Annotated in this window: 97 protein-coding genes and 2 other annotated features (1 of these 99 running past the window's edge); of the genes, 39 read left to right on the plus strand and 58 right to left on the minus strand. The window is 44.3% G+C overall.

Annotated features, from left to right (window positions below; genetic code table 11):
* Positions 1 to 499: 499 nt before the first annotated feature.
* From clpB to rluD, 3 genes are all read right to left on the minus strand, one after another.
* On the minus strand, positions 500 to 3,073 hold the full coding sequence (gene clpB / locus ACQEXS_RS16090; protein WP_427014507.1) for an ATP-dependent chaperone ClpB: 2,574 nt from the start codon (positions 3,071 to 3,073) through the stop codon (positions 500 to 502).
* Between the two features lie 102 nt (positions 3,074 to 3,175).
* The gene (pgeF, locus tag ACQEXS_RS16095; protein WP_427014508.1) at positions 3,176 to 3,898 is read right to left on the minus strand and encodes a peptidoglycan editing factor PgeF; all 723 of its coding nucleotides are present in this window, start codon (positions 3,896 to 3,898) and stop codon (positions 3,176 to 3,178) included.
* A gap of 1 nt (position 3,899) precedes the next feature.
* Positions 3,900 to 4,877 (minus strand): 23S rRNA pseudouridine(1911/1915/1917) synthase RluD, encoded by a 978-nt coding sequence (gene rluD, locus ACQEXS_RS16100; protein WP_427014509.1) that lies wholly within the window; start codon positions 4,875 to 4,877, stop codon positions 3,900 to 3,902.
* Positions 4,878 to 5,012: 135 nt separating this feature from the next.
* On the opposite strand from rluD, the gene ACQEXS_RS16105 reads away from it, so the two are divergent.
* The 6 genes from ACQEXS_RS16105 to yjjX all read left to right on the plus strand — a co-directional run bounded on the left by ACQEXS_RS16105 (position 5,013) and on the right by yjjX (position 11,932).
* On the plus strand, positions 5,013 to 5,738 hold the full coding sequence (locus ACQEXS_RS16105; protein WP_367988281.1) for an outer membrane protein assembly factor BamD: 726 nt from the start codon (positions 5,013 to 5,015) through the stop codon (positions 5,736 to 5,738).
* Positions 5,739 to 6,138: 400 nt separating this feature from the next.
* Positions 6,139 to 6,462, plus strand: coding sequence for a ribosome hibernation-promoting factor, HPF/YfiA family (hpf, locus tag ACQEXS_RS16110; protein ID WP_367988280.1), 324 nt, complete (start codon positions 6,139 to 6,141; stop codon positions 6,460 to 6,462).
* 114 nt (positions 6,463 to 6,576) lie between these two features.
* Positions 6,577 to 6,698, plus strand: a sequence feature (Phe leader region).
* Between the two features lie 17 nt (positions 6,699 to 6,715).
* Positions 6,716 to 7,894 (plus strand): prephenate dehydratase, encoded by a 1,179-nt coding sequence (gene pheA, locus ACQEXS_RS16115; protein ID WP_367988279.1) that lies wholly within the window; start codon positions 6,716 to 6,718, stop codon positions 7,892 to 7,894.
* Positions 7,895 to 8,030: 136 nt separating this feature from the next.
* A complete protein-coding gene (locus ACQEXS_RS16120) occupies positions 8,031 to 9,104 on the plus strand; it encodes a polyamine ABC transporter substrate-binding protein (protein WP_427014510.1) in 1,074 nt (357 codons plus the stop codon).
* Positions 9,088 to 11,433, plus strand: a complete 2,346-nt coding sequence (locus ACQEXS_RS16125; RefSeq protein WP_427014511.1) for a putative bifunctional diguanylate cyclase/phosphodiesterase — start codon at positions 9,088 to 9,090, stop codon at positions 11,431 to 11,433. Before ACQEXS_RS16120 ends, ACQEXS_RS16125 begins: the two co-directional genes overlap by 17 nt.
* Positions 11,399 to 11,932: an inosine/xanthosine triphosphatase gene (yjjX, locus tag ACQEXS_RS16130; protein WP_427014512.1), complete on the plus strand. Its 534-nt coding sequence runs from the start codon at positions 11,399 to 11,401 to the stop codon at positions 11,930 to 11,932. The genes ACQEXS_RS16125 and yjjX overlap by 35 nt, the downstream gene beginning before the upstream one ends.
* Positions 11,933 to 11,966: 34 nt before the next feature.
* On the opposite strand, the gene trpR is transcribed toward yjjX, so the two are convergent.
* Both trpR and sltY read right to left on the minus strand, forming a co-directional pair.
* Positions 11,967 to 12,263, minus strand: coding sequence for a trp operon repressor (gene trpR, locus ACQEXS_RS16135; protein WP_427011479.1), 297 nt, complete (start codon positions 12,261 to 12,263; stop codon positions 11,967 to 11,969).
* Positions 12,264 to 12,282: 19 nt separating this feature from the next.
* A complete protein-coding gene (sltY, locus tag ACQEXS_RS16140) occupies positions 12,283 to 14,238 on the minus strand; it encodes a murein transglycosylase (RefSeq protein WP_427014513.1) in 1,956 nt (651 codons plus the stop codon).
* A 265-nt stretch (positions 14,239 to 14,503) separates the two neighbouring features.
* Between sltY and ettA the strand changes: the two genes are divergently transcribed.
* From ettA to ACQEXS_RS16155, 3 genes are all read left to right on the plus strand, one after another.
* Positions 14,504 to 16,171: an energy-dependent translational throttle protein EttA gene (ettA, locus tag ACQEXS_RS16145; protein ID WP_367988273.1), complete on the plus strand. Its 1,668-nt coding sequence runs from the start codon at positions 14,504 to 14,506 to the stop codon at positions 16,169 to 16,171.
* A gap of 172 nt (positions 16,172 to 16,343) precedes the next feature.
* Positions 16,344 to 16,721, plus strand: a complete 378-nt coding sequence (locus ACQEXS_RS16150; RefSeq protein ID WP_427011476.1) for a PilZ domain-containing protein — start codon at positions 16,344 to 16,346, stop codon at positions 16,719 to 16,721.
* 6 nt (positions 16,722 to 16,727) lie between these two features.
* The gene (locus tag ACQEXS_RS16155; RefSeq protein WP_427014514.1) at positions 16,728 to 17,741 is read left to right on the plus strand and encodes a M23 family metallopeptidase; all 1,014 of its coding nucleotides are present in this window, start codon (positions 16,728 to 16,730) and stop codon (positions 17,739 to 17,741) included.
* Positions 17,742 to 17,780: 39 nt separating this feature from the next.
* On the opposite strand, the gene tyrA is transcribed toward ACQEXS_RS16155, so the two are convergent.
* Complete coding sequence (gene tyrA / locus ACQEXS_RS16160) at positions 17,781 to 18,908, minus strand: bifunctional chorismate mutase/prephenate dehydrogenase (protein ID WP_427014515.1); 1,128 nt, start codon at positions 18,906 to 18,908, stop codon at positions 17,781 to 17,783.
* 8 nt (positions 18,909 to 18,916) lie between these two features.
* The gene (locus tag ACQEXS_RS16165) at positions 18,917 to 19,993 is read right to left on the minus strand and encodes a 3-deoxy-7-phosphoheptulonate synthase (protein WP_427014516.1); all 1,077 of its coding nucleotides are present in this window, start codon (positions 19,991 to 19,993) and stop codon (positions 18,917 to 18,919) included.
* A 240-nt stretch (positions 19,994 to 20,233) separates the two neighbouring features.
* Between ACQEXS_RS16165 and ACQEXS_RS16170 the strand changes: the two genes are divergently transcribed.
* A complete protein-coding gene (locus ACQEXS_RS16170) occupies positions 20,234 to 21,910 on the plus strand; it encodes a LytS/YhcK type 5TM receptor domain-containing protein (protein WP_427014517.1) in 1,677 nt (558 codons plus the stop codon).
* Positions 21,911 to 21,919: 9 nt separating this feature from the next.
* Positions 21,920 to 22,633, plus strand: a complete 714-nt coding sequence (gene btsR / locus ACQEXS_RS16175) for a two-component system response regulator BtsR (RefSeq protein ID WP_367988266.1) — start codon at positions 21,920 to 21,922, stop codon at positions 22,631 to 22,633.
* Positions 22,634 to 22,693: 60 nt separating this feature from the next.
* Here btsR and nagZ read toward each other — a convergent pair whose 3' ends face one another.
* Entirely contained in the window at positions 22,694 to 23,680 is a 987-nt protein-coding gene (gene nagZ, locus ACQEXS_RS16180) for a beta-N-acetylhexosaminidase (RefSeq protein WP_427014518.1), read from the minus strand.
* 99 nt (positions 23,681 to 23,779) lie between these two features.
* Between nagZ and ACQEXS_RS16185 the strand changes: the two genes are divergently transcribed.
* Together ACQEXS_RS16185 and murQ are read left to right on the plus strand one after the other, a co-directional pair.
* Positions 23,780 to 24,889: an anhydro-N-acetylmuramic acid kinase gene (locus ACQEXS_RS16185; protein ID WP_427014519.1), complete on the plus strand. Its 1,110-nt coding sequence runs from the start codon at positions 23,780 to 23,782 to the stop codon at positions 24,887 to 24,889.
* A 15-nt stretch (positions 24,890 to 24,904) separates the two neighbouring features.
* Positions 24,905 to 25,831 (plus strand): N-acetylmuramic acid 6-phosphate etherase, encoded by a 927-nt coding sequence (murQ, locus tag ACQEXS_RS16190; RefSeq protein ID WP_367988262.1) that lies wholly within the window; start codon positions 24,905 to 24,907, stop codon positions 25,829 to 25,831.
* A 30-nt stretch (positions 25,832 to 25,861) separates the two neighbouring features.
* Here the strand turns inward: murQ and ACQEXS_RS16195 are convergent, their stop codons facing one another.
* A complete protein-coding gene (locus ACQEXS_RS16195) occupies positions 25,862 to 26,191 on the minus strand; it encodes a hypothetical protein (RefSeq protein ID WP_367988261.1) in 330 nt (109 codons plus the stop codon).
* Between the two features lie 111 nt (positions 26,192 to 26,302).
* Positions 26,303 to 26,647, minus strand: coding sequence for a DUF2799 domain-containing protein (locus ACQEXS_RS16200; RefSeq protein ID WP_427011467.1), 345 nt, complete (start codon positions 26,645 to 26,647; stop codon positions 26,303 to 26,305).
* A gap of 204 nt (positions 26,648 to 26,851) precedes the next feature.
* Between ACQEXS_RS16200 and ACQEXS_RS16205 the strand changes: the two genes are divergently transcribed.
* Complete coding sequence (locus ACQEXS_RS16205) at positions 26,852 to 28,336, plus strand: carbon starvation CstA family protein (RefSeq protein WP_427014520.1); 1,485 nt, start codon at positions 26,852 to 26,854, stop codon at positions 28,334 to 28,336.
* 102 nt (positions 28,337 to 28,438) lie between these two features.
* Here the strand turns inward: ACQEXS_RS16205 and ispH are convergent, their stop codons facing one another.
* From ispH to murJ, 6 genes are all read right to left on the minus strand, one after another.
* Positions 28,439 to 29,401 carry a 4-hydroxy-3-methylbut-2-enyl diphosphate reductase gene (gene ispH / locus ACQEXS_RS16210; RefSeq protein ID WP_367988257.1) on the minus strand — a complete coding sequence of 321 codons (963 nt, stop codon included), beginning with the start codon at positions 29,399 to 29,401 and terminating at the stop codon, positions 28,439 to 28,441.
* Positions 29,402 to 29,425: 24 nt separating this feature from the next.
* Positions 29,426 to 29,857 (minus strand): FKBP-type peptidyl-prolyl cis-trans isomerase, encoded by a 432-nt coding sequence (gene fkpB / locus ACQEXS_RS16215; protein WP_427014521.1) that lies wholly within the window; start codon positions 29,855 to 29,857, stop codon positions 29,426 to 29,428.
* Positions 29,858 to 29,963: 106 nt separating this feature from the next.
* On the minus strand, positions 29,964 to 30,473 hold the full coding sequence (lspA, locus tag ACQEXS_RS16220) for a signal peptidase II (protein WP_367988255.1): 510 nt from the start codon (positions 30,471 to 30,473) through the stop codon (positions 29,964 to 29,966).
* A 63-nt stretch (positions 30,474 to 30,536) separates the two neighbouring features.
* A complete protein-coding gene (ileS, locus tag ACQEXS_RS16225; protein ID WP_427014522.1) occupies positions 30,537 to 33,365 on the minus strand; it encodes an isoleucine--tRNA ligase in 2,829 nt (942 codons plus the stop codon).
* A 55-nt stretch (positions 33,366 to 33,420) separates the two neighbouring features.
* Positions 33,421 to 34,365 (minus strand): bifunctional riboflavin kinase/FAD synthetase, encoded by a 945-nt coding sequence (gene ribF, locus ACQEXS_RS16230; RefSeq protein WP_427014523.1) that lies wholly within the window; start codon positions 34,363 to 34,365, stop codon positions 33,421 to 33,423.
* Between the two features lie 67 nt (positions 34,366 to 34,432).
* Positions 34,433 to 35,995 (minus strand): murein biosynthesis integral membrane protein MurJ, encoded by a 1,563-nt coding sequence (gene murJ, locus ACQEXS_RS16235; RefSeq protein ID WP_427014524.1) that lies wholly within the window; start codon positions 35,993 to 35,995, stop codon positions 34,433 to 34,435.
* A gap of 260 nt (positions 35,996 to 36,255) precedes the next feature.
* Here murJ and rpsT point away from each other — a divergent pair, with 260 nt between their 5' ends.
* Positions 36,256 to 36,516: a 30S ribosomal protein S20 gene (gene rpsT / locus ACQEXS_RS16240; protein ID WP_004410238.1), complete on the plus strand. Its 261-nt coding sequence runs from the start codon at positions 36,256 to 36,258 to the stop codon at positions 36,514 to 36,516.
* 97 nt (positions 36,517 to 36,613) lie between these two features.
* On the opposite strand, the gene ACQEXS_RS16245 is transcribed toward rpsT, so the two are convergent.
* A complete protein-coding gene (locus ACQEXS_RS16245; protein WP_367988251.1) occupies positions 36,614 to 36,913 on the minus strand; it encodes an ArsR/SmtB family transcription factor in 300 nt (99 codons plus the stop codon).
* Positions 36,914 to 37,041: 128 nt separating this feature from the next.
* Positions 37,042 to 37,932: a transcriptional activator NhaR gene (nhaR, locus tag ACQEXS_RS16250; protein ID WP_367988250.1), complete on the minus strand. Its 891-nt coding sequence runs from the start codon at positions 37,930 to 37,932 to the stop codon at positions 37,042 to 37,044.
* A 375-nt stretch (positions 37,933 to 38,307) separates the two neighbouring features.
* Here nhaR and ACQEXS_RS16255 point away from each other — a divergent pair, with 375 nt between their 5' ends.
* A complete protein-coding gene (locus ACQEXS_RS16255) occupies positions 38,308 to 39,453 on the plus strand; it encodes a Na/Pi symporter (protein WP_374144813.1) in 1,146 nt (381 codons plus the stop codon).
* Positions 39,454 to 39,594: 141 nt separating this feature from the next.
* Here ACQEXS_RS16255 and ACQEXS_RS16260 read toward each other — a convergent pair whose 3' ends face one another.
* The 5 genes from ACQEXS_RS16260 to rppH are packed head-to-tail and all read right to left on the minus strand — an operon-like array spanning position 39,595 to position 44,891.
* A complete protein-coding gene (locus ACQEXS_RS16260) occupies positions 39,595 to 40,446 on the minus strand; it encodes a thymidylate synthase (protein WP_367988248.1) in 852 nt (283 codons plus the stop codon).
* Between the two features lie 9 nt (positions 40,447 to 40,455).
* Positions 40,456 to 41,280: a prolipoprotein diacylglyceryl transferase gene (gene lgt, locus ACQEXS_RS16265; protein ID WP_427014525.1), complete on the minus strand. Its 825-nt coding sequence runs from the start codon at positions 41,278 to 41,280 to the stop codon at positions 40,456 to 40,458.
* Positions 41,281 to 41,323: 43 nt separating this feature from the next.
* Complete coding sequence (locus ACQEXS_RS16270) at positions 41,324 to 42,115, minus strand: sulfite exporter TauE/SafE family protein (RefSeq protein WP_427014526.1); 792 nt, start codon at positions 42,113 to 42,115, stop codon at positions 41,324 to 41,326.
* 8 nt (positions 42,116 to 42,123) lie between these two features.
* Complete coding sequence (gene ptsP / locus ACQEXS_RS16275; RefSeq protein ID WP_427011458.1) at positions 42,124 to 44,370, minus strand: phosphoenolpyruvate--protein phosphotransferase; 2,247 nt, start codon at positions 44,368 to 44,370, stop codon at positions 42,124 to 42,126.
* A gap of 2 nt (positions 44,371 to 44,372) precedes the next feature.
* Positions 44,373 to 44,891: an RNA pyrophosphohydrolase gene (gene rppH, locus ACQEXS_RS16280; RefSeq protein ID WP_367988244.1), complete on the minus strand. Its 519-nt coding sequence runs from the start codon at positions 44,889 to 44,891 to the stop codon at positions 44,373 to 44,375.
* 621 nt (positions 44,892 to 45,512) lie between these two features.
* On the opposite strand from rppH, the gene mutH reads away from it, so the two are divergent.
* The gene (gene mutH, locus ACQEXS_RS16285; protein WP_427014527.1) at positions 45,513 to 46,178 is read left to right on the plus strand and encodes a DNA mismatch repair endonuclease MutH; all 666 of its coding nucleotides are present in this window, start codon (positions 45,513 to 45,515) and stop codon (positions 46,176 to 46,178) included.
* On the opposite strand, the gene ACQEXS_RS16290 is transcribed toward mutH, so the two are convergent.
* A complete protein-coding gene (locus ACQEXS_RS16290) occupies positions 46,175 to 46,486 on the minus strand; it encodes a DUF6482 family protein (protein ID WP_367988242.1) in 312 nt (103 codons plus the stop codon). The genes mutH and ACQEXS_RS16290 overlap by 4 nt on opposite strands.
* 128 nt (positions 46,487 to 46,614) lie before the next feature.
* Here ACQEXS_RS16290 and ACQEXS_RS16295 point away from each other — a divergent pair, with 128 nt between their 5' ends.
* A complete protein-coding gene (locus tag ACQEXS_RS16295; protein ID WP_427014528.1) occupies positions 46,615 to 47,649 on the plus strand; it encodes an NADP(H)-dependent aldo-keto reductase in 1,035 nt (344 codons plus the stop codon).
* 38 nt (positions 47,650 to 47,687) lie between these two features.
* On the opposite strand, the gene ACQEXS_RS16300 is transcribed toward ACQEXS_RS16295, so the two are convergent.
* The 5 genes from ACQEXS_RS16300 to brnQ all read right to left on the minus strand — a co-directional run bounded on the left by ACQEXS_RS16300 (position 47,688) and on the right by brnQ (position 54,228).
* Entirely contained in the window at positions 47,688 to 47,939 is a 252-nt protein-coding gene (locus ACQEXS_RS16300; protein WP_427011455.1) for a DUF1127 domain-containing protein, read from the minus strand.
* A 507-nt stretch (positions 47,940 to 48,446) separates the two neighbouring features.
* On the minus strand, positions 48,447 to 49,781 hold the full coding sequence (vpsR, locus tag ACQEXS_RS16305; protein WP_367988239.1) for a cyclic-di-GMP-binding transcriptional regulator VpsR: 1,335 nt from the start codon (positions 49,779 to 49,781) through the stop codon (positions 48,447 to 48,449).
* Positions 49,782 to 50,097: 316 nt separating this feature from the next.
* Positions 50,098 to 51,630 carry a lysine--tRNA ligase gene (lysS, locus tag ACQEXS_RS16310; RefSeq protein ID WP_367988238.1) on the minus strand — a complete coding sequence of 511 codons (1,533 nt, stop codon included), beginning with the start codon at positions 51,628 to 51,630 and terminating at the stop codon, positions 50,098 to 50,100.
* A 34-nt stretch (positions 51,631 to 51,664) separates the two neighbouring features.
* Positions 51,665 to 52,763 (minus strand): peptide chain release factor 2 gene (gene prfB / locus ACQEXS_RS16315; RefSeq protein ID WP_427014529.1). Its coding sequence is split into 2 segments (ribosomal slippage): positions 51,665 to 52,687 and positions 52,689 to 52,763, totalling 1,098 coding nucleotides; the frame shifts between segments, so codons are not numbered across the junction.
* Positions 52,764 to 52,914: 151 nt separating this feature from the next.
* Positions 52,915 to 54,228, minus strand: a complete 1,314-nt coding sequence (gene brnQ / locus ACQEXS_RS16320; protein WP_427014530.1) for a branched-chain amino acid transport system II carrier protein — start codon at positions 54,226 to 54,228, stop codon at positions 52,915 to 52,917.
* A gap of 308 nt (positions 54,229 to 54,536) precedes the next feature.
* Here brnQ and ACQEXS_RS16325 point away from each other — a divergent pair, with 308 nt between their 5' ends.
* Together ACQEXS_RS16325 and srmB are read left to right on the plus strand one after the other, a co-directional pair.
* Complete coding sequence (locus ACQEXS_RS16325; protein ID WP_427014531.1) at positions 54,537 to 55,256, plus strand: tRNA1(Val) (adenine(37)-N6)-methyltransferase; 720 nt, start codon at positions 54,537 to 54,539, stop codon at positions 55,254 to 55,256.
* A 101-nt stretch (positions 55,257 to 55,357) separates the two neighbouring features.
* Positions 55,358 to 56,596 (plus strand): ATP-dependent RNA helicase SrmB, encoded by a 1,239-nt coding sequence (gene srmB / locus ACQEXS_RS16330; protein WP_427014532.1) that lies wholly within the window; start codon positions 55,358 to 55,360, stop codon positions 56,594 to 56,596.
* 165 nt (positions 56,597 to 56,761) lie between these two features.
* Here srmB and prfC read toward each other — a convergent pair whose 3' ends face one another.
* Positions 56,762 to 58,351 carry a peptide chain release factor 3 gene (gene prfC / locus ACQEXS_RS16335; protein WP_367988233.1) on the minus strand — a complete coding sequence of 530 codons (1,590 nt, stop codon included), beginning with the start codon at positions 58,349 to 58,351 and terminating at the stop codon, positions 56,762 to 56,764.
* Positions 58,352 to 58,571: 220 nt separating this feature from the next.
* Here prfC and ACQEXS_RS16340 point away from each other — a divergent pair, with 220 nt between their 5' ends.
* Positions 58,572 to 60,623, plus strand: a complete 2,052-nt coding sequence (locus ACQEXS_RS16340) for a putative bifunctional diguanylate cyclase/phosphodiesterase (protein ID WP_427014588.1) — start codon at positions 58,572 to 58,574, stop codon at positions 60,621 to 60,623.
* An 18-nt stretch (positions 60,624 to 60,641) separates the two neighbouring features.
* On the opposite strand, the gene rimI is transcribed toward ACQEXS_RS16340, so the two are convergent.
* Together rimI and ACQEXS_RS16350 are read right to left on the minus strand one after the other, a co-directional pair.
* Positions 60,642 to 61,088: a ribosomal protein S18-alanine N-acetyltransferase gene (rimI, locus tag ACQEXS_RS16345; RefSeq protein ID WP_427014533.1), complete on the minus strand. Its 447-nt coding sequence runs from the start codon at positions 61,086 to 61,088 to the stop codon at positions 60,642 to 60,644.
* 6 nt (positions 61,089 to 61,094) lie between these two features.
* A complete protein-coding gene (locus tag ACQEXS_RS16350; protein ID WP_427014534.1) occupies positions 61,095 to 61,493 on the minus strand; it encodes a DNA polymerase III subunit psi in 399 nt (132 codons plus the stop codon).
* 66 nt (positions 61,494 to 61,559) lie between these two features.
* Between ACQEXS_RS16350 and ACQEXS_RS16355 the strand changes: the two genes are divergently transcribed.
* The gene (locus tag ACQEXS_RS16355) at positions 61,560 to 62,003 is read left to right on the plus strand and encodes a hypothetical protein (RefSeq protein ID WP_367988230.1); all 444 of its coding nucleotides are present in this window, start codon (positions 61,560 to 61,562) and stop codon (positions 62,001 to 62,003) included.
* A 33-nt stretch (positions 62,004 to 62,036) separates the two neighbouring features.
* Here ACQEXS_RS16355 and ACQEXS_RS16360 read toward each other — a convergent pair whose 3' ends face one another.
* Positions 62,037 to 62,540: a GNAT family N-acetyltransferase gene (locus ACQEXS_RS16360; protein ID WP_427014535.1), complete on the minus strand. Its 504-nt coding sequence runs from the start codon at positions 62,538 to 62,540 to the stop codon at positions 62,037 to 62,039.
* Positions 62,524 to 63,051, minus strand: a complete 528-nt coding sequence (gene ubiT, locus ACQEXS_RS16365) for a ubiquinone anaerobic biosynthesis accessory factor UbiT (RefSeq protein ID WP_367988228.1) — start codon at positions 63,049 to 63,051, stop codon at positions 62,524 to 62,526. Before ubiT ends, ACQEXS_RS16360 begins: the two co-directional genes overlap by 17 nt.
* A gap of 190 nt (positions 63,052 to 63,241) precedes the next feature.
* Between ubiT and ACQEXS_RS16370 the strand changes: the two genes are divergently transcribed.
* The 3 genes from ACQEXS_RS16370 to ACQEXS_RS16380 all read left to right on the plus strand — a co-directional run bounded on the left by ACQEXS_RS16370 (position 63,242) and on the right by ACQEXS_RS16380 (position 67,376).
* Positions 63,242 to 65,281, plus strand: a complete 2,040-nt coding sequence (locus ACQEXS_RS16370; protein ID WP_427014536.1) for an EAL domain-containing protein — start codon at positions 63,242 to 63,244, stop codon at positions 65,279 to 65,281.
* A 182-nt stretch (positions 65,282 to 65,463) separates the two neighbouring features.
* A complete protein-coding gene (gene ubiU / locus ACQEXS_RS16375; RefSeq protein ID WP_427014537.1) occupies positions 65,464 to 66,477 on the plus strand; it encodes a ubiquinone anaerobic biosynthesis protein UbiU in 1,014 nt (337 codons plus the stop codon).
* Between the two features lie 20 nt (positions 66,478 to 66,497).
* Positions 66,498 to 67,376: a U32 family peptidase gene (locus ACQEXS_RS16380; RefSeq protein WP_367988225.1), complete on the plus strand. Its 879-nt coding sequence runs from the start codon at positions 66,498 to 66,500 to the stop codon at positions 67,374 to 67,376.
* A gap of 67 nt (positions 67,377 to 67,443) precedes the next feature.
* Here the strand turns inward: ACQEXS_RS16380 and ACQEXS_RS16385 are convergent, their stop codons facing one another.
* From ACQEXS_RS16385 to rpsO, 5 genes are all read right to left on the minus strand, one after another.
* Positions 67,444 to 68,790 carry an MATE family efflux transporter gene (locus ACQEXS_RS16385; protein ID WP_427014538.1) on the minus strand — a complete coding sequence of 449 codons (1,347 nt, stop codon included), beginning with the start codon at positions 68,788 to 68,790 and terminating at the stop codon, positions 67,444 to 67,446.
* 57 nt (positions 68,791 to 68,847) lie between these two features.
* Positions 68,848 to 69,261, minus strand: a complete 414-nt coding sequence (locus tag ACQEXS_RS16390; protein WP_427014539.1) for a MarR family winged helix-turn-helix transcriptional regulator — start codon at positions 69,259 to 69,261, stop codon at positions 68,848 to 68,850.
* A gap of 102 nt (positions 69,262 to 69,363) precedes the next feature.
* Positions 69,364 to 70,278, minus strand: coding sequence for a lipoprotein NlpI (gene nlpI, locus ACQEXS_RS16395; protein ID WP_427011442.1), 915 nt, complete (start codon positions 70,276 to 70,278; stop codon positions 69,364 to 69,366).
* A 128-nt stretch (positions 70,279 to 70,406) separates the two neighbouring features.
* The gene (pnp, locus tag ACQEXS_RS16400) at positions 70,407 to 72,539 is read right to left on the minus strand and encodes a polyribonucleotide nucleotidyltransferase (protein WP_427014540.1); all 2,133 of its coding nucleotides are present in this window, start codon (positions 72,537 to 72,539) and stop codon (positions 70,407 to 70,409) included.
* Positions 72,540 to 72,858: 319 nt separating this feature from the next.
* The gene (gene rpsO, locus ACQEXS_RS16405; RefSeq protein ID WP_010450057.1) at positions 72,859 to 73,128 is read right to left on the minus strand and encodes a 30S ribosomal protein S15; all 270 of its coding nucleotides are present in this window, start codon (positions 73,126 to 73,128) and stop codon (positions 72,859 to 72,861) included.
* 194 nt (positions 73,129 to 73,322) lie between these two features.
* On the opposite strand from rpsO, the gene mtnN reads away from it, so the two are divergent.
* From mtnN to ACQEXS_RS16425, 4 genes are all read left to right on the plus strand, one after another.
* Positions 73,323 to 74,018, plus strand: coding sequence for a 5'-methylthioadenosine/S-adenosylhomocysteine nucleosidase (gene mtnN, locus ACQEXS_RS16410; protein WP_427014541.1), 696 nt, complete (start codon positions 73,323 to 73,325; stop codon positions 74,016 to 74,018).
* 18 nt (positions 74,019 to 74,036) lie between these two features.
* Positions 74,037 to 74,990 carry a cobalamin biosynthesis family protein gene (locus ACQEXS_RS16415; protein WP_427014542.1) on the plus strand — a complete coding sequence of 318 codons (954 nt, stop codon included), beginning with the start codon at positions 74,037 to 74,039 and terminating at the stop codon, positions 74,988 to 74,990.
* Positions 74,991 to 75,812 (plus strand): vitamin B12 ABC transporter substrate-binding protein BtuF, encoded by an 822-nt coding sequence (btuF, locus tag ACQEXS_RS16420; protein WP_367988218.1) that lies wholly within the window; start codon positions 74,991 to 74,993, stop codon positions 75,810 to 75,812.
* Between the two features lie 73 nt (positions 75,813 to 75,885).
* Positions 75,886 to 76,506 (plus strand): TRIC cation channel family protein, encoded by a 621-nt coding sequence (locus ACQEXS_RS16425; RefSeq protein WP_367988217.1) that lies wholly within the window; start codon positions 75,886 to 75,888, stop codon positions 76,504 to 76,506.
* A gap of 59 nt (positions 76,507 to 76,565) precedes the next feature.
* Here the strand turns inward: ACQEXS_RS16425 and thrC are convergent, their stop codons facing one another.
* The 3 genes from thrC to thrA are packed head-to-tail and all read right to left on the minus strand — an operon-like array spanning position 76,566 to position 81,278.
* Positions 76,566 to 77,849: a threonine synthase gene (gene thrC / locus ACQEXS_RS16430; protein WP_427014543.1), complete on the minus strand. Its 1,284-nt coding sequence runs from the start codon at positions 77,847 to 77,849 to the stop codon at positions 76,566 to 76,568.
* Positions 77,846 to 78,802, minus strand: coding sequence for a homoserine kinase (gene thrB, locus ACQEXS_RS16435; RefSeq protein ID WP_427014589.1), 957 nt, complete (start codon positions 78,800 to 78,802; stop codon positions 77,846 to 77,848). The genes thrC and thrB overlap by 4 nt, the downstream gene beginning before the upstream one ends.
* A gap of 16 nt (positions 78,803 to 78,818) precedes the next feature.
* Positions 78,819 to 81,278 carry a bifunctional aspartate kinase/homoserine dehydrogenase I gene (gene thrA, locus ACQEXS_RS16440; RefSeq protein ID WP_367988215.1) on the minus strand — a complete coding sequence of 820 codons (2,460 nt, stop codon included), beginning with the start codon at positions 81,276 to 81,278 and terminating at the stop codon, positions 78,819 to 78,821.
* Positions 81,279 to 81,307: 29 nt separating this feature from the next.
* Positions 81,308 to 81,424: a sequence feature (Thr leader region), on the minus strand.
* A gap of 283 nt (positions 81,425 to 81,707) precedes the next feature.
* Between thrA and ACQEXS_RS16445 the strand changes: the two genes are divergently transcribed.
* The gene (locus ACQEXS_RS16445; RefSeq protein ID WP_427014544.1) at positions 81,708 to 82,166 is read left to right on the plus strand and encodes a hypothetical protein; all 459 of its coding nucleotides are present in this window, start codon (positions 81,708 to 81,710) and stop codon (positions 82,164 to 82,166) included.
* Here the strand turns inward: ACQEXS_RS16445 and ACQEXS_RS16450 are convergent.
* Positions 82,163 to 82,648, minus strand: a complete 486-nt coding sequence (locus ACQEXS_RS16450) for a putative 4-hydroxy-4-methyl-2-oxoglutarate aldolase (protein WP_367988213.1) — start codon at positions 82,646 to 82,648, stop codon at positions 82,163 to 82,165. The two genes, ACQEXS_RS16445 and ACQEXS_RS16450, sit on opposite strands and share 4 nt — an antisense overlap.
* Positions 82,649 to 82,674: 26 nt before the next feature.
* Positions 82,675 to 83,061, minus strand: a complete 387-nt coding sequence (locus ACQEXS_RS16455; RefSeq protein ID WP_427014545.1) for a DUF3293 domain-containing protein — start codon at positions 83,059 to 83,061, stop codon at positions 82,675 to 82,677.
* Between the two features lie 330 nt (positions 83,062 to 83,391).
* Here ACQEXS_RS16455 and arcA point away from each other — a divergent pair, with 330 nt between their 5' ends.
* Positions 83,392 to 84,108, plus strand: a complete 717-nt coding sequence (gene arcA, locus ACQEXS_RS16460; RefSeq protein ID WP_367988211.1) for a two-component system response regulator ArcA — start codon at positions 83,392 to 83,394, stop codon at positions 84,106 to 84,108.
* 113 nt (positions 84,109 to 84,221) lie between these two features.
* On the opposite strand, the gene hldE is transcribed toward arcA, so the two are convergent.
* The 3 genes from hldE to ACQEXS_RS16475 all read right to left on the minus strand — a co-directional run bounded on the left by hldE (position 84,222) and on the right by ACQEXS_RS16475 (position 89,938).
* A complete protein-coding gene (hldE, locus tag ACQEXS_RS16465) occupies positions 84,222 to 85,652 on the minus strand; it encodes a bifunctional D-glycero-beta-D-manno-heptose-7-phosphate kinase/D-glycero-beta-D-manno-heptose 1-phosphate adenylyltransferase HldE (RefSeq protein ID WP_367988210.1) in 1,431 nt (476 codons plus the stop codon).
* Between the two features lie 72 nt (positions 85,653 to 85,724).
* Complete coding sequence (gene glnE / locus ACQEXS_RS16470; protein ID WP_427014546.1) at positions 85,725 to 88,565, minus strand: bifunctional [glutamate--ammonia ligase]-adenylyl-L-tyrosine phosphorylase/[glutamate--ammonia-ligase] adenylyltransferase; 2,841 nt, start codon at positions 88,563 to 88,565, stop codon at positions 85,725 to 85,727.
* Positions 88,566 to 88,681: 116 nt separating this feature from the next.
* Positions 88,682 to 89,938: a methyl-accepting chemotaxis protein gene (locus ACQEXS_RS16475; RefSeq protein WP_427014547.1), complete on the minus strand. Its 1,257-nt coding sequence runs from the start codon at positions 89,936 to 89,938 to the stop codon at positions 88,682 to 88,684.
* An 88-nt stretch (positions 89,939 to 90,026) separates the two neighbouring features.
* Here ACQEXS_RS16475 and ACQEXS_RS16480 point away from each other — a divergent pair, with 88 nt between their 5' ends.
* Positions 90,027 to 90,797 (plus strand): potassium channel family protein, encoded by a 771-nt coding sequence (locus ACQEXS_RS16480; RefSeq protein WP_367988207.1) that lies wholly within the window; start codon positions 90,027 to 90,029, stop codon positions 90,795 to 90,797.
* A 16-nt stretch (positions 90,798 to 90,813) separates the two neighbouring features.
* On the opposite strand, the gene ACQEXS_RS16485 is transcribed toward ACQEXS_RS16480, so the two are convergent.
* Positions 90,814 to 92,331, minus strand: coding sequence for a CYTH domain-containing protein (locus ACQEXS_RS16485; protein WP_427014548.1), 1,518 nt, complete (start codon positions 92,329 to 92,331; stop codon positions 90,814 to 90,816).
* 204 nt (positions 92,332 to 92,535) lie between these two features.
* On the opposite strand from ACQEXS_RS16485, the gene ACQEXS_RS16490 reads away from it, so the two are divergent.
* From ACQEXS_RS16490 to ACQEXS_RS16500, 3 genes are all read left to right on the plus strand, one after another.
* Entirely contained in the window at positions 92,536 to 93,216 is a 681-nt protein-coding gene (locus ACQEXS_RS16490) for a TIGR00153 family protein (protein WP_367988205.1), read from the plus strand.
* A gap of 128 nt (positions 93,217 to 93,344) precedes the next feature.
* A complete protein-coding gene (locus ACQEXS_RS16495) occupies positions 93,345 to 94,604 on the plus strand; it encodes an inorganic phosphate transporter (protein WP_427011428.1) in 1,260 nt (419 codons plus the stop codon).
* A gap of 162 nt (positions 94,605 to 94,766) precedes the next feature.
* Positions 94,767 to 95,378 carry a TIGR04211 family SH3 domain-containing protein gene (locus ACQEXS_RS16500; RefSeq protein WP_367988203.1) on the plus strand — a complete coding sequence of 204 codons (612 nt, stop codon included), beginning with the start codon at positions 94,767 to 94,769 and terminating at the stop codon, positions 95,376 to 95,378.
* A gap of 38 nt (positions 95,379 to 95,416) precedes the next feature.
* On the opposite strand, the gene ACQEXS_RS16505 is transcribed toward ACQEXS_RS16500, so the two are convergent.
* The gene (locus ACQEXS_RS16505; RefSeq protein WP_427014549.1) at positions 95,417 to 96,190 is read right to left on the minus strand and encodes a general secretion pathway protein GspB; all 774 of its coding nucleotides are present in this window, start codon (positions 96,188 to 96,190) and stop codon (positions 95,417 to 95,419) included.
* Positions 96,187 to 97,806, minus strand: a complete 1,620-nt coding sequence (locus tag ACQEXS_RS16510) for an ExeA family protein (RefSeq protein ID WP_427014550.1) — start codon at positions 97,804 to 97,806, stop codon at positions 96,187 to 96,189. Before ACQEXS_RS16510 ends, ACQEXS_RS16505 begins: the two co-directional genes overlap by 4 nt.
* Before the next feature lie 58 nt (positions 97,807 to 97,864).
* Between ACQEXS_RS16510 and ACQEXS_RS16515 the strand changes: the two genes are divergently transcribed.
* Positions 97,865 to 99,112 (plus strand): multifunctional CCA addition/repair protein, encoded by a 1,248-nt coding sequence (locus ACQEXS_RS16515; protein ID WP_427014551.1) that lies wholly within the window; start codon positions 97,865 to 97,867, stop codon positions 99,110 to 99,112.
* Between the two features lie 108 nt (positions 99,113 to 99,220).
* On the opposite strand, the gene eno is transcribed toward ACQEXS_RS16515, so the two are convergent.
* The 5 genes from eno to rlmD all read right to left on the minus strand — a co-directional run bounded on the left by eno (position 99,221) and on the right by rlmD (position 107,062).
* Positions 99,221 to 100,522: a phosphopyruvate hydratase gene (eno, locus tag ACQEXS_RS16520; protein WP_367988199.1), complete on the minus strand. Its 1,302-nt coding sequence runs from the start codon at positions 100,520 to 100,522 to the stop codon at positions 99,221 to 99,223.
* Between the two features lie 77 nt (positions 100,523 to 100,599).
* The gene (locus tag ACQEXS_RS16525; RefSeq protein ID WP_427014552.1) at positions 100,600 to 102,240 is read right to left on the minus strand and encodes a CTP synthase; all 1,641 of its coding nucleotides are present in this window, start codon (positions 102,238 to 102,240) and stop codon (positions 100,600 to 100,602) included.
* 216 nt (positions 102,241 to 102,456) lie between these two features.
* On the minus strand, positions 102,457 to 103,254 hold the full coding sequence (gene mazG / locus ACQEXS_RS16530; RefSeq protein ID WP_427014553.1) for a nucleoside triphosphate pyrophosphohydrolase: 798 nt from the start codon (positions 103,252 to 103,254) through the stop codon (positions 102,457 to 102,459).
* A 210-nt stretch (positions 103,255 to 103,464) separates the two neighbouring features.
* Positions 103,465 to 105,684 (minus strand): GTP diphosphokinase, encoded by a 2,220-nt coding sequence (gene relA, locus ACQEXS_RS16535; RefSeq protein WP_427014554.1) that lies wholly within the window; start codon positions 105,682 to 105,684, stop codon positions 103,465 to 103,467.
* Positions 105,685 to 105,736: 52 nt separating this feature from the next.
* Positions 105,737 to 107,062, minus strand: coding sequence for a 23S rRNA (uracil(1939)-C(5))-methyltransferase RlmD (gene rlmD, locus ACQEXS_RS16540; protein ID WP_427014555.1), 1,326 nt, complete (start codon positions 107,060 to 107,062; stop codon positions 105,737 to 105,739).
* 158 nt (positions 107,063 to 107,220) lie between these two features.
* Here rlmD and barA point away from each other — a divergent pair, with 158 nt between their 5' ends.
* A complete protein-coding gene (gene barA / locus ACQEXS_RS16545; RefSeq protein ID WP_427014556.1) occupies positions 107,221 to 110,010 on the plus strand; it encodes a two-component sensor histidine kinase BarA in 2,790 nt (929 codons plus the stop codon).
* A gap of 13 nt (positions 110,011 to 110,023) precedes the next feature.
* Here the strand turns inward: barA and ACQEXS_RS16550 are convergent, their stop codons facing one another.
* The 3 genes from ACQEXS_RS16550 to ACQEXS_RS16560 are packed head-to-tail and all read right to left on the minus strand — an operon-like array spanning position 110,024 to position 112,958.
* Positions 110,024 to 111,283, minus strand: coding sequence for a diguanylate cyclase domain-containing protein (locus ACQEXS_RS16550; protein WP_427014557.1), 1,260 nt, complete (start codon positions 111,281 to 111,283; stop codon positions 110,024 to 110,026).
* Positions 111,276 to 111,686, minus strand: a complete 411-nt coding sequence (locus tag ACQEXS_RS16555; protein WP_367988189.1) for a hypothetical protein — start codon at positions 111,684 to 111,686, stop codon at positions 111,276 to 111,278. The genes ACQEXS_RS16550 and ACQEXS_RS16555 overlap by 8 nt, the downstream gene beginning before the upstream one ends.
* A gap of 9 nt (positions 111,687 to 111,695) precedes the next feature.
* Complete coding sequence (locus ACQEXS_RS16560; protein ID WP_427014558.1) at positions 111,696 to 112,958, minus strand: hypothetical protein; 1,263 nt, start codon at positions 112,956 to 112,958, stop codon at positions 111,696 to 111,698.
* A 417-nt stretch (positions 112,959 to 113,375) separates the two neighbouring features.
* Between ACQEXS_RS16560 and ACQEXS_RS16565 the strand changes: the two genes are divergently transcribed.
* On the plus strand, positions 113,376 to 114,461 hold the full coding sequence (locus ACQEXS_RS16565) for an AI-2E family transporter (protein WP_367988186.1): 1,086 nt from the start codon (positions 113,376 to 113,378) through the stop codon (positions 114,459 to 114,461).
* A gap of 79 nt (positions 114,462 to 114,540) precedes the next feature.
* Positions 114,541 to 115,343: the 5' portion of a 16S rRNA (guanine(1207)-N(2))-methyltransferase RsmC gene (gene rsmC / locus ACQEXS_RS16570; protein WP_427014559.1), read on the plus strand. Its footprint extends 220 nt past the window's final position; the window shows 803 of its 1,023 coding nt (coding positions 1–803); its start codon is at positions 114,541 to 114,543; its stop codon lies off the right edge, out of view.

Below are 115,343 nucleotides of genomic sequence, written 5' to 3' on the forward strand. Positions count from 1 at the left end.
CTGAACATTACATAAGTAATGTTTGAATTGACTGTGCTCTTATTGGTTTTCACTTTTGAAAAAGTAAAACAAAACAGCTCAAGGCTGCCTCCCAATTCGAATGGTCACTTCGTTTCATTGAAACCTAATTTGAAGCCGAAGCTTCTAATTGGATTATCATCAACGAGTGCCCACACAGATTGATAGGTTTATATTGTTAAAGAGCTTTCCTTTTGAGCTTCGCTCAAGTGGACGGCCATTTTAGCGAGTTAACATTCAGTGTCAAACACTTTTTCGTTATTTCTCTTGAGGTTAATTTTTTATCCTCATGACCTTTGTTGCCTTATTATCGTTAGTTCGATATCCCGTGACAACGGAGGCGCATTATAGGCACTTCCTTTGGGAACACAATAGTAAAAAACAAAAAAAACAGCACTTTCAAACTGTTCGTTCACCTTTTAATCAAGATGATAAAAAAAGGAGCGACTACGCTCCTTTTTCAACCACAAACAATTCAGTTTTACTGATGTATTATCACTTGCTCGTTACTAACCACCAGTTGTACTTTCTTATCAGGCATAACCTCACCAGCTAAAATAGCTTTTGCTAGTGGGTTTTCGACACTTTGCTGTATTGCACGTTTTAATGGGCGTGCACCATAAACAGGATCAAACCCGACTTGCGCAATTAACTCAAGTGCTTTGTCTGATACTTCAAGTTCAAAACCATGCTCTTCCATACGGTTAGCTAAACGTAATAACTGAATTGATGCGATTGACTTAATATGTTCACGGCCTAATGGATGGAACACAACGCTCTCATCAACACGGTTTAAAAATTCCGGGCGGAAATGTTTAGTCACAACCTCCATCACTTCATTTTTGATACCTTGATAATCTAGAGCAGCAAAATTTTCCTGTATCTTGGATGACCCTAGATTCGATGTCATGATCACAACCGTATTACGAAAATCAACCGTGCGCCCCTGCCCGTCAGTTAATCGTCCGTCATCTAACACTTGCAGCAAAATGTTGAACACATCTGGATGCGCTTTCTCTACTTCATCTAACAAGATGACTGAATATGGTTTACGACGGACAGCTTCGGTAAGGTAGCCCCCTTCTTCATAACCGACATAACCCGGAGGTGCACCAACCAATCTGGCGACAGAATGTTTTTCCATAAATTCCGACATGTCGATACGAACCATGGCATCTTCACTGTCGAACATAAAATTCGCAAGGGTTTTACATAGTTCGGTTTTGCCCACACCTGTTGGACCTAAGAATAAGAAAGAGCCAATCGGTTTGTTAGGATCAGATAACCCAGCTCGGCTACGACGAATTGCATTCGAAACTACTTCTACCGCTTCTTTTTGGCCAATAACACGCTTATGCAGAACTTCTTCCATGCGAAGCAATTTTTCTTTTTCAGCTTCAAGCATTTTAGAAACCGGAATCCCAGTTTGCTTTGAAAGCACTTCTGCAATTTCAGCATCCGTTACTTTATTTCGCAGTAACGTCATTTCCTGCATTTCAGCTTGAGTCGCTAAATCAAGTTGCTTTTCAAGTTCAGGGATTCGCCCATACTGTAGCTCAGACATACGATTTAAATCCCCGGCTCGTCGAGCAAACTCCATATCCATTCTTGCTTGTTCTAGCTCGGACTTAATATGTTGAGTACCTGACAAGGCGGCTTTTTCTGCATTCCAAACCTCTTCAAGCTCTGCAAATTCACGTTCTTTTTCGCTTAATTCTTCGTTCAGTGATTTAAGACGCTTTTCACTCGCTTCATCATGCTCATTATGTAGCGCTTGTTGCTCGATTTTTAATTGGATGATTTTTCGTTCTAATTTATCCAACGACTCAGGCTTCGAGTCAATTTGCATACGAATGCTCGATGCTGCTTCATCAATTAAATCAATGGCTTTATCTGGTAATTGACGATCAGAGACATAGCGATGGGATAAACTTGCCGCTGCAACAATCGCAGGATCAGTAATTTCTACGTGATGGTGCAACTCATAGCGCTCTTTTAAACCACGCAAAATCGCAACAGTATCTTCCACCGTCGGTTCATCCACTAACACTTTTTGGAAACGGCGCTCTAGCGCTGGATCTTTCTCAATGTATTGTCGATATTCATCAAGAGTCGTGGCACCAACACAATGAAGTTCTCCGCGTGCAAGTGCTGGTTTGAGCATGTTGCCCGCGTCCATAGAGCCTTCACCTTTGCCAGCTCCAACCATCGTATGCAATTCATCAATAAAGAGAATGATGTTGCCTTCTTCTTTGGACAGTTCATTCAGTACTGATTTGAGACGTTCTTCAAATTCACCACGATATTTTGCGCCTGCAACCAATGCGCCCATATCAAGAGACAATACTCTACGACCACGCAGCCCTTCTGGAACCTCATTATTGATGATACGTTGTGCCAATCCTTCAACAATTGCAGTTTTACCTACACCCGGCTCACCGATGATCACTGGGTTGTTTTTGGTACGACGCTGCAAGACTTGAATAGTACGACGAATTTCATCATCTCGACCTATTACAGGGTCCAATTTACCTTGCTCGGCACGTTCGGTTAGATCAATCGTGAACTTCTCCAGTGCCTGACGCATCTCTTCTGCATTAGGGTCGTTAACCTTCTGACCACCACGGATTTTCTCAATCGCGTCATTTACTTTTGTTTCAGTAAGACCTAGTTCTTTAAGCAAAGAACCTAAAGCACCACGGTCTTCTAGGGCTGCAAGCAAAAACACTTCAGATGAGATGTAGGCATCTTGACGCTTTTGAGCCACCTTGTCGCAAAGGTTGAATAGTGTCCCCATCGCACTTGAGAGCTGAACATCTCCTCCAATACCAGAGACTTTTGGTAAACGCTCTAGGATTTCACTGAGTTTTGAACGTAGGTGGGTAACATCAACGTCCAGCATGGTTAACAATGGACGAATGGGACTACCATTTTGGTCTAGCAATGCAACCATTAAATGGACAGGCTCGATATATTGATGATCGCGACCTAACGCCAATGATTGGGCATCAGAGATAGCGATTTGAAATTTACTAGTGAATCGATCAAGACGCATATCAACCTTCCTAAACTCAACTGAGATAAAATCTTTTAATCAGTATGAAAGATGGCTGCGGCGTCTACGATTTTCAAGGGGTTGGGGAAAGATATTTCGTGGCTATTCTAGCCAAATGAAGGTGGCCTGTCGGCCAGTTACACCATCGCGGCGAAACGAGTAAAAACGCTCTGGGTTTTCAAAGGTACATAGCTCACAGCTAAAAACATCACTCACGCCACAATGATTTAAATGTATCGTTGCTAGCATATTCATATCTGCAAGCCATTTGCCTGTCTTAATCGGTTTAAACGCTTCAATAGCCGTAGGATGAACACTAATAAAAGCGTGTAGAACATCTTCTCCTACTTCAAATGCATTCGCACCAATAGCGGGTCCAAGCCAAGCCATGACTTCGCCATCAAACTTAGCCACCGCTTCTTCAACAATGCCATTAGCAAGGCCACGCCAACCAGCATGAACGGCCGCAACTTGCGTACCGGATTTATTGGTTAATAAAACAGGCAAGCAATCAGCTGTCATTGCAGAGCAAACCACGGCACGTTTAGTGGTAAAAGCACCGTCGGCATCTAATACCTCTGAAGTGGTCGAAGCCAGTTCTGCAACAACGGTTGAGTGGGTTTGATTCAACCAAACTGGCGCCGAAGGCATCTCCGACTGCTCTTGCAACCAGTAGCGGTTAGTTTGAACAATCGATAAATCATCCCCAACATGCGCACCAAGGTTTAATCCTTGATATACGCCTGTTGAAAAACCATCAAGTCGTGTAGAACTAAACGCTTTGACATTTTTCGGCGCTGGCCAGTTGGGAACAACTTTATCCATGTTAAAACTCTTCTTCTAAACCGTGCTCTTGTGCATCTTGACGTAACGCTTCAGACATCTCGACCATATCTTCAGGTACTGGAGCATGAAACTCTAACTCCTCCCCTGTGACCGGATGCTCAAACCTTAACATGACTGCATGTAGGGCTTGACGGTCAAAGTTGCGGATCATTGTGGTTAACTCTTCGGTCGCTCCTGATGGAATGCGAGCTCGACCACCATAAGCGATATCCCCAAGCAATGGATGTTGCAAGTAGGACATATGCACACGGATTTGGTGAGTACGACCTGTTTCTAGTCGTAAACGAATTCGAGTGTGTTCGCGGAAATGCTCTGCCACACGATAATGCGTTACCGCAGGTTTCCCCATAGGACTAACGGCCATTAGCGTACGTTTTGTTGAATGACGTCCGATTGGCTGTTCAACACGGCCACCAGCGGTCATACGACCAATAGCAATCGCTTCATACTCACGCGTGATCTTACGTTTTTGCAGCGAGCGAACTAAACGCGTTTGCGCAGGAACGGTCTTTGCCACAACCATTAAGCCCGTTGTGTCTTTATCCAATCGGTGAACAATACCAGCACGAGGCACTTCTGCAATGGCAGGGAAATGATGCAACAATGCATTCAATACCGTCCCATCCGGTGTCCCAGCTCCTGGGTGAACCACAAAATCACGCGGTTTATTAATGACAATGATGTCATCGTCTTCATAAACGATATCAAGTGGAATATCTTGAGCTTCCCAACGCTCTTCATCTTCAAGCTCTGCTTGAAGTGTGATCAACTCTCCTCCCATGACTTTGGTACGAGGCTTTGTTATTACATTGCCATCCACCTGAACCTTCCCATCCAACAACCATTCTTTTAGTCGTGAACGAGAAAAATCGGCAAACAACTCGGCAATAGCCTGGTCTAAACGTTGACCTAGTTGGCTATCTTTTACGGTATTCGTTAATTCAATCTGCTGAGCCATATCGAACTTTTTCAAAAACTGTGAGACTAATGCTCACTACTGTGGAAAAATAATGCATTGCATCATTGTATCCGTTACCAGCGAGAATGTAACGGAAGCGAAAGAAATATTTATCTCAAGGGATCGACGCCTGACATGAAACAGCACACTTTATCTGGCTTATTGGTACTATCATTATTGGTTGGCTGCTCTAGCAGTGAAGAGATTGTTCCGGATGTACCGCCTTCTGAGCTGTATGCCGAAGCACAGACTTCCCTGCAAAGTGGTAACTGGTTAACCGCTATCGAAAGACTGGAAGCGCTCGACTCACGCTACCCATTTGGTGCTTACTCTGAACAAGTACAGCTAGATCTTATCTATGCGTATTATAAAAATGATGACTTAGCACTCGGGTTAGCCACGATTGAACGCTTTATGCGTTTAAACCCGACTCATGGAAAGTTAGACTGGGTACTATACATGCGTGGATTAACGCACATGGCTCAGGATAGAAACTTTATGCATGACCTCTTTAGTGTTGATCGTAGCGATCGCGATCCAGAGCCAGTCAAAGCGGCTTTTGCCGACTTTAAGAAGTTGCTTGAACGCTACCCAACGAGTCCTTATGCAGAAGACGCTCAAAAACGTATGTATGCGCTAAAGAATCGCCTTGCAGAATATGATCTTGCTACGGCGGACTTCTATCTACGTAGGGAAGCTTGGATTGCAGCAATCAATCGTACACAAGAGCTGCAAAAAACTTATCCCAATACAGAAGCTGCACGTAAGTCTTTAGAAATTCAACTTGAAGCTTATAAACAGCTCAAATTGGAAGATGCGATAGAACGCACTAAAGCTTTAATGGAACTAAATCCAATTTAACCGCACTACATCTAACAATTAAAGCCGCTCACTCTGAGCGGCTTTTTTTATGCTAATGATCCAACGCATTTCAAAACAGCGTTTGTTAGAAAACAATAAAGGAATTTTCGGAATTTAATTCACAAAATGAGGGTGGGCAAAGATTAGACAGGCACTTTTATCAGGCTGTAAAAAGTCCCTAAAAAGTGGAAGTTTTTTAGCAAGCTACCCTTTCAAATCTAATGACTTTTGTTTTGAGTACAAGCTTTTTTTAGCAAAAAAATAAGGACTCTTTGCGATTGATCACAATAAAATTTCATCAATAAAAACCCTCTCACTTTAGTGATCTAAATCACATTCTTTTATCTCTGAATAAGTAATCTGGAGTTAACCCATGAGGGATGACACAGAGGAAAAATCTATGAAAGTAAACATCACTGGCAAAAAAATCGAAATCACCTCTGCAATCCGCACTCATATTGAGAGCAAATTTAAGAAGTTAGAAAAATGGCAAATTGATATCATCAGTTGTCAGGCAACGTTCAGTGAAGAACCAAATAAACAAAAGAAAATTGAAGCTGTAATTACGGTACCCAAAGGACAACTTGTTGCTTCAGCAGTGCATGAAGATCTTTATGCAGCCGTTAATGAAGTTGAACAGAAACTGGAGCGTCAACTGAATAAGTTAAGCCATAAGTCCGAAGCTCGCCGAGCGGACAAACCAGAAGTTGAAGAGGTAGAATAATCTACCACTGGAGGATTCAAAAAGTAGCGCCTAATCGGGCGCTATTTTTTTGCTTGACGCTCCCGCCCCCCTTGCTTATTGTGGGTAAGAAATCATTATTTAGATATTATTTATGCAAAATCCCACTCTGTTCTTTTTTGACTTCTTTTTTCTCCAGTAACCTTGGAGGCTAATTCGTTTTCAGAAAGAAAGTCAAAAACGAACAGAAAGCCTCCCAAACGGGAGGCTTTTTTCATTGTTTAAGGAACCCAGAATGACCAAACAAAAATACTCACTCGATGACATTCGTCTACGGCTCAATGAACTCGACGATCAGCTGTTAAAGCTCCTCTCCGAGCGTCGTGAGTTGAGTATTGAAGTGGCAAAAAGTAAGGTTCAAACCTCTAAACCCGTGCGTGATGCAGAGCGGGAACAACAGCTTTTAGTCAAGCTGATTAACAATGGTCACACGAAATACAACCTTGATGCCCAATACATCACTAAACTCTTCCATACCATCATTGAAGATTCAGTACTGCTACAGCAATCATACCTTCAAAACCTAACCAACCCTGAGCTAAGCAGAAAACCGTTAGCAAGAGTGGCATTTCTAGGCGCTAAGGGCTCATATTCGCACTTAGCCAGTCGTGAATACTTCAGCCGCAAAAATATGGAGCTGGTTGAGTTAAACTGTGAGCACTTCAAAGAGGTCACCAATACCGTCGAAGCGGGTCATGCTGATTATGGTGTGCTGCCAATTGAAAATACCAGCTCTGGTTCTATCAATGAGGTGTATGACTTGCTCCAGCACACCACGTTATACATTGTCGGTGAGTTAACTCTTCCGATTGAACATTGCTTACTCGCAACATCTGAATTGCACATTGAACAGCTTCAAACCCTGTACTCACATCCGCAGCCACATCAACAATGCAGTGAGTTTATTAGCCGCCTAAAAGGGGTGACGCTGGAATCTTGCGCAAGCACTGCTGATGCAATGAAAAAAGTAAAAGAGCTAAATCGAAGTGATGTCGCGGCTATTGGTAATGCTTCAAGCGGAAAACTGTATGGCCTACAACCAATTCAAGGCCATATTGCCAATCAAACAGAGAACCATACTCGCTTTATTATTGTCGCTCGCAAACCTGTTGAGGTTTCGACACAAATTCCGGCTAAAACCACATTAATCATGTCGACCTCTCAAGAAGCTGGCTCACTAGTCGCAACATTGCTTGTTTTGCAACGCTTTGGCATCAATATGACTAAGTTAGAGTCTCGCCCAATTATGGGGAATCCATGGGAAGAGATGTTTTATGTCGATTTAGAAGCACATCTAAATTCTGATGATATGCAATTAGCATTAGCTGAATTAACCAAACTCACGAAACATTTGAAGGTCTTAGGCTGCTACCCAAGCGAAAACGTTAAGCCAACACAAGTTAAGTTGCAGTAATAACATTACTTGGCTCAAATAATTCCAATTGCAAGCTGACATGCATAGCGAATCCTCCTACCATTTGCCGTTGCAAGGATGTACATACGCGGTATTCCGGTTACCAACGTTTTAGTAACTGGAATACCTAAATACAATGAAATGGATCTTCACTCTTCTCGGCGGCATGAAAAAAACTCTATTCATAGCCCTTATTTGGCTGATAACGTTTTCCAGCCGGGCACACGATTCTGGACTCAGTATTTATTTATGGGAAGATACTCTCTCCCAAGACCTAATGACTGAATGGGAGAATCAAAACAATTCAACACTCACGCAATCTCATTTTGACAATGATGATCAGCGGAGTCAGTTGATGCTGAACAGTACCGAGCTCCCTTTTGATATTGTTGTTTTAGATAATATATCGGCTCAGATTTACGGCAAATTAGGGCAATTCGAAGATCTCTCAGACCTGAAAAACCGAAGCCATAATGGGTCAAAATGGCTTAAGGCATGTGGAAAATATGCCGTACCTTATTTTTGGGGTACTGTTGGTTTAGTATATCGAAAAGACAACGTGACTACGCCGCCCAAAACTTGGAGTGACTTTGTCAATCCACCAGCCGAATTACGTGGTCATATTGGCATGCTAAATGACAGCGTTGATAGCTTTCTTCCTTTCTTTTATAGCATGGGCACTTCGCCATTAACCGACGAAACTTCAGAAATAGAAGCGGTCTACCCTATATTTGCTCAATTTAGCCAACACGTATTGTCCTACGAATATGTGCTTAGCTACATCCGCAGCCATACCAATGCCAATAAAATGAAGATGGCTCTTGCCTACAGCGGCGACCAATACTCGATGAACCGTTTTCTCGAAGAAGATTTGTGGCAATTCGTCACTCCCGAAGGCGAAATTTACCTTTGGGTGGATTGCTTAGCAGTGAACAGTGCTTCGAGTCACAAAAAACAAGCGAAAGCATTCATAGAGTTTATGATGGATCCCGCTAATGCTGCAAAAAATGCAATAGATGTTAAAGCTGCAACACCGAATTCAAGTGCATTAAAACTATTGCCAGAATGGTACCTAAATGATGCATCATTGTTTCCAAACAGGGAGAGGGTCGAACAGGGGCAAATTGATAGCCCTTTGTCGGCAGAAAATATTAGCCTGAGAGCTAAGATAATTAATACGATACTTAAACGTCATGAAGCTCAACACTAGAGTTCTACTGCTTGTCGCACCCGTCGTTCTATTGGGAGCCGCGCTTTCTAGTTATAGTATTTATACCAACCAGAAAGATTCACTGATCAAGCGAGAAAATAGTTATTTACAGCTAACAATGGAAAAGTTAGCTGGCCATTTTCGTCAATCTAGCGCGCTATTGAATAGTTACTCATTAACGCTCACAAAGAGTGATGTCATCGGTAACTATTTCACCCAGCACAACACCCCGTACCGGGAACTGGAAGTGCTCGATAACCTACAAAACACCATCGCCACGCTTCAAACCAATAATCAAGATAACGTCGCTGTGACCATTCTTGATAACCAAATGAACATGTTGTTTTTTGCCGATAACCGCAATGATCCGTTTTCCAAGCAAGATCAAAACGTTCTCGATTATGTCCGTCAGGTCTTTGCACATAGCCAGCAAAAAACGCATATCGGCTATACGCATGACTATCAAGGGGATACCACCCTCATTCGTTACGACATCCTCGACAAACACACGTTAAGAGCCCCACTTAGCTATGAAACAGACGATGTGTTTTTTATCATAGTCCATCTCTCTCTGAACAAATTTAATGATCTAAGACGAATTATTGAACTCGACAACGACAGCAGTATCTTTTTTAGTGATGATCCGGTGATCCGCTCTGGCATGACGCAATCGGTAGAGCTCAAGCCCGGGCTGTTTGCTACACTCGATCCTGCCCGCTATCTGCTGGAACGAAAGCTCAACCGTTTAGAGCACGAATTGATGCTATCGTATCTCGCCTCTTCAACGATCACCGTCTTGTTACTTTCACTGCTTCTTTACCGCCATGTCACTCGCCCAATAGCCCGTATTGATCACCAGCTACAATTGGTCGAACTCGGTAAACGCAGCAACATTGAGCGCCTTTCCAGTGAAGATGAAATTGGTCGTTTGTCTGCACGTGTTTACGACATGTACAACGAACTAAACTCAAGTTATCAAAAAACGAAAGCAATGGCTGAATACGATCACTTGACCCAATTGGCCAACCGTTATCAATTTCAAATGTACGTCAAACGTATTTTGGCAAATAAGCTCAATAGCCTTCATGCTTGGATTTTGTATATCGATCTGGATAACTTTAAATACGTGAACGATAAATATGGTCATCACCAAGGTGACTCTTTATTGGTTAATTTTGCCGAACACGTTCGTTCGTTGTGTAAAGAGTATGAGTTAAAACATGGCATTAAATGTCTTGCCTCACGATTGTCCGGTGATGAATTCGCGATTTTTATCTCTTCGGCCCACAAAAGTGCGCTGGCAGATGCTCTTGCAACTGCCATATTAGAGCCTATTCAGGCTAATCATAATTCGCCGTTAGGCAACTTCCCAATCACCGCCAGTATTGGTATTGCATGTTACCCTGAAGATGGTGATAACATCACCAGTCTGCTTTCACATGCCGATACCGCCATGTACCAAGCGAAACGAGCAGGAAAAAACCAAGTTGCTTATTACTCTCAAGAACTCGATAGCGTTGTCCGTCGCAAAGCTCAAATTGAGCGAGCACTTCGCAGCGGCAGGCTCGACGATGAGTTCTCTCTGTTATATCAACCCTATTTCGATGCATTAGGCACGAACGTCGTTGGTGTAGAAGCTTTGTTGCGATGGCACTCACCTAAGCTAGGCACGGTTACCCCCAGTGAATTTATTCCCATTGCGGAACAAACCGGATTGTTTGGTGCAATCGATCGCTGGGTGATTAATCAAGCTTTCCACGATTTTGTTCAGTTGCAACAAGCCCATGAACACCCAATTCAGTTATCAATTAATTTATCATCAGCCGAATTAGATTCACTTCAACTGGCCAAGTTCATTGAAGCGGCAGCAGAGCAGCATAAAGTAGTGCCTCATCTGGTAGACTTCGAAATTACAGAAACTTTCGCAACCGACTCTCAAAGCTACTCTTTGTTGCACGAACTATCGCTTATGGGTTACAAACTGGCGATCGATGATTTTGGCTCTGGCTATACCTCTATCACTCAATTGGTAGAATACCCTGTACAGAAAATAAAATTAGACCGTGAGTTTCTTTCAGCACTGCTCAAAACCAATAATCAAAAAGTGATTAAGCCGCTGGTTGAGCTTTGTCATTCTCAATCGATGAAAGTGACCGCGGAAGGGATAGAGTCCGCCGAGATCCATCGTTGGCTGGCAGAAAACGATTGTGATTACATGCAAGGGTTCTATTTGTCTAAACCACTAACACTACAAGAAATCACTCACCCCAATAATCTTGATAATGGAGCCGAACATGAAAGTGAAGAAGGTCGTCGTAGCTTCGCTTAACCCAGCTAAAATAAAGGCGGTTGAAAGCGCCTTTAACACTACTTTTCCTGATCAATCTTTTGAATTTGTTGGCGTTAGCGTTTCCAGCGAAGTCGCGGACCAACCATTCAGTGATACTGAAACACACCTTGGTGCGCTAAATCGTGTCAAGAACGCCAAGTTGCTTCAAAAAGATGGTGACTTTTATGTTGGGCTAGAAGCTGGTATTGAAGACAACATGACGTTTGCTTGGATGGTGATTGAATCAGATAAGGTACGAGGAGAGTCACGCTCTTCAAGCTTAATGCTCCCCCCTCAGGTATTAGAAAAGCTAAACGATTCCAATGAGCTTGGTGATGTCATGGACGAAGTTTTTGCGACAGAAAATATCAAACAAAAAGGTGGAGCGATTGGATTATTAACCCACCATCAATTGACCCGAAGTTCGGTCTATCACCAAGCATTGATCTTAGCCCTTATTCCTTTTATTAACCCAGAACATTTCCGTGCAAATCTGTAGAGATGACAAAGGGAGCCTAGGCTCCCTTTGTTCTTTAATGCTTTTCTAGCAATTCAGCTATCAAAGCTTTTTCTTCGGTACTCTTCGATTTGAGCTCGTTAGATCCCCGAGTGATCGTCGCAACCCCAACTCCTAGTAACTGGCTGATCTGACGCTGGGACAATTCCCCTTTCAGAAGTTCATGAAAGATATTAACCCTAGCAACCAGTGCGTCGCGCTCATCAGGCGTGAGCAACATAGTCAATAACATATCATGTTGCTCTTTATCGACGCTCTGTTTTATTAGTGCAATGATCTGCTGCCAGTCTTGGAACTCAGGTTGTGCTGCCATGAATTTTAACTATTCCTTATCAGTACTTGGCACTTGCTTCATTCTGATTTAAGAACGCACCATCAACACCTAAAATCTCGCGATAATATGTTTCAAACATCAATATATTTTGCACATAACCACGGGTTTCATTGAATGGGATCGCTTCAATAAATGCGTAAGCATCAAGCTTACCTTGGGTACGCTCGCGCCAAGTTTTTACACGATGTGGCCCTGCATTATACGCCGCCAAAGCAAAAATTCGATTGTTATCGTACTTTTCCAATAAGCTCTTGAGGTATTGGCTACCGATTTCGATATTTTTTCCAACCTCGTAAAGATCATTGCTCCCTTGATATGAGAGTTTATATTTACGAGCGGTGTATTTGGCTGTTGATGGCATGATCTGCATAATACCGCGCGCACCGACTGGTGAACGAGCTTCTACATCCAATGCACTTTCCTGACGCGCTAATGACATCAAAGTGATCGGGTCGATATCATGTTTATCGCCGTAAAAGTTAAACCACCAGCGATGAGCGACAGGGAAACGCATCTCAATGTTATCCCACATTTTAGCTTGAATACTGGCTGTAACCGTCAGATGGTGCCAACGTTTACTAGCCGCATACGCAGCTAACATTTCCGATTGCTCTTCAGTCACATTGCGTAATAACCAACGCCATTCACTTTTTGCTGCCGCTATCTTGTTTACCTTAATCAGCTCATCAATACGCGCTAATGTTTTTGAAAACGGCTTTACCGTCTCAGGTTTATACGTCAGTGACGCAAAAGAATAATTGATCGATTGCTGGATCTCTTTTGCGGCAGCTACACTATAAAAATTCAGCTGACCAACCTGCTTTTCCAATCGTTTCTTACCTTGATTGGCTTTGCCTAACGCAATCTCGCTACGACCAAGCCAATACTGCCAACGCATGGACTGCTGTTTATCTAGCGGTAAAGTGGCAATCCACTTTTGCAGCCCTTTCCAATCTTGCTGTTGAATGGCTAATCGAGCTCGTCGCTCAATCAACGCGGTATTTTTTGAGGTTGAGATAGCTTGATCTCGCCATTTGGCTAAAGAAGCTGAATCGGTATTGATCAAACGGAAAGAAATATAGTCCGCTAACGATTGGCGTTCTTTCTCATCCAGCTTTTGTGTTTTTGCCACTTGATTGAGCGCTTGTTGTGCTTTTTCTACATCGGTACGCGCCAACTTCTTCATCGCAATAACGGCTTGCTTTTGATTGAACGGCGTAACAAGGTGTTTTTTGGCAAAAGCAACCACAGACTCCGGTTTACTGTACAACGACTTCATCGTTGCTGCTTTATCCAAGTAGCTTTGGCTTTTTAACTGTTTTTTCAGGTAGTTCATTAAGCTACCGTTACGTGCTTCAAACGCCAGCAGCATCCGCTCCATCACAAGCTTTTCAGTCTGGTGTCCAGCGTTATTCCATGCCTTAAACAACGGATCACAAGATGAAGAAACGCTCTTTCCACTTAGCCATAAATCTTCCGCACCTTTAAAGGCGAGCTCCTTGCTACCAGCGTGATACTGCGCTCGGTAATACAAACATTGGTAGCGCTCTCCTTTCGGCTCATCGTGTTGAAAGTCGAGTAACGTTTTCCATTGTTTTTGAGCGGCCAGTTTATTCAGATATGGCGCGCTGATCCGTGCAGAAAAAGGAAACGTTTTATGTTCTGAAATAAAGCGATTAACTTGTTTTGGCGTTTTACTGCCAAGATCGACCAAAAACGCTCGATAATCCACATAAGGTGTTAATGGATAACTCGCTATTTCAGGCCTGATTTTTCTATATTCAGAGACCTTTTTTTGGTCTAACAGTTGTTGTGCTTTATCGTATGTAGCACGTTGATGTTGAATGTCTGAAGCCTGCACCCAATGAGAATACGTACTGCCACTCATCATCACCGCAAACGTCAGCAATGATGATGGTAGGCGCTGTGACAGTAAGGAAAACGAAGGCATCATAAAGTCTGATAAGTCCTTTTGAGAATGATGTACTTTGACCTTTCATTAAGGCTCATACTCATGGGGTAAGTAAAGGATAAAGATCTTAAATCATCATAATTTCACACAGGAGTGACATACTAGACAAAAGCATTAATTAGTTACAATGAGATTGATTAATAGACCTTATCATTCCTGATTACCTTTCATTTGGGTGGTAACAAATCCTGCTTTCTTGGTATAGAATGCCCTTTTATTATGACTCAATTGTTAGGAACGATCGGCAATGGCTGAATACGTATATACCATGTCGCGGGTGAGCAAAATCGTGCCACCTAAGCGTCAAATTCTGAAAGACATCTCTCTTAGCTTCTTCCCAGGTGCAAAAATCGGTGTTTTAGGTCTGAACGGTGCGGGTAAATCAACGCTACTACGTATCATGGCTGGCATTGATACAGACATTGATGGTGAAGCGCGTCCACAACCGGGGCTAAATGTAGGTTACCTCCCTCAGGAGCCGGTACTCGACGAGTCGAAAACCGTTCGTGAAGTGGTTGAAGAAGCGGTTGCTGACGTTGCTGATGCACTTAAGCGTCTTGACGCGGTATATGCGGCTTATGCCGAAGAAGGTGCCGATTTTGATGCACTTGCAAAAGAGCAAGGCGAACTGGAAGCATTGATTCAAGCAAAAGACGGTCATAACCTAGACAACGCGCTAGAACGCGCTGCAGACGCACTACGCCTGCCAGAGTGGGATCAGAAGATTGGACACCTATCAGGTGGTGAACGTCGTCGTGTTGCTATCTGTCGTCTGCTTCTAGAAAAACCTGACATGCTACTACTCGACGAACCAACCAACCACTTGGATGCGGAGTCTGTAGCATGGCTAGAGCGCTTCCTTGTCGACTACACAGGTACAGTAGTGGCAATCACCCACGACCGTTACTTCTTAGACAACGCTGCAGGTTGGATCCTAGAACTTGACCGTGGTGAAGGTATTCCATGGGAAGGTAACTACACTTCTTGGCTAGAGCAAAAAGATGCGCGTCTACAACAAGAAGCATCTCAAGAAAAAGCACGCCAAAAAACCATTGAGAAAGAACTTGAGTGGGTTCGTCAAAACCCGAAAGGTCGTCAGGCGAAATCTAAAGCACGTATGGCGCGCTTTGAAGAACTACAAAATACTGACCATCAGAAACGTAACGAAACCAACGAACTGTTCATCCCACCAGGTGAGCGTCTAGGTGATAAAGTTGTCGAAGTGAACAACCTGACTAAGTCATTCGATGGCCGCGTTCTGATTGATGACCTATCGTTTAGCATTCCAAAAGGAGCCATCGTCGGTATCATTGGTGCCAACGGTGCAGGTAAATCAACACTATTCAAAATGCTAAGTGGCACTGAACAGCCAGACTCAGGCACGATTGAGTTAGGTGATACGGTGAAACTGGCGTCTGTAGAGCAGTTCCGTGACTCAATGAATGATAAGAACAGCGTATTCCAAGAGATTTCTGAAGGCGCTGACATCATCAAGATCAACAACTTTGAAATCCCTGCTCGTGCTTACTGCTCTCGTTTTAACTTCAAGGGCTCTGATCAGCAGAAAATCATCGGCGAACTGTCTGGTGGTGAACGTAACCGTGTGCATCTTGCTAAACTGCTTAAAGCAGGTGGTAACGTATTGCTACTCGATGAACCAACCAACGACCTAGATGTTGAAACACTGCGTGCACTAGAAGAAGCTCTGCTTGAGTTCCCTGGCTGTGCCATGGTTATCTCGCACGACCGTTGGTTCCTTGACCGTATCGCGACACACATCATTGATTACCGCGATGAAGGTCAGGTTAACTTCTACGAAGGCAACTATACTGAATACATGGAGTGGCTGAAGAAGACCCTTGGTCCTCAGGCAGCGGAACCACATCGCATCAAGTACAAGCGAATTACTAAATAGTATTGCTTGAATTTTGCACAAAGGCCGCTATGATTAGCGGCCTTATTTATTTGCGGTTTATATGGTTGCGCTAGCTTGTGTTCTTAGGGGCTATAATATAATTGCGAACGGTAACGCATTGAAGCTACTTGGATTCTGCTAAGCTTCTTAGAAGTCTATATGAGGGATAACCATGACTGAACGACGTCGCTTTTCACGCATTATTTATCAGGCACAAGCAACTTTGCAGCAAAATGGCACAACAATTAGCGCAGAAGTAAATGATTTATCACTGCACGGACTGTTATTAAAGTCCGAACAAGCAGATAAATTGACCCCTAATCAAACCGTAGATGTTGAATTTTCGCTTCCCGACAGTGATGTCGTTATTCAGTTGGTTGGCAACTTGATAAGTGGCTCCAACGGAATACTAAGAATGAGCATCGATCATATCGATATCAATAGTATTGGACACTTGAAGCGGTTGGTAGAACTCAACGTAGGTGACGACAGCTTGCTACACCGTGAGCTAGAACACCTATCGGATTTAGGGGAATCTCCCCATAACTAATGCGATATGTCACGAAAAATAACGATTTCTATCCCTTCTTCTGATGGAGAGCAGCTTTTTTATATCACCAGAAAAACCGCTCTCATCATACTAAGCTCTATCATTTTGATCACTTGCACCGCTGCGAGCTACCTCTATACCACATGGCGTAGTCAGCAAAATACGCAAGATGACTACCAGCAATTGCTCAACCAAGTACGTCAAACAGAACAACAAAAGAGCGAGTTAGAGCAGCAATACAACGAGCAACTGGACGTCGCTCATTCTTTATCTCTTGAGTTAGAAGAAAAACAAACCCAGCTTCAAACCTTAGGGAAGCGGGTCTTTGATGTTGAATCGGTCCTTGGGATTAGTCGCACAGAGGAAAGCAATAATGAACGCTCGTTAGAAGAGCGGGTTGATGCAGCAGCAATCGATTCTGCAGTACGTGCAACCATGTTTCGCATGATCCCAAACGACACCCCATTGGAATACAACCGCGTATCCTCACCTTTTGGTCGCCGCATCAATCCTATTTCAGGGCAACGTCGTATGCACTCTGGGGTTGATTTAACCTGCGATATGGGAAGCGCAATATACGCGCCCGCTGATGGCGTTATTGAATCGGCTCGACCAAGCACTGGAGGTTTCGGAAACTACGTCACCATGCGTCATGCGTTTGGCTTTACAAGTTCCTATGCCCATTTAGCGAAGTTTCATGTACGCCGAGGAGAATTTGTTCGCAAAGGCCAAAAAATCGCCAGTTGCGGAAATTCAGGAAACTCAACTGGCCCACACCTGCACTACGAAGTGCATTTTCTTGGCCGGCCACTCAACCCTGAAAACACCATGACTTGGACTCCTGATAACTTTGACTCACTGTTTGAAAAAGAGAAAAAGGTCACTTGGGGGCCATTAGTTAAAATGATAGATGATGTGGTACGACTGCAAGTTACGTTAACCAATAACACCACCCCACCACTTAACTTAGATACAGTAAAAAGTGATACAACCGCCGAAACCGGATTAACTACAAATTGAGATACCAACAAAAAGAGCTGCAGCAGCAGCTCTTTTTAGTTACCCGCGATGAATAGAATCATTGGCTTGTTTGAGTAGGTTCTGACTCTCAGCCATAAATTGTAATGAGTAATCTCCAAACCATTCACTGACGGTCGCAAAGCTATCGACAAAGGCTTGCTTATCATGACCTTCTAGGATCTGTAACGCTTCACCAAAGCAGTGGTGAAAACGCTTGATCATTTCAATGTTTTCTTCAGAAGCAAGAATGATGTCACCGTAAAGGTTTGGATCTTGAGCAAACAGACGGCCCACCATCGCTAATTCGAGACGATAAATCGGGGAGCTGAGTTGCAGCAGTTTATCGAGGCTTGGGTTCTCACGGCTCAGATGCAAGCCGTAAGCAAAGGATGTGAAGTGACGCAGTGCCTGAATGAGAGTCATACCATGATCATGCTCATACGCATCGATTTGACACAAGCTCGCACCCCAAATCGAAAATTGCTCTAATAACCATTGGTAATGCTGCTCTCCGCGGCCATGGCAGTAAACAATGACCTGCTTCGCCAAACTTGGAACATCAGGACCAAACATTGGGTGCAAACCAACTACTGGACCATTATGCACCTGCATCATTGCTTGCAGTGGTTTCGACTTGATTGAGGTGAGATCACACAAAATACAATCTTGCGGTAAACGCTCAAGCTTTTCGATCACTCCTTGAGTGAGATGAATAGGAACCGTAACAACGACAAGTCCAGCATCATCTAAGATCTCATCAGCACGATGCCAGTCTTTGCTACCTAACACTTTCACTTGGTAGCCAGATAACTTAAACATGCGACCAAACAAACCACCCAATTGACCATTACCACCGATGATCACGACAGAACGCAGCTCTGGGTTAAGACATTTAAAACCAGAGTCTTTTTCACTGGCGTAAGACTCACGCATGGTTCGACGTAAAATATCTTCAATCAGTTGTGGCGGAACGCCTTTCTTCTCCGCTTCCTCACGTCGAGAGGCAAGCATAGCAGCCTCTCGGTCAGGGGCATAGATGGGCAAACCATACTGGCTTTTCACTTCTCCCACTTTTTCAACCAATGCTAATCGTTGAGCCAATAGATCCAACATCTGTTTATCGACAGCATCAATCTGATCTCTCAATTCGTTCAGTTCTACAGCCATGGACTTCCCTACTCTCCCTTTAGGCGATCTTCCAAGAACGGCACCAACTCAGAGTGCGCATGACGTAATAATGCCTCAGTTGAATCCCAATTAATACACGCATCGGTAATCGATACGCCATATTGCATTTCATTGAGAGGGATGTCAGAAGATTGGTTTCCTTCATTGATATGACTCTCGATCATTAAGCCAATAATGGATTTATTCCCTTCACGAATTTGATGTAATACATCTTCCGCCACTAGGGGTTGGCGACGGTAATCTTTACGCGAATTTGCATGACTACAATCCACCATCAAAGAAGCATCTAAGCCCGCTTTGCTCATCTCTTCTTCACATTCAGCCACTGAGACTGAATCGTAATTTGTTTGTTTACCACCACGCAGGATCACGTGACCATTAGGGTTTCCTTGAGTGGTAAGAAGCGCCACCTGACCTTCACGGTTAATCCCCATAAAACGATGGCTTGACGATGCAGCTTGCATCGCATTGATCGCCGTCGCCAAACTGCCATCGGTACCATTCTTAAAGCCGATAGGCATCGATAAACCACTGGCCATTTCACGGTGGGTTTGTGATTCCGTTGTACGTGCGCCAATGGCAGCCCAGCTAAATGTGTCAGCAAGGTACTGAGGGCTGATCGGATCTAAAGCTTCGGTGGCTAGTGGGATCTCCATTTCAGCCAGTTCAACCAGCAGTTGGCGGCCAACATGCAATCCATGTTCAATATCAAAGCTGCCATCAAGATGCGGATCGTTAATCAATCCTTTCCAGCCAACGGTAGTACGAGGCTTCTCAAAATAAACGCGCATAACAATGTAAAGTTGGTCATTGAGCTGCTCAGAGAGCGCTTTCAAGCGACGCGCATAATCCTTTGCCGCGTCAAGATCGTGAATAGAACAAGGACCACATACCACAAGGAGGCGGTGATCTTTTTTCTGAATAATGTTTGCAATCGTCTGACGAGACTCTTGAATAAAGCGGCGAGCATTGTCAGACAATGGGATCTTTGCTTTCAATTCATCAGGTGTGATCAGAACTTTCTCTTCACTGATGTTAATATTACTCAATTCACTTTTTTGCATAACTTACGACCTGTACATTTTAAATTACAGCCAGTCACATCCTCGACTGACTTTTGCGCTTAACCATAAAATAACAATCTAATCTCACATTGCAAGCGTAAAATATAAAATACACATTATGTAAGATATAATTTACACCTATTTCTTTTTTATCTTTATCCGTATTTGAGCGTTATAGCCATGTTTTCTCACCATTAACTCGACTAAAATCAAGAGCAAATTGCCCATGCAGCGAATACTATGGATCTGATTCTTTCGTTACTTCAACAAATGTGTGTGTACTTAGTACTGGCATACATGTTGAGTAAGACCCCAATTTTTTTACCATTATTGAATATTTCCAGCCGCTTAAGCCATAAGATCAGCATTTACGTCCTATTTTCACTTTTTTGTATCATGGGGACCTACTTTGGCTTACAGATCAATGATGCCATTGCCAATACCCGGGCCATTGGCGCAGTTATGGGTGGGTTATTTGGGGGGCCCGTAGTTGGATTCCTTGTAGGGTTAACTGGAGGTATGCATAGGTACTCACTTGGCGGCTTTACCGATGTGGCCTGTGCTATCTCAACCACCGCAGAAGGGCTGATTGGTGGATTACTGCATACCTATCTCGTTCGCAAAGGGAAAGGGGCAAGTCTCTTTAATCCCAGCATCGTCTTTTCAATTACATTAGTCGCGGAAATTGTCCAGATGGTGATCATTTTGATTGTCGCAAAACCATTTCATGAGGCTTATGAACTTGTTTCGGAGATCGCTGCCCCAATGATCATTGCTAACTCTGTCGGCGCTGCTCTATTTATGAGTATTCTTCAAGATAGAAAAACGATTTTTGAGGAGTATTCAGCCACGTTTTCCCGTCGAGCACTCAATATCGCGGAACGCTCTGTCGGTATCCTTGCTTCTGGATTTAACACTGAAAATGCAGAAAAAATTGCTCGTATTATTTATGAGGAGACTAATGTCGGCGCGGTTTCAATTACCGATGATGAGAAGATTCTCGCATTCGTAGGCATTGGTGATGATCACCATAAACCCGATACGCCAATTTCATCTCAAAGCACCTTAGACGCCATCCAGAAAAATGACATCATCTACCTAGACGGAAAAGAGAAACCTTATCAATGCTCGATATCCTCTCAGTGTAAGCTAGGCTCTGCCCTGATCATTCCTTTACGCACTGGTGATCGAGTCATCGGTACCATTAAGCTCTATGAGCCAAAAAGAAAACTGTTCTCTACGATTAATATGTCGATGGCAGAAGGGATAGCGCAATTGCTTTCCAGTCAGATCCTGTATGGTGACTACCAACAAAAGCAAAACCTTTTGTCTCAGGCAGAAATTAAGCTGTTACATGCGCAAGTTAATCCACATTTTCTATTTAATGCACTGAACACCATCAGTGCGGTCATCCGTCGCGATCCTCCTAAGGCTCGAGAACTCATCCAGCATTTGTCACAATTTTTCCGCAGTAATCTTAAGCAAAATATAGAGACGGTGACCTTAAAAGAAGAGCTGGCACACGTAAATGCTTATCTCACCATAGAAAAAGCCCGATTTACCGATCGTCTTGATGTTGAGTTCAATATTGATGACTCGATCCTTGAACGAAATCTGCCAAGCTTTACACTACAGCCCTTGGTTGAGAATGCGATTAAACACGGTATTTCAAACCGGCTTGAAGGTGGCATCATTCGTATTTTCAGCGAAAACGTTGATGGTGGGACTCGAATCATTGTTGAGGACAATGCAGGGAGTTACACCACACCAGACGAAGACCATATTGGATTAGGCATGCAAATTGTGGATAAACGCTTACGTAACCAGTTTGGTCGCCATAGCGCACTTTGTATCGATGTGGCACCGCAACGCTTTACCCAAATGAGTTTTATTATCCCCAACCAAGGAACGGATTAAGGTTATAACATGCTTTCAGCACTGGTCATTGATGACGAACTATTTGCGCGCGAAGAGCTCACCGAACTGCTCGAAGAAACCGGCCAGATCGAGGTTCTTGATCAAGCGGCAAATGCCATTGAAGGGTTAAAGAAAATCAATCAGCTTAAACCGGATGTGGTCTTTCTTGATATCCAAATGCCACAAGTTACGGGCATAGAGCTTTTAGGAATGTTAGATCCTGATACCATGCCGAAAGTGGTATTTGTCACGGCTTACGACCAGTTTGCCATACAAGCCTTTGAAGAAAATGCCTTTGATTATTTATTAAAGCCTGTCGACACCGCTCGTTTAGAGAAAACACTGGTTCGCCTGCTGAAAAGTGAAGTGAAACCTGACGTCACGGTGCTTTCTCCTGCCACCTTAGATCAAGTGCCTTGTGTTGGCCTCAATCGCATTATGATCATTCCTACCTCAGAAGTGGAATGTGCATACAGCGATATCAGTGGGGTTCACGTACAAACGACAGAGCAAACAGCAACCAGCCAATTAACATTAAAGATTCTGGAAGAAAAAACGCCATTGGTGCGCTGCCATCGCCAATATCTAGTTAATGTGAAAGCGATTAAAGAAATTAAACTGTTGGAAAATGGTTTAGCCGAAATTATCACACTCAGCGATCATAAGGTTCCGGTTAGCCGCCGCTACCTAAAAACCTTAAAAGAAATGCTGGGCTTTCACTAATCCCACCCTACTTCCAAAATGAAAAAGAGCCGCTAAAGCGGCTCTTTTTTAACAGTAGAATTAACACTCCAATAGACGCGTCATCGCCTCTGAAGCTTGTTTCCATTGTGGTGAAAGCCGCAGTTCAGATAGCGTATAGCTTTGCTTTTTCAGCATCGTTTGTGCAATTGGAGTTTCAAGGATTGGCAGGTTATCCAATACTTCGACCTGAGCATCACGTTGATTGCAAACCAACAACATATCACAACCTGCAACTAGCGCCTGATGGGCACGCTCTGCTGGCCCTCCCATGATAGAGGCGCCTTCCATGGTCAAATCATCTGAAAAAATCAGGCCGTTAAAACCAAGCTGCTCCCGGAGCACGCGCTTTAGCCAATATTCAGAACCACTGGCTGGCTCAGGATCATAATGAGGATAAACAACATGAGCCGGCATCATCGCATCCAACATGGATGCATCAATTTGCGCTTTGAATATCGCCATATCTGTTTCGATAATATCGCTACGGTTGTCGATTGGCGTCTCTAGGTGCGAATCGGCCAGCACTCCACCATGCCCTGGGAAATGCTTTCCTGTCGTTGCCATACCCGCCGCCTTCATACCACGCATATAAGCCATGCTATGAGTCAAAATGGTCTCGATATCCTCGCCAAAGGCACGATTGCCAATGGCTTTAGATTGATGTCCCTTGTCCAACACAGGGGCAAAACTAAGGTCAATATCATGAGCAATTAACTCAGCCGCCATTAACCAGCCGCCTAGCTCAGCCAGTTGTTCGCCATTTGCCTGCTCTGCATATTGCTGTGCTGCGGGTATACGGGAGAAACCTTCACGGAAACGCTGAACTCGTCCTCCTTCTTGGTCAACACCGATCAAAAAAGGGCGTTTCACCGTATTTCGAATTGATTTGACCAACGCTTGTAATTGTTCACTATCGTGATAATTACGTGTAAATAGGATTAAGCCCCCAACGGTCGGGTGCTGCAAGATCTCACGATCTTCAGCATTCAGCTCATAGCCTTCCACATCAACCCATAGCGGTCCCATATTTTCTCCCAGCCATTGCAAATATCTTCTATGCAGGCAGATTATTCGGTTTATTATTGCATTACAATGGCTTTCAATAATCGGCAGCGGATTCTGACCATGACAAAACAAGAGCTTTACATTGGCGTAATGTCCGGCACCAGTATGGATGGCGTGGACACCGCATTAGTAACCATTGCAGACAACAACATTCAATTGTTGGCGCACGATGAATACCCAATACCTGAGTCGCTGAAAAATCGGCTTCTCAATGTCTGCATTGGCCAGCAAACCAACTTGAAAGAAATCGGTGAACTTGATCATTTGCTGGGTCACCTGTTTGCCGATGCCGTGCTCGCTTTGCTCGATAAATCGGGTTACCAAGCAACGCAAATACGCGCCATTGGTAATCATGGACAAACCGTATTCCACCAGCCAACTGGCGATGCACCTTTTACGATGCAACTTGGCGATGCCAACATTGTCGCCAGTAGAACAGGTATCGATACAGTTGCAGATTTTCGTCGAAAAGACATGGCGCTTGGTGGTCAAGGCGCGCCTTTGGTCCCGGCATTTCACCAAACCATTTTTCAATCTAGTGACTCTAGTGTCGTGGTACTCAATATTGGGGGAATTGCCAATATATCGGTCATCCGCCCACATGAAAAAGTCTTAGGTTACGACACGGGGCCGGGCAATATGTTGATGGACAGTTGGTGCAATAAACACACTGGTGCGAAGTTCGACAAAAATGCACAGTTTGCCAAGCAAGGACAGGCTCACTCCGAGTTGCTAACCCAACTATTAAGCGAGCCCTACTTCAATCAAGCTGCACCTAAAAGCACCGGGCGAGAGCTGTTTAATCTACCTTGGCTAGAACAACAACTTACAAGCTTTGACATTAATGAAGCAGATGTGCAACGCACCTTATGCGAATATACCGCGGTGACCATCGCTGACGAGGTCTCCAAATTTTTGATAGGTGCTAAGCCGGAATTATTAGTCTGTGGTGGCGGCGCTCAAAACCCCCTATTGATGGCTCGCATTGCAGAACTCTTACCGCAGTGGCAGGTATGTTCAACCTCAGAGAAAGGTGTCGACAGCGACTATATGGAAGCCATGGCGTTTGCGTGGTTAGCGCAACGTCGGATACACAATTTACCTAGTAACTTACCGGAAGTCACCGGTGCAACACAGTTCGCTTCTCTTGGCGTGTTGTATTTTGCCTAACAAATAAGGTTTATCATGACAAACGATGCCCTGATTGCCGCTCTGTCTCATTTGGTTTCAGAAGGACGTAACCCAGAAACCATGGATATCGATTTGCTTTCATCACTTGAAATTGTTGAGCGCATTAACCAACAAGACAAGCAGGTCCCACTTGCGGTTGAAAAAGTATTGCCTGAGATAGCTGACGCCGTAGATAAGATCACAGCCGCGTTTAAACAAGGGGGACGCCTTGTGTACATGGGCGCAGGTACCAGTGGTCGTTTGGGTGTGCTTGATGCTTCAGAATGTCCACCGACATTTGGCGTATCTGACCAAATGGTGCTTGGCCTTATTGCTGGTGGTCCAGAAGCCATATTAAAAGCCAAAGAAGGTGCAGAGGATTCCCCCGAACTTGGAGAGTCAGACCTTCAAGCGATTCAGTTTAATTCGCAAGATGTCTTGGTCGGTATTGCTGCCAGTGGCCGAACGCCTTACGTCATTGGTGGCTTAACGTATGCAAACAAACTTGGCGCAGTGACCGTAGCACTCTCTTGCAACCCAAATTCACCGATTGCAGAAGAAGCGCAGATCGCCATTAGTCCCGTTGTCGGGCCAGAAGCATTAACAGGTTCAACTCGTCTTAAGTCAGGTACGGCACAAAAGCTTGTGTTAAATATGCTCACCACGGCGTCGATGATCCGCCTTGGTAAGAGCTATCAAAACCTTATGGTTGATGTTAAAGCCACTAATAAAAAATTGGTCGCCCGCGCCGCTCGCATTGTCATGCAAGCAACAGAGTGTGAGAAGCAATTGGCGACTCAAATCCTCGAAGAAACGCAATACGACGTTAAGCTGGCAATTTTGATGATTCTGACTGGAATGGATATTGAAATGGCTAGGACACAATTAACCCGACAAGATGGTTTTTTACGTAAAGCGGTTGAAAGTCATAGTGACAGCTAGAAAAAAAGGTGACCTTTTGGTCACCTTTTTTTACTCTTCGTATAGCCATTCATCAAACTGGCGATTGGCTTCATTTTTTGCGCGGCGCTTGATTTCATTCGGGTTGGTCATGTTTTTCACCCGATCGACTTTATCAGTGTATTTGTCTGTCGCTTGGTTCACTTCACGCTTAAGTTGGTTTTCAACATAAGTGCCATTCGAGAGCTCTTTGATATTGCGCTGGGTATTGTTGATCGTGTTGGTAATACGATGCTTATTATGATCGTATTTACGCTTCATTTTGATCGTCTCTTTTAACGCATTGCTTGCACCAGCAGTCAATGGCAACAGCACTAAACCAACAAGTAATAGCTTTCTCATTCTGTGACTTCTCTTCTAATGAACCATTAATCGGTGAATTACAACAAAGTGATCCAGTTCAAATGTCAGAGCAAAAACAAGCCACCATGGCGTCTTATTTAAGAGACAACGTTATTGGCTATGTTCATTCCAGCCACGTTGCCACTCCATACGAAATTTTTGTGCCTGCGCCGTTCCTTCACAAATCCCTTCGTAATATTGACCTGATAAGCCAATCTGATAGGCAAAATTCGGATTACAATATTCCGTTAACCCTTCACTGTAACCTTGCTCGTAATCGTCTTGTTTGACCGCACCCAGATCCATTAGCTCTTTATAAGACCGCTCAGTGTGACCACTGACTGCATCTTGATAACCGATCTGAAACCAATCCCCCTCTTTTGCCAACTGCTCAGGACTCGACGCACATGCACTTAGCAACAACACCAAGCTTCCAATTGTGAGTTTTTTATTCATTGATTTTCCTTTCAATCTTCTTTTCAACGCCATCAAACCACTAAATCGCTCATAGCGCCACCGGCAATCAGTAAAAACCACTTAATTGAGTTATTTGCCACTAACGCCCCCATACGACCACTCGCCATAAAACTGGATGTTTGTTGCCTCTGGGTCTCTTAGTATTCAACGTGAGCTTATAAAATTCATTTAAGGATAGTTGCTATGTTGTGGTTTTTAACCTGTGTCGCAGCCCTGATTGGCGGATACTTTATTTACGGCGCCTTCGTCGAAAAAATTTTTGGTATTAATGAGAAACGCCAAACACCAGCCCACACCAAAACGGATGGTGTTGACTATGTTCCTATGTCGACCAAGAAAGTTTACCTTGTTCAGTTACTGAACATTGCGGGTGTTGGTCCAATCTTTGGTCCGATAATGGGCGCGCTGTATGGTCCAGCTGCAATGCTTTGGATTGTGATGGGTTGTATCTTTGCAGGTGCCGTCCATGATTATTTCTCTGGCATGTTGTCTGTGCGTAACGGCGGTGCTTCGGTGCCAACCATTACAGGCCGCTACTTGGGTAATGGCGCAAAACATTTCATGAACATTTTTGCCATTATCCTTCTGCTATTGGTTGGTGTTGTATTCGTATCTGCACCAGCGGGCATGATCACTAACCTGATCAACGACCAAACCGGCTTCTCCGTTACTATGACTTCAATGGTGGTAGTAATTTTTGCTTACTACATCATCGCTACAATTGTACCTGTCGATAAGATCATCGGCCGTTTCTACCCACTGTTTGGCGCACTACTTATTTTCATGTCAGTTGGTCTAATCACTGCTGTCGCTTTCTCAAGCGAACATACCGTGATGGGAGATTTCCAAGTCAGTGACATGTTCACTAACCTAAACCCAAATGATATGCCGTTGTGGCCTGCTCTATTTATCACGATTGCTTGTGGCGCAATCTCTGGCTTCCATGCTACGCAGTCTCCTTTAATGGCACGCTGTATGGAAAATGAGAAAAATGGCCGCTTCGTCTTTTACGGAGCAATGATTGGTGAAGGTGTGATCGCCCTAATTTGGTGTGCAGTCGCGCTCTCTTTCTTCGGCAACCTAGATGCACTATCAGAAGCAGTGAAGAATGGTGGCCCAGGTAACGTAGTATACAGCGCATCATTTGGCTTACTAGGTGTATTCGGTGGTGTGATTGCTTTCCTAGGTGTGGTGATTCTGCCAATTACCTCTGGAGACACAGCATTCCGCTCTAGCCGCTTGATTCTTGCTGAATACTTCAATGTAGATCAAAAAGCACTACGTAATCGCCTAATGATGGCAGTACCACTGTTCATTCTTGGTGGCATCTTGACTCAAGTTGATTTCGGTATCATCTGGCGTTACTTCGGCTTTGCTAACCAATCAACAGCTGTAATGATGCTGTGGACTGCCTCGGCTTATCTACTGCGTCACAATAAACTGCACTGGATCACCACAGTACCAGCAGTGTTCATGACTACCGTATGTGTGACCTTCATTCTTAACAACAGCACATTAGGTTTCGGCCTACCAATGCAGATTTCAACCATCAGCGGTATCGTATTTGCCCTAGCGGTGGCCACTTACGTGATTAAAACTTCAAAAGGCAAAGGGGAAACCGAGCTACCGGATGAAGAAAAAACATCAACCGTAACAGAAACTGCTTAATCCATTGACCACTTTACTTGCATTAAAAAGGGTTCCGCTTGGAACCCTTTTCTTTTCATTGATATAAAAATGAGAGCAACCTAACTTTCATATCAATCAGCATCAGTCTACTTGCTTGATTTGAAGTTCTTTTGGTACTTCGAAGAACATGTTCTCTTCTCGACCTAGTACTTCTTCAACCGTTTCTGCACCCAACTCTTGAATGCGATTTAAGATCTGATTAACAAGCTCTTCAGGTGCTGATGCACCAGCGGTGACTCCAACTTTTACTTTCCCTTCAAACCATTCTGGTTTGATGTCTTCAGGGCAATCAGTCAAGTAACCAGGCGTGCCTAACTTTTCAGCCAGTTCTTTCAAACGGGTTGAGTTAGACGAGTTCTTAGAACCAACAACTACAACCACATCCACACTTTGAGCCAGTTCTCGTACCGCATCTTGGCGGTTTTGAGTGGCATAACAGATGTCATCTTTACGTGGTCCTTGGATGTCAGGGAAAGCACGGCGAAGCTCTGCAATCACATCCGCAGTTTCATCCACAGAAAGAGTCGTTTGGCTTACATAGTGCAAATTGCTCGGATCTTTCACTTTGGCTTTTAACTGCTCAACATCTGCAGGAGTTTCAACCAAATACATACCACCTTCAGTACTTGCGTACTGGCCCATCGTTCCTTCTACTTCTGGGTGGCCAGCATGGCCGATCAGCACAACTTCCATGCTCTTACGGCTGGCACGTGCCACTTCCATATGAACTTTAGTCACCAGTGGGCAAGTGGCATCAAACACCGTCAGATCACGCTCTTTGGCTTCTTTACGTACTGCTTGAGAGACACCATGTGCAGAAAAGATCACGATGTTATCATCGGGCACTTCATGCAACTCTTCGACAAAGATCGCACCACGCTGTTTTAGACCTTCAACCACAAAGCGGTTGTGCACGACTTCATGGCGAACATAGATAGGTGGCTGATACATCTCAAGTGCACGCTCAACAATGCTGATCGCACGATCAACACCAGCACAAAAGCCTCGAGGGTTAGCTAATAGGATTTTCATTGCATTGCTCATGGAGTCATTATCTTCTTTGGGCGCTTATTCTACTGACAAAATCTCAACTTCAAAAGTCACATCTTGCCCAGCTAATGGATGGTTGAAGTCGACCGTCACTGAATCTCCTGCAATCTCAGTAATGATGCCAGGGATCTCAACACCATCAGGACCACTAAAAGCCATAATGGTACCAACTTCCACTTCTGCATCACCGACAAATTTGGTGCGATCCATATGATGAATATTGTCAGGATTTGGCATACCGAACGCATCAGCGGCATTCAACTCAATCGACTTATGCTCGCCTACAGCCAGCCCTAGTAAACATTGTTCAAAATTATCACTCAAGCTACCGTCACCAATAATTAACTTAGCTGGCTTACCCATATTATGCGTACTGTCGGCTACGGATCCGTCTTTCATTTTTATAGTAAAATGCAGCGTTACTGCAGAGTGTTGGCTAATAATTGTCACGTTACGGCTTCCTTGAAGTGATCTTTAATTTTTAACTGTTCTTATATTAGAAAGCGCTGTCTGAATCAACAGACAGCGCTTAGGGTTATTCGAGGTTTTTCACAACCTATGCTTTTACGTCTTCTTTTTTACGAAAGCTATCTAAGATGATCATTGCAGCGCCAATGCAAATGGCGGTATCTGCTAGATTAAATGCAGGCCAATGATAATCTCCCCAGAAGAAATCAAGGTAATCAACCACAAAGCCATGCACAACGCGATCAAACACATTGCCAACAGCACCACCGATGATCAACGCATAGGCGATGTTATTCCATTTCTCTTTCGCTGGTAACTTACTCATCCAGTAGGTCAACATACCGGTGACGACAAATGCAATCCCGGTAAAGAACCAACGCTGCCAACCTGCCTGATCACTCAAAAAGCTAAAAGCAGCTCCGTAGTTATGGACATAAAGCAGATTGAAGAATGGTAGAACCTCAATACGATTCGCCCAGCCATAACCCATGTTGTCCATAACAAAAAGCTTAATGCCGATATCAGCAAGGAAAATCACCAACGCTAACCATAGCCAGCGCACACCTGATTGTTTAATTGTGAGTGCTTGTTCGCTCATAGGATTCCTAAAAATAGCCCCAGTAATTACTGGGGCTATAAAAGCTAAATAAAGTTCAATGTATTAAGCGTACTGACGCTTTTCACCTTCACCATCTACGTTCGATACACAGCGACCACAGATCTTCTCATGACCCGCGATGGTGCCTACGTCCGGCGTGTGGTGCCAGCAACGGTCACACTTCTCGTTTTCGGTCGCTTTCACTTCAACAAACAGACCTTCTACATCAGTCGCTTGTGCAGCGTCAGACTTCTCACCTAGAGGCTTAACAACTGCCGCTGAAGTTAGTAGCGCAAAACGCAGTTCATCTTCAAGCTTGCCTAGCTTCGCTGCTAGTGCGTCATCTGCGTATAGCGTCACTTCTGCTTGCAAAGAGCCACCTATAGTCTTGTCTTTACGAGCGTCTTCCAGCAGCTTGTTCACGCTACCACGAACCGCTTGAACGTCAGACCAGAACTCGTTGTTTAGCTCTTCGCCTTTGGCAAGACCGAATAGACCATCGAACCATTCACCAGTGAAGACAAACTTCTCACGCTCGCCCGGCATCTCATTCCAGATTTCATCTGCAGTGAATGACATGATAGGTGCCATCCAACGAACTAGCGCTTCTACGATGTAGTAAAGCGCAGTCTGACAGCTACGTTGAGCGTGGCCGCCACGTTTCGCTGTGTACTGACGGTCTTTAATTACGTCTAGGTAGAACGAGCCCATTTCAATTGAACAGAACTGCATTAGACGCTGAGTTACCGCGTGCGTGTTGTACTCACCGTATGCTTTTACAATCTCTTCTTGAGCAGCTAGTGCGCGGCCTACTGCCCAACGGTCTAGCGCAACCATTTCCTCTGCTGGAACGATGTCAGTAGTTGGGTTAAAGCCGCTTAGGTTTGCTAGGAAGAAACGCGCTGTGTTACGGATACGACGGTATGCGTCCGCAGAGCGTTTTAAGATTTCGTCAGAAACCGCAACTTCACCTGTGTAGTCGGTAGATGCTACCCATAGACGCAGGATATCTGCACCTAGTTTGTTGGTTACATCTTTTGGTGCAACTACGTTACCGATAGATTTCGACATCTTGCGGCCGTGACCATCCACTACGAAGCCGTGAGTTAGCACTTGCTTGTATGGTGCTTCGTCCTTCATCGCGATAGATGAGATCAGTGAAGATTGGAACCAGCCACGGTGTTGGTCTGAACCTTCTAGGTATAGGTCAGCGCTGTTGCCGTTGTACTCTTCACGAGCGTCAACTACTGAGTAGTGTGTGACACCAGAATCGAACCATACGTCTAATGTATCGAGTACTTTTTCGTACTTGTCCGCTTCTTCACCCAGTAGGTCAGAGATTTCTAGATCCCACCAAGCTTGAATGCCTTTTCCTTCCACCAACTGAGCAACCTTCTCGATAAGCTCTAGTGTGTTTGGATGAAGTTCTGCTGTTTCTTTGTGAACGAACAGAGCAATTGGCACACCCCAAGTACGTTGACGAGAGATACACCACTCAGGACGACCTTCAATCATACCTTCGATGCGGCTTTGACCCCACTCAGGCATCCACTCAACACCTTTGATTGACTCTAGCGCTTTTGCGCGTAGGCCAGCTTGATCCATAGATACGAACCACTGTGGTGTTGCACGGAAGATGATTGGAGTCTTATGGCGCCAACAGTGTGGGTAGCTGTGCTCGTAAGCGTGATGATGTAGAAGTGCGCCTTTCTCTTTCAGCGTTTCAACAACTGCATCGTTCGCTTTAAATACGTGCTGACCAGCAAATAGTTCTGTATCTGGTAGGTAAACTCCATTTGAACCTACTGGGTTCGCGACTTCTAGGTTGTACTTGTTACCTACCGCAAAGTCTTCTTGACCGTGGCCAGGAGCAGTATGAACCACACCCGTACCAGAATCAGTCGTTACATGATCACCAAGGATCGCAGGTACAGTGAAGTCGTAGAACGGATGTTGGAACTGAGTAAGTTCAAGATCCGCACCTTTCGCAAAACCAAGATTATGGAAATGCTCGATACCTGCACGATCCATCACATCTTTAGCTAGTTCAGACGCAACAATGATACGCTCTTTAGTTTCGCCTTCTACTTGGATAAGTACGTACTCTAGATCATCACGTAGACATACTGCGCGGTTAGCTGGCAGTGTCCACGGTGTCGTTGTCCAGATCACGATAGAGACGTCACCTTCACCTTCGTGACCTTCATTTAGGTCAAATTTAGAGATAAGTGCCGCTGCATCTGCTGCTTTAAAGCGAACATCAATCGAAGGAGATACTTTATCTTTGTACTCAACTTCTGCCTCAGCAAGCGCTGAACCACAGTCGGTACACCAGTGAACAGGTTTAAAACCTTTAAGCAAGTGGCCGTTATCAGCAATCTTACCCAGGGCACGGATGATGTTTGCTTCAGTTGCAAAATCCATCGTGCGGTAAGGTTTGTCCCACTCACCCATGATACCTAGGCGTTTGAAGCTCTCTTTTTGACCTTCAACCTGACCTGCCGCGTACTTACGACACTCTTCACGGAACTCAGCCGCAGAGATTTTTTGGCCTGGTTTGCCTTTTTTCTTTTCTACCATTAGTTCAATTGGTAGACCGTGACAGTCCCAACCAGGAATGTACGGTGCATCAAAACCAGAAAGTGTTTTGGATTTAATAATAATGTCTTTAAGAATCTTATTTAGTGCGTGGCCAATGTGAATGTCACCATTCGCATATGGAGGGCCATCATGTAGAACGAAAGATTTTTTGCCTTTCTTCGCTTTACGGATCTCACCGTAAAGGTCTTCTTTATACCAACGCTTAAGCATTTCTGGCTCACGATTCGCCAGATTGCCACGCATCGGAAACCCTGTTTCAGGAAGGTTCAGGGTATCTTTATACTCACTCATCGATTCTTAATTCCGTTGTGTTGGGTGACAGTTAGACATTATGCCAAGCAGCGAACTAAACCGCTTGGTCTTCAAGCTGACGCAGCCACACCCTTGCTGCCTCAGCATCCAATTCAATTTGTTGTTTTAAAGCGTCAAAAGAGTCAAATTTATGCTCATCTCGCAGCTTATGTAAAAGTACAATTTCTAATTGCTTGCCATATAAATTGGCATGAAAGTCGAATAAATGTACTTCAAGTTGTTGGCGGACACCATTTACAGTGGGTCTATTTCCAATATTCGCGACACCACCAATAGGTTTATTTCCCAAGCCCAGAGCTTGAACGACGTAGACACCAGATACCGGTGAAACGCAACGTTTTAAAGGAATATTGGCGGTAGGGAAGCCGATTGTTCGACCCAGTTTGCGGCCATGAGCTACACGGCCACTAATACTGTAGTCACGCCCTAACATTTCAGCCGCAGCAGTTAAGTTATCTTTGGCTAATGCCTCACGAATCGCAGTACTGCTTACTCGCTGTTTTTGCATACAGAAACTTTGCGTACTGACCACCTCAAAACCATGCTCTTGGCCTGCTTTTAAAAGCATGTCGAAGTTACCTTGTCGACCTCGACCAAAGCAGAAGTCATCACCAACGACCAGAAACTTAACATCCAAACGCTTGACCAACAAGTCACGAATAAATGTGTCAGCACTTAAGCTGGCAAAGTACTGATTAAAATTGACACACAGCAGGCGATCTAAGCCCAACTTACCCAGTTGAACGTACTTATCACGTAACCGCGTCAATCTCGCTGGCGCTTTATCTTTGGCAAACAATTCCATCGGCTGTGGTTCAAACGTCATCACTACAGATGGTAAGCCTAGTTTTTCTGCCTGAACAGAAACTTGGCAAAGAACTTCTTGATGGCCAAGGTGGACACCATCAAAATTCCCGATTGTCAGCACACACCCTTTATGTTGTGGCTTAATATTATGGATGCCTCGGATAAGTTGCATTGGTTGCGGATTTTTCCTCAGGTAATTTTACGCGCTGCGAAACCGACGGATTATATACTAATCAGAGCTACTCTGTCGCTGCTTTTAGATCTTTTAGTCGCACACCTAAAATGCCAAGAACCAGCAAATACACGACGCCACCCACCGCAATCAAACCAGCTAAGGTTGATGCTCTCTGGATAAAGCTCCAAGTCAGCCAAACACTCATGTCTTCAAGCAGCCACATTAACCCCGCAACCATCGCACTTCCTGCTAATACCAACTTACCAATAAAGAAAACGGTCTTGCGGCTCAGTTTATAAACTCCAGCGCGATGTAAGCCACGGTACAAGAGAACCATATTAACTAATGCAGATAATGCCGTAGCCATCGCCAAGCCAATGTAACCGTAAAAGTACGCAAAAATCGCATTAAATACCATGTTTGAGACCATCGCGATGATGCCATATTTCACTGGGGTTTTAGTATCTTGTCGAGAGTAGTAACCCGGAGCCAAAACTTTAATCAGCATAAAATTCAGCAAACCAGATGCGTAAGCCATCAACGATAAGGACGCTTGATGCACATCTTGTGGAGAAAACTCACCACGCATAAAAAGTACCATGAGCATGGGTTTAGCCAACACCATTAACCCTAACATCGCAGGAATACCCAACAAGGTCACCATACGAACGCCCCAGTCCATAGTGTGAGCAAAGCCTTCACCATGGGCGTCGACGTGCTTACGTGACAAAGCAGGCAAAATAACGGTCGCAATTGCAATGCCAAATAATCCTAATGGAAACTCTAATAAACGGTCAGAGTAATAGAGCCAACTGATTGAACCCGTTTGCAGAAAACTGGCAATAAACGTATCAAACAACAGGTTGATTTGACTAACAGAGACACCAAATAACGCCGGGATCATCAAGGTGCGAATTTTAACCACACCCGGATCACGCCAGCCCCATTTCGGCTTCACCATCACGCCGGCTTTAATAAGAAAAGGAATTTGGAAGAAGAACTGAACTAAACCACCAAGAAACACCCCGATTGCAAGCCCTACCTCCGGTTGTGGTAATTGAGGCGCAATAAACCAAGCAGATAAGATGATCATCACATTCAAAAATACAGGGGTAAATGAAGATACAGCAAACTTACCCAGCGTATTTAAAATTGCCCCAGACAGCGCAACAAAGGTAATGAACCACAAATAAGGGAAGGTAATTTTAAGCATGAAGCTCGCCAGCTCAAATTTAGGTGCTGCTGGTCCATCATTAAGCCAATCAATAAACCAACCCGCCCCAAAAAGTGCTGTTACCGCTCCGGAACCTAATACACCAATAATGGTAACAATGGAGACAATCACCCCAAGGGTACCTGCCGCCTTGGCGATCAGCTCTCGCGTCTTATTCATGTCACCAGCAGCATGATACTCCGTCAAAACAGGAACAAAGGCTTGAGAAAATGCACCTTCTGCAAATAAACGGCGAAGGAAGTTAGGGATCTTATTGGCAAAGAAGAAGACATCGGCACTAGCACCTGCCCCCATGAGGTTCGCAACCACCACATCACGGACCAACCCTAGAACACGGGAAACTAAAGTCATCGCACTGACGATCATGCCCGACTTGAGTAGACGTTTACTCACAAAAACCTCGAATGCAGTCTAATAGATAAAATTGCCCTCACTCTAATGCAAGAATGTCAGGAAGAGAGCAGATTAGTATTAGCAATGAAAAAAAAATACTGATAGAATCCCCGCCATCTTAACCGTGAAGGCCTTTGTTATCCAAAATTTGTTTGGTTTCGACGGGTTTTTGCACAAATCATTTGACATTAAAGCGTAAATGAGGGATATTCCTCGCCCTTAAAATGTCACCGAACTTAAAGTTTTTGGGAGTTAGACCCTTGGCAAATAGTAAATCTGCTAAGAAGCGCGCTATCCAAGCTGAGAAACGTCGTCAGCACAACGCTAGCCGTCGTTCAATGATGCGCACTTACATGAAGAAAACTGTTGCTGCTATCGAAGCAGGCGACAAAGCTGCTGCAACTGAAGCATTTGCTACAGTTACACCAATCCTAGACCGTATGGCAACTAAAGGCCTTATTCACAAGAATAAAGCAGCTCGTCATAAGTCTCGTTTCGCTGCTGCTATCAAAGCTCTTTAATAGAGTATTGATAACTCAGTGAAGAAAAAACCGGCTAATGCCGGTTTTTTTATATCGAATTAAATAAAGGCTTTCATTGTGAAAGCCTTTTTTATGATTACATCTCGCTGCAGTACATGCTATGAAGCAGTTTTATCATCTCTTTTACTTCATTACTGCTTAGCGTGTAATACACCGTTTGCGCTTCCTTACGCGTGATAACTAGTCCGTCGCGGCGCAACCAAGCCAAATGTTGTGAAAGTGCAGATTGGCTTAATTCCAATTTGCTACACAACTCACCTACCGACAACTCATCATTATGCAGTAAACATAAAATCTGCAATCGTCTTTCATTTGCCATCGCCTTTAACAGCACCACTGCTTTGGCTGAGTTTTTTTCCATTTCTTGTAGGTCCATCGGCAAATACCCCCGGGATAACCTAACTTCTACAACTTGCAAGCTAAAACGAATAGTCCAATAGTTATTTTATAAATTGAAACATATTCTTTCCGATAGTAATCATTTCTAAACCATAAGAAAAGTTATCACTTAAACAATTTTGAAAAATTAGCATCACAAACATTTTTCACGGCAGGATGTTGGATCATTCGCTCAGCAAAAATGACATAGTACTCTTCTTTTATCTCATCAATATGACCGATTAACTGTAGGGGTAAATCACTCTCAACTTCTGTCATATATAATGAGGGGGCGAGAAAAATTGCATCGTGGTGATAACGAGCAAAGGCTTTCATTAAAGCGACGTCGTCAAACTCTCCTAAAATATTCGCTTGTAGGCCTTGGCGATCAAACCACTCTAATACTTTACGTCCCATAGCAGTGCGACTGCCAGGGATCAGCAGTTTCCTCTGTTCAAGCACGTTAGGAAAAGTTACATCTTCGACACTCCCCGTACAGAAAAAACTCATATTGCACTCTCCGAGTTTTTTACTGTAGAGGCCCGGACTTTGACTGGAGTCCACAGGACAGTCGGATAGGATCATATCCAGTTTATGTTGAGCAAGTTGCTCAAGAAGCATTTCGTGGGTTGATTCAAAACAACGTAAATGAATACTGTTATCTTCAGGAACGGTTGTCATTAGTATTTTACTAACCAACCTTTTTGATAAGGCATCAGCCACACCGACATCAAACAACAAGTTAGAACGCTGGCTGTAATTCACGATATCCAACATCTCATAACTCAAGCCAAACATTCGGTCTGCATATTTAAAGACCAATTGGCCAAGCTCTGTTGGTTCTACACTGCGCCCATTTCGCTTGGTTAACTTGCCATCCATACGCTCTTCCAGCGCTTTAATCTGACCTGTTACCGTTTGAGGAGTGAGGAACAAAGCATCGGCAGCCTTCGTTACAGAGCCTTGCTTACACACCATCCAAAAATAATAGAGATGGTTATAATTTAAATGAGACATGATACTTACCTTGTTTCAGCCTTTCCTTTAATCACTACATTCGATATAACCGAATTATTCGTAAAATTTCACTATTTTTTTCGAAATTTAAACATCGAATATGACAGTAACGTCATCAAGCTTCAGTAATAATCAGAGGTTTTAAACAATTTACAAGCTCAAATTGAGAACCAAAGCACACACCAATAATTCCAACAAATTCAATATATTACACGTTATGTAAAAACCTAATTACAGCTAAAAGTGCGCCCTATCAATAAAATCTACTTTATGACAGCGCTCTGTAATATTACTGAAATATTTCCTCCCTAATATCGGCCTCAGTTTCAACTACAGACCAATACAGTAAGAAAACGGTCAACGGAGAAAATTATGATGAACCAAGCTACTACTACAGCAGCTCCAGTGTCGAGCACGACACGTTGGCTGCGCTGGGCTAACTTGGCATTCATGTTGTATTTGCTGCTTCTAGCAGTATCTATGGTAGGCAGTGGGTTTAAATGGGCGACAGGCGATCAAGCTAAAGTATTATTTGAGTTCGCCGCTCACCCAGTTGCGGGCCTAATGATCGGTCTCGTCGCAACGGCTCTTATTCAGTCTTCTAGTACTGTTACATCAATTATCGTCGGTCTGGTTGCTGGTGGCCTACCTGTAGAAACCGCAATTCCGATGGTAATGGGTGCCAATATTGGTACCACCGTAACCAACACGCTCGTTTCTCTGGGTCACGTGCGCTGCAAAGAAGAGTTTAAGCGTGCTTTTGCCAGTGCCACAATCCACGACTTCTTCAATCTATTAGCTGTAGTTATCTTCCTACCGTTAGAGATGATGTTTGGCATCCTTGAAAAAGCTTCACACTGGTTGGTTTCTCCACTACTCGCAACTGGTGATATGAGCATTAAAGGGTTTAACTTCATTAAACCTATCACTAAGCCAGTTGTAAGTGCGATCAAAGAGCCACTAGCAACGTTTGGCGACACCATCGGCGGTGTATTGCTTATCCTACTAGGTATCGCGACTATTTTTGTTGCAATCACTGTGATGGGTAAGCTAATGAAGAGCCTTATGGTTGGCCGAGCTCGTGAAATCCTGAAAAACGCTATCGGACGTGGTCCAATCCATGGCATCGCATCAGGCTCTATCGTAACGGTTTTGGTTCAGTCTTCATCAACAACGACTAGCTTGATGGTACCACTTGTAGGTTCGGGTGTACTGAAAGTGCGTGACATCTACCCATTCACTTTGGGCGCAAACATCGGCACGTGTATTACTGCCCTGTTAGCAGCTACCGCAGTTTCTGGTGAGTTTGCAGTATTTGCACTACAAATTGCCTTGGTTCACTTAGTCTTTAATATTCTAGCCACCGTATTTATCTTTGGTATTCCGTTCCTACGTGAGATTCCAGTGAAAGGCTCTGAATTGATTTCTGAGCTGGCAATCAAGAATAAAGCAGTTGTTGCTGGTTATCTCGTTGCTGTGTTCTTGGTTATGCCAGGTACGATTCTAGCGCTAACCGTTTAGTCGTAAATCCATCGATGACAGCAAGGGCTTACATCGTAAGCCCTTTTTTTATTCTGTTTATCCCGGTTAAGATTCAATGATTAATGACAAAGATAAAAAAAGCTGCACTAGGCAGCTTTTCGTTTTGTTCTTATTGTTAGATTAAACCGAGAATGGATACTTAATCGCTTCGTGACATTCATACCCTTCTACCCAGAAGTCATCAAGCGTGACCCAAGTTTCTAGATCTTCTAATGAGGTAATTTTAGGGTTGATATGGAACGTTGCAGGTGACAACGGCTCACGTTTAAGCTGTACATCTCGCATCAACTCAAGCTGATCTTCATAGATGTGGGCATTGACGATTTTGTGATAGGCCATTCCCGCTTTCTTACCGGTAATTTGCGCCATAATTGCCAAGAATACATAAACCTGAACCATATTGAAGTTCAGACCAAGCGGCACATCACACGAACGCTGGGTACTATTTAAGTACAGGGTATCACCTAGCAAAGAGAAATGATGGCTGTACATACAAGGACGCAAGCATCCCATATGGAACTCACCGGGGTTGTAGAAATTAAGAATCTCACCACGGTCATCTACACCACGAGTTAAGTCATCAACAATTTTACGCAACTGGTCGATATGACCACCATCAGGCTTAGCCCAAGCACGACCCTGAACACCATAAACACGCCCCATATCGTCTTCACCCTTACGATATGGGTTATTCAACCAAGCGTCGTTTAAGTTCGCATTCGCATCCCACGTTTTGGTCCCAAGCTTACGGAAATCTTCAGCGTTGTCATAACCCCGAATGTAACCCAGTAGCTCAGCAACTGCGGCTTTCCAAAAACTCTTACGTGTGGTCACTAGCGGGAACTGATTGTTACCAACATCATAGGTTAAATCCGCATTGACTACGGTCAGGCAACGCTTGCCTGTACGTTCATTTTCTACCCATACACCTTGGTCAACGATTCGCTGACAGAGTTCGAGATACTGTTTCACACCAATTCCTTACTTAGCTGCTTGCTTGGTTTCTGAATCTGAATAGTGGCCGCGTTTGTATGCCCAAATCATCATTAAGATGCCAATGATCACCATCGGCAGCGATAGAATTTGTCCCATAGAAATAAATCCACCGAACAATCCCAAATGCGCATCCGGTTCACGAACATACTCAACCAAGAAACGGAATGTACCATATCCTGCTAGGAATAACCCAGAGACCGAACCCAATGGACGAGGCTTTTTGATAAACCAGTTAAGAATAAAGAACAGTACAATACCTTCTAAAAGCATTTCGTATAACTGAGATGGATGACGTGGCAAAGGTCCACCATTTGGGAATACAAACGCCCAAGGCACGTCAGTGACACGTCCCCATAGCTCACTGTTCATAAAGTTACCTAAGCGTCCCATACCAAGACCAAACGGAACTAATGGCGCGATAAAGTCAGCCACACCAAAGAAAGTTCGACCATTCTTATAGGCATACCAGAACATTGCCGTGATCACACCAAGTAAACCACCGTGGAATGACATTCCACCCGTCCACACTTTGAATAGGTACAAAGGGTCGGCAAGAAACAGGTTAAAGTTATAAAAAAGGACGTAACCAACACGGCCACCAATGACCACCCCAAGGAATCCAGCGAAAAGTAAGTCCGATACCTGCTCACGGGTCCAACCACTGCCAGGCTTATCAGCACGTCGGTTTGCCAACCACAATGCGAAAACAAAACCAACCAAATACATCAGACCATACCAGCGTACAGACACTGGCCCGATGGAGAACAGTACTGGGTCTATATTGGGAAATTCAAGGTATCCTTGAGACATACGTAATACTCTTTATAGTGTCGATTAATTAGGTGAGAGTGCTTTATAGCAGCATAGTTCCAGCTACAAACAGCAAAAATACAGCAAAAATTTTCTTTAATTGTTTTGTCGGCATTGTCGTCGCCAATTTTGCACCGACTTTCGTGGTTAATATTGATGTCGAAGCGATAGCAATCAGTGCGGGAAGATAAACATATCCAAGGCTGTAAGGCGGTAAATTTTCAACCTGATATCCATGAAGGATAAAGCCCAGCATCCCCGAAATAGCAATGACCAATCCACAAACAGAGGAAGAACCAACAGCGCGGCGCATTTCAACGCCATGGCGATTAAGATAAGGTACAGAGAGTGAGCCACCACCAATACCAGCTAAGCTGGAAATAACACCGATCCCAGTGCCACTGAGTAATGTCTTCCAGATCCCCGGTAGGCTTCGTTGAGTTTCCGAGCGAATAGTTAACAGCATTTGCATTGCAAGAAACAGCACAATCACAGCAAAGACCTTAGGTAAATATTGCCCAGGGATCAGTTCAGCCAGATTCGCTCCCACAAATGCCCCGACTAGCACGCCGGGCATCAACCACTTGATGACAAACATATCGACATTGCCCAATTTTAGATGGTTGAGAGCAGAAGAACCCGAGGTTGCAATGATGGTTGCGAGAGAGGTAGCCAAAGCAATATGCATGGTAATGTCAGGCTCAATACCTGATTTTGGTAATAAGAAAAGCAACGCAGGTACCACAATCAAGCCACCGCCAATGCCAAGCAGACCAGCCAATACCCCTACGACAGCCCCTAACAACAATAACAGCGCTAATAACCCTATCGTCACCTAAAAACCTATTTCTTACCTGCGCGAATGAAGCCCGCAAAGCCCTTATCTTCAAGAAATGCCTGCATCATAGCATAGATATTTTGGCCATACGGCTGCTTTAATGCTTCATAAGCTAACTGCTTCAGCTCTTCTGCTTCAGTGTGACGTAAAAGGTATTTAACCTTGGCGACATTCGATGTATTCATACTCAAACTGCGATAACCAAGGCCAATTAGCAATAAAGCACCAATAGGATCACCAGCTAACTCACCACAGATACATACAGGCAAATCCAATTGCTGACAGCTTTGATGAATATGAGCCAACGCCATGATCACAGAAGGATGCAATGACTCATACACATCAGAAACCCGAGAATTATTGCGATCAACAGCGAGCAAGTATTGAGTTAAGTCATTGGTACCTACCGATACAAAGTCAATTTTCTTTGAGATCAGCGGCAATAAATAAAGCATAGAAGGGACTTCAATCATGACTCCTATCGGGGGCATGACAATACGTTCATCCAACGCTACCACTTCTTGATAAGCTTGATGGATCAACATGATGGCATCGTCGAGTTCTTGAGTTGCAGACACCATTGGCAACAAAATGCTCAAGTTATTATGTTCTGCGCTCGCCCTAAGCATGGCTCGAAGCTGCATCAAAAAAATATCAGGATGATCGAGAGTAAAACGAATACCTCGCCAGCCAAGGAAAGGATTGTCCTCTTCAATCGGTAGGTACGGCAGCGCTTTATCACCTCCAACATCTAACGTCCGCATAACAACACGTTTGTTAGGATAGGCACGCAGTACCGCCTGATACTGTTGTGTTTGCTCTTCTTCTGAAGGAAAACGATGTTGAAGTAAGAAAGAGATCTCGGTGCGGTACAACCCGACTCCATCAACACCTTCATTAATGGCAATGTTGGTATCAGCGCTCAAACCAGCATTAAGCAACACTTCAATTCGTTCACCATCTTTGGTGCACGCAGGCTTTTCAATGCGGCGGTTAACCAACCGAGCAAGCTCTCGCTCTTCGTTAGCCAGAGCCCGATACTCTTTCAGTAATTGTTTATTTGGTGAAACCAGAATTTTACCGGAATAACCATCCACAACCCCAGTCCGGCCGTTAATCCCTTTCAAGTTGAGGTTAACGCCCATGATCGCAGGAATACCTAACGCCCTCGATAAAATTGCCGCATGTGAATTGGCCGCCCCCTCCAGTGAAATAACAGCAAGCAACATCTCTTTAGGTACTGATGCCAGCAACGAGGCAGTTAACTCACGCACTACCATGATCACCGGGCGCTCAAAAACCTGTTGCTCTTTTTCGGTGTTGTGGAGGAAAAAAAGTAATCGCTGCCCAAGCTCTCGAATATCTTGCGCTCTTTCTCGTAGATAAACATCAGACATTCGGGCGAAACGGTTTGAATACGCCTCGACTACCTGACGTAGGGCCCAATCAGCGCGATCGCCTTTTTGGATCTGCGCTTTCAGATCTTTGCGCAGCATTGGATCGTTGAGTAGGTGGGTAAAGAGATCGAAAATCGCCAGCGCATCTTTATTGATCTCACTGTCGAGCTTTTTACGCATCCGGCGAAAATCATTCAATGCTTCTTCGATCGCAAGAAGCAACCATTCTTGTTCTTGTTCGACGTTTAAGGTTGATGCCGGCGAAACTTGCGAAAGATCGGGTTGCGTGTCATCCCACCAAAATTCCCCGATAGCGACCCCAGGAGAAGCAGGAATACCTTTAATGGCCTGTTGTTTCTTCTCTAATCGCCATAAGCCTTGTGTTTGGGCATGAGCAATGATCACCGCGAGCTGCGCTGCAAGCGTCACTAGGAATGACTCTTCCATCTCGTCAAATTGACGGGGCTCTTTTTGCTGAACAACTAAAACGCCTAAGACTTGTTTTCGGTAGATGATTGGCGTGGCGAGAAAGCTTTGGTAAACCTCTTCACCAAGCTCAGAGAAATATTTGTAATGAGGATGTTTGGACGCTTCAGCTAAGTTGAGTGGTTCTGCCGTCCTTTTTACTAAGCCGACCAAACCTTCATTAAAGCCAATGCAAATTTTATCACCTTTGAACCGAAGGCCTTGCGTTGCCATAAGCTCAAGACGATGCATTTCTTCGTTAGCAAAATAGACGGTGCAGCACTCCGTGTTCATCGCACTGCACGTTTGCTTAACTAAAATTTCCAGCGCCAAATGTACCTCTTCGACTTTGGAAACCTGTTCAACTATCTCCCTTAGTTGAGAAAGCATGTCTATCCTCTTCGGTGTTTACGTTTACCTTTTGTTCTGCGTTCTTTAAAGGGCATTGCCATTGAGGCAAACTCTTTCATCGCTCGACGATAAACATCGCGTTTAAAAGAAACCACTTGTCTTACTGGGTACCAGTAGCTGACCCAACGCCAGCCATCGAATTCAGGGGAACTCCCACGCTGCATGTTTATTCTAGACTCATCACAATCTAAGCGAAGGAGAAACCATTTCTGTTTTTGGCCGATACAAACAGGTTTGGAATCCCACCGGACCAAACGCTTAGGTAACTTATAGCGTAACCAATGCCGGCTGGTCGCGATGATCTTGACGTCTTTTTTCGTCAGTCCCACCTCTTCATATAACTCCCTAAACATGGCCTGTTCAGGGGTTTCCCCATCATCAATTCCCCCTTGAGGAAACTGCCATGAGTGTTGTCCGTATCGTTTTGCCCAGAAGACCTGACCATGGTTGTTACAAATTACAATTCCCACATTTAAGCGGTAACCATCGCCATCTATCACTGGCCAACCTCTATTAATATCTTCAATTACCGTGATTTTTCCACATATCCCCAATCGGAGCAAACTTACTAATGTGATTAAAGCAGTATTTATGGGTGATTCCTGAGTATTTTGGATAACTTTCACCCAATCACGATATTATCAACACACAGTTGAGACCTAGGCCACATTTATTCACCTTTTCTGTGTATAACTATGTGAAGAATCCGTTTTATAGTGATCATTTCATCACCAACACCATTACCACAACTGAAAAAAAAACATACCAATAAAACAAAATACCACTACAAAACAACAAGATAAAACCAAGAAACATCAAATAACAATGCTGTATTTATGGTTGTTTATAACCGTCATCTCAGATCGGTCAAAGATCCATCAAGTCTCAATTTATCCACACTCAAAGGAGATATTTTAGTTAACTGAACGATACACCACTAAAATTTAAACCTTTAAACTACTGTAAATAGATCCAGATAGTAATTTTTTATGGTTTAAAATCCAGAGACTGTGGATAACCATTGGAGAGATGATCTTTTAATCAAAATGATCACAAAACAAACTTCTCGAAAATTCCCGTTCTCAGTTACAATATGTTTTTACTTTTATCGCTTTAGAATCATGAAACCAGAACCTCAATCAGAACAAGAACTGCTAGCACGAGCACAAGAAATTGCAGGAATGAACTTTGCAGAGTTAGCAAGTGAAGCTGGCATGACAGTTCCACCGGATCTAAAGCGCGATAAAGGTTGGGTCGGTCAACTGCTGGAATGGCATCTTGGTGCAACTGCAGGCAGCAAACCACAACAAGATTTCGAACAGCTCGGAATTGAACTGAAAACCATACCGATTAGCTACACAGGTAAACCGCTAGAAACCACATTTGTGTGTGTCGCTCCATTAATTGGGGTTCATGGTTTAACCTGGGAACAGAGCCATGTACGCAATAAACTTTCACGCGTACTTTGGATTCCTGTCGAAGGAGAGCGCGAAATCCCACTCAGCCAGCGTCATGTCGGCTCTCCGCTTATTTGGTCCCCCAATGAAGACGAAGAACGGCAGTTAAAAAATGACTGGGAAGAACTAATGGAATTGATCGTTTTAGGCAAAGTAGAGCAGATCTGCGCTCGTCATGGCGAAGTACTACAATTAAGGCCAAAAGCGGCAAACAGTAGAGTCAAAACAGAGGCGTACGGTGCTAGCGGTAAGCCTATAAAAACCTTGCCCCGCGGCTTTTATTTGAGAACACAATTTACCGCTCACATTCTCGAAAAGTACTTTGTCTAATGGGTTATCAAAGGGATCTCTTCATCGCTGTAGCCATCGAGCTCTTGGTTACCAAATTCATCATAGGTATTGTGTAAACGTAAGTAAGCTTTTTCCACTCCCAGCTTGATCAATTCTTCTTTCACTAACTCCAATGAGTCAAAATGCAAAGGTTCATCATCAACTTTTACTGGCTCCAACTTGTGCTTGTACTCCACCGCAACCAAATACTGCTGCAGATCTGAACAACCAATGATAAAAACTTTCGGTGGTTGATAAGAGTCCTTATGATGACCATGAATCCATTTATTTAATTGAGTCTTTTGCATAACTTACCTCCATCACAAAAGTGTAGTTAAACAAGGATAATTTGCGAGAAGCCGAAATAACGGGTTCTTTTCTATGATACTGACATCACATATAGTGAGATCATTAAAACGTCAGAGAAGGAAACTCAATGCAATACACTAAATTGCCGCATTCCAGCCTTGAAGTCAGCAAGATCTGCCTAGGAACGATGACTTATGGTGAACAAAACGATCAACAAGACGCCTTTAATCAGCTCGATTACGCCGTCGATCACGGCGTGAACTTCATTGATACTGCCGAAATGTATCCAGTGCCTCCAAAAGCAAAAACTCAAGGAGCAACGGAAAGCTATCTTGGCCGCTGGCTTGAAAAATCGGGTAAGCGAGAAAAAGTAGTACTTGCAACAAAAGTCGCAGGGCCACGTAACCTTCCTTACATTCGCGACAATATGAGCTTAGATCGACGCAATATTCACCTAGCGCTCGATGACAGCTTAAAACGTCTAAAGACTGACTATATCGATCTCTATCAGTTACACTGGCCACAAAGGGAAACCAACTGTTTTGGTCAACTTAACTACTCTTATCCAAGTACACAGGAAGAAGTCACGCTGATCGAAACACTTGAAGCTCTCGCTGAGTTAGTCAGAGCGGGAAAGATTCGTTACATTGGTGTTTCAAACGAAACCCCTTGGGGAGTCATGACGTTACTTCGATTAGCAGAGAAGCATGAGTTACCTCGGATCGTTTCGATTCAAAATCCCTACAATCTACTTAACCGAAGTTTTGAAGTCGGTTTATCTGAAATCAGCCACTACGAAGGCGTTCAGCTTCTTGCCTACTCTCCCCTCGCCTTCGGTTGCTTAAGCGGAAAATATCTTCACGGTGCAAAACCTGAAGGGGCACGCTGTACGAGGTGGGAACGCTTTGCTCGCTACTTCACACCACAAGGAATAAAAGCAACAGAAGCTTATGTTCAATTGGCACGAGAACACGGGATAGATCCTGTTCAAATGGCATTGGCTTTCGTCAACCAACGACCATTTGTTGCTGCAAATATTATTGGAGCGACGAACCTTGAGCAGCTCAAAATGAACATAGAAAGTATTGATGTGGCACTAAGTGATGAGTTATTGACTGGCATACAAGAAATTGGAACCACATACTCCAACCCTTGCCCATAAATAGTGAAGGGCTAGCGACGCATCACTAGCCCTTTTGATTACGTTATTATTCGCGCACTTAACACTCGACGAAGGTGACGAATACGACGTTCCGCTTTCACAGCATCAGGTTCAGAGTGTCCAATTGTACGACCATCTTGTTCTAACCCGATGTCACGTAATAGGTGCGCGTTGTGCCAAGGCAAATCATGTGCACTGCGGCGTACTTTTCGTTTCCATTCTCTCTCTTCACGACGTAAGTCGGCTTTAACCAGCATAGTGGCAAGTGTTAAATATACAGAATGACGCATGGTATTTCTCCAGTTACATTGAGACTGGGAAAAGTTCAGCATAAAGGCAAAAAGGTATCCGATATTTTTAATATGCTGCCTTTTCCGCAGCCTATTAAAAATTAAGAGGTGCGGACTAATTAATTTGCTTGGTGGTCTGTTTTCGAGCAGCGCTCATCATGCAACCATTAAAATCCTTGGCTGTAGATTTCGCGGGATCGATAGAGACGCAAACAATTTGAATGAAAGTGAAATGATTCATTGTGCGCCTCCTAAGCAGTTAATTAATCCTAATGAGATGTGTTGTGTGGAGCTGTTGCTCACGGTTAAATTCTATTCAAACGGGTTAATAATTCAACCCATTGTTAACAAATATTTCTAAAACAAATAAATAAACCAAAAATCATAAAAGCAAACAGAAAATTATAAGATATTCTATAGCGAAATATTTAATCAGCGACACTTTGCTCCAAAACAAAAAGCCACGCAATGGATTGCGTGGCTTTTTTTTCGATTAAATACAGCAAATTATATCGCGTTATCAGAGATCAAGTTGTGCTTGTTCAACAAACGATACATCGTTGCACGGGAAACACCCAATTCTTTTGCCGCCATCGACACTTGGCCAGAATGCGATTCAAGAACTAATAGCAATGCATCTCGCTCACTGCGCTCACGGATACTCTTTAGGCTGCGCTTGCCATCACTGCGTTTTGGCAAATCAAGATGTGGCTCATCAAGCATCACTGTATCAGACATCAGCACGACACGCTTGATCTGGTTCATGAGCTCACGAACGTTTCCTGGCCAATGATAACGAGTCAGAGCACGTGTTGCTTCTTCAGTAAAACTGCGAGCTTGTGCGTTGTACTCTTTAGAATATTCTTGCAGGAAGTGACGAGCTAGAATAGCAATATCACCCGCACGCTCTTTCAAGCTAGGCACATTAATACGCAAAACGTTAATGTAGTGATAAAGCTCTTCATTGAAATCACCATCAATTAGGGCTTTTTCAATATCGGCAGAGTTTGCCGCTAGGATTCGTACATCAACTTCTTTACGGCCGTTTACCGTTTCTACCGTACCCTCTTGAAGGAAACGTAATAGATTAAGTTGCTGAGACTTAGGCAGTGTCAAAATATCGTTGAGTAGTATGGTACCACCGTCTGCACGCTCCAGAATGGATACTTGCGTATCGTCTTCACGGTTAATACCGAACAAATCACACTCTAAACGACGCTCCGACATTGCACGACAGTTGACAGAAATGAATTCTTTCTGAGCACGTGCAGATGTTTTATGTACAGCGCGTGCAACCGTTTCTTTACCCGTGCCACTTTCACCATAAATGAGGATGCTAACGTCTGTTGGCCCAATACGTTTAATTTGATCACGTAGACGTTTCATCGGAATTGAATCACCGATAAGGCCCATGTCATTCATGTTGCCGTAATGTGGCCACACTTTCTTCTCTAGCTTAAGCATACCTAACTGGTGACCAATGGTGCTTAGTAGCTGGGCATCAGGAATTGGCGCAGTGAAGAAATCGATACAAAAGTTCACAATGAACTGACAAATTGTATCTGAGCTAAGCTGAGATTCACGGATAAACGCTAACCAACGAACTTGTTTGTGGTTACTAACCAGATTTGCAATACCATTTAGACTAAATTCATCATGGCTAAGATCCACAATACCAATACACGGACCTGTCTCTGAGAAAAGTGCATCAGCCTTACGCAAATCGGCACATTGCGTACAACGCCAGCCCACCTGCTCTAATACAGAAAGCCACGGCTCGTAGGTACCGCCAACGACAATAAGAGAACCAGGGACAGAATCCATCCGGAATTGACTACCCATTCAACTTGTTCCTTTTATTAATGATTTTATCTACAGTGCGACACTAGGCACATGAAACTAGGCCGTTACATTATCGAGACTAGGCAAAAAGATCTGTCTCAATATTAAGACTAGCGTCCAATTAATGAATTTACCAATCATTTATGAGACACCGATTCACCCGCAGAATGAAACGCCGTTCAAGAACTAAGAATGGCAACATTTGACCTACAAAATCAATACAAAATTAGTTGCGATAAGTCATTGAGTATAAAGATTAATCTGTACAAAAAAAGGCCACCAAATGGTGACCTTTTTACCGCACGTAGGACTAGTCCTATGCTTGAGGACGCATCGCTGGGAACAGGATAACGTCACGAATGGTGTGCGTGTTAGTCAATAGCATAACCAGACGGTCGATACCGATACCTTGACCAGCTGTTGGCGGTAGACCGTGCTCTAGTGCAGTGATGTAGTCTGCATCGTAGAACATGGCTTCGTCATCACCAGACTCTTTCGCTTCAACCTGTGCTTTAAAGCGCGCGTCTTGGTCTTCTGCATCGTTAAGCTCAGAGAAGCCGTTCGCTACTTCACGGCCACCGATGAAGAATTCAAAGCGGTCAGTGAAGAACGGGTTGTCATCGCTACGACGAGCCAATGGAGAGATATCTGCTGGGTAACCCGTGATGAACGTTGGCTGCATTAGCTTAGGTTCAGCAGTTTCACCAAAGATCTCTTCAAGAAGCTGACCACATGTCCAGAAAGGTTCTACTTCAACGTGAACAGATTTCGCGATAGAAACCATTAGGTCACGGTTTTGAATGTCTTCTTCTGTTAGCGCTTGGATTTGCGCGTGGTCTGGGTTGTAGTGTTTGATAGCTTCAAACATGCTCATACGAGTGTAAGTACCACCAAATTCAACCGTATCATCACCGTAAGGCATTGACGTTGAACCTAGAACTTCGAGAGCAACTGAGCTTAGTAGTTCTTCAGTTAGGTCCATCAGATCTTTGTAGTCCGCGTACGCCATGTAGAATTCCATCATTGTGAATTCTGGGTTGTGACGAGGAGAAAGACCTTCGTTACGGAAGTTACGGTTGATTTCGAATACGCGATCGAAACCACCAACCACTAGACGCTTCAGGTATAGCTCAGGTGCGATACGTAGGTACATTGGCATGTCTAGTGCGTTGTGGTGCGTGATGAATGGACGCGCACTCGCACCGCCAGGGATAACGTGCATCATTGGCGTTTCAACTTCCATGAACTGTTTAGTGATCATGAAGTTACGGATTGCAGACATTACTTTAGAACGTACTACGAACGCTTGACGAGAATCTTCGTTAACGATTAGGTCAACGTAACGTTGACGGTAACGCATCTCTTGGTCAGTTAGACCATGGAACTTCTCTGGTAGTGGACGAAGTGCTTTCGTTAGCAATTCGAACTCTTCCATGTTCACGTATAGGTCGCCTTTACCAGACTTGTGCAGTGCACCTTTCACACCGATGATGTCACCGATATCTAGACCTTGGTATTTTTCTTTAAGTACTTTTTGCACCGCTTTGTCAGCGTAAGCTTGGATACGGCCAGAAGTCTCTTGAATTACTAGGAATGGACCACGCTTAGCCATGATGCGACCAGCGATTGCAACAACGTGGTTAAGCTCTTCTAGCTCTTCCTTACTCTTTTCACCGAACTCTTTTTGAAGGTCGCCCGCTAATGCGTCACGACGGAAGTCGTTTGGGTGGCCGTTTGCTTTGCAGCTCTTTCGGATTTCATCCAGTTTAGCGCGGCGCTCAGCAATCAGCTTATTCTCTTCTGGTGTAGAGACTTCTTGTACAGTTTCGTTTTGAACAGCATCAGTCATTTTCGATGTATCCTGTCGTTGGTCGGTGAAAAGCTTATAAACCTGATTTCAGGCTAGCTTCAATGAATTTATCCAGATCGCCATCAAGTACCGCTTGGGTATTGCGGTTTTCAACGCCGGTCCGTAGATCTTTAATGCGAGAGTCATCCAATACATAAGAACGGATCTGGCTACCCCAGCCGATGTCAGACTTAGCATCCTCATTGGCTTGCTTTTCTGCATTCTGCTTTTGTAGCTCAAGCTCGAATAGCTTCGCGCGAAGCTGTTTCATTGCTTGATCTTTGTTTTTATGTTGTGAACGATCATTTTGACACTGAACTACAGTGTTGGTTGGAAGGTGGGTAATACGTACCGCAGATTCCGTGGTGTTAACGTGCTGACCACCCGCGCCTGATGCTCGGTATACGTCGATGCGTAGATCAGCAGGGTTAATGTCGATATCAATGTTTTCATCAACCTCAGGGTAGATAAACGCAGAAGCAAATGAAGTATGACGACGACCACCGGAATCAAATGGCGATTTACGCACTAAGCGGTGAACGCCTGTTTCGGTACGTAACCAACCATAAGCGTATTCGCCAGAGATGCGGACTGTTGCTGACTTAAGGCCAGCCACTTCACCTTCAGAAACTTCGATCACCTCAGCTTTAAAGCCTTTCGCTTCAGCCCAGCGTAGGTACATACGCAGCAACATTGAAGTCCAATCTTGTGCTTCAGTACCGCCGGAGCCTGCTTGCAAGTCGATATAACAATCCGATGCATCATGATCACCAGAGAACATACGGCGGAACTCCAGCTTCTCGAGCTTTTCTTCAAGTTCAACCAATTCTGGTTCAATTTCATCAAATGTTTCTTGATCTTCTTCTTCAACAGCAAGGTCTAAAAGACCGTCAACGTCTTCAACGCCTTGCTCAAGTTGATCAATAGTTTCAACAACCGCTTCCAAAGATGCACGCTCTTTACCAAGCGCTTGGGCACGCTCAGGTTCATTCCACACATCAGGTTGTTCGAGTTCTGCGTTGACTTCTTCTAGACGCTCTTTCTTAGCGTCATAGTCAAAGGTACCCCCTCAGGACATTTGTGCGCTCAGACACGTCCTGAAGACGGTTTTTAATAGGATTGATTTCAAACATGTTTGCTCAACATTTTAGAATAGAATTTAACCGAGAAATTCTACTCAAAAATGTGACGAAGATACAGGAAAAATTGGATTGAAAAATGGAAACAAAAAAGCCAGTGATGACCACTGGCTTTTCTATTTTGCGGAAGGTTCGTCTTTTACAACTATGCTGTTTCTTCGACAACAGGTTGCTCTACAGATTTTCCGACAAAAAACATACAGATAATTGCAGCTGTAGTTGGTAGCAACCACCCCATTCCCACCTCAAACAAAGGCAGCATGTTGAATGCCGAAACATCAATACCAGCAACTTTCGCTGCATCGATCAATGCGAACAATAGCGATACTAAGATGACAACACGGTAAGCAACACGAGGGTTTGGCAATTTCTTACGCACAAAAGTCAGTGCAACTAACGCAATCGCAACCGGATACAACGCGAATAGCACAGGAACAGATAGAGAAATAAGCTGAGACAAGCCCACATTTGCAACAAATGCACATGCCACACCATTGATGATCACCCAAGTTTTGTATGACAACGGTGTCAATGAACTAAAGTAATCTGAACACGCCGATACCAAACCAATTGCTGTGGTCAAGCACGCCAGTAATACGATAATAGAAAGAACAATTTGACCATAAGAGCCAAATAGCGCCTGTACGTAATGGCTTAGAATAACACCACCATTATCGGCCCCAGCGGCAACCGTCGAACTCGTTGCGCCTAGATAGAATAATGAAATGTACACAAACGCTAGACCTGCCGCTGCAATGCATGCAGCACTAATAAGGTATTTGGTGGTTGCAGCACGCTCGGTAATGCCCTTACTGCGCAGCGCATCAACCATCAGCACACCAAACATCAGAGATGCGAACGTATCCATGGTGTTGTAACCTTCTAGGAAGCCTTTTTGCAACGGATGCGTTAAATATTCACCCTGAGCAGCTGCAATATCACCTTGCGGATTCAGAAATACTGCCAGAGCAAGAACAATCAAACCAACGAACAAAAGAGGCGTCAGCACTTTGCCAATCACATCAATAAGTTTGCCTTGGAACCAAGCAAACATCATTGCAACGACAAAGAATAAAATCGAGAACATCGTCAGATGAATTTGTTCCGCATGAGCGAAAAATGGCTTCACTGCCATTTCGTACGCAACTAACCCAGTACGAGGAGCCGCGAATGCTGGACCAATAATAATGAAGATAAGCACGGCCATGGTCACTGCCGCACGTTTAGGTAGATCTTTGGTCATGTGTTCCCAACTGCCACCAGCCAGTGCAATGGCAATAATGGTGATAAGTGGAAGACCGACAGCGGTCAATAGAAAACCTGACATCGCCGGAAGCAAGCTTTCACCCGCAAGTTGTCCTGCTGATGGTGGGAAAATGATGTTACCGGCTCCCAAGAAAAACGCAAAAAGCATAAAGCCTACTGCGATGATATCTGTTAGTTTTAGCGTCTGTTTCACAGCTAACCCTTTTCTTATACTGATTGATGTTGTGTATGCTTGGATAGACGTAAAACGCCTTCCAATCTATAAAATTTAGGGGCGAATAATGACGAAATACTTATCCATGCGCAACTACCCCTTTAAAAACACTATATTAATTTACAAATACAACAACATTGCAGTTCATTATGCTGCCTCACAAACAAACACCAGCTATTTGAACCATTCATTTAATAAAACAATTTAATCACAAGTAGAGCATTTAACTATACAAAACACTAACATTAGTTAAAGAACCTACAAAACTATCACCAAACAAAATAAACATGAAAAGTAGCACGCAAAAAACCAAAAGCTTTAGTTTCAAACAATTTAAAATTGATGGCGGTTGTTCAGGTATGCCAGTCAGTACCGATGGCGTGTTACTAGGCGCTTGGGTTGATATAAAACAGAGCCAGAATTTATTGGATATTGGGACGGGAACAGGGTTGTTGGCTTTAATGTGCGCGCAACGGAACCCAGAATTGCAGATTGAAGCGATTGATATTGAAGAAAATGCTTACCATGCTGCTTCAAATAACTTCAGAGCCAGTCCTTGGCATGAGCGTTTAACACTACATTTTGGGGACATACTTGATACTAATTTCCCCCACCAGTTCGATCGCATCGTCTGCAATCCACCTTACTTTAACTCTGGAGAACAAGCACAGTCTGTACAACGAGCGATAGCTAGACACACTGACCAGCTCCCCCACCATGATTTACTCACTCGTTGCCAAAGCCTACTGACGCCAACCGGAACCGCCAGCTTTGTGCTTCCTGTGACAGAAGGAGAGATCTTTTACCGGCATGCATTAGGCTCAGGGTGGTCTCTTAAGCGTTTGTTATCTATCAAACCAACCGAAAAAAAGCCCATTAACCGACTGTTGATCGAGCTGAGCCTAGCGCCATGTCAGCCAAGCGACCGTCAATTACTCATCAGAGAAAACGGCCAATACAGCGCAGAGTTTATTCATCTGACGCAAGCCTTTTACCTTAAGATGTAAAATAAGGTGTGATCCGAATCACCGAACCCTCTATACTATGGCCCCTTATTTTTTGTCGTCTACTTACCCAGACTTGCCTTTCGGCTTGTGGAGATATCACAGTGATCAAAAATTTTGCTGAATTAGAATTAGATCCAAACTTGCTTCTCGCCATTGAAGAGATGGACTTCTCGCGTCCAACTCAAATCCAAGCGGAAGCCATTCCACAAGCACTGGATGGACGCGACATTTTAGCATCAGCACCAACAGGCACAGGGAAAACCGCCGCATTCGTACTGCCAGCATTGCAGTTTCTGCAAGACTTTCCTCGTCGCAAACCGGGGCCTGCACGCGTTCTGATCTTAACACCGACTCGTGAGTTGGCGATGCAGGTTGCCGATCAAGCTCGTGCTCTCGCAAAGCATACCAAGCTCAACATTTTCACCATTACGGGTGGTGTACAATATCAAGAGCACGCTGACATTCTCTCAACCACTCAAGACATTGTGGTCGCTACGCCGGGGCGATTAATGGAATACATTGAAGCCGAACGTTTTGATTGTCGTGCAATTGAGTGGCTAATCTTAGATGAGGCAGATCGTATGTTAGACATGGGCTTTGGCCCAACTGTCGATCGTCTTTCATCAGAATGTCGTTGGCGCAAACAAACCCTACTCTTCTCGGCCACACTCGAAGGAAAAGGGGTTGAAGGTTTTACAGCAGATCTCCTTAAAGAGCCTGCTGAAATCGATGCAGAACCTTCTCGCCGTGAACGTAAGAAAATCACCCAGTGGTACCACCGTGCAGACAGCATGGAGCACAAACTGGCACTACTTAAAACAATCCTTACCGAACAAGCGGAACGCTCTATTATTTTCCTAAAAACTCGTGAGCGTTTAGCAGAACTGCGAGTCGAATTAGAGAGAGCACAAATCCCATGTTCATGGATCCAAGGAGAAATGCCTCAGGATCGTCGTAATAATGCGATTAGCCGCTTCCGTGATGGTACCGTGAATGTCTTATTAGCGACCGATGTCGCTGCTCGTGGTATCGATTTACCTGATGTGAGCCACGTGATTAACTACGACATGCCACGCAGTGCGGATGTATATCTTCACCGTATCGGCCGAACCGCTCGCGCCGGCAAAAAAGGCAATGCCGTATCAATCGTTGAAGCACACGATCAGCCGATGATGGATCGCGTCGCTCGCTACGTCAAAGAAGAGATCAAAGAGCGATTCATCAAAGAGCTGCGCCCTCAGCATAAAAAACCAGTGTTTAAGAAGAAAAAGAAAAAAGACGACAAGAAAAAAACAACGGTAAAAGCGAAAGGCAAAAAGAAAGTAGCTAAGAAAAAATAACGTTTAAATAAACAAAAAATGCCGCTTCAATCGAAGCGGCATTTTTTATATCCGTTCTTTCTCGTTATCAGCATCTACTGATAACGAGAAAGCATTTTACTTTATATGGCTTGGTGTGAATTCGCCTTATACAAAGCCTTCATCACACCAAAGGCCGAGATGCAATTAGTGCTCACGAGTAGCACGGAACTCAACATCAGGGAAACGCTCTTGTGCCAAGTTCAGATTCACCATGGTTGGCGCGATGTAAGTTAAGTTATCACCACCATCCAATGCTAAATTAGTCTGGTTCTTACGTTGGAATTCATCCAATTTCTTCGCATCACCACACTCAACCCAACGGGCAGTAGCAACATTGACGCTTTCGTAGATCGCTTCTACGTTGTATTCCGCTTTAAGACGAGCCACAACCACATCAAACTGCAGCACACCAACAGCACCAACGATCAAATCATTGTTCTGCACCGGACGGAAAACCTGTACCGCCCCTTCTTCAGAAAGCTGAACCAAGCCTTTCAACAACTGTTTTTGCTTCAATGGATCTTTCAGACGGATACGACGGAACAATTCAGGCGCAAAGTTCGGGATACCCGCAAACTTAAGCGATTCACCTTGAGTAAAAGTATCGCCAATTTGAATGGTGCCGTGGTTATGCAGACCAATAATGTCACCCGCATACGCATTTTCAGCACGAGAACGGTCACCAGCCATAAAGGTTACTGCATCAGAAATGCTCACCTGTTTACCCAAACGAACATGATTCATTTTCATACCTTGGGTATAAGTGCCCGACACAATACGCATAAAGGCGATACGGTCACGGTGTTTAGGATCCATATTCGCTTGGATTTTGAAAACGAATCCAGAGAATTTCTCTTCATTCGCTTCCACTTCACGTTCGTTCGCTTGACGAGCCATTGGCGCCGGCGCCCACTCAGTCAAACCATCCAACATATGATCAACACCAAAGTTACCCAGTGCAGTACCAAAGTAAACTGGCGTCAATTCACCAGCGAGGAACAACTCTTGATCAAACTCAGGGCATGCACCAATCACCAACTCAAGCTCTTCACGTAGCTGCTCAGCCAGTTCTGTACCCACCGCTTCATCCAATTCTGGATTGTCTAAACCTTTAACAATACGCTGATCTTGAATCGTATGGCCTTGGCCTGTGGTGTAGAGAATGGTTTCATCACGGTGAATGTGATACACACCTTTAAACTCTTTACCACAACCAATTGGCCAAGTAATCGGAGCACAAGAGATATTTAGCTCACTTTCGACTTCATCCAATAATTCCATTGGGTCACGAATGTCTCGGTCCAATTTGTTCATGAATGTTACGATTGGTGTGTCACGTAGACGAGTCACTTCCATCAGCTTACGTGTACGATCCTCAACACCTTTAGCGGCATCGATCACCATCAGACATGAGTCAACAGCTGTCAGCGTACGGTAGGTATCTTCTGAGAAATCTTCGTGTCCTGGGGTATCTAATAAGTTGACAAGGCACTCATTATAAGGAAACTGCATCACAGAAGTCGTTACCGAAATACCACGCTCTTTTTCCATTTCCATCCAGTCAGATTTGGCATGTTGGCTTGAGCCACGGCCCTTTACTGTACCGGCAGTCTGAATTGCGCGTCCGAATAACAGAACCTTTTCAGTAATGGTGGTTTTACCCGCATCCGGGTGAGAAATGATAGCGAAAGTACGACGTTTGCCGACTTCACCTAAAAACGCTGTATTTGACATGAAACTCGTCTTCTTTAGTCAGATAGGCAGGTTATTCTGCTCATGCAGCTGAGCGCCCCGTGCCATTCGATTCAAATTTGCGCGGTATTCTCGCTTATATTCCTCATGGGAGCAACTTTAGACCTGGCATTACAATGTTTTTTGCCGCTAACTGGCTAGAAATTAAAATCTCAATAAATATGAGCTATAACTAAAGGAGTAGATGGAAGCGAACCTAGCTATGCCAGAGACCAAGCAAATAAATTCACTCGCATTTCGACAAGCAAAAACCGTATTCCTAGTATCGGTGATACTCGGGCTGTGTTTTAGTTTGTATCACATTCTGGTCGACTTGCATCAAGAACAGCGCCGGATTGAAGAGCATTACCAGTTCAAACTATTACAAAATTACTCCAATGCCAGCCAAGCTGCCTATCACCTTAATCAATTGCTTGCCGAACAAGTTGCGTCAACTTTGATGATGGATCAGGCCATCTATAACGTACGTATCATTGATGATTTTGGCGATATTTTAACTGAGCGAGAGCGCAGTATCTCGTTACAAAGTGGATTCACCCACATACTTTCAGGTTACCTCACCCCATCCGCCCCAACCTATACAACCGAGCTGCATCAACCCAACTCGAATGTCGTGGTTGGTACACTGAGCTTTTCGGTGAATGGAGCCAATATTGCGAAAGCGTTTATTTCCAAAACCAGTCAAATTCTCCTGTTTGACTTATTGAGAAATATATTACTGACCACTATTTTGCTGATTTTTTTCTATTACAAACTATCAAAGCCACTCGTTACTCTGATTGATTGGGTTCGTTCATTACAAAACCGTAAAGAAAACCTTCCACCACCGACACAAAATCAAGACGATGAAATCGGCCACCTAGCGACCACATTTCATACATTATGGAAAGACAGAGAGGCGGCTGAGGCGAAACTCAACCAGTTGGCTTATTACGACTCTCTAACTGGCCTAGCAAACCGAAGCTTGCTACTGCAATCACTAGGAAAATCCATTGATTGCGCTAACAAAGACAACACCGTCGGCGCGCTGTTTTATCTTGATCTAGACCGCTTTAAAACCATTAATGATTCGTTAGGCCACACCATTGGTGACCATCTCATTCGAGCCATTGCGATGCGAATTGAAGCATGGTTAAAAGATGAATATATCGCAGCGCGCATTGGGGGGGACGAGTTTGCCATTCTGCTTCCTAACCTGCCACATGATAGCGTTAAAGAGGTTGCCCAACAGTTACTTGCTCTTATCTCTAACCCTTATTCAATTGATGATCACCAACTCTATTGCACCGTCAGTGTCGGAATTTCTACCTTTCCATTTGTGGGTTGCAACAACATCGATGTGCTACGACAAGCCGATACAGCGCTTTACCGCGCTAAAGTCGCAGGCCGCAATAAATACATGTTTTATGAACCAGAAATGCAGGCGCAAGTCGATTCTTTTCTAGAAATAGAAAAAGGTCTGCATGAAGCCATCAGTAGAGATCAATTAGAGCTTTATTACCAACCGCAAGTTAATGAGAAACATCAGATCATTGGGGTCGAAGCCTTGATCCGCTGGAATCATCCTGAGAAAGGTTTATTACCACCGGGGGTATTTATGCCCATCGCCGAAGAAACGGGACAAATCCTGCAGATTGGCGACTGGATCATTGAACAAGCCTTTTACCAATACGCGCAATGGAAAAATAAAGGAATACTCCCTGATAGCTTCCGCCGTTTAGCCGTCAATATCAGCCCACTACAGTTTTCACAAAACGCTTTTGTCGACCAAATCCGTCAAGCACTCACCCAGTCGGGGATAGACGGAGAACATATTGAATTAGAGATCACCGAGAACCTTCTTTTAGAAAATGTGGAAGGGGCGATACAGAAGATGAAACAGCTGAAAAATCACCAGCTCACGATCTCTATTGATGATTTTGGTACAGGCTACTCATCGCTGCGCTACCTGAAACACATGGATGCCGATGTTCTTAAAATTGATCGCTCTTTCGTTACCCAACTCCATATGGATGAAAGCGATCAGGCTATAGTCGATACCATCATCATGACTGCACGTCGTCTCAATATGGAAGTCATCGCAGAAGGGGTAGAAGATGAATACGAGCTACAAGCTCTAAAAAATCTGGGGTGTGACCAGTTCCAAGGTTATTTGTTTGATAAACCTCTACCTGCTGAGGAGATTGAAAAACGCTTCAAGAATAACTATTACGTTATTACCCCAGTCGATGCACTACAAATTGGTCAGAAATAACAAGTCGACATGAAACCACTAGAAAAATAGATAACTCATGATGATCGCATCTTCTTTGCCTGATGCTGTTGGGTAGTAGTTGATGCGGCGGTCGACTTCATTAAAACCGTGTGATTCATAAAGATGATATGCGCCAACATTACTTTCTCGAACCTCTAACCATGCACTCTCAGCCTTCACGTTTTCACACAGGGTTAAAAACGCATCCATAAGATATTTACCATGCCCTTTGCCTTGCTCACTTGGTGCAACGGCAATATTCAGTAAAGTTACCTCACCGACAATATTCTGCGCATAGAAATAACCGACCAAAACACCTTGATACAGCAAGACATGATGACAGGCGCCTCGGCTATTGATGTCATTGATCATCGTTTGTGACCAAGGGTGGCTATGTGCTCGAGTTTCTATATGAAAAACGGCTTCAGTATGTTCCGCCGCTAAAGGAAGTAATTGATAAGTCATAATGGATTATTGATACGCACAAATTTGCTGCCACAATGCCCGGCGCTGTTGATTATCGCCGTCAATTTTAGCCAGCTCAGGAGAAACTAGTTTATTCGCTTGGATCTGGTCTGAGGCATCACAACCTGCATACCAAACCCACTGCAAGTGATGCTCACCTAACTGTTCAATCTGTTCTGGAAAAATATGCAGTGCGTCGCTTAGGGTCAGCTGAATGCTTTTTAAAACCCGTTCAAACAACAATGCTGTCTCATTTTCAGGATAAAAAGGAGACACCAATAAAAGTTTACAGGAGGCTTGCAAAACAAACTTTTCGGCTTGGTAGCCTAGCAACCTTTCTGGGTGAGCGAGTTGATAACTCTGAATCCCCATTTCTTGCAAATATTGTAGCTCGTGCTGTGACATAGACGTGTCTTGACCAAAGAAAACCCAGCAATGCTACCAAATAAATGATTTAAAGTCAGAGGCATTATGAAACATTTGAAAAACCTATTACTGGGCATAGTTTTGGCCACACTCAGCAGCGCAAGCATGGCAGCGAAACAAGATGGTGACTGGACGTTAATCGCAGAAAAATTGGTAAATTACAAATCAGAAACCGATGTAGTTCGCCCTATTCCATTTTTAAAAGCGCGTAACTTTGGCCAGATTAAGCTCACTTGTACTCAAGGTACCGTGAGTTTACACAAGATTGTTGTGACCATGAGCGATGGTTCAACCAAGGAGCTCTCTTCAATGGGGACATTGAGTAAAGGGATGTCAACTCGCGCATGGATTTTGCCTGGCAATGAAGACGCAAAACTAAGAAAGCTGGAAATGACATACGATAGCTGGGGAAGCCAAACACTGAATGCCTTCGGTGTAGGTAAGAAAGCAAAAATCGAAGTCTGGGGCAAAAAACGCGAAAACGAATGATAAAAAGGGGTGTTTCACCCCTTTTTAATCTTGTTACAGCTCGCTAAATTCTGGGCTGAACTCAATCAGGCCTTGGCGGCCATCCAACTCACCATCACCTAAAGCGACGATCTGAAAAGCACCTTGAGGCACTTCCCATTGACAACGGATTTGATGTTGCTGTGCGTCTTCAAAACCGAACCGACCATAATAAGCAGGATCGCCTAAAACAACACAGGCAGGATAACCAAACTCTTTTAGCGTTATCAAACCTTCTTTAATCAAGTCAGCACCAATCCCTTGATTTCGCGCAGATGCCTTAACAGCTAAAGGGGCAAGCCCTTGCCAATTTAAATCTTCACTTTCAAGTGTCACTGGGCTAAACATGATATGCCCAATGACTTCACCTTCATCACTGCATGCGACTAATGACAGCGTACGGTGGCCATTTTCGCGCAACTTCATCACTAGCTGAGCTTCCGCTTCTGTTGGGAATGCATCTTTTAGCAAGCGATCGACGGCCAGAATATCAGCTGGCGCTTCAGTTCGTATAAGCATTTACAACCTCGTTTTGTGTTACTGGTGATTGTAACCCTTTATGAACGAAGTCTGCTAATTCATTTAAAAGAACCTGTAAAGGTTTCGGCAATAGATCAAGATCGACACTGTCCATCAAATTTTTGACTTCAAGACCAAGCTCTGTATCTCCCTCAATAGACAAACGTCGCTGGAAGAACAAGGTGTCAGGGTCTTCTTTGCGGCCAGCGATCAACACTAAATCATTCAAATTCCCAGCAAAGCATACGTCTTCTTGCATTGGAGTATCTGCAACAACTAACTTTTCACCTTCGTAGCTGATATACCAACATAACTGCATATCTTTAACTTCAACCTTAAGCCATTTTCCTTCAAGGAATTCAAAATCCCCATCCTCTAAAGCTTCTTTGAAAATGCTTTTAAGTCCTTCTAATAAGGCTTTTTTTTGTACAGATTGCGGTAATAAGTGGACTGGAGATCGCAAAATTGATGCCGCATTTTGAACTAATTGAGTGCGAATCTTGTTAATCACGCGTGTTATCCGTTACTTTGTAAAAAGAATGGCCCATCATAAAGGATGTATGTGCTGCAATTCCTGTTATGCATCAATAAAACCGTCTGATGCCCGATATCCTTTTCTAACTTGGCAATCACAGTTATAGTAGCTCTCTACTATCAGCCCTATGAATGTATGAGCTCTTTGGAGACCCGGTAAAATATTAATGCCTTCGCAACAGTTACAGCATTGGTTTGCAAAATTAACGGCTAACAGCCCGTTTTTTTTCGCTGTTTTAGATAACCAGCACAACTATGCAATGGTGAACGAACGCTATTGTGATATCGCGGGACTTTCCTCTAAAGAACTTATCGGGATGAATGACGTCCAGATATTCGGCCAGCATTTTTATACTCATCTGAAACCGTATTATGAGCGTGCCTTTAAAGGTGAACAGCTCGAAGCAGAAATCACATTAAGTGAGCTCGATCTTGAAACCAGTTTGCACTTCTGTCTCGCGCCAATCGAAAGCGAACACGGTATTAAACAAGTCATTTTTCACGCCATCGATACCTCAGAAAAACAACTTTTAGTTCGTTCTCTTGATGAAGCGGAAAGCAAGTTTTCTACCCTTACCTCTCTATTACCAGACGGCTTATTACTAGTCGAAGACGATTGCATTATTTCTGCGAACCAATCTGCATCACGCTTGCTTGGGCTGGAAAGTGTTTCGGACCTTTTGGGTGAAGAACTCAGTACGCTTTTTATTGACGAAAAATCCAAAACGAGTTTTAACGCGAAGTTAAGTTTATTGCTGGCAGAGGCACCGTTAGTCTGTTTAACCGGGCCACGATGCGGCTTTGAGCGCAGAGTTCAGCTGAGTGCTGATGCAACCATTATTCTGGGTAGTACTTCTCAGATCGTGCTGATCCAAGACGCGGAAGAGACACCAAAGCAGTTATCAGGATACAAACAGGATGACAGCCATTTAGACTCACTAACAGGGTTATACAACCGTTTTGGTTTCACCAAACGACTGGAGCAATTGATCCACAACGAAACGCCGTTGATCATGCTTTACCTAGACATTGATAACTTCAAAAACATCAATGACTCACTCGGTCACCACATTGGCGACAAAGTCATTAAAGAAGTTTCATCTCGCTTAAAGCGCCTTCTGCCACAGCAAGCCGTACTTGGTCATTTAGGAGGCGATGAATTCGGCCTCATTTTGCCAGAGCCAGACAATAACCGCATGGCAGAAATGATGGCAGATCGAATCATTTCTCTTATAAATCAACCTTTTGATCTTCACCACTTTAGTAAACGCTTGGCTTGTTCCATTGGTAGTGTGGCTTATCCGGGAGATGGTAACGATGCACGTATTTTGCTACAAAATGCAGATACTGCCATGTATGAGGCCAAAGATCGTGGGCGTAACCGCCTGATCAAATTTAACGACCAAATGAACAAAGAAGCACGCATGCGTTTATGGTTGGAGATCGAACTGCAAAAAGCGTTGCAGCAAAATGGATTGGAAGTCTGGTACCAACCTAAGGTCAACGCTCGTGATTTCAGTATTAACGGAGCGGAAGCTCTGATCCGCTGGAAACATCCGGTGGAAGGTTACATCAGTCCGGGCGCATTTATCCCAGTTGCTGAACGTGCAGGTTTAATTGAGCATTTAGGTCGCGTTGTCATGCGCGAAGTATTTTCTACCGTCAAACGCTGGAAGCTACAAGGGATCTTACCTGGTCGCGTCGCCATCAATTTATCTCCGGAACAATTTGGTAATCCTAAGCTCATCGATTACATGGAGAAGTTACTGCGCAGTACCGAACTTGACCCTGCCTGCATTACATTTGAACTGACTGAAAGCGCCGTAATGAGTGACAGTGAGCATACGCTACAAATGCTTAACGCGATTAAGAAACTTGGCTTCTCTCTTTCCATTGACGATTTTGGTACCGGTTATTCATCGCTGTCTTATCTAGCTCGTTTCCCTATCGATGAACTCAAAATAGATCGCGCCTTCATTACCGATATCGATACACTGCCGAAACAGGTGACCGTCATCGAAAACATCATCAACTTAGGTAAATCTCTAAACCTAACCGTGGTTGCTGAAGGGGTTGAAACACCTCAACAGGCAACGCTGCTTTCAAACCTTCAATGTCATTCTATTCAAGGCTTTCATTTCTATCGCCCTCAACCAAAACAAGAAGTGGAAGAATTATTCATTCAAAACCGACGCCACAAAAACTAACCCCTTAAGGGTAATTTCGAGTTAACTCACACAAACCTGCCTTACATCAATTCTGCCATTCATATTTCTTCATAAAATACGGAACAATTTTCTAAGCAAACACCTGCAATTCAAATAAGCAGTGCCAGCTTGTACGTACTGTCCTTACTTGAACTAACAGCAATAATAATTGGTAATGAGCGATGGAACTCCTATGCCCAGCAGGTAACCTACCTGCGCTAAAGACTGCAATCGACTGTGGTGCCGATGCGGTTTATATCGGCTTTAAAGATGACACCAATGCACGTCATTTTGCTGGTCTAAACTTCACTGGCAAGAAGCTAGATAAGGCAGTGCAATATGTTCATGATAAACATAAAAAAATTCATGTAGCCCTCAACACTTTTGCCCATCCAAACGGGTTCAATCGCTGGACTGAAGCGGTTGATCGCGCTGCCGACATTGGTGTGGATGCCCTGATTGTCGCGGACATTGCAGTATTAGATTATGCGGCCAATAAATACCCTGATCTTGAGCTGCACCTTTCCGTACAAGCTTCCGCGACCAATGTGGCTGCCATCGACTTCTACCAACAGAACTTCAATGTAAAGCGCGTCGTATTGCCTCGGGTTTTGTCAATCCATCAAGTCAAACAGCTGTCGCGTAACATCACCAGTGATGTTGAGCTGGAGGTGTTTGCTTTTGGTAGTTTGTGTATTATGTCGGAAGGTCGTTGCTATCTTTCATCATATATGACTGGCGAGTCACCCAATACTGTTGGCGCTTGTTCCCCTGCAAAATATGTACGCTGGCAAGAAACGGCTGATGGCTTAGAATCACGTTTGAATAACATTTTAATTGACCGTTACAGTGCCGGTGAAAACGCGGGCTACCCAACGTTATGCAAAGGCCGTTTCGAAGCCGAAATTGAAGGTGAGAAAAAACGCTATCATGCACTGGAAGAGCCAACCAGCCTAAACACTCTTTCGATGTTACCAGAACTGTTTGCTGCAAACGTTGCTTCAGTAAAAATCGAAGGTCGCCAGCGCAGTCCGGCTTACGTAGAGCAAGTCACGCGTACATGGCGCGCAGCGATAGATCGCTATCAAGCAAATCCAGAAGCTTACCAAGTGGAAGCAGCTTGGGACGCCGCATTAGCAAACGTGTCTGAAGGCACGCAAACCACTCTTGGTGCTTACCATCGTAAATGGCAGTAGAGGTTAAGATGGATAATTCAATGAAATACGCACTTGGCCCACTACTTTACTTTTGGCCAAAACAAGATGTAGAGGCATTTTACGAACAAGCAAAATCAAGCTCAGCAGACATCATCTATCTCGGTGAGACTGTGTGTTCAAAGCGTCGTGAGATGAAGCCTGCGCACTGGTTTGAAATTGCAAAAGAACTGTCCGCGTCTGGCAAACAGGTCGTGCTATCGACCATGGCTTTATTAGAAGCCCCCAGCGAAGTGAACGTCATGAAGAAATACATCGACAACGGTGACTTTGCCATCGAAGCAAACGATGTATCAGCCGTTCAATTAGCTTCTGAACATAAAGTCCCATTCGTTGTTGGCCCTGCGGTAAATACTTACAACGCACACACCTTGAACTTATTTCTTAAACAAGGAATGGTTCGCTGGTGTATGCCAGTAGAACTGTCACGTGAATGGTTAAGCAACGTTTTAACTCAATGCGATGAACTCGGTATCCGCAATAAGTTTGAAGTTGAAGTATTCAGCCACGGTTATCTACCACTCGCCTATTCTGCCCGATGTTTTACTGCTCGCGCTGAAAACCGAGCGAAAGACGATTGCGAAACCTGTTGTATCAAATACCAAACCGGTATTCAGGTCAGCAGTCAAGAAGGTCAGGAAGTCTTTAACCTCAATGGCATTCAGACCCAGTCGGGTTACTGCTATAACCTCATTAATGATCTACCAAGCATGGAAGGATTGGTTGATGTGGTTCGTTTAAGCCCATTGGGCATCAGCACCTTCTCTGAGCTGGATCATTTCCGTTCAAATGAGAAAGGGACTAACCCAGGAAAGATCCAAGATCGTCAATGTAACGGCTATTGGCACCAACTTGCCGGTCTAGAAGTGAAAAACATCTAAGCACTTCTCACTGCTTTCAAAGTAAAAAAGCGAGGCATTAGCCTCGCTATTTGTTTCTATTTATCAATTAAGAAGCTTGAATGCTTGGCTCAGCTGGGCTTTCATCGTGTAACTTCTTAATATCACGCCACAGCATACTCATTACGACTAAGCTCAACGCAATATTTGATAGCGGGAACGCAATCCAAATCCCCGTAATACCCCATAGCTTCGGCAGAATAAATAAGAATGGTAGCTGAATGACCATATTCCCAATCGTCACAAACATTGCTTTACTGCCCTTGTTTATCGATTGGTAATACGCCGCCGCAACAACTAGAAATCCATCGAGGAATAAAGCAAACATGTGCAGGCGAATCCCCACGACAGTACTTTCAATCAACAGCTGATCTGAATGGTTGAATACTGATACAAACTGATACGGAAAAGCATTCATCAAAAGTACAAACGCAACCCCACCTAATACCGCGGTCCCCATTGCAATATTCAGTAGTTTACGAATATTTTCTCGGTTACGAGCACCATGGTTATAGCTCACCAAAGGCTGCATGCCATTCGCAATGCCTTCAGCGATAAGGTAATAAACTGTAACGATGTAGCCCAAAATGGCATAGGCACCAATTAGCAATACACTGCCATATTGCGCAAATAAGCTGTTGTGTAGTGCGACCATCATTGAGCCATAGGCATACATAAAGAAGCTCGATGTACCAATCATCATAATTTTAGGCACAACATTGAACTGCATCTTTAAATCATATCTTGATAAGCGCATCTTGGCTTTAGCGCTAAAGAAATAGCCCACACCAAGGACAGTCACCACCATCTGTGCTAATGCCGTTGCGATCGCCGCTCCAGTAAGTTCCCAATCAAGCCAAGCAATAAAGAGGTAATCCAACACGATGTTAATCACCGCACCAACGACCATCAGCAAGGTTGCCAAGTTCGGACTGTCATCATTGCGTAACAAAAAAGGGACAGCAATCGAACCTAATGAGAATACACATGCCACAATAAGAATATGCAGATACTGCAAACCTAACTCATACACACGACCTTCTGCGCCCTGCCAACGGATAAAGTCATCCGCAAAGAAAAACAAGGTCGTCGCGACTAATGGCATCAAGGCGACTAACAAAAGTAGTCCCGTCGAGAGGATACGTTTCGCCCCTTCGGTATCTTGTTCCCCCTGCTTTATCGATGCCAAGGCACCAGTACCGACACCCACCATCATACCGATGCCGAGAATTGTGCCGATGATCGGCCACGCCACGTTGATCCCCGCTAATCCATCAGCACCAACATAACGACCAATAAAAATGCCATCTACGACTTGGTATAAAGCGTTCACCAACATGGCTGCAACGGTCGGAATTGTGTATTTCCAAAACTGTTTGTAAATAGAGTTTTGCATGACTGTCACCAATAGTTAGCAAGACTAACTAAATAGATAAATGAATAAGTAATATATTTAGTTTCCGAGCGCTTTATCCAGTAGCGCTTTCAACTGTTGGGCTTCTTGTTGATCAAGTTTACGCATTAGCTGCTGAGAAATGTCTTTGTAGACCACTTGTTCCAGCGACATTTCTTTTATGACTTCTTTAGTCAGTAGTACACGCTTTGAACGAGCATCTTCACTACAAGCAATGCGCTTCACCAAGCCTTTTTTCTCTAAACGAACCACCATATTTGAAGCTGAAGGTTTCGTCACTTGAAGCTCCTCAGCCAAGTCGGTAATCCGAACGCCTTCAGGGAATTGCTGGATCACTCGTAAGTAGTCAAACTCATTAAAGCTCAAGCTTGAAAGCGGGTCTTCCTTTGCATAAACACGCCATGCCTTGGCACAGAAGCGTTCCAAATCAATCAGGCTTTTTTCCAATGCCATTGTGTTTTGCTCATTTAGTTAGCAAGGCTAACTATTTTAATATTCCCTGATGAAAAGGCAATAAAAAAACCGCTTATTCAACGCGGTTTTTTTATCATTAACTTACTTGGGCTGTTCTTCTTTTCGCTTAGCTTTTGCTAATCGCTCAGCCTTAACTTGATTGTAAATGCGGCTCAATTCTAAAAACGAATAACGATGTTCTACATAATCAAAAACGTTAAACGAAATGGCTAATTTGTATAACGAAACAGCACCTGCATAGTCGCCCTGTTTTTGATAACGTTTAGCCAAATAAAAGTAAGCTTCTGTCAGGCGTTGCGCTAACAAGGTATTGTCTCGAGTACCTTGCAAGATGGCTTTAAAAGCTTTGTCTTCGCTCACTTCACCTAACGTTAAAGCCACAAGAACCCAACCCCATTGTTCGTCACGTGCTTGATAACTGGTCAAGAGCTCATGGCGTGCAACTTCTACATCTTGTTCTGATTTGATGATGTACATCCAAAGTGCCCGAAACGGATCACTTGGGTCTTCATCATAATGACGTTGGATATCTTCCAGCGCCAATTCAATACGGTCACCATAATACAGTGCAATGGCTCGATTTCGTGCTGCGTAAGAGTTACTAGGGTCCAACTCTAATGTCGAATCAAACGCCTCATAAGCAGCATCAAATTCCCCGACTTGGGTGAAGTAAACACCAAGCAAGTTAAACAGATCAGGTTGTGCTGGGTTGAGCGACAGTGACTGATTGTAATCCAGTCTCGCTAAATCACGTAAACCTACGCTGTCGTAATAATTACCACGCTCATAAAGCATCTTCGCACGAATATCATTCGGAAGATCAGCACGACGCAATAGCTGACTTAAACGCGCAATCTGCACTTCTTGTTGCACACTTGCCTGTAAAGGCACTGCCATTGGAGGATACAGCCATTGTTCTTCTTTATCGAAAGTGGATGCACAGCCTGCAGTGATGAGTAGAGAAAGTGTCAACGTAGCGGTTTGAAACCATTTCACAAATAAAAACTCCTGTTAGCCACAATGATGACTATTAATCCGCATTAAAAAAGGGAGCGTATTGCTCCCTTTATAGCATGCTTTTAGCTTAATAGGCGAATAAAGCCTAAAAGCTATAGCTTGTGCGATTATTCTGCGGCAGGTGCTGCATCATCTTGAGCTGGTTCAGCAGGCTTTTCTACTGCTTCTTTCATGCTCAGACGTACACGACCTTGACGGTCGATCTCAAGAACTTTAACTTGAACTTCTTGGCCTTCAGTTAGGTAATCTGACACTTTCTCAACGCGCTTGTCAGCAATTTGAGAGATATGTACTAGACCATCCTTGCCAGGAAGAACCGTTACGAATGCACCAAAGTCCGCTAGACGTGCAACTTTACCAGTGTAGATACGACCTACTTCAACTTCAGCAGTGATCTCTTCGATGCGGCGGATAGCTTCTTTCGCTGCAGCGCCTTCAGTTGCTGCAATCTTGATAGTACCGTCGTCTTCGATTTCGATAGTTGTACCCGTCTCTTCCGTTAGAGCACGGATAACTGCACCACCTTTACCGATAACGTCTTTGATCTTCTCTGCGCTGATCTTCATTGTGTGAATGCGAGGAGCGAATTCAGAGATGTCTTCACGAGCACCAGAGATAGCTTCATCCATTACAGATAGGATGTGCTTACGTGCACCTTGAGCTTGGTTAAGCGCAATTTGCATGATCTCTTTAGTGATACCTTCGATCTTGATGTCCATTTGAAGTGCAGTGATACCCGTGTTAGTACCCGCTACTTTAAAGTCCATGTCACCTAGGTGGTCTTCGTCACCAAGGATGTCAGAAAGAACAACGAAATCGTCGCCTTCTTTAACAAGACCCATTGCGATACCCGCAACAGAAGATTTGATTGGCACGCCTGCATCCATAAGAGCAAGCGAAGTACCACATACAGAAGCCATTGAAGATGAACCGTTAGATTCAGTGATTTCCGATACAACACGTACTGTGTATGGGAACTCATCAACAGAAGGCATTACTGCTGCGATACCACGCTTAGCCAGTTTACCATGACCGATTTCACGACGCTTAGGAGAACCTACAAAACCAGTTTCACCAACACAGTATGGAGGGAAGTTGTAGTGTAGTAGGAAGTGATCTTTACGCTCACCCGTTAGCTCGTCGATGATTTGAGCGTCACGCTGCGTACCTAGAGTCGCAGTTACTAGCGCCTGAGTTTCACCACGAGTAAATAGTGAAGAACCGTGAGTACGTGGAAGAACGCCAGTACGTACGTCTAGCGCACGAACCATGTCTTTTTCACGACCGTCGATACGTGGGTTACCCGCGATGATGCTGCGACGTACAACTGTCTTCTCTAGATCGTGGAAGATAGTGTGGATTTCTTTTGTGTTTGCTTCTGGATCTTCAGCAAGCAGCACTTCGTTAACTTCCGCAGCGATCTCATGAATACGGTCGTAACGAGCCATCTTCTCAGTGATTTGGTAAGCTTCTACAAGCTTAGCTTCTGCAAGTTCAGCGATCTTAGTGTTAAGTGCTGTGTTCTCTTCAGGAGCCACCCAATCCCAAGCTGGAGTAGCAACTTCAGCTTTGAACTCGTTGATTGCGTTGATAACAGCTTGCTGTTGATCGTGACCGAATACAACAGCAGATAGCATTTCTTCTTCAGTTAGGTTGTCAGCTTCTGACTCAACCATTAGTACTGCAGATTCAGTACCCGCAACCACTAGGTCTAGCTTAGAAGCTTCTAGTTCAGTGTTGCTTGGGTTAAGTACTAGTTGACCGTCGATGTGACCAACACGTGCAGCACCGATAGGACCGTTGAACGGAATACCAGAGATAGCTAGCGCCGCAGAAGTACCGATCATAGTTACGATATCAGGTTGAACGTCTGGGTTCACAGATACTACCGTTGCGATAACTTGTACTTCGTTTTTGAATGCATCTGGGAAAAGTGGACGGATTGGACGGTCGATTAGACGAGCAGTCAGTGTTTCACCTTCAGAAGGACGACCTTCACGCTTGAAGAAGCCACCAGGGATTTTACCTGCAGCGTAAGTACGCTCTTGGTAGTTAACCGTTAGAGGGAAGAAGTCTTGACCTTCAACCGCTTCTTTTTTACCAACTACAGAAACGAATACTGCTGTATCGTCCATAGTAACCATAACTGCAGCCGTAGCTTGACGTGCGATAACGCCAGTTTCTAGAGTAACTGTGTGGTTACCGTACTGGAACGTTTTAACAACTGGTTTTTCGAACATTGTTATTCCTTGTTTCCGAGCGCATCAAAAGATTTGCTCAGAGAGTATTGATTGATACTCAAGGCATTACAAATCGCGACTAGTAAAAATGAACTGGGATTATATGGAGTTCATTTTGAATAGTCGCGACCTTTTGGTCGACGTGGTTGACTGTAATGCACTGAGTCATTATGTAGAAAATCCCTAGCAGGGATTTTTGCCGTGCGTAGTATAACGGTATAAAAGTGATTTGGCTAAGCTATAGCAATCAAAATAAGTAATGGGCAACAAAAAAGGGGCATAAAGCCCCTTTTCTGACAAACTGCTATGCAGTCGCTAATTAGCGACGTAGACCTAGACGTTTGATTAGGTCTTGGTAACGAGAAAGGTTTTTACCTTTCAAGTAGTCAAGAAGCTTACGACGGCGAGAAACCATACGTAGCAGACCACGACGGCTGTGGTGATCGCCTTTGTGTGCTTTAAAGTGACCTTGTAGGTGGTTGATAGAAGCTGTAAGTAGAGCTACTTGAACTTCTGGTGAACCAGTATCGCCTTCACCTTGAGCGTATTCTGCAACGATTGCTGCTTTAGTTTCTGCATTCAGAGACATAATTCTCTCCTAATAAGAGTAGGTTTAACATTGTGCCAGCCAATCTCTGATTCAGCCGACACGAGGAGCGCGAATTATAGGGGATGTATAAAGGTTAGGCAATAGCTATTTTGGCAAGCAACCATTCCGTTGTTGCCCTTTTCTGATACACTTAGCCACATCAAACCTACCTATTTGAATAAACAGGATTCTCTATGAAAATCGGCATCATTGGTGCAATGGAACAAGAAGTTTCCATTCTTAAACAAGCAATTGAAAACCGTAAAGAAGTTAACAAGGCGGGTTGTGCTTACTTCTCAGGTCAGATCAACGGTGTTGAGATTGTGTTACTTCAATCAGGTATTGGTAAAGTCGCAGCCGCAGTAGGTACAACCATTTTGTTGGATGAGTACCAACCTGACATCGTGATCAACACCGGTTCAGCAGGCGGCTTTGATGCTAGCCTAAACGTGGGTGATGTTGTCATCTCAACCGAAGTTCGCCACCACGATGCTGATGTCACTGCATTTGGCTATGAAATTGGTCAAATGGCGCAGCAACCAGCCGCATTCATCGCAGATGAAAAGCTGATGGATGTTGCAGAAAAAGCACTGGCACAAATGGAAGATACGCACGCAGTACGTGGCCTAATTTGTACGGGTGATGCGTTCATTGCGAGTGCAGAACGCCAAGCGTTCATTCGTAAAAACTTCCCTTCTGTCGTTGCAGTCGAAATGGAAGCATCAGCGATTGCTCAGACTTGTCACCAATTCAAAGTCCCATTTGTTGTGGTACGTGCTATCTCTGACGTAGCTGATAAAGAAGCCGGTATGAGCTTCGATGAATTCTTACCATTAGCCGCGAAGAGTTCATCTGAGATGGTCATTAAAATGGTTGAACTGCTTAAGTAATCAAAAACACGCAGAATCATGGAAGAACTATTCAATCAACTCTACGCCAATGGCGCGCTCCTCGTCTTATGGGGCGCGCTGTTCATTCATTTAATTCTCCCTTTCCCACGGGAAGCGCACCCAGCCATCCTATGGCATAAGTTTGCAGAGCAGTTAGCAAACAAAGTTAATACCAATCATCATTACTCACAGAGTATGATTTCCGGCACTTTAGCTTGGTTATTAATGATCATCCCGATGTGGATAGTACTCATTGCTCTCAAGCCCTTAGTTTGGGAACCGCATTTATTTGAATTAGCGTTATTGCTTTTGGCTATCGATTGGCGCAATACCGACAAATTCACCAACCAGTTTATTCAAGCGCTTGCAAAAGAAGATAAGCAATATGCGAAGCAGCTTATCACGCCACTGATAAACCGCTCGACACAGCCACTGTCTCTGCTTGGTTTGGGCAAAGCTGGTGCTGAAACACTGATTATGTCTTATGGCCGCAATGTAATATGCGTATTGTTTTGGTATGGCATTGCCGGTGGAATTGGGGCGTTTCTCTACCGCATGAATGTTGAGTTGGCTCGTGCTTGGTCTCCATCACGAAAAGCATTCCTTCCATTCGGCCTTCCTGTCGTAAGAGCTGTTGCCATACTGGATTTTATTCCACTTCGATTATTTGCTCTGATGATCGCAATTGGCCAACGTACCAAAGAAGTATTTCAGCTCTTAAAACAGCAAGCCGCTACATGGCCTCTGCCGGGCCCTTCATGGTTATTGATTTCCGTGGGAGCCAAACTCGAATTGTCCCTTGGCGGTCCGGCAATGTACGATGGGTATAAAGCCGTACGAGCCAAACTTGGGGGGAGGATTGCGCCTGCTGCGCTGCATATTGCGCAGGTTCAAAAGCTATTAGCGTGGCGCATGTTTGCATGGATAGTTCTTCAAAGCTTAATCATGGGCTTTATTTATCAAGGAATTTAGATGTTTCGCATTATCCCTCTGTGTTGCCTACTGTTGGCGACTTCCGTTTTTGCCAAACCCGCCCAACGAGTAATAAGCCTTGCACCCCACGCGACTGAGCTCGCATATGCGGCAGGATTAGGCGATAAATTAATCGCCGTCAGTGAGCACAGTGATTACCCCGAGCAAGCAAAACACCTTGAAAAAGTGGCTAACTATCAAGGTATAAAAATTGAGCGAATTATTGCGCTGCAACCAGATCTAGTCATAGCTTGGCCTGCGGGGAATCCAGAAAAAGAACTCTCGAAACTAAAACAATTCGGACTCAACATCTATTACTCGCAGACAGGCTCGCTAGAAGGCATCGCTCGCAGCATTGAGCAACTTGGCCAATACGCTGAACAGCCAGAAATTGCCCAACAAAAAGCCTTTGAGTTTCGCCAGCAACTTAATCAGATGTCCCAACAATATAGGACCACAAAGCCAGTTCGCTATTTCTATCAATTGAGTGAAAGTCCCATCATTACGCTAGCTCAAGGCAAATGGCCGAGTGAGGTGTTTTCATTTTGTGGCGGCGTGAACGTCTTTGAATCTAGCGCAATTCCCTACCCACAAGTTGGACAAGAGCAAGTCTTATTAGCAAACCCCGAGGTCATTTTCACTTCTGAGCACGCAATCAGAAATGGCAATATGTGGCAAAAATGGGATAAGCAACTCGACGCAATAAAAAATCAGCATATTTGGAGTCTCAATTCTGACTGGCTAAACCGCCCAACACCTCGAACATTAAAGGCCATCAAAGAGGTTTGTGAGCATTTTGAAAGCATTCGCCAAAAACGGTAACGTTTTCGTTTGAGATACCGTACAATCCGGCATCAGTGGTTAGTTAACAAGTCAATCAAGAGAAATCAGTAACATGGATTCCATGCTGCTTTATATTATCGATTTATTCGGTACGGCCGTTTTTGCTGTCTCCGGCGTTTTACTCGCAGGTCGTTTAAAAATGGACCCATTCGGTGTCGCAGTATTGGGGAGCGTTACCGCAATAGGAGGCGGAACCATTCGTGATATGTCACTTGGTGCCACTCCTGTATTCTGGATTAAAGATACAAACTATCTCTGGGTCATTTTGATCACCTGCTTACTCACTATGTTAATTGTTCGACGCCCAAAACGACTTGCTTGGTGGATATTGCCCGTTTGCGATGCGATTGGATTAGCTGTTTTCGTCGGTATTGGGGTCGAGAAAGCAATGCGTTACCAAGATTCAGCCTTGGTTGCCATCATCATGGGTGTTATCACTGGATGTGGTGGCGGGATCATTCGTGATGTGCTCGCTCGCGAAGTGCCGATGGTATTGAGAAGTGAAGTCTACGCAACAGCATGTATTATTGGCGGTATTTTTCATACAACCGCGCTTGCAATGGGCTACCACAGTCAAAATGCATTCTTAGCTGGCATTCTTTCAACATTGCTGATCCGTTTAGGGGCAATTCGCTGGCACTTATCATTACCAACGTTTGCATTGAATAAATAGTCCCCAGAACACAAAAAAGGTCACCTAGGTGACCTTTTTTAATCTTCAATCTTTATAGATTATTTCTGTACTCGACGAAGCACTTCTTTTAGTAAGTCGAAATCATTAGCGAGGTCTTCAGACAGCAGTTCCATCGCAGCATGTTTCGCTAACGGCGCAGGAAGCTCGATGTCTGATTCCAAGATTTCATCCACCACTTCTTTGAACTTCGCAGGGTGCGCAGTACATAAGAATAGGCCAGTTTCGCCTTCTTGAAGCTGCTCTTCCAGTACACGGTAAGCAATGGCACCGTGTGGCTCGCATAGGTAGCCGAGTGAGTATAGGCCTTTCACTGATTGTGCACTTTGCTCATCAGAAACCGCACCTTTACCTAACGTCTCTAAGCCCCACTCTTTGACACGGCATAGCTCTTCAATACGAGGCCAGTTGTTTGGCTGGCTTACATCCATCGCGTTCGATGTTGTTGCAACCGTTGGTTTTGGCTCCCATTTACCTGTTTCGAGGTAGCGTGGCACAGTATCATTAGCGTTAGTGGCAGCAATGAAGCGCTTGATAGGTAGACCGAGCGATTTTGCCAGCAGACCTGCAGTTAGGTTACCAAAGTTACCGCTTGGTACTGACACCACTAGGTTTTCACGCTCTTGCTTGCTCATTTGCGCAGCAGCTTCAAAGTAGTAACAGATTTGCGCCATCAAACGGCTAATGTTAATTGAGTTTGCAGAGTTAAGACCGATCTCTTCGCGCAGTGCAGCATCATCAAAGGCTTGCTTAACAAGTGCCTGACAAGCATCGAAGTCGCCATCGATCGCTACTGTGTGAATGTTCTTACCAAGCGTACAGAATAGCTTTTCTTGCAGTGGGCTGATCTTACCTTTCGGGTAAAGGATCACCACATTAATGTCTTCCATACCGTAGAAAGCGTGCGCAACGGCTGCGCCAGTATCGCCAGAAGTCGCAGTCAGAATGGTGATCTTGCCACCGTTAGAAACAGCGGCAAGAGATTGCGCCATGAAGCGGCCGCCAAAGTCTTTAAACGCAAGGGTTGGACCATGGAAAAGCTCTAGTGCGTAAACGCCATCTTTGACTTGATTGATTGGTGCTGGGAATTGGAATGCAGCATCAACCATTGCGTTAACTTGCTCTTCCGCCAGTTCATCACCAATCAGTGCTGATAGGATCTTAGTGCTACGAGAGACAAAATCTTCTGCCAGTAGCGCATCAACGTCTTCAAATTTTGGTAATTCCGATGGGAAAAATAGACCTTGATTACGGCCTAGCCCTTGGCGTACAGCTTGGCCAAAGGAAACTTGTTCATCATTTTCTTTTATATTGTAAAGCTTCATAGCTCACTTCCTGTCATTTTCGAACCTTGTTTATCTAAACGACAAACATGGACGAATCCTTCTTCATTTTGTACATAATTTTGTTCTAACCAGCGCGCGACACGCTCGGCGACATCTTTCTCTTTGCAAATACTGAACAGTGTCGGACCACTGCCAGAAATACCGGTTGCTAATGCTCCCGCAGATGCTGCGTATTGACGTGCATTGGCAAAACCAGGAAGCAGTTTCTCACGATATGGTTCTGCGATCACGTCTTTGATCATTTTGGCCGCCAACTCTGGCTGACCAGAATGGCACGCATGAATAAAGCCGGCCAAATGACGACCATGAGCAATCACATCTTGGCGTCGATATTGAGAGGGTAGTATCGAACGAGCTTCTGCCGTTGACACTTTAATTCCCGGATACGCCATAACCCAATACCATTCATCGAAACAAGGCACTTCTTGGCTGATGATCCCCAGCTCTTCCAGCATTAACTGCAAACCGCCAAGGTAACAAGGGGCAACATTATCATAGTGAATCCCCCCTGAAATTTGCCCTTCCATTTCCCCCATAAGCGCCAACAACTCCATTTCAGAGAGTGGTTCGCTATGGAAACGGTTAAGTGCATCTAAGGCAGCAACAATGGAGCACGCACTAGAACCAAGGCCTGAGCCAATCGGCATATTCTTCTCAAGTGTTAATTCAACAGGCTTGAGCTCAACGCCTTTTTTATCTAGCTCGCGAGCAAACACTCGCCAGCAATCGTACACAATATTCTCTTTAGGGTTTTGTGGCAGTTTATCGACAAAGCTACCTGCCGTTTTAAGAGAAAATGGCTCCGCCCCTGAGCGGACCATAACGCGATCACCCAATAAGGTGCCGTCAATTGGGGACACAGCCGCCCCCAACACATCAAAACCTACGCTAACATTACCAATTGAAGCTGGAGCGTAAACGACAACATTCATCTCACTGTCCATTAAATTAAACTCCCAACTTCCAACCGAGTGTACGCATGACATCCGCAAATACACCTGCAGCCGTTACTTCTGTACCAGCACCGTAACCACGTAATACCAAAGGAATAGGCTGATAGTAACGACTGTAGAATGCCAGCGCATTTTCACCATCTTTGATCTTGTACATTGGATCATTTTCATCAACGGCAGCGATGCGTACTTTGCACTTACCATCTAAGATTTCACCAACGTAGCGTAGAACTTTGCCTTGTTTCGCCGCTTCTTCAACTTGCTGTTTAAAGTAAGCATCCGCTTCTGGTAGGCGAGTCATAAACTCTTCAATGCTACCTGAGTCATCAAAACCTGGCGGCAATGCCTGATCCACTTCAACGTCTTCAAGCTCTAAGTTCATGCCAGCTTCACGGGCAAGGATCAGCAGCTTACGCGCAACATCCATACCAGACAGATCATCACGTGGATCAGGTTCGGTAAAGCCATTTTCTTTGGCGATATTCGTCGCTTCACTCAAAGTCATACCTTCATCTAACTTGCCAAAGATATAAGAAAGCGAGCCAGACAAAATACCGTTGAATTTCTCTAACTCATCTCCAGCAGAGATAAGGTTTTGCAGGTTTTCAATTACGGGAAGGCCAGCACCCACCGTGGTTTCATACATCAACTTACGACGTGAGCTACGTGCAACATCGCGAAGCTGATGGTAATAAGACATGCTTGCTGTATTGGCTTTCTTATTAGGCGTAACAACATGGAAACCAGCCGCTAAGAAATCAGCATATTGGTTGGCAATTCCTTCACTAGAAGTACAGTCCACCAACACAGGGTTAATGATGTGATTACGCTGAACTAGAGAGATGAGACGAGATAAGCTGAACTCTTCTGTCGCATCATTCATACGATCACGCCAATGCTCAAGCGGAAGCCCTGCACTATCCAATAGCAAGCCTTTACTGTTTGCTAAACCACATACGCGTAAGATAATGCCTTTCTCAGCCAGTTTCGTTTGTTGACGTTGAATTTGATCCACCAACTCACCACCAACACCACCAACACCGACAACAAATACGTCAAGGAAATGCTTCGAGTTAAATAGGTTTTCATGACATGCTTTGATGGCTTCAGAAATTTTATCTTCTGGAATAACCGCAGAGATAGCACGCTCAGATGACCCTTGAGCAATAGCAACAATATTGACATTCACTTCTGCTAGAGAAGAGAAAAATTGTGACGCGACGCCGCGAGAAGTTCGCATACCATCACCAACCAGCGTCACGATAGCCACATCATCCGTGAAATCCACAGGTTCAAGTAAGCCGTCTTTCAGTTCTAGCTCAAATGCATCTGATAGCGCTTGCTCAGCGAGAGCTTTATCTTGCGACTCGATACAGAAGCTGATGCTGTACTCAGAAGAAGATTGCGTGATCAGTACAATTGACACCCCAGCAGATGACATCGCACCAAACACGCGGCTCGCCATCCCAACCATGCCTTTCATGCCAGGGCCTGAAACGTTGACCATTGTCAGGTCACTGAGTGTCGTAATGCCTTTGATCGCAAGGTTATCTTCACCAGTATCTTGACCGATTAATGTACCGGCACCTTGAGGATTAAAGCTGTTTTTGATCAGACATGGAATATGGAACTGGGCGATTGGAGCAATGGTTTTAGGGTGAAGCACAGAAGCTCCGAAGTAAGACAACTCCATCGCTTCTTGATAGCTGAGAGACTTCAACAGACGCGCATCATCAACTAAACGAGGGTCACAGTTGTATACACCATCAACATCTGTCCAAATTTCACAGCAATCTGCTCTTAAACAAGCAGCCAAGACTGCTGCCGAGTAATCAGAGCCGTTACGGCCAAGCGTTACTAACTGACCATTTTCATCACCAGCAGTAAAACCAGGCATAATATTCACATGGCCTTGTGGGAGTGGTTTGTGGCGGAAATTCTGTGTAGAAACTTCGACATCAACCATGGCTTCAAGAGGCTCGCCACGGGCAAATAGGTACTCAACTGGGTCGATCAGGCTTGCTGGCTGGCCTTTCGCCTCTAGCACCGCTTTCATTAATTGAATCGATACGCGCTCACCTTTGCTGATGATGCGTGCATTGACGTTGTCTGGACACATCCCTAATAGGTTAATGCCATGAACAAACTGGCGCAGTTGAGAAAGAGAGGTTTTGACTTGATTGTCATAGGCTGCACCATCAATGGTAGGTACTGCCGCTTTAATATCTTGGAATAAGTCGCGAAATGAGTCTTCCAACTCTGCAATTTGTAATTCTGCTTCACCATTTTTTAGTGCTGATTCAATGACAGCAACCAATTTATTGGTCGTTTTCCCTGGTGCCGACAATACAACAGCGACTTCTTCTTGTTGTGCATTGTTGGCGATAATGTCCGCTGCTCTTAACAAGCGATCTGCATCCGCTAACGAGGAGCCTCCAAATTTTAAAACTCGCATCCCTTCCTCCAGATAGTATTAATTTGGCATAAAAAAAGGCCTGTATCTTGTTGGATACAGGCCTTTTTTTGAATTTCTTTCGCTTAGCAGCCTGCCCCAACGCATGTCATGTCGGTAATAATAATGGTTGTGGTCGTTACTGTTAGGCTGCTTGAAAACATCAATTTATGCGTACATTTGTGTGTTTGCTTACCAATACGTGTACCTTATTTCCGGACACAGAGTCAACGAAAACTTTGCTTTTTTTACCCTCGCTCAGTGCATTTCTCATTCGTATGCAAAATTCCGCCCTTCAATATTGCAGTCACAAATGAAATCATTAGCACATATCATAATAACGAATTACTATATAAAACTTACTTCTAGTCTGTAAGTTTTATGCTTTAATTAGTCTTGCAGTGGAGAGAATCAAAATAACAAGGAGTGCATATGAAAATAATACTTGGCTTCGTAGCAGCACTCTTAGCTAATTCTGTTTTGGCGACAGAATTACCCACCTTACCGGCTCACAAGCTGAAATCGCCACATCAACTGTTTCTATCCAGCGAGCAAGATCATCACGGCTTCGACAGTTGGTCGATTGATGGCGGTTACTCATACAATATTTTTAATAAAATTGATTTGTATGTCGGGGCCCGCGTTAACAATACTGAAAGTATGAATAACGGGTTGATCAGTGGCGTGAGCTATCAGGTATCACCCAAAATTTCCGTGAAAAGCACTTTGCATACCTACGCAGACACAAGCCTTGAAGAACAAAAAGAGACAGCCATTTCTGCGGAGCTCTCTAGTAGGATGCAACTGACTGACAATTTAGATTTGCATGCCACGCTTGATTATCAAACGTGGCAGCAAGGGGTTGAGGTTGGTTTAGGCTTTCGCTTTTAGCTCCAATCCAATAACTCTTTGGACATAAGCACACCATTCCAATCCGCGTAGATGTAGTCACCAGGTTGGATCATTTCGTTGTGAATGGTCAAAGTAACATTGATATCACCGGCACCACGCTTTTCAGTTTTAAACGGACTTGTTCCTAATGCTTTTATGCCTAAATCCATCTGTGACATTGCGGCAACATCTCTCACAACACCGTATACGATGATTCCTTCCCAATGATTATCAATCGCTAGAATAGCTAACTGATCACCGAGCAGTGCTTTTTGGCAGGAGCCATGCCCGTCGATAACCAGCACTTTCCCTTTGCCTTCTTGGCTAAGCACTTCTCGCACTTTCGAGTTGTCGTGATAACAACGAACGGTAACGATTTCTCCCCAAAAAGCACTTCGCTGACCAAAACTTTGTAACGGCAGATCAACGAGTGTCACTTCATCTTCAAACTTATCGCAAATATCTGGTGTTATATCGTTCATTTTTCCTCCGTGATAACTCAAGTTCCTTATCTCAAACGCTGCTTCCAGCTTCCAAGCTCTAGTTCAGTGCGGTCCGATAAACAAGACAGCAACCATAGCGCTTCTCTTTGAACATAATAAATTGCATTTTGCTGGTATCGTCTTGCTAAACAAATGGCCTCAGAGCGGCTCATTTCCACAGCAAAACTGGCTTCAGACCAAGAGAACTGTTCATCTCCAACCACTACCTCTATATATTGATTATGGTTGATATCTTGAAGTAACAGCTGATTATTTAAACAATTTTCTTTTTCTGACCGCCATTTACTGTTTGGGTTCCAAGCGGTGATAATCGCAAATTCAGCAAACTTAACCGACCTCTCAAACCGGAAGTAAGGGTCACAGTATGCCTGCCATAATTGTGCGTCTATCATCCTATAATCCGTTGTTTTGTATTTACCCAATACTATTATTATTTGTTACATATGAACTCTTGATATAAATCAACAAAGTGCATGGAATTAACATTTCAGCGTTGTTAGCATGCTGTTAACATTATAGAATCCGCTTCAAAGCCTAGTAGAGTAAGTTAGGGAAAGGAGTTCAACCTAAATAGAAGGCGCATACCACGGAAGGCGGGCGATCAAAGACAGTGTATTTTTATAGGCTTTGGTTTATTATCAACATCACATTACCTGTATGTTATGTTTTTGCCTAGAATTTATTCTATTAGCACAATTTTTTCACAAGTTTAGGTACCGCCAATGCAAACCCCGCACATTCTTATCGTAGAAGATGAGCAAGTAACTCGTAACACTCTTAAGAGTATTTTTGAAGCAGAGGGATACGCTGTTTTTGAGGCCAGTGACGGTGAAGAGATGCACCACGTGCTGTCTGAAAACCAAGTTAATTTGGTGATTATGGACATCAACCTACCGGGTAAAAATGGTCTACTGCTTGCTCGCGAACTACGTGAACAAGCGAATGTTGCTTTAATGTTCTTAACTGGTCGCGACAACGAAGTCGATAAAATTCTGGGCCTAGAAATCGGCGCAGATGACTACATTACTAAGCCATTTAACCCACGTGAATTGACGATTCGTGCACGTAACCTGCTAAGTCGTTCAATGAACGCGAACGCGACTCAAGAAGAGAAGCGCTCGGTAGAAAAATACGAATTCAACGGTTGGGTATTAGATATCAACAGCCGTTCATTGGTTAGCCCTGCTGGCGACAGCTACAAGCTACCACGCTCTGAGTTTCGTGCATTGCTGCACTTCTGTGAAAACCCAGGCAAAATTCAAACTCGCGCCGATCTTCTAAAGAAAATGACTGGCCGTGAGCTTAAACCACATGACCGTACGGTAGACGTAACAATTCGTCGCATCCGTAAACACTTTGAATCGGTTTCTGGCACTCCAGAAATCATTGCAACGATTCATGGTGAAGGTTACCGTTTCTGTGGCGATCTAGAAGAGTAATTTACTCTATCTAAAAAAATGGAGCCAAATGGCTCCATTTTTTATATCTAACGTTTGTGTTAAACAAAAATGCTCGTCATCTGACGAGCATTTCAATTTGAGCTTAAATAAAGTTAGCCTCGGCCACCTTTAATTGCGTCAATGATTTCTGTCGTAGAACAGCCATCTTCAAAGTTAAGAACTTTTACTTCGCCGCCATTAGCGATGACTTCTTTACCACCAGCGATCTCTTCAGGTTTATAATCACCGCCTTTTACAAGCATGTCAGGCAGGACTTCAGAAATGAGGCGTTGTGGCGTATCTTCTCCAAATGGCACAACCCAATCCACAGCACCCAATCCTGCTAATACCGCCATACGACGATCCGTAGGATTAACCGGACGACCAGGACCTTTCAGGCGCTTCACAGATTCATCAGTGTTAACTGCTACGATCAGTCGATCACCTAGCTCTGCAGCATGATTTAAGTAAGAAACGTGGCCAGCATGCAAAATGTCAAAACAGCCATTGGTCATGACTACTTTCTCACCACGAGCTTGCGCTTTTCTAACCGCTTCAATTAATGCAGTTTCAGCGATAACACCAAAATCGGTATCTTGGCTACCATGAACCGCTTCAGCCAATTCTATAGTCGATACCGTTGACGTACCAAGTTTACCGACAACCACACCCGCAGCCGCGTTAGCCAGAGCACAAGCTTCGTCTAACGGTTTACCGGCAGCTACAGAAGCGGCTAGCACAGAGATCACGGTGTCACCGGCGCCCGTCACATCGTAAACTTCTTTTGCTAATGTAGGTAAATGGAAAGGCTCTTCACCACGACGAAGCAATGTCATACCATGCTCACTGCGGGTCACAAGTAGCGCTTCGAAATCAAACTCTTCAATCAGCGCTAAACCCTTTTCTACCAATTCTTGCTCATTTTTGACTTTACCAACAACGAGTTCAAACTCTGCCATATTTGGTGTCAATAATGTTGCACCGCGATAACGCTCAAAATCAGCCCCTTTCGGATCGATAAACACAGGTACGTTGGCTGCACGTGCTTTCTGGATATACTGCTGAACGTGCTCAAGAGCGCCCTTAGCATAATCAGACAGAACAACAGATCTCACGGTTGGCAGCGCTTGCGTCATGCGGTTAAGAATGAGTTCAGCATCAGTATTTTCAAACTTGTCTTCAAAGTCCAAACGGATCAATTGCTGCCCGCGGCTCAATACACGCAATTTGGTAATAGTTGGGTAATTGGGTAGCGATACAAAGTCACATTTAATTTTCAAAGCAGAAAGTGTTTCATTAAGCACTTTCGCAGGTTCATCAATCCCTGTTAAACCAACAATGTGAGCATGTCCACCTAATGAAGCGATATTCATGGCAACGTTTGCAGCTCCACCTGGACGCTCTTCATTGTTCTCTACTTTCACTACAGGGACTGGAGCTTCTGGTGATATACGGCCAGTCGGGCCATACCAGTAACGATCCAGCATTACGTCACCAATAATTAATACGCCTGAATCACTGTAGTCAGGTAGGATTGGTTTCATTGTATGTCTCCAATTTCTATTTCTGGCGAGAGTTTAACACAGCCCTTTTCGTCTCTGTACTCTTGTCTGTGACTAATCCAGCCATTGCTTCCAAACCTTGATGACGAGATCTCGTTCGGTCTGAAGCTTATCTTCCGCCACATCAGCTTCTAAATTGAGTAGATTACGGTGATGTATTTGATCTCGCATGGTTGTATAAGCATGCGTGATCGCCATTGCTTGGCCTTCCTCCATCACGTCTTGAGCAATTAAGGACTCAAATATGCGTACGTTGTCTGACCAACGTGTTAGCTTGGGCTTTGTGTGACTGTAATTCAGAACCAGATACTGGGCGAGGAATTCAATGTCGGTGATCCCACCAGGATCTTGTTTCAACATAAAACGCCCTGCTTTTTTCCCACCAAGATGATCGCGCATTTTCTCGCGCATATCGACCACACTCTTTTTCAACTCTTGATGATCACGTTCAAGCGTTAAAATGTTATGACGAGTTTGATGGAAAGCCTCGAACAATGGGGCATCACCGTAGATCATTCTTGCTCTAACTAAAGCTTGATGCTCCCATGTCCATGCATCTTGGCGTTGATACTCATCAAACGCGTCCGTTGGGCTAACCAATAATCCAGATGCACCAGATGGCCTTAACCGCGTGTCGACCTCATACAGAATTCCCGAAGCTGTTCGCGTAGAGAAAATATGGATGATCCGTTGAGCAAGACGTAAATAAAACTGACGGCCGTCAATTTCCTTCTTGCCATTGGTATAAACATTGACCGGGCAATCGTGTATAAACACGATGTCGAGATCGGAGTTATAGCCTAACTCCCAGCCTCCAACTTTTCCGTAGCCAATGACAGCAAACCCATTGCCTTCGCGATCCATTACGTGGGTTGGCTCTCCATATTTTTCTGTCATCTGTTGCCATGCTTGGCCAACAACAGCTTCAACAATAGCTTCCGCAAGATAAGTTAAGTGATCACTCACTTTCATCACGGGTAGAACGCCAGCAATGTCAGCGGCAGCAATGCGCAAAATACAGATTTGCTTAAACTGACGCAGCGCTTCCATTTGCTGCTCCATATCATCTTCCGGAATTCGAGCAAGATAATCACGTAACTCGACTCGATACGAATCTAATGGTATTGGGTTATACAGCTGCTGCGGGTCAATCAGCTCATCAAGAAGAATAGGATAGCGCCCTAGCTGCTCTGAAATCATCGGGCTTGCAGTACATAGACGTACTAACTGCGTCAGTGCAGCATTGTGCTCATCAAGCAGCTCCAAGTAAGTGGTCCGTGTGACGATACGATGCAATAGATGCAGAACACGTGATAACCCAAACTGCGCATCCTTATGAGCAAAAATGGCCGAGAACACTTTTGGCATCAAACGATTTAATACCTCTCGCCCGCGCGGGCCTAAGGTTTTCTTCGCTAAGTCTTGTTTGAACTGAATGATGGTGTCGGCTTTTTGTGTCACAGCTTCTACGCTAAGATCATGCTGTAAAATATGCTCAATCACATCGCGCTTATGTGCCATATCCCATAATTCATGGAAGTACTTGGCAACTTCGGTGACTTCCTCTTCATCATCGCCGATCAAATGAGTGAATACCCGATGAACATTGCTCATGTGCGCCTGCACATGCTCAATCAGTTGTGCCCATTCACTATAGCCCATAGCTGTGGCCAGCTGTAATTGCTCCAATTCACTCTCGGGTAAGGTTTGGGTTTGTTTGTCAGCCATCGCTTGCAATAAGTTTTCTAGTCGACGTAAAAACACATAGGCAGCATGCAACTGATCAACTTCTTGGGGGGTTAACTGTTCTAGCTCTTTTATGGCCGACAGTGTTACTAATAAGCCACGTTGCCTTAGGCTAGGTTCTCGTCCACCTCGGATCAATTGGAATACTTGCGCAATAAACTCAATTTCCCGAATGCCACCAGCCCCAAGTTTGATGTTATTACTCAAACCACGACGACGTACTTCACTGCTGATCATTGACTTCATACGGCGCAATGATTCGATGGCGCTGAAATCGATATAACGACGAAATACAAAAGGACGCAGCATCTGACGTAACTCTTGATACTGGCTATACATCTCACGCCCCATAACGCGCGCTTTAATCATGGCGTAACGTTCCCAGTCTCGCCCTTGTTCCTGATAGTAATCCTCTAGAGCGGCATAACTCATGACCAATGGGCCACTTTCTCCAAATGGGCGCAAACGCATGTCGACTCGATAACAGAAACCATCAAAGGTTTGCTGATCCAACGCTTTAATAATACGTTGACCAAGACGAGTAAAAAACTGGGCATTGGCAATGCTACGACGAGCCCCTTGGGTTTCTCCGTTTTCTGGATACGTGAAGATAAGATCAATATCCGAAGAAAAGTTGAGCTCCCCACCGCCAAGCTTACCCATACCAATGATCAACATTGGCTGCGCCTCACCTTCCGCGTTGCAAGGTGTTCCCCATAACTCACAACATTCTTGATACTGCCATTGGTAGGTTTCGAAGATCATTGCTTCAGCCAGCTCAGACAAATGCTCCAAGCTCTCTTCTAAAGACCAGCTTGCCGTGAAATCTCGCCAAGCAATGTACGTCATTTCTCGATTGCGAAACTGGCGTAAAATGCGGTGTCCCTGCATTTCATCATGACACTCAGCCAGTAGCGCCGATAGTCGACTTCGATATTGCTCACAACGCCTGTTTTCATCCAACATGTCTGGCAAGTGTTGTTGTAAGTGTTCATCTTTAAGCAAGTTTTCAGAGACAAACTTACTTATGCCAACAACGTAATTGAGCTCTGCCAAACGAGCGGGTGACCAGCGTTCGACATGCGGTGATTGTGAGAAAGAATCGAGTACAGATTGAGAAATACTAACGAGGCTGGCAGGCAGTTGCATGTATCTTCCTTGTATCAATAAGCCTTTGAAAGGGAATCCCTTAGTTATACCAGAGTTAAGCCAATAAAAAACGCCCACAGTTGAGCTGTGGGCGTTTATTCATACTTAATGGCAAACTAGATTTTGAAAGAGGTGATCTTTTTATCCAACTCTTCGGCGTTCTGCTGCATGATTTCAGAGGTTTCCAATAACTCACTGACTACCGTTACCGAAGCCTCAACCAACTCACGAACATTTGTCAGGTTTTGATTCATCTCACCAGCAACACTACTTTGCTGCCCGGCTGCCGTGGCAATCTGGAAGTTCATGTCATTGATTTGATTCACTTGCCCAACTATGCCATCAAGCTCGTTACCGGCATTGGTCACCAATTCAACGCCTTCCGCCGCTTCCACGACACTTTTTTCCATCAGCTCAACAGCCGTATTCGCGTTCGACTGTAACTGAGTGATCATCTCTTGAATTTCAACGGTTGCTTCTTGAGTGCGCTGAGCCAAGTTACGAACTTCATCCGCTACCACAGCAAAACCGCGGCCTGCTTCACCTGCACGTGCTGCTTCGATTGCAGCATTCAGCGCTAATAGATTGGTTTGTTCAGAGATCCCTTGAATAGTACCAATAACGCTGCCGATGGATTCAACGCTATCCTCCACTTGATTCACCGCTTGAGCTGAAGCAGAAATGTCTTGTGATAGCTCAGTAATTTTCGCAACGGTGCCATTGACAAAACTTTGCCCTGTTTGCGCTTGATTCGAGGCACTTTCGGTAAGCGACGAGGCATTTTGCGCGTGATCAGCAACGGTTTGAACGGTTGAGCTCATCTCACTCATCGCTGTAGCTAACTGATCAATTTCATGAAATTCTTCTTGAGCTGATTCTTTTGTTTCCGACATGCTCAATGTCATCACTTCCGTTAAGGTCGCCAGCTCTTGAGAAGAATCCACTTGAAGTTTGATCATCTCTTGTAGCTGAAGGCGTGTTTTCTCAAGCTCGCGCGCGACATCACCATATTCATCTTTGCAGTCCATTCCGATCGGATTAGAAAGATCACGGCTGGCCATTTGTTTGATCGAATCATTCAGATATTGGGTTTGGCGCAGCATGATACGCGCAGCAAAGAGAAGGAGCACAACGAAAGCAATAATCAACAGCGCAGTTTGCCAAACAACATTGACCAAGTAAGCCTCATAATGTTGCTGCGCCACCATCTCATCCTGTGTTGCTACCAGCAATGCATTATAAAAAGTACTCGCATCCCAAAGCTGTTTGGCAATGATCAGCACAGTACTGAACACCATCAATATCACCATTTTTGGAACCAGCCGAATATCCGTAATCAACCGCTCCCATGGCTTAAATGCCATCGTTGTCATTGTCAGTTCTCCATTAAGTCTTATATAGTGGACTGTAGCTACCTACTAACCCTCAATTTCTTGGGTTATGATTTATTTCGAGCCTCGTATGAATAAAAATACTACCAAAGTTGAGACCAAGCCGATGAGCTTGCTGTCACTAATCTTGTCATTTGTGGCACTATTTGTGGTATCTACGTTACTTTTCGCACCATTACAGCCGCAAACGCGACAAGTTCTTATCGGCTTAGACTTTATTATCTGTAGTATTTTTCTCCTACAATTGAGCGTAGATTTGATCCGCTCAACAGATCGCGTGCAATTCCTTAAACGCCATTGGATTGATTTTCTCGCCAGCCTGCCAATGATCGAGCCGCTTCGCTTTGCTCGACTATTTCATATCCTGCGGGTGATCTTAGTACTCCGCTCCGGTCACTATGTGATTCACCAGTTACTTGATAACCGCCGAGAAACCACACTCGCTTCGATTCTATTGCTTTTGGTTGTACTCCTGACTGTGGGCTCTAGCATGATGTTGATGATCGAGGGCAAAGCAGCAAACGCCAACATTCAAAGTGGTGGTGATGCGTTGTGGTGGGCATTAGTCACGATTTCAACCGTCGGTTATGGTGACCATTATCCGGTGACGAATGGGGGGAAAATCTTAGCTTCCGCTTTGATCATTTGTGGCGTCGGGATCTTCGGTATGATTTCGGGCCTTATCACGTCTTTTATTACCTCTCCAACGCGTCGTCAGGCTCGTCGTTCAGAAAATAAAGAACGTCTGCTGCATGAACTGGTTCAACAGCAACAAGAGATATTACAGAGATTAGAGCGTATTGAGCATAACCAAGAGAGCAATAAAAAAAGCGGGAGCTAAACTCCCGCTTTTATTTCTATTCTTGCCAATATGGCTGAGCTTCGATGCTAATTATGCGCGTTTGCTCCATGGCATGTAAGATTGAAACTTCTTGGCGCGAAATCCAGCGTTCTAATTGCTCACGCTCTTCTCCATTGAGTTTTTCAACCAACCGTTGCAACGGTCTCAACATCAGCAAATCATCAATCCCTTGCATCAAGTCAGCCCAAGGCAGGCGAAAACTCTGCCTTTCTTCTGCATCATACAGGCTAGCAAACCCTACTCCTGTGTACAGATTACGCATCAAACGGTATTGCTGATCGATGTATTCCTGACTGGATAAGATTTTCTCTGGTGGGAAAGCCTCGATCAGTTCTGCCCATGTTCGATCCAGCTGTCTTACTGAAAAATGCTCAATATTTAATGCCATTTTCTGACGTGCCTTGTCGTCTAAAAATGGCTGCCAACCTCTGGTTAATATCCAACGACTGAGATCGAGCAAAAGCCCGGTATAACGTGCAGAGTTTAATAAGATAAGTATCTCTTCACGTATAGGCAGCTGCTGTTGAATTTCTGTCAGCTCAGCAACGAGGAACTTACGCGCATCCAGCTTACGCAGTGCATGGCCTTTATCTTCGAGCAAGTCTTCGAGGTAGTCGTACTCTTTTAGCCATTCCAGCTCCTGCTCCAACCATTTCAACTCTTGGCGTAAGATCGCACTCGCACGACGAGGGACGATGCCGCCATAAATAGTTAGCGTTTGGCGAATAAAACTGATGGCATTTTTGATTTCATGCAGCGCTTCAATTGAATCACGCTCTGAGTAAATTTGTTCATGGTAGTGCCAATGAGACAACGCATGCTCAAGTGAGTTAATCAAACAATACTCAACCGTGTCATGCTTGCCCGTATCCACTAAGGGTAACTCTCTGACTTCATCACCCTCGTAACCCAGAGCAAGGCGATAACCTTTCGCCGCCTTACTTTGGTTACCGAGCCTCATTCCTCCGTCTTCACAGAGGAGACGAGCCAATGTAAATAACGCATCCGTTTGACCCGATTTCAGCTCAAGTTCAACTTCACATATAGGGTCACGAAGCTCACCTGCTTCTACTGCGCCTTGGTCGAAAGCTACTTCAACCTGACTACCATCGGGCATACCAATGAGCCATTGTTCACGGGTAAAGTTCGTAGAAAAAAGCGGAACCAACTGAGACTGAAGTGAATTGATATCTCGACCTGATGGCCAGATGTCACCTGGGTGTAATGACAAATCCGGCTCATTACTGGAATGTTCCGCATTATATTCAGGGCGTTGATGCAATCCCGCAACCACACGTCCAGCAGTTTTTACTGTTTGGACATAAACGTCATCATAACGGCGAATACGTAAGCCAGTATCGTGTTGACGTAACCAATTATCCGGCGTATCGAAGTATGTGTTACCTAACTCGCGACAACTGTGCTGAAGCACTTTCGTTTCCGCGATTTTTTTCAGCAAAGTCTCTGAAAAATCAGGAGAAACAAAAAACTTCAGTTCTATCTCGGTTTCCATAGTTTTACCTTTCAAAGCAGATAGAAACAGGATATTGCCTAATTTCTCACTCGGCAAGAGAGAAATATCGCGCCAATGATGATCTAAAACAGTTTTAATGAACGATTTAATGCGTTACCATGCGCGCCTTTATAGCCATCGTTCAACATTTCACCACGAATAGTGTATGTTATTTTTAGGTTATATTAATTAGGTTGAATGACCATGCCAGTAAATACAATCATGGGGTTATTTGCAAAGTCCCCTATTAAGCCTTTGCAGCGTCACGTTGTATGTGTGAATGAATGTTGCTCACACCTCATCAACTTCTTTGAAGTCAGTTCAAAGGGTGATTGGGAAAAAGCATCTGAAATTCGTGCTCAAATTTCTCACCTAGAGAAAGAAGCAGACGTACTCAAACGTGAAATCCGCCTTAAGCTTCCTCGCGGTTTGTTTATGCCAGTTGATCGCAGCGACATGCTGGAACTTCTGACACAACAAGACAAACTAGCCAACCTAGCAAAAGACATTGCTGGCCGCGTCTACGGCCGTCAATTAGTCATCCCTGAGCCACTTCAAGAAAACTTTATTGCGTATGTGAAGCGTTGTCTTGACGCAGCCAATCAAGCGCAAAAAGTCATCAATGAGCTCGACGAGTTATTGGAAACTGGATTTAAAGGTCGTGAGGTAACACTCGTGGCTGAAATGATCCATCAACTGGATGTAATCGAAGATGACACCGATGCGATGCAGATCGAACTTCGCCAACAATTAATGGCGATCGAAAACGATATGAATCCTATCGATGTAATGTTCCTTTATAAAATTTTAGAATGGGTAGGTGGCATTGCTGATCAAGCGCAACGTGTAGGCGCGCGTCTTGAGCTAATGTTGTCTCGCTCATAAATAATAAGTTAACCAAATAACGAAGAGCATTTTTTAGCACTCCCCGAATAGGCGATAAATACTGACGCGCCGAAGGGGTTTTGTCGTGCCTAATTTGCTCCGCTTGTTATCAACAACTAGGTATTACGATGGATATCCTTGCGAACTACGGCACTGTCCTGATCATTGTTGCAGCATTTTTTGGCTTCCTAATGGCTATCGGTATTGGCGCGAATGACGTTGCCAATGCGATGGGCACATCAGTAGGGTCTAAAGCGCTAACCGTAAAACAAGCCATCATCATTGCGATGATTTTTGAATTTGCGGGTGCATACTTGGCAGGTGGTGAAGTAACCGACACTATCCGTAAAGGTGTAATCGAAACATCTCTGTTTGCTAGCCAACCAGACATTCTTGTCTACGGTATGATGTCAGCATTGCTGGCGGCTGGTACTTGGCTACTGCTTGCTTCATACATGGGCTGGCCAGTATCTACAACTCACTCAATCATCGGTGCAATCATCGGTTTTGCGTGTGTGTCTGTAGGTACAGAAGCGGTCGACTGGGGCTCAGTACAAGGTATTGTAGGTAGTTGGATTGTTACACCGGTTATCTCTGGTTTCTTTGCATACGTTATCTTTGTTAGTGCACAGCGCCTGATCTTTGATACAGAAAAACCACTTATCAACGCAAAACGCTTTGTGCCTGTGTACATGTTCATCACTACCATGGTGATTGCACTGGTTACAATTAAGAAAGGTCTGAAACACGTTGGGCTTCACTTGAGTGGCTCCGAAGCGTGGATGTGGGCGGCGATTGTATCGGGTATTGTGATGGTTGGCGGTTACTTATACATCCAGAAGAAATTCGCTAGCCGTGAAGAAGACCATGGTTTTGCCGGCGTAGAAAGCATCTTCAGCGTATTGATGGTTATCACTGCATGTGCAATGGCATTTGCGCACGGTTCAAACGATGTAGCAAACGCGATTGGTCCTCTTTCGGCAGTTGTATCGACTGTAGAACATATGGGTGAGATCACAGCGAAAAGCACCATTGCATGGTGGATTCTACCACTCGGTGGTTTTGGTATCGTGGTTGGTCTTGCAACCCTAGGTCATAAAGTTATGGCGACGGTAGGTACAGGTATCACTGAACTGACTCCTAGTCGTGGTTTTGCTGCGCAGCTAGCAACAGCATCAACAGTAGTATTGGCTTCAGGCACTGGCCTGCCAATCTCAACCACACAAACTCTCGTTGGTGCGGTTCTTGGTGTGGGTTTTGCGCGTGGTATTGCCGCACTTAACCTAGGTGTTGTACGTAACATCGTTGCTTCTTGGATTGTCACACTGCCAGCGGGTGCGCTGCTAGCCGTCGTATTCTTTTACGCAATTCAGGCTTCTTTCGCTTAAGTTATTCAGTCAATAATCTGTAAGCGAACTGTCATTATTGACTCAAATGCACAGAAAGGGAGGCTTTGCCTCCCTTCTTTGTTGCACAGACGTCTGAAACTTCTTACTATTTGCTTCACGCATTAGCATTCAAATTACTCAAAGATTGTTAAAGGATTTATCGTGAAAAAACTGTTATGCATGGTTTTAGTTTCAATGTTGGCTGCCCCTGCCGCATTGGCGCAAAATCGCTATATTGCAGATCAACTCTTTACCTACATGCACACTGGCCCAAGTAATCAATATCGTATTGTTGGCAGCATCAATGCTGGTGAAAAGGTTCAGCTTGTCTCTTCAAATAAAGAAACAGGTTACAGCCAAGTTATTGATGGAAAAGGTCGTAAAGGTTGGGTTGAAAGCCGCTTTATTACACGCCAAGAAAGTATGGCACTTCGCCTGCCGCGCCTAGAAAAAGAGTTGGCTGAAGTGAAAGGAAAACTGGCGAATGCACAATCCAATGCTGATAACGAAAAAGCAGGATTGGTTGACTCTCTAGATATTCGTAATAAGCAAATCTCTGAGCTTGAACAGAATTACAGTGATATCAGCAAACAGTTAACGGCATCACAAGAAGAAGTTCGTAACTTACGCGCGAAGCTTGATACGCAAAAAGATGATCTACTACTGAAATACTTTATGTATGGCGGCGGCGTTGCTGGTGGCGGCTTGCTATTTGGCTTACTTTTGCCACATATCATTCCACGTAGAAAACGCTCTCCATCAGGCTGGGCTTAAAAAGAAAAAGGTCACGTTCATCGTGACCTTTTTCTTTTTTATCCTTTCCAATCATATAGGGCTGGCACACGAAGTCGCTGCTCTCCGAGCTGAATAACACATGATTGCTGCTCGATCGCCACTAACTGAATGTCTCCGATCCAATCACCCTGACTGTACTCAGTACCATTAATTTTAACCCAACGTTTTTTCTCATTGCTTGAGTAAACATGGGTCTGAAAATTTAACGCTGGCAGCTTTCCATGCCATTTATCCGCCTGCTGAGCTAATTCAATAATGGAATCTTGATGTCGTGTCGCCGATGACGAGCGTGACGTGTTAGTGTCTCCCAGCGCATTTTCAACTCGCAATGCAAGCTCCGGAGGCAGTGCACTTAAATCTAACCCAGCTAAAGCATTCTCTCCCTTCACTTCAACTGGCACAGCTGCCTCTTCGACACGAGCAGGTGTAACTTGAGTCAATACCTCTTCCGTTCGTTGCGGGCTTAGCTCAACACGTGGCATCGGTTGATAATGATTCAATGCTAAACGACCAAACTCTGGGTAATCTTGAACACTATATGACGCTTCTACTTCAACCGTAACTGGCTTTGGTTGGCTATGCTCTTGCCATTGCACCAATTTACTTTGATACGTTTGATAAACACTAACCCCAGCCGCTATAGCCACTGGTACTAGCAGGCAAGCAAGATAAATTACTGGCGGCGTTTTTGTCGCCGCAGTTTCACTTTGCGCCAAAGGAGTACGTGATACAAAAGAGGTTCGGCTATGCTGCTGTTCTGAAGACTCTAACGCTTGTAATACTCGACTCATGAGCGTGATTCCTCTTCAAGGCTTAATGATGGTGCATTTTGTTGTGTCATCAGCTCAAGCTTCTCCAAGGTGCGCTTTCCAGCAATACCATCAGTTTCTAAGCCTTGCCATTTCTGAAATAACTCAACTTTACGCTTCAACCCAATGCCAAATTCATCCGTCCCCGTTTCCGACTCACCCAACAATTGCGATAAACGCTGATCGAGTAACCGAACTGACTCACCTTTCATGCCACTTTTTAACATCTGATCCCAGCTTCTTTGCCAAATGAAATGGTATTCACCATTCCATATTTTTCTGAGCCAGCGACTCTCCAACTCAACCCGTTGTCCATCCGCAAGAAGCTGCATTTTATCACCATCAAACTTGTACAAAACGGCATAACTTCGGTTGTTATCAACATTCAATGTTAATACAACGGGCAAGCCTAAATTCTGAATATCTTGGATGGCACCATGACGAGCCTCACAGCGAAATAGGCTACTTTCACTCTCACTACAGGTACTGTCAAACGGAGAGGCTTGATATCCCCACACCTTATAAAGTTCACGAATTTCCGCATCTAACACGCCTGAACGCGCCAAAAGGACATTAACAACATCAGGAAACACTTCTTTGCGATGCTCTACCGATTCCATTTGTGGGTACTTACTGGCTAACTGGGCATCAATGTACGGCTCTGCAATCGAAGGTGCCATAACATAGGCTCCCCAAGCAAGTCCCAAACCAATTAATAACGATACAGGTAATGCTAGGTTGACTGTTGGAAAGCGAGCATTTTGTCTAGTAGCAGGTTGGTATACCGCCCCTTGAAATGACATCACTTCTGAACACGCATATTGAACCGTTGCGTAGGAAGGTTTCTTCTCCCCATTTTGGTATGCGCCGCGTAATGCTGCATCGCATGCTAAATTAATTAAACGTGGAATACCGTGTGTATGCGCAGCAATGCATTTTAAGCTTTTAGCATCAAACAGATGAACATCGCCACCCGCCGTATCAAGACGAAATTGAATATACTTCGCCGATTCTTCTAGTGTTAGCGGTAATAAGTGATATCGGCCTGTAATACGCTGTGCGAGCTGACGTAGCTGCGGCATCTGCAATTTTTGTTGCAGCTCAGGCTGACCAATCAACAACACCTTTAATAGTTTGCGGCTGTCGGTTTCTAAATTGGTCAGTAAACGAAGTTGCTCTAGAACGTCAGCCGCAAGGTGCTGAGCTTCATCAATGACTAAGAGTGTCTGCATTCCGTTGGCGTGGTTAGCCAACAAAAATTGATAGATGGCTTGGCTCAGCTGTTTTAAGGTCGCTGATTCAACGTATTCAATCTCAAATTCATCACAGATCACTTGCAGCAATTCTAACGAGGAAAACGTTGGATTAAGAATGAAGCCTGCTTGTGTCTGAGCATCCAGTGACTTCAACATCGCCCGGGCAACCGTAGTTTTGCCAGTGCCGACTTCACCAGACAGCATGGCAAAACCACCACCTTCACCTAAGCCGCTATTTAAATGGTTAATAGCTTCTTGGTGTCTTTGGCTTAAATACAAATAGCGAGAGCTAGGAACAATCGAAAAAGGTTGTTCCACAAAGCCAAAAAATTCCTTATACATACTCTCGTCTCTATAATTTTATTATCAGGAAAAGTACCATTGGCTTAAGACAACGCCAATGGCGAATAATTCGTTTCGAGGTAGAAAGGTGCAAGTATACCTAGTTGGTGGCGCAGTGCGCGACCTGTTACTTAATATTGCTGTCTATGACAAAGATTGGGTGGTGGTTGGCAGCTCACCAAAGCAGATGTTGGAAGCTGGCTTTACGCCTGTGGGTAAAGATTTTCCAGTATTCCTCCACCCAACAACCAAAGAAGAGCACGCGCTAGCTCGAACAGAACGCAAAACTGGCTCGGGCTATACGGGTTTTGAGTGCCACTTTGCTGCCGATGTCACCCTAGAAGAAGACTTGCTGCGACGGGATTTAACCATCAATGCTATCGCCCAAGATAAAAATGGTGACTTAATTGACCCATATGGTGGTAAAGCCGATCTCCAGAATCGTATCTTACGCCATGTTTCTGATGCTTTCACTGAAGACCCACTCCGAGTACTACGCGTAGCTCGCTTCGCAGCAAAGCTCTCTCATTTGGGCTTTACTATCGCTCCAGAAACGATAGCGCTAATGAAGCAAATCGCACAAAGTGGTGAACTCCAATGTCTTACCCCTGAGCGTGTGTGGCAAGAATGGTATAAATCACTTTCGACTCAGGATCCGCAAGTGTTTTTGTCTGTACTGAGAGAGTGCGGGGCGCTAAAAATTGTATTGCCTGAGCTTGACTGTTTATTTGGTGTACCTCAGCCGGTGCAATGGCACCCTGAGATTGACACTGGTATCCACACGTTAATGGTGGCAAAGCAAGCGGCACAACTCTCAACCTCGCTTCCTGTCCGATTTGCTTCGCAAGTGCACGATTTAGGCAAAGGGGTCACACCGGAAAGTGAATGGCCAAGCCACAAGCGCCATTGCTACACGGGCATCAAACTTATTCAAGAATTATGTCAGCGAGTCAAAGTTCCTAACGAGTTTCGCGATCTCGCTTTAATAGTCTGTGAACAGCACTCCAACATACATCGTGCAGCGGAACTAAAGCCAGCCACAAAGTTGAAAGTTCTCAACTCATTCGATGTCTGGCGCAAACCAGACCGGCTCGAAAATATTTTACTCTGCTGTCAGGCTGATCACGCCGGAAGACTTGGTTGTGAATCCAATCCATACCCGCAAAAAGAAATTTTTAAACGATCTTACCAAGCAGCATTAAGCGTTGAAGTCAAAGATATCATCAAAGATGGATTTAAAGGTGCGGCAATTCGTGAAGAGATGGAAAAACGTAGGATTCAAGCGATAAAGAACCTCACTCAATAACATCTCCCCTCTTAAGCCGTTGATCTTGTTTCTTAAGGCATAAAAAAACGCCCCACCAAAGTGGGGCGTTCTCAGAAAGCTATATAGCTAAACTCATTCAGTTAAGAATTAAGCTTGACCTTTAACTTCTTTAAGACCGTTGAAAGGAGCGCGCTCACCTAGAGCTTCCTCGATACGGATAAGTTGGTTGTACTTAGCAACACGGTCAGAACGGCTCATAGAACCAGTCTTGATTTGACCTGCAGCTGTACCTACCGCTAGATCAGCGATAGTTGCATCTTCAGTTTCACCAGAACGGTGAGAAATTACTGCTGTGTAACCTGCGTCTTTAGCCATCTTGATTGCAGCTAGAGTCTCAGTTAGAGAACCGATTTGGTTGAACTTGATAAGGATAGAGTTAGCTACGCCTTTCTCGATACCTTCAGCAAGGATCTTAGTGTTAGTAACGAATAGATCGTCACCTACTAGTTGAAGCTTGTCACCTAGTAGTTCAGTTTGGTGCTTGAAGCCATCCCAATCAGACTCGTCTAGACCGTCTTCGATAGAAACGATTGGGAATTGGTTAGCTAGCTCAGCTAGGTAGTGGTTGAACTCTTCAGAAGAGAAAGTTTTACCTTCGCCTTTCATGTTGTAAATGCCAGCTTCTTTGTCGAAGAACTCAGATGCTGCACAGTCCATAGCTAGAGTAACGTCTTTACCTAGTTCGTAACCAGCAGCTGCAACAGCTTCTGCGATAACTTCTAGAGCTTCAGCGTTAGACTTAAGGTTAGGAGCGAAACCACCTTCGTCACCAACTGCAGTGCTGTAGCCTTTAGACTTAAGAACTTTAGCTAGGTTGTGGAATACTTCTGCACCGATACGTAGACCTTCTTTAAGAGTCTTAGCACCAACTGGTTGGATCATGAACTCTTGGATGTCAACGTTGTTGTCTGCGTGCTCACCACCGTTGATGATGTTCATCATTGGTAGAGGCATAGAGAACTGACCAGCTGTACCGTTTAGCTCAGCAATGTGCTCGTATAGAGGCATGCCTTTAGCTGCTGCTGCAGCTTTAGCGTTTGCTAGAGAAACAGCTAGGATAGCGTTCGCACCGAAGTTAGATTTGTTTTCAGTACCGTCTAGGTCAATCATTACTGCGTCGATTGCAGCTTGGTCTTTAGCGTCTTTACCAACTAGAGCTTCAGCGATTGCGCCGTTTACAGCTTCAACAGCTTTAAGAACACCTTTACCTAGGAAACGTGCTTTGTCACCGTCACGTAGCTCAAGAGCTTCGCGAGAACCAGTAGATGCGCCAGATGGAGCTGCCGCCATACCTACGAAACCGCCTTCTAGGTGTACTTCAGCTTCTACAGTTGGGTTACCACGTGAGTCGATGATTTCACGACCTAGAACTTTAACGATCTTAGACATTAATGTTTCCTCTCGTTCAAATATAAATGTCAATTTTAAAGGGCAGCAGCACAACCTTCGCCGCTGCCCGTATCCTTTTACTTCTCGAATTCGCCGCGAGCATTTTGACCCGCTGCTTTAACGAAACCTGCGAATAGTGGGTGACCATCGCGAGGCGTCGAGGTGAATTCTGGGTGGAACTGAGCCGCTACAAACCATGGGTGAGCTGGGTTCTCAATCATTTCCACTAGTTTCTTATCTGCAGATAACCCTGATACTTTCAGACCTGCTTTTTCAATTTTCGGACGAAGCACATTATTTACTTCGTAACGGTGACGGTGGCGTTCATGAACTGTCGCGCTACCGTATAGTTCACGAGCTTTAGTACCTTTCTCTAGGTGACATAGCTGTGAACCAAGACGCATCGTACCACCTAGGTCAGACGCTTCAGTACGTTCTTCAACTTTACCTTCGCCGTCTACCCATTCAGTGATCAAACCTACCACAGGGTACTTCGTCTCTTTGTTAAATTCTGTTGAATGTGCACCTTCCATACCCGCTACGTTACGCGCGTATTCGATCAGTGCTACTTGCATGCCTAGACAGATACCTAGGTAAGGTACTTTGTTTTCACGAGCGTATTGTGCTGCGCGAATCTTACCTTCGATACCACGGTCACCGAAGCCGCCAGGTACTAGGATTGCGTCCAGACCTTCAAGTACTTCTACGCCTTTCGTCTCAACATCTTGAGAGTCTACATATTTAATTGTGACGTTTAGACGGTTTTTCAAGCCTGCGTGTTTAAGTGCTTCGTTTACTGACTTGTAAGCATCTGGTAGTTCGATGTATTTACCGACCATACCGATAGTTACTTCGCCAGTTGGGTTCGCTTCTTCGTAGATAACCTGTTCCCATTCAGACAGATCAGCTTCTGGTGCATTGATACCAAAGCGAGCACAAACTAGGTCATCTAGACCTTGAGACTTAACAAGTTGAGGGATCTTGTAGATTGAATCTACGTCCTTCATTGAGATTACCGCTTTCTCAGGAACGTTACAGAATAGCGCAATTTTCTTACGCTCGTTCGCTGGGATCATACGATCAGAGCGGCAAACAAGAATATCTGGTTGGATACCGATAGATAGTAGCTCTTTAACAGAGTGCTGAGTTGGCTTAGTTTTCACTTCACCTGCAGCAGCTAGGTAAGGAACTAGCGTTAGGTGCATGAACATTGCACGTTCACGGCCTAGTTCTACAGCAAGCTGACGAATCGCTTCCATAAATGGTAGTGATTCGATATCACCTACCGTACCACCGACTTCAACGATAGCGACATCATGGCCTTCAGAGCCTGCAATTACGCGATCTTTGATAGCGTTGGTGATGTGAGGGATAACCTGAATGGTTGCACCTAGGTAATCGCCACGACGCTCTTTACGTAGAACGTCTGCATAAACACGACCAGCAGTGAAGTTGTTACGCTTAGTCATCTTGGTGCGAATGAAACGCTCGTAGTGACCAAGGTCAAGGTCAGTCTCTGCGCCATCTTCCGTAACGAACACTTCACCGTGTTGAGTTGGGCTCATTGTGCCTGGATCAACGTTGATGTAAGGGTCAAGCTTCATCATGGTCACTTTAAGACCACGAGCTTCTAGAATAGCTGCAAGAGATGCTGCTGCAATACCTTTACCTAGAGAGGATACAACCCCGCCAGTAACAAAAATGTAATTTGTCGTCATGTTTAACCTGAAATTGGTTGAATGAGGGAAATAGATTTCTTCTGGACGGGATGTGAATATACCAGAAGCACCTAACCGCCACAACGTGAAATCTATCACACTGCAATTTTTTATTTTTTGCTTCAAATCAAACTGCGTTAAAGCATTGTTCCATTCGAAAAAACGGTTTGAGTCAATACTGTCTCAAACTCATTCACACCAGTTATCCTTTACCACTTACCGCTTTTCTTGCCTCTTTACTTCATCCCACATCGCGTCCAGTTCTGATAAGTTATAATCTGTCAGCTGCTTTTGTTGCTCAGCAACGATAGACTCAACTTGCTTAAACCGACGTGAGAATTTTAGGTTTGCCTTACTCAACGCAACTTCCGGATCTCTCCCTAAGTGACGAGACAAATTAACCGTCGCAAACAATAAATCCCCGACTTCCGATTCCACTCGTTCTTCATCAAGTTCAACTTGTAGAGCTTCATCCATTACTTCTTCTATCTCTTCCTGAACCTTCGCAACAACGGGGCCGATAGAATCCCAATCAAAACCAAATTTGGCGCATTGTTTCTGAATTTTTGTAGCACGTGAAAGTGCCGGAAGAGAATTTGGTATTGAGTCTAGAATACTTTGTTGTTCTTTTCCTGCTTGAGCTTTCTCTTTTTCCTTTTCTTTTTCCCAATTCGCCGTTATTTGCTCTTCATTCTCAAACTTGGTATCTGAAAAAACATGGGGATGGCGTCGAGTCAGCTTTTCATTAACTGTTTCAACAACTTCAGAAAACTCAAACAGCCCTTGTTCTTTCGCCAGCTGACTATAGAAGATCACCTGAAATAGCAAATCACCAAGCTCTTCTTTTAAGTTTAGCCAGTCCCTGTTTTGGATGGCATCCACCACTTCATAGGTTTCCTCAATAGTATGCGGAACAATGGTGTCAAACGTCTGCTTTTGGTCCCAAGGACAGCCGCTTTCTGGATCTCGCAGCTTCGCCATGATTTGTTCTAACTGTTCAATTGGATGACTCATAATCTTATGTTCCTTTAAACCTTCTATTTAAAGAAAAAAGGTGAGCAGCATAACCACTCACCTTTAATTTATTCTCTGACCGTTTTTACTAAGTAGTTGGTTTTTCTAACAAGACAACAAACTTACGAGGCTCCTGAGCATAGCTTGCCTATGTGATGGAGCGAGTATAGTGCAGTTACCGCAGTTAGAGAGCCAAATACGACGTAAAAATTAGCCGAGGCGTTTTACTGACATCACATCCTTGATCTGCTCAACACGCTTTGACACACGAGAGAACACTTCAAGGTTGGTTACTTCTAAATCAAAATCCATGATCGACATTTGACTACGGTAGTCAACGCGACTCTTCATACTGGTGACTTTGATTTTTTCATTGGCAAATAGCGTCGTAATGTCTTTCACTAAACCCCCTCGTTCCATCGCCTCGATACGTACAGTCAAAATATACGAGCCGACGAAACCACTGCCCCAAACCGTATCAATGATCCGCTCTGGTGCATGAAGGCGTAGCTCTTCAAGCTGTTCGCAATCGCTACGGTGAACAGAAATTCCTCGTCCTTGAGTGATGTAACCACTGATTTCATCACCCGGGATCGGTTGGCAGCATCGCGCTAGGTGCGTCATGAGGTTATCGACCCCTTCTACCACAACCGCATCTTTCTTCGGACGACTTTGCGCTGGCGCTCTGTTTTCTGCTTCTTGCAGTTTTTCTAGCGCTTGCTGATCTTCTTCTTCCGCCGTCGGTTTATTTACCAAGGCATTGATGTGGTTGATGATCTGGTTGATGCGCAAGTCACCACTACCAATACCAACATACAATTCATCGGCGCTATTAACGTTAAAGCGTTTCAGTGCGTACTGTTCCGCATCTTTTAACGTCGCCCCGATTTTCACCAGCTCTTGCTCTAGGATCTCACGGCCTGCTTCAAGGTTCTTCTCACGGCTTTGCTTACGGAACCATGCATTGATTTTTGCTCGTGCACGTCCTGAATGAACAAAACCCAGTGATGGATTCAGCCAGTCACGAGATGGATTCGGCTCTTTCTGAGTGATGATTTCAACCTGATCACCCATTTGCAGCTTGTGCGTAAACGGGACGATACGTCCTGCAACCTTGGCCCCAATACAACGATGACCGACTTCTGAGTGGATATGATAAGCGAAATCAAGAGGGGTCGCCCCCATTGGCAAATCAACGACGTCGCCACGAGGGGTAAAGGCATACACGCGATCATCGAATACTTGACTACGCAGCTCATCCAACATCTCTCCAGAGTCGGACATCTCTTCTTGCCAATCGAGTAGTTTACGTAGCCACGTGATCTTCTCATCGTAACCGCTGCGACTGCTTGCACCTTCTTTATATTTCCAGTGTGCAGCAACGCCCAGCTCCGAGTCTTCATGCATATCTTTGGTGCGAATCTGGATCTCGATGGTTTTGCCTTCAGGCCCAAGAATCACTGTATGGATAGATTGGTAGCCGTTTGGTTTTGGATTAGCGACGTAATCATCGAACTCGCTTGGCAGGTGTTTGTATTTGGTATGAACTACACCGAGTGCGGCGTAACAGTCTTGAAGTTTGTCGGCGATGATACGCACAGCTCGTACGTCAAATAATTCATCAAAAGCCAAACTCTTCTTCTGCATTTTACGCCAGATACTGTAGATATGCTTTGGACGGCCGCTGACTTCTGCATTAATGCCACACACCGACATCTCTTGCGTTAGATCATCTACAAAGTCTTTGATGTACTGTTCACGGACAATACGGCGCTCAGATAGCTGCTTTGCGATCTGTTTGTAAGTTTCGGGTTGTTGATAACGAAAGGCGTAATCTTCAATTTCCCATTTAAGCTGACCAATACCAAGGCGGTTTGCCAGTGGCGCATAAATATTGGCACACTCTTTTGCCGCCGCCCGGCGAATTTCATCCGGCGCTTTTTTCACTTCAATCAGGTTACTGATTCGCTCTGCAAGCTTAATAACAACGCAGCGAAAATCATCTACCATCGCAAGTAACATGCGGCGAACGTTATCAACCTGAGAAGAGGCAGCACCACCTTCAAGAGTGACATTCAGTTGACCAATTGCGGCCATCTCGTCGACGCCATCGATCAACTTAATGATTTCTTTACTGTAAGCTTCTTCAAGCGCTTCACGCTCAAATGCCCCGGCAGACACTAATGGGAAAAGCTGCGCGGCCACTAAAGTGGCTTTATCCATTGACAGAGTGATCAGGATTTCAATCATTTCCCGACCACGCCATAACAGCAATTGCGCTTGTTCGTGATCTTTAAGAATGGTTTCGCACTGACGATAAACCTCAGTTAGCCGATTTGCTGTCTTAGGTTCTTGGTTTAAACTGGCAATCCACTTTTCCAGTTCAAACTGTTCGTCTTGATTTAAGTGTGCGCTTCTTACCGCAACCATTATATTTCGTCCTAGTTTTTATTCTGTTTATTATGACTAACCAACGTCTCTGTTAGTTCGTGAGTTTTTCAAATAATGCCATCGATTCTAGATGGCTGGTATGCGGAAACATGTCTAACATACCCAATTTAGTCAGTTTAAAACCCTGTGCCAGCAAGCTCTGACTATCTCTGGCTAAAGTAGCAGGATTACAAGAAACATAAACGACTTTTGTCGTACCCAATTCGGATAACTGCGCTACTATACCATCAGCACCAGCTCTAGCTGGATCGAGCAGTACTTTATCAAATTTTTCTTTCGCCCATGACTGAGCAGACATATCTTGTTCCAAATTTGCTTGGTAAAACGTGGCATTGGTTAGATTATTGAAAACCGCATTCGCTTTAGCTTTTTCAACCATTGCATCCACCCCTTCAATACCAACAACTTGCTGCACTTGTTTTGCCATCGGTAAACTGAAGTTGCCTAAACCACAGAACAAATCTAACACGCGATCATGCTCATCTAACGCAAGCCAAGTCAGAGCTTGCTGGACCATTTTCTCATTAACGCTCTGATTCACTTGGATGAAGTTATTTGGCTCAAATGGAATCGTAACTCCAGATTCACAATAATGTGGTGGCTCACCGCACTCACGGTTGAGCTCATCGTTGCTTGGCATCAAATATAACGAAGCCTGTTCTGACTGAGCTAAAGCAAGCAACGCATCATGATCTTTTTGTTGAAGAGGTCGAGAGTGACGTAACACAATCACACGAGTATTGTCGGCTTTAACCAGTTCAACATGACCAAGGTGCTCCTGATGAGAAAATGTCTTCAAAACATCATAAATTGGCAGCATCAGTTGGTTCAATTCAGGTTCAAGCACCGGACAATTGGTTACATTGACAATATCTTTGCTTTGCTTTTTACGAAAACCAAATTTCAGCGTTTTGCTTTTCTTATCTAGCATCACACTGATTCGAGCTCGGCGTCGATAGCCCTTATCACGAGTAAAAATAGGATTTTCCAACTGAGCCGATTGCCCAGCAAATTTTCGCATCAACTGGCCTAGCGTTTGTTGCTTGTGCTCTCTTTGTTGTTCGATCGCTAAATGCTGTAAGTCACAACCACCACACTCATGATAATGTGGACAAAATGGCTCCACCCGCTCAGCACTACTCTGTTGAATTTTGATCAATTTCGCTCGAGAAAACTTACTTTTACTTTCGGTCTGCTGCACCAAAACCTGCTCTCCAGGTAAAGCCCCCTCGATAAAGACTGGCTTTTTATTTTGATAAGCGATACCAGCACCATGATGGTCGAGTTTTTCTACCTGCATCGATTGGTGTTTGGTATTGAGTTGAGTTTTCTTCTTCGGTTGGAAAAAACGCGCCATGCTAAATGCCTATAATAATTGCGATCAATTGCTGCCTAAGCGTCACCTTTTGACGCTTGAATCATTGTATGAGCCGAGTGAGTTGATTATGCTTATCGTTTCGACGGCTTCTTTTTGAAGTTATTTTCCCATATCCATACCGTGATGTTTAGACAATAATGACCAGATATGGCTTACGCGCCCGCGTTATTACTCTTACCCTAGCTCCAACTCTGATTATCGGCTTGTTATTGAGTGCTTTTTTCTCATTTAACCGCTATCACGATTTGGAAAAGCAAGTCATTAATTCTGGGTTGAGTATCATTGAGCCTCTTGCCATTGCCAGTGAAGATGGTTTGAAAAATAACAGTCGCGAGTCGGTTCGACGCATTATCAGCTACGCTCATCGTAAGAATTCTCAATTTATACGCAGTATTGCGGTATTCGATAACAATCACGAACTGTTTGTTACCTCGAACTTTCACCCCAATTTTGAGTCACTCACTTTTCCAAGTGATCAGCCAATCCCGCTACATATTGACTCCCAGTTGCGAGACAATACCCTAATATTAAAAGCCCCTGTTTTGGCAGAGTCTGGAATTATTACCAATCAGCAAGGGCAAAATAACAATGCCGCACTAGGTTACATCTCCGTCGAAGTGGATTTGTCTTCGCTACGACTACAACAATACCAAGAGGTATTCTCCGCCTTTCTTGTTCTGCTTAGTGGTTTAGGGTTATCAGCCTTCTTCGCTTTTCGCCTGATGCATGACGTTACTCGACCGATTTCACATATGAAAAATATGGTGGATCGGATTCGACGTGGTCACCTCGATGTTCGAATCGAAGGCAAGATGCATGGTGAACTCGATGCGCTCAAAAACGGCATCAATGCCATGGCGGTATCGCTGTCGGAATACCACGTAGAAATGCAGCACAGTATCGATCAAGCAACGTCTGACTTGCGTGAAACTTTAGAGCAGCTTGAGATACAGAACGTGGAACTCGACATTGCTAAGAAACGTGCGCAAGAAGCAGCGCGAGTGAAATCCGAATTCTTAGCCAATATGTCTCACGAGCTGCGCACGCCATTAAACGGGGTAATTGGCTTTACGCGTCAAATGCTCAAGACCAAATTAACCAATAACCAGACTGATTACCTACAAACCATTGAAAAATCAGCCAATAATCTACTTAGCATCATCAATGACATTCTCGACTTCTCGAAACTCGAAGCTGGTAAGTTGGCCTTAGAAAATATTCCGTTTGAGTTCCAAGAGTCGTTAGAAGAAGTCGTGAGCCTACAAGCCACCAGCGCTCATGAGAAAGGGTTGGAACTGACTCTGAAAGTTGACTCCAAAATCCCAACGGGCTTGGTGGGCGATCCGCTTCGCATTCAACAAGTACTGACCAATTTAGTTGGTAACTCCATTAAATTTACCGAAAAAGGCAATATCGACATCAGTGTCGAGCTTCGCTCACAAAAAGAAGACATCGTGGAACTGCAATTTATGGTTCGCGATACGGGCATTGGTATATCAGAGCGTCAACAAGCCCAATTATTCCAAGCATTTAGTCAAGCTGATGCCAGTATTTCTCGCCGTTATGGTGGTACGGGACTAGGTTTGGTTATTACCCAAAAACTCGTTGGACAAATGGGCGGTGAAATCAGCCTAACCAGCCGTCTGCACCAAGGTTCCACTTTCTGGTTCACCCTTCGCCTACACTCGACAATCATGCCAGTCAGCGATCCAATCGAAGCACAAATTCTCAACCAGCGAACACTGCTTCTGATAGAACCGAACATGCAAGCTGCATCGGTAACCCAGCAATTGTTACTGCAAGAAGGATTGAACGTCACCTACCGCTCTTCAATGCCAGAAGAGTTGGAAAGCTATGACTATGTTCTGCTCAACCTTGCACCAAATAAATCGAATGAATTTGAGTTGGTCGAACAATGGGTTGAAAAAGCGCTTGAAAGTGCCGCACAAGTAGTTGTTGGTACACCAAGTACCGCGCTGGCACTATCCGATCACCTGATCCAGAAATATCAAATTCATTGCATCACTAAGCCTCTTTCTCGACGCAAACTGTTGCAAACTCTAGTGGCTAACCATGAGATTTTACCGGAGATCGAAGACGCTGAATGCACAGTAGAAAAACGAGATACACTCCCACTGACCGTCATGGCCGTCGACGATAACCCAGCAAACTTAAAACTGATCAGTGCATTACTCCAAGAGCGTGTTGAGCGTGTGATTACCTGCACCAACGGCCTCGATGCCGTAGAACAAGCTAAAGTGCAGCGTTTCGATATTATTCTCATGGACATTCAGATGCCACACATGGACGGAGTAACCGCTTGTGGCAAAATCAAACAGACTGAGCTTAATGCGCAAACCCCAGTTATCGCCGTCACAGCCCACGCCATGACTGGTGAACGAGACAGACTGCTTCAAGCTGGAATGGACGACTACCTCACCAAGCCGATAGAAGAGCACGTACTACAACAAGTGTTGATGCACTGGAACCCTTATACCGCATCAAATGAGTTCGAAAAAATCGATCTGGTCTCACAACCCGATCCTATCGTTCAGGCTCATATTGCCAGCGTTGAGCACAGCAATATCATCATTGATTGGCAAGCAGCATTGAAGCAGTCGGCAAATAAAGAAGACTTAGCACGCGATATGCTACAGATGCTGATTGACTATATCCCCGAAGTAAGTCAGGTCGTCGAAGTGGCCTTAGAACATGATGAGCCTGATATGGAACAGCTGACCCACCATATCCATAAACTGCATGGCAGTTGCTCTTATTGCGGTGTGCCAAGACTTAAGAAAGTTTGTGAAACATTAGAAAAAACGCTTCGCTCCAACGCATCGATCGAAGAGATTGAACCAGAACTGTTTGAGCTTCAAGATGAGATGGAAAAAGTAACGGCGAGTGCTAAGCCTTATTTAAGCTAAGTAGAATTTTTTATTAAGGGGAGCATTCACTTCCCTTATTACTCATTCTTTCGCTGAAAAAACGAAAGTTGTTTTTATTTGCTTGTTTCACTGAATACATGGCTAAGTCTGCCTGATGGATCAGCTTTTCTAATTCCATCAGGCCGCGCTCATGAATGGTAATGCCTAAGCTGCACCCGACCTTTATCTTATGTTCTTGATAACGACAAGGTAAGTTTGCCGCCTTAACTAACTCCGTTGCAACCGACTCCAATAGTGGTCGTTCTACCTTAGATAAAATCAGATACACCACAAATTCATCACCACCCATTCGTCCGATGACACCAGGCACACTCACTCCATCAATGATACAAGAAAATCGCTTCGCAATATCCGCTAGTACCGCATCTCCCGCCGCATGACCAAACTGATCATTGACGGCTTTGAAGCCATCTAAATCAATCAGAAACAAAGCGATACTCTGCTCGGAAGAGTATGCGTGCTCTAAGAATTTCTCGCACCCTAAACGGTTTTTTAATCCGGTCAGCGTGTCTTGTTCTGCAAGGTTTCGATAGTGTTGCTCCCAACGTTCAATTTGAGTTCGTAACTCCCTTTCTCTCTCTATCGCTTGACGAGAGCTTTGAATAAACGTATTAATGCTGTGCACTACCACTCCAAGCTCTGTATTTTCATTGTCTCGGTCTATTGGGATCATTTCCGCTTGCTCTGGTGTCGTTTCATAGACGGACTTGGACAACTTCGTCAATGGTCGCCCCACGATCTTATTGAATACGAACACTAAACCGATCAAGGTAATTAAAAACATCACAATAACAGCAATGAGCCGTTCAAATACCCCTGCCAGTGCTTTTTGTCTTAAGACACGATGGTCATTGTGTATCTTCAAATGACCAATCACCTCTCCATTAATAGGCGAGTACAAATGGTATTGGTTAGCATGCGACCAAAAATCTGACTCTTCATCAACAGGAAAGCCTGCAAAAAACAGGACTTCGTTTTCTCCTTCAATACGAACTGCATCAATTTCTTCATGCATTAACAGCGCTTCCATCACCTCGGCCGCTATTTGTTCATTTTGGACATAAACAGCAATGGCGGCAGAATTGGACAAAGAGAGGGCTAATTTTCGTTCTAACTCTTTATGATTTTTATCAGCTTGTACAAAACCGCTTGGCACCATAATCATCAAAATGATCGCCAAGTACATACAAGCCAGAACGGTCACGGCTTTTAGCAATTTGTGGGAAAGAGAACTTGTCCAAGGTCTATTCATCGATTTTTAGCACTACCTTTACACCTGAATCTAAAGAAGGCGGTTCCAACATGTAACCGATGGCTTGGGGGTTTTCCTGCAACTTAATCAGCAACTCTTCATTTGAATGGATATTCTCCGGCGCACGCATCCGCCCAGAAAATTTCAGTTTTGCCCAGTAAGCATTAACTTGGCTTTCTTCCATCTTTGCCACTCGGTAGAAAAAACGCTGTCGCCCTTCGCCATGTCGATCGAGCACTTGATTGACATATAAAGTCCCCAGCACTTTTTTCCTCCCTAAATAGAGGTCTGTTACGTCTTCCAATTCCAATTTCCCTACGGCACTATTTGCATTCACTACAACGTAGATGTCTGCTGCAACAAAGCTGGGAACTAACAACAGGAGCAGATAAAAATACTTCATACCTCCCCCTTAAAAAATGAAGTTCATGTTCAACGTTAGCACCAGAGCATCTCGCTCTCCCCCTTGCCTAGACGCTGGCGTCGCCCACAGCCCATAGCCAAATGGTTCTATCTCGACATAATCAAGCTGCGCTTTCACAGCAACCTGTGATGCAACATCCCAACGTAAACCAAGACTGTATGTTGATTGTTCAATACGTACAGAGTTAATGCCTGCAATCGCTCCTTCTTGTAAAGGTACTAGCGCAGGATTAAATAAGGACCAATCAAGTGCTTTTTGATACGGCGCTTGATCAACGTGAAATGCCCCGTACATTACATAAGGGGTTAGCCGTTCAAAAGCCTTACCCAACAGAACGTATCCACCATAGCCTTGTGGTATCGAGTTTTTATCGGTCGTAATTCGAAACAGCTCGGATTGTGCAGTCCATTCACTATCAAAATAAGTGACAGCGGCTTGTAAATACGTCACCTCTTCATCATCAAGAACTAGAGCATCGTAAAGGGAAGCGGCATCTTCACTTAATAACGGGATGTTGCTATTGGCAACTTGAGCAATTTGATTTTGTAGGGATTGTAAGGAAGGACCATTGTTGACAGAAAGAGAGCCTACGTGGGCATAGGATAATTGCCAGCGCCACTTATCTTGCTCAACTTCAAATGAAAGAGAGAGGACATCTTTGAGCTTAGCTCGATACTTTTCCTGAAGCTCTGGAACCTCACCCATCTGGGTAATGCGTCCATATTCAGCACTTGCCGACCAATTCAGATTGGCATTATTGGAATAGTAGGTAAAACCAACCCCATCAAGCGAGTTAAATACAATGCCACCATACAATTCTTGAGGCGGTCTAACCCATAAATGGGCATAGTCGATATGACGGCTATCTGCGGCAGCATAAGCACTGACTCCCACTCTACCAACTCGAAAATCCCAGTTTTCATTAGGCTCGTAACGAACAAACGCGAGCTCAGTCATTTCATCTAAGTCGTAATCGATACTGTTATCCAGTAGCCATTGCGAAGTGATGGACCAATGATGGTCGAAGGTAAGATCCAGTTGAACGCCGACATTGGAGTCATTGTTGAATATGCCATTGTCCTCGATATCTGCACTTCGAGTGATATCGCGTCGATATCCTAAATCTGCTTCATTCTCATAGGTATAACCCAAAGTACCAAAACCGGAGACAGACCAATCCACAGCATGAGCTGACGAACCAAATAGCATAAGTCCCACTGCAAAAGTCAGTGCCCACAATTTCTTAGGCATGTATTGCTATCCTTATTGATTGTTAGTCAGAACGCTTATTGTTGCGTTACATATCAAGAATAGCAGTTCTTACCTAGAGCACGTTGTAATCACAAAGTTCATGCCATAAAGAGAAGAGTTAAATGTGAGGGCTTTGCGATTAGGAAGTGATTACATGAGATAATGCAACTGATCAAAAAATGCCGCTCCTGTAAGTGAGCGGCATTTTTATCAACAAGCAATTACTGCCAATAAAAGACAACAAGCAGAATGAATGCAATCAGAAGCAAACTAAACCAAGGAACTTTACGTCGACCACCTTGCTTGGAAGCACAACCTTTGTCATTGTCACAGCATCCCATATCAATAATTCTCCATTGATAACGCTCAATTTTAAAGCCATTATACGGCTATATCTTTGTTCAGTTGGAAAAAAACGTGTCAAACAAAGTCAAAATCACATCCAGTCACTGGGTTATTGTTGTTGCGCTTTTAGCCGCAGCTCTCGCTTGTTACCTGCTCGTTGAGCCGTACGTCAACTCCATTATTATGGCGTTTATTATTTCACTACTCATGTTTCCGATACATGAATGGCTAGAGCGTAAACTGCCTAATCACCCCAATATCGTCGCATTTTTGTCTTGTGTGGTACTGACCTTTATTATTGTCATTCCGCTACTGTTTGTCTTTGCGGCCATCGTTCAACAAGGGTCACTGTTCTCACAAAATATGTATCAATGGGTCACTCATGGTGGTATCCAAACGGTATTTGAACACCCTTGGGTGGTGAAAGGGTTATCTTTGGTGAATACCTATCTGCCTTTTGACGAGATTGACCCTCAAGAGATTGCACAGAAAGTGGCGCAACTGGCCACCTCATTTGGCTCGAATATTGTTGGCATCAGTGCAAAGATCCTTGGCGATGCCACCAGCTTTCTGATGAATTTCTTCTTGATGTTGTTTGTCTTGTTCTTCTTATTGAGAGATCACGACAAAATCATCAGCGCGATCCGACATATCTTACCGCTCTCACGCAGCCAAGAAGACAAGCTCTTATCTGAAATTGAACAAGTCTCCAAGTCAGCCGTTATGGGCTCGTTTCTTACTGCCATCGCACAAGGCCTTGCGGGTGGTATCGGCATGTGGCTAGCAGGCTTCCCTGGTCTGTTTTGGGGAACTATGATGGGATTTGCTTCCTTCATTCCTGTGGTTGGAACCGCTTTAATCTGGATTCCTGCGACCATCTACCTATTACTCACTGGCGATACAACGTGGGCAATCTTCTTAGCTGTGTGGAGTATCGCAGTTGTAGGCTCGATCGATAACCTACTGCGTCCACTCTTGATGCAAGGCAGTGCGGGAATGAATACGCTGATGATTTTCTTCTCACTGCTCGGTGGTATTCAATTGTTCGGATTAATCGGCTTAATATACGGCCCGTTGATCTTTGCCATTACTATGGTTTTATTCAATATTTACGAAGAAGAGTTCAAAGGTTTTCTCGACCAACAAGATCGCAGTTGATGACACCATAGACTAAGCACTTCAAGCAAAGGGAGGATTGTGAGAGAATCCTCCCTCTTTTGTATTTACTGAGCATGCTATGTCTGCCTATATCGCCCCCAGTCAAATTACTGAACGCCAACTTGCTTATTTTGAAGGAAAACATGTGTTGGTCGCTGGTGAAGCGGAAGATCTCTTCCCGCTTGAGCTAACGAAACACTGTGAGTCTGTCAGCATTTTCACCACCAATTACGGTTACTACCGTCAAGTTAGTGCTTACTCTCAGTTGAATTGCCATTTCGGTGCAGCATTTGATGGCGACTCTCAAGCAGATATGGTTTTGCTTTATTGGCCGAAAGCAAAAGCAGAAGCAGAATATCTATTGGCCATGTTAATGGCAAAATTAGGCCAGAATACGGAAATCGTCGTCGTGGGTGAAAACCGTTCTGGCGTAAAAAGCATCGAGAAAATGTTTGCTCAGTACGGCCCTATCAATAAATACGACTCAGCCAGACGCTGTTCATTTTATTGGGGGCAGTGCACCAATGAGCCAGCACCCTTTCATTTAGAAGAGTGGTTTAAACACTACCAAGTTCAATACCAAGACAACACCCTGCACATTCATAGCTTACCAGGCGTCTTTAGCCATGGTGAATTTGATGTGGGCAGTAAACTCCTATTAGATACCTTGCCAAAACTCAATGGAAAAGTGCTTGATTTTGGTTGTGGTGCAGGCGTTATCGGAGCAGTGATGGCAACGTTAAATCCATCAATAGAGCTTGAGATGTGTGATATCAGCGCCCTTGCCGTGGCTTCAAGTCAAGCGACCTTAGCTGCCAATGGTCTGTCAGGCCGAGTCTTTGCATCAGACGTTTATTCAGATTGTGCAGATGATTACCAATT

The organism is Vibrio sp. TRT 17S01 (assembly GCF_050113695.1).
Classification (GTDB): domain Bacteria; phylum Pseudomonadota; class Gammaproteobacteria; order Enterobacterales; family Vibrionaceae; genus Vibrio.

Excerpts from the sequence above, each read along its gene's own strand:
- clpB (WP_427014507.1), bottom strand. The coding sequence starts at position 3,073 with ATGCGTCTTGATCGATTCACTAGTAAATTTCAAATCGCTATCTCTGAT.
- pgeF (WP_427014508.1), bottom strand. The coding sequence starts at position 3,898 with ATGGATAAAGTTGTTCCCAACTGGCCAGCGCCGAAAAATGTCAAAGCG.
- rluD (WP_427014509.1), bottom strand. The coding sequence starts at position 4,877 with ATGGCTCAGCAGATTGAATTAACGAATACCGTAAAAGATAGCCAACTA.
- ACQEXS_RS16105 (WP_367988281.1), top strand. The coding sequence starts at position 5,013 with ATGAAACAGCACACTTTATCTGGCTTATTGGTACTATCATTATTGGTT.
- hpf (WP_367988280.1), top strand. The coding sequence starts at position 6,139 with ATGAAAGTAAACATCACTGGCAAAAAAATCGAAATCACCTCTGCAATC.
- pheA (WP_367988279.1), top strand. The coding sequence starts at position 6,716 with ATGACCAAACAAAAATACTCACTCGATGACATTCGTCTACGGCTCAAT.
- ACQEXS_RS16120 (WP_427014510.1), top strand. The coding sequence starts at position 8,031 with ATGAAATGGATCTTCACTCTTCTCGGCGGCATGAAAAAAACTCTATTC.
- ACQEXS_RS16125 (WP_427014511.1), top strand. The coding sequence starts at position 9,088 with ATGAAGCTCAACACTAGAGTTCTACTGCTTGTCGCACCCGTCGTTCTA.
- yjjX (WP_427014512.1), top strand. The coding sequence starts at position 11,399 with ATGAAAGTGAAGAAGGTCGTCGTAGCTTCGCTTAACCCAGCTAAAATA.
- trpR (WP_427011479.1), bottom strand. The coding sequence starts at position 12,263 with ATGGCAGCACAACCTGAGTTCCAAGACTGGCAGCAGATCATTGCACTA.
- sltY (WP_427014513.1), bottom strand. The coding sequence starts at position 14,238 with ATGATGCCTTCGTTTTCCTTACTGTCACAGCGCCTACCATCATCATTG.
- ettA (WP_367988273.1), top strand. The coding sequence starts at position 14,504 with ATGGCTGAATACGTATATACCATGTCGCGGGTGAGCAAAATCGTGCCA.
- ACQEXS_RS16150 (WP_427011476.1), top strand. The coding sequence starts at position 16,344 with ATGACTGAACGACGTCGCTTTTCACGCATTATTTATCAGGCACAAGCA.
- ACQEXS_RS16155 (WP_427014514.1), top strand. The coding sequence starts at position 16,728 with ATGTCACGAAAAATAACGATTTCTATCCCTTCTTCTGATGGAGAGCAG.
- tyrA (WP_427014515.1), bottom strand. The coding sequence starts at position 18,908 with ATGGCTGTAGAACTGAACGAATTGAGAGATCAGATTGATGCTGTCGAT.
- ACQEXS_RS16165 (WP_427014516.1), bottom strand. The coding sequence starts at position 19,993 with ATGCAAAAAAGTGAATTGAGTAATATTAACATCAGTGAAGAGAAAGTT.
- ACQEXS_RS16170 (WP_427014517.1), top strand. The coding sequence starts at position 20,234 with ATGGATCTGATTCTTTCGTTACTTCAACAAATGTGTGTGTACTTAGTA.
- btsR (WP_367988266.1), top strand. The coding sequence starts at position 21,920 with ATGCTTTCAGCACTGGTCATTGATGACGAACTATTTGCGCGCGAAGAG.
- nagZ (WP_427014518.1), bottom strand. The coding sequence starts at position 23,680 with ATGGGACCGCTATGGGTTGATGTGGAAGGCTATGAGCTGAATGCTGAA.
- ACQEXS_RS16185 (WP_427014519.1), top strand. The coding sequence starts at position 23,780 with ATGACAAAACAAGAGCTTTACATTGGCGTAATGTCCGGCACCAGTATG.
- murQ (WP_367988262.1), top strand. The coding sequence starts at position 24,905 with ATGACAAACGATGCCCTGATTGCCGCTCTGTCTCATTTGGTTTCAGAA.
- ACQEXS_RS16195 (WP_367988261.1), bottom strand. The coding sequence starts at position 26,191 with ATGAGAAAGCTATTACTTGTTGGTTTAGTGCTGTTGCCATTGACTGCT.
- ACQEXS_RS16200 (WP_427011467.1), bottom strand. The coding sequence starts at position 26,647 with ATGAATAAAAAACTCACAATTGGAAGCTTGGTGTTGTTGCTAAGTGCA.
- ACQEXS_RS16205 (WP_427014520.1), top strand. The coding sequence starts at position 26,852 with ATGTTGTGGTTTTTAACCTGTGTCGCAGCCCTGATTGGCGGATACTTT.
- ispH (WP_367988257.1), bottom strand. The coding sequence starts at position 29,401 with ATGAGCAATGCAATGAAAATCCTATTAGCTAACCCTCGAGGCTTTTGT.
- lspA (WP_367988255.1), bottom strand. The coding sequence starts at position 30,473 with ATGAGCGAACAAGCACTCACAATTAAACAATCAGGTGTGCGCTGGCTA.
- ileS (WP_427014522.1), bottom strand. The coding sequence starts at position 33,365 with ATGAGTGAGTATAAAGATACCCTGAACCTTCCTGAAACAGGGTTTCCG.
- ribF (WP_427014523.1), bottom strand. The coding sequence starts at position 34,365 with ATGCAACTTATCCGAGGCATCCATAATATTAAGCCACAACATAAAGGG.
- ACQEXS_RS16245 (WP_367988251.1), bottom strand. The coding sequence starts at position 36,913 with ATGGACCTACAAGAAATGGAAAAAAACTCAGCCAAAGCAGTGGTGCTG.
- nhaR (WP_367988250.1), bottom strand. The coding sequence starts at position 37,932 with ATGTCTCATTTAAATTATAACCATCTCTATTATTTTTGGATGGTGTGT.
- ACQEXS_RS16255 (WP_374144813.1), top strand. The coding sequence starts at position 38,308 with ATGAACCAAGCTACTACTACAGCAGCTCCAGTGTCGAGCACGACACGT.
- lgt (WP_427014525.1), bottom strand. The coding sequence starts at position 41,280 with ATGTCTCAAGGATACCTTGAATTTCCCAATATAGACCCAGTACTGTTC.
- ptsP (WP_427011458.1), bottom strand. The coding sequence starts at position 44,370 with ATGCTTTCTCAACTAAGGGAGATAGTTGAACAGGTTTCCAAAGTCGAA.
- mutH (WP_427014527.1), top strand. The coding sequence starts at position 45,513 with ATGAAACCAGAACCTCAATCAGAACAAGAACTGCTAGCACGAGCACAA.
- ACQEXS_RS16290 (WP_367988242.1), bottom strand. The coding sequence starts at position 46,486 with ATGCAAAAGACTCAATTAAATAAATGGATTCATGGTCATCATAAGGAC.
- ACQEXS_RS16295 (WP_427014528.1), top strand. The coding sequence starts at position 46,615 with ATGCAATACACTAAATTGCCGCATTCCAGCCTTGAAGTCAGCAAGATC.
- ACQEXS_RS16300 (WP_427011455.1), bottom strand. The coding sequence starts at position 47,939 with ATGCGTCATTCTGTATATTTAACACTTGCCACTATGCTGGTTAAAGCC.
- vpsR (WP_367988239.1), bottom strand. The coding sequence starts at position 49,781 with ATGGGTAGTCAATTCCGGATGGATTCTGTCCCTGGTTCTCTTATTGTC.
- lysS (WP_367988238.1), bottom strand. The coding sequence starts at position 51,630 with ATGACTGATGCTGTTCAAAACGAAACTGTACAAGAAGTCTCTACACCA.
- ACQEXS_RS16325 (WP_427014531.1), top strand. The coding sequence starts at position 54,537 with ATGAAAAGTAGCACGCAAAAAACCAAAAGCTTTAGTTTCAAACAATTT.
- prfC (WP_367988233.1), bottom strand. The coding sequence starts at position 58,351 with ATGTCAAATACAGCGTTTTTAGGTGAAGTCGGCAAACGTCGTACTTTC.
- ACQEXS_RS16340 (WP_427014588.1), top strand. The coding sequence starts at position 58,572 with ATGCCAGAGACCAAGCAAATAAATTCACTCGCATTTCGACAAGCAAAA.
- rimI (WP_427014533.1), bottom strand. The coding sequence starts at position 61,088 with ATGACTTATCAATTACTTCCTTTAGCGGCGGAACATACTGAAGCCGTT.
- ACQEXS_RS16350 (WP_427014534.1), bottom strand. The coding sequence starts at position 61,493 with ATGTCACAGCACGAGCTACAATATTTGCAAGAAATGGGGATTCAGAGT.
- ACQEXS_RS16355 (WP_367988230.1), top strand. The coding sequence starts at position 61,560 with ATGAAACATTTGAAAAACCTATTACTGGGCATAGTTTTGGCCACACTC.
- ACQEXS_RS16360 (WP_427014535.1), bottom strand. The coding sequence starts at position 62,540 with ATGCTTATACGAACTGAAGCGCCAGCTGATATTCTGGCCGTCGATCGC.
- ACQEXS_RS16370 (WP_427014536.1), top strand. The coding sequence starts at position 63,242 with ATGCCTTCGCAACAGTTACAGCATTGGTTTGCAAAATTAACGGCTAAC.
- ubiU (WP_427014537.1), top strand. The coding sequence starts at position 65,464 with ATGGAACTCCTATGCCCAGCAGGTAACCTACCTGCGCTAAAGACTGCA.
- ACQEXS_RS16380 (WP_367988225.1), top strand. The coding sequence starts at position 66,498 with ATGAAATACGCACTTGGCCCACTACTTTACTTTTGGCCAAAACAAGAT.
- ACQEXS_RS16385 (WP_427014538.1), bottom strand. The coding sequence starts at position 68,790 with ATGCAAAACTCTATTTACAAACAGTTTTGGAAATACACAATTCCGACC.
- ACQEXS_RS16390 (WP_427014539.1), bottom strand. The coding sequence starts at position 69,261 with ATGGCATTGGAAAAAAGCCTGATTGATTTGGAACGCTTCTGTGCCAAG.
- pnp (WP_427014540.1), bottom strand. The coding sequence starts at position 72,539 with ATGTTCGAAAAACCAGTTGTTAAAACGTTCCAGTACGGTAACCACACA.
- rpsO (WP_010450057.1), bottom strand. The coding sequence starts at position 73,128 with ATGTCTCTGAATGCAGAAACTAAAGCAGCAATCGTTGCAGAATACGCT.
- mtnN (WP_427014541.1), top strand. The coding sequence starts at position 73,323 with ATGAAAATCGGCATCATTGGTGCAATGGAACAAGAAGTTTCCATTCTT.
- ACQEXS_RS16415 (WP_427014542.1), top strand. The coding sequence starts at position 74,037 with ATGGAAGAACTATTCAATCAACTCTACGCCAATGGCGCGCTCCTCGTC.
- btuF (WP_367988218.1), top strand. The coding sequence starts at position 74,991 with ATGTTTCGCATTATCCCTCTGTGTTGCCTACTGTTGGCGACTTCCGTT.
- ACQEXS_RS16425 (WP_367988217.1), top strand. The coding sequence starts at position 75,886 with ATGGATTCCATGCTGCTTTATATTATCGATTTATTCGGTACGGCCGTT.
- thrC (WP_427014543.1), bottom strand. The coding sequence starts at position 77,849 with ATGAAGCTTTACAATATAAAAGAAAATGATGAACAAGTTTCCTTTGGC.
- thrB (WP_427014589.1), bottom strand. The coding sequence starts at position 78,802 with ATGAATGTTGTCGTTTACGCTCCAGCTTCAATTGGTAATGTTAGCGTA.
- thrA (WP_367988215.1), bottom strand. The coding sequence starts at position 81,278 with ATGCGAGTTTTAAAATTTGGAGGCTCCTCGTTAGCGGATGCAGATCGC.
- ACQEXS_RS16445 (WP_427014544.1), top strand. The coding sequence starts at position 81,708 with ATGAAAATAATACTTGGCTTCGTAGCAGCACTCTTAGCTAATTCTGTT.
- ACQEXS_RS16450 (WP_367988213.1), bottom strand. The coding sequence starts at position 82,648 with ATGAACGATATAACACCAGATATTTGCGATAAGTTTGAAGATGAAGTG.
- ACQEXS_RS16455 (WP_427014545.1), bottom strand. The coding sequence starts at position 83,061 with ATGATAGACGCACAATTATGGCAGGCATACTGTGACCCTTACTTCCGG.
- arcA (WP_367988211.1), top strand. The coding sequence starts at position 83,392 with ATGCAAACCCCGCACATTCTTATCGTAGAAGATGAGCAAGTAACTCGT.
- hldE (WP_367988210.1), bottom strand. The coding sequence starts at position 85,652 with ATGAAACCAATCCTACCTGACTACAGTGATTCAGGCGTATTAATTATT.
- glnE (WP_427014546.1), bottom strand. The coding sequence starts at position 88,565 with ATGCAACTGCCTGCCAGCCTCGTTAGTATTTCTCAATCTGTACTCGAT.
- ACQEXS_RS16475 (WP_427014547.1), bottom strand. The coding sequence starts at position 89,938 with ATGACAACGATGGCATTTAAGCCATGGGAGCGGTTGATTACGGATATT.
- ACQEXS_RS16480 (WP_367988207.1), top strand. The coding sequence starts at position 90,027 with ATGAATAAAAATACTACCAAAGTTGAGACCAAGCCGATGAGCTTGCTG.
- ACQEXS_RS16485 (WP_427014548.1), bottom strand. The coding sequence starts at position 92,331 with ATGGAAACCGAGATAGAACTGAAGTTTTTTGTTTCTCCTGATTTTTCA.
- ACQEXS_RS16490 (WP_367988205.1), top strand. The coding sequence starts at position 92,536 with ATGCCAGTAAATACAATCATGGGGTTATTTGCAAAGTCCCCTATTAAG.
- ACQEXS_RS16495 (WP_427011428.1), top strand. The coding sequence starts at position 93,345 with ATGGATATCCTTGCGAACTACGGCACTGTCCTGATCATTGTTGCAGCA.
- ACQEXS_RS16505 (WP_427014549.1), bottom strand. The coding sequence starts at position 96,190 with ATGAGTCGAGTATTACAAGCGTTAGAGTCTTCAGAACAGCAGCATAGC.
- ACQEXS_RS16510 (WP_427014550.1), bottom strand. The coding sequence starts at position 97,806 with ATGTATAAGGAATTTTTTGGCTTTGTGGAACAACCTTTTTCGATTGTT.
- ACQEXS_RS16515 (WP_427014551.1), top strand. The coding sequence starts at position 97,865 with ATGGCGAATAATTCGTTTCGAGGTAGAAAGGTGCAAGTATACCTAGTT.
- eno (WP_367988199.1), bottom strand. The coding sequence starts at position 100,522 with ATGTCTAAGATCGTTAAAGTTCTAGGTCGTGAAATCATCGACTCACGT.
- ACQEXS_RS16525 (WP_427014552.1), bottom strand. The coding sequence starts at position 102,240 with ATGACGACAAATTACATTTTTGTTACTGGCGGGGTTGTATCCTCTCTA.
- mazG (WP_427014553.1), bottom strand. The coding sequence starts at position 103,254 with ATGAGTCATCCAATTGAACAGTTAGAACAAATCATGGCGAAGCTGCGA.
- relA (WP_427014554.1), bottom strand. The coding sequence starts at position 105,684 with ATGGTTGCGGTAAGAAGCGCACACTTAAATCAAGACGAACAGTTTGAA.
- rlmD (WP_427014555.1), bottom strand. The coding sequence starts at position 107,062 with ATGGCGCGTTTTTTCCAACCGAAGAAGAAAACTCAACTCAATACCAAA.
- barA (WP_427014556.1), top strand. The coding sequence starts at position 107,221 with ATGACCAGATATGGCTTACGCGCCCGCGTTATTACTCTTACCCTAGCT.
- ACQEXS_RS16550 (WP_427014557.1), bottom strand. The coding sequence starts at position 111,283 with ATGAATAGACCTTGGACAAGTTCTCTTTCCCACAAATTGCTAAAAGCC.
- ACQEXS_RS16555 (WP_367988189.1), bottom strand. The coding sequence starts at position 111,686 with ATGAAGTATTTTTATCTGCTCCTGTTGTTAGTTCCCAGCTTTGTTGCA.
- ACQEXS_RS16560 (WP_427014558.1), bottom strand. The coding sequence starts at position 112,958 with ATGCCTAAGAAATTGTGGGCACTGACTTTTGCAGTGGGACTTATGCTA.